The 115,343-nt window shown below is 74.3% G+C and carries 78 protein-coding genes and 1 pseudogene (1 of these 79 running past the window's edge); 39 read left to right on the forward strand and 40 right to left on the reverse strand.

Features of this window, described 5'->3' with window-relative positions; translation table 11 throughout:
- Positions 1-100: pseudogene (locus ACZ7LY_RS16045) on the forward strand (IS481 family transposase); the annotation flags it as partial.
- Here the strand turns inward: ACZ7LY_RS16045 and ACZ7LY_RS16050 are convergent.
- Positions 97-2,352 carry an FUSC family protein gene (locus ACZ7LY_RS16050; protein WP_471625193.1) on the reverse strand — a complete coding sequence of 752 codons (2,256 nt, stop codon included), beginning with the start codon at positions 2,350-2,352 and terminating at the stop codon, positions 97-99. The pseudogene ACZ7LY_RS16045 and the gene ACZ7LY_RS16050 sit on opposite strands and share 4 nt — an antisense overlap.
- Before the next feature lie 241 nt (positions 2,353-2,593).
- On the opposite strand from ACZ7LY_RS16050, the gene ACZ7LY_RS16055 reads away from it, so the two are divergent.
- Entirely contained in the window at positions 2,594-4,054 is a 1,461-nt protein-coding gene (locus ACZ7LY_RS16055) for a hypothetical protein (protein WP_471625194.1), read from the forward strand.
- Between the two features lie 126 nt (positions 4,055-4,180).
- Positions 4,181-5,320 (forward strand): SGNH/GDSL hydrolase family protein, encoded by a 1,140-nt coding sequence (locus tag ACZ7LY_RS16060; protein WP_471625195.1) that lies wholly within the window; start codon positions 4,181-4,183, stop codon positions 5,318-5,320.
- Positions 5,321-5,464: 144 nt separating this feature from the next.
- On the opposite strand, the gene ACZ7LY_RS16065 is transcribed toward ACZ7LY_RS16060, so the two are convergent.
- Positions 5,465-7,093, reverse strand: coding sequence for a penicillin-binding transpeptidase domain-containing protein (locus ACZ7LY_RS16065; RefSeq protein WP_471625196.1), 1,629 nt, complete (start codon positions 7,091-7,093; stop codon positions 5,465-5,467).
- Between the two features lie 221 nt (positions 7,094-7,314).
- On the opposite strand from ACZ7LY_RS16065, the gene ACZ7LY_RS16070 reads away from it, so the two are divergent.
- Positions 7,315-8,781, forward strand: coding sequence for an FG-GAP-like repeat-containing protein (locus ACZ7LY_RS16070; protein WP_471625197.1), 1,467 nt, complete (start codon positions 7,315-7,317; stop codon positions 8,779-8,781).
- Between the two features lie 85 nt (positions 8,782-8,866).
- On the opposite strand, the gene ACZ7LY_RS16075 is transcribed toward ACZ7LY_RS16070, so the two are convergent.
- Both ACZ7LY_RS16075 and ACZ7LY_RS16080 read right to left on the reverse strand, forming a co-directional pair.
- Positions 8,867-9,742, reverse strand: coding sequence for an SGNH/GDSL hydrolase family protein (locus tag ACZ7LY_RS16075; RefSeq protein ID WP_471625198.1), 876 nt, complete (start codon positions 9,740-9,742; stop codon positions 8,867-8,869).
- 524 nt (positions 9,743-10,266) lie between these two features.
- Entirely contained in the window at positions 10,267-10,440 is a 174-nt protein-coding gene (locus ACZ7LY_RS16080) for a hypothetical protein (protein WP_471625199.1), read from the reverse strand.
- Positions 10,441-10,647: 207 nt separating this feature from the next.
- On the opposite strand from ACZ7LY_RS16080, the gene ACZ7LY_RS16085 reads away from it, so the two are divergent.
- From ACZ7LY_RS16085 to ACZ7LY_RS16095, 3 genes are all read left to right on the forward strand, one after another.
- Positions 10,648-11,061 (forward strand): tautomerase family protein, encoded by a 414-nt coding sequence (locus ACZ7LY_RS16085; protein ID WP_471625200.1) that lies wholly within the window; start codon positions 10,648-10,650, stop codon positions 11,059-11,061.
- Between the two features lie 113 nt (positions 11,062-11,174).
- Entirely contained in the window at positions 11,175-12,752 is a 1,578-nt protein-coding gene (gene mdlC / locus ACZ7LY_RS16090; RefSeq protein WP_471625201.1) for a benzoylformate decarboxylase, read from the forward strand.
- Between the two features lie 120 nt (positions 12,753-12,872).
- On the forward strand, positions 12,873-14,393 hold the full coding sequence (locus tag ACZ7LY_RS16095) for an MFS transporter (protein ID WP_471625202.1): 1,521 nt from the start codon (positions 12,873-12,875) through the stop codon (positions 14,391-14,393).
- Positions 14,394-14,442: 49 nt separating this feature from the next.
- Here ACZ7LY_RS16095 and ACZ7LY_RS16100 read toward each other — a convergent pair whose 3' ends face one another.
- Complete coding sequence (locus ACZ7LY_RS16100) at positions 14,443-14,976, reverse strand: hypothetical protein (RefSeq protein ID WP_471625203.1); 534 nt, start codon at positions 14,974-14,976, stop codon at positions 14,443-14,445.
- Positions 14,977-15,159: 183 nt separating this feature from the next.
- On the opposite strand from ACZ7LY_RS16100, the gene ACZ7LY_RS16105 reads away from it, so the two are divergent.
- The 3 genes from ACZ7LY_RS16105 (at position 15,160) to ACZ7LY_RS16115 (ending at position 17,747) form a co-directional block, all read left to right on the forward strand.
- Positions 15,160-15,702, forward strand: a complete 543-nt coding sequence (locus ACZ7LY_RS16105) for a hypothetical protein (protein WP_471625204.1) — start codon at positions 15,160-15,162, stop codon at positions 15,700-15,702.
- A 223-nt stretch (positions 15,703-15,925) separates the two neighbouring features.
- Positions 15,926-17,257 (forward strand): lipase family protein, encoded by a 1,332-nt coding sequence (locus ACZ7LY_RS16110; RefSeq protein ID WP_471625205.1) that lies wholly within the window; start codon positions 15,926-15,928, stop codon positions 17,255-17,257.
- A gap of 82 nt (positions 17,258-17,339) precedes the next feature.
- A complete protein-coding gene (locus ACZ7LY_RS16115) occupies positions 17,340-17,747 on the forward strand; it encodes a RidA family protein (protein ID WP_471625206.1) in 408 nt (135 codons plus the stop codon).
- A gap of 57 nt (positions 17,748-17,804) precedes the next feature.
- Here ACZ7LY_RS16115 and ACZ7LY_RS16120 read toward each other — a convergent pair whose 3' ends face one another.
- The 6 genes from ACZ7LY_RS16120 to ACZ7LY_RS16145 all read right to left on the reverse strand — a co-directional run bounded on the left by ACZ7LY_RS16120 (position 17,805) and on the right by ACZ7LY_RS16145 (position 24,607).
- Positions 17,805-19,283, reverse strand: coding sequence for a SulP family inorganic anion transporter (locus ACZ7LY_RS16120; protein WP_471625207.1), 1,479 nt, complete (start codon positions 19,281-19,283; stop codon positions 17,805-17,807).
- The gene (locus tag ACZ7LY_RS16125) at positions 19,280-19,861 is read right to left on the reverse strand and encodes a carbonic anhydrase (protein ID WP_471625208.1); all 582 of its coding nucleotides are present in this window, start codon (positions 19,859-19,861) and stop codon (positions 19,280-19,282) included. Before ACZ7LY_RS16125 ends, ACZ7LY_RS16120 begins: the two co-directional genes overlap by 4 nt.
- A 71-nt stretch (positions 19,862-19,932) precedes the next feature.
- Positions 19,933-20,313: a hypothetical protein gene (locus tag ACZ7LY_RS16130; RefSeq protein WP_471625209.1), complete on the reverse strand. Its 381-nt coding sequence runs from the start codon at positions 20,311-20,313 to the stop codon at positions 19,933-19,935.
- A gap of 207 nt (positions 20,314-20,520) precedes the next feature.
- The gene (locus ACZ7LY_RS16135) at positions 20,521-22,194 is read right to left on the reverse strand and encodes an ABC-F family ATP-binding cassette domain-containing protein (RefSeq protein ID WP_471625210.1); all 1,674 of its coding nucleotides are present in this window, start codon (positions 22,192-22,194) and stop codon (positions 20,521-20,523) included.
- Complete coding sequence (locus ACZ7LY_RS16140) at positions 22,187-23,833, reverse strand: ABC-F family ATP-binding cassette domain-containing protein (protein WP_471625211.1); 1,647 nt, start codon at positions 23,831-23,833, stop codon at positions 22,187-22,189. The genes ACZ7LY_RS16135 and ACZ7LY_RS16140 overlap by 8 nt, the downstream gene beginning before the upstream one ends.
- A 279-nt stretch (positions 23,834-24,112) precedes the next feature.
- Positions 24,113-24,607, reverse strand: a complete 495-nt coding sequence (locus ACZ7LY_RS16145; protein WP_471625363.1) for an HPP family protein — start codon at positions 24,605-24,607, stop codon at positions 24,113-24,115.
- A 210-nt stretch (positions 24,608-24,817) separates the two neighbouring features.
- On the opposite strand from ACZ7LY_RS16145, the gene msrA reads away from it, so the two are divergent.
- Together msrA and ACZ7LY_RS16155 are read left to right on the forward strand one after the other, a co-directional pair.
- Positions 24,818-25,342 (forward strand): peptide-methionine (S)-S-oxide reductase MsrA, encoded by a 525-nt coding sequence (gene msrA, locus ACZ7LY_RS16150; RefSeq protein ID WP_471625212.1) that lies wholly within the window; start codon positions 24,818-24,820, stop codon positions 25,340-25,342.
- Positions 25,343-25,448: 106 nt separating this feature from the next.
- The gene (locus ACZ7LY_RS16155; protein ID WP_471625213.1) at positions 25,449-25,880 is read left to right on the forward strand and encodes a hypothetical protein; all 432 of its coding nucleotides are present in this window, start codon (positions 25,449-25,451) and stop codon (positions 25,878-25,880) included.
- A 553-nt stretch (positions 25,881-26,433) separates the two neighbouring features.
- On the opposite strand, the gene ACZ7LY_RS16160 is transcribed toward ACZ7LY_RS16155, so the two are convergent.
- Positions 26,434-27,798, reverse strand: coding sequence for an FAD-dependent oxidoreductase (locus ACZ7LY_RS16160; RefSeq protein WP_471625214.1), 1,365 nt, complete (start codon positions 27,796-27,798; stop codon positions 26,434-26,436).
- Between the two features lie 243 nt (positions 27,799-28,041).
- Between ACZ7LY_RS16160 and ACZ7LY_RS16165 the strand changes: the two genes are divergently transcribed.
- Positions 28,042-29,073 (forward strand): PHP domain-containing protein, encoded by a 1,032-nt coding sequence (locus ACZ7LY_RS16165; RefSeq protein WP_471625215.1) that lies wholly within the window; start codon positions 28,042-28,044, stop codon positions 29,071-29,073.
- 45 nt (positions 29,074-29,118) lie between these two features.
- On the opposite strand, the gene ACZ7LY_RS16170 is transcribed toward ACZ7LY_RS16165, so the two are convergent.
- Entirely contained in the window at positions 29,119-29,493 is a 375-nt protein-coding gene (locus ACZ7LY_RS16170) for a hypothetical protein (protein WP_471625216.1), read from the reverse strand.
- A 113-nt stretch (positions 29,494-29,606) separates the two neighbouring features.
- Here ACZ7LY_RS16170 and ACZ7LY_RS16175 point away from each other — a divergent pair, with 113 nt between their 5' ends.
- From ACZ7LY_RS16175 to ACZ7LY_RS16190, 4 genes are all read left to right on the forward strand, one after another.
- Positions 29,607-29,942 (forward strand): hypothetical protein, encoded by a 336-nt coding sequence (locus ACZ7LY_RS16175; protein WP_471625217.1) that lies wholly within the window; start codon positions 29,607-29,609, stop codon positions 29,940-29,942.
- Positions 29,943-30,056: 114 nt separating this feature from the next.
- A complete protein-coding gene (locus ACZ7LY_RS16180) occupies positions 30,057-30,926 on the forward strand; it encodes an oxygenase MpaB family protein (protein ID WP_471625364.1) in 870 nt (289 codons plus the stop codon).
- 151 nt (positions 30,927-31,077) lie between these two features.
- Positions 31,078-33,177, forward strand: a complete 2,100-nt coding sequence (locus tag ACZ7LY_RS16185; RefSeq protein WP_471625218.1) for a SpoIIE family protein phosphatase — start codon at positions 31,078-31,080, stop codon at positions 33,175-33,177.
- 39 nt (positions 33,178-33,216) lie between these two features.
- Positions 33,217-33,885: a VOC family protein gene (locus tag ACZ7LY_RS16190; RefSeq protein WP_471625219.1), complete on the forward strand. Its 669-nt coding sequence runs from the start codon at positions 33,217-33,219 to the stop codon at positions 33,883-33,885.
- 48 nt (positions 33,886-33,933) lie between these two features.
- On the opposite strand, the gene ACZ7LY_RS16195 is transcribed toward ACZ7LY_RS16190, so the two are convergent.
- Positions 33,934-34,419, reverse strand: coding sequence for a nucleoside deaminase (locus tag ACZ7LY_RS16195; RefSeq protein WP_471625365.1), 486 nt, complete (start codon positions 34,417-34,419; stop codon positions 33,934-33,936).
- 103 nt (positions 34,420-34,522) lie between these two features.
- Positions 34,523-34,600 (reverse strand): 50S ribosomal protein bL37, encoded by a 78-nt coding sequence (locus ACZ7LY_RS16200; protein ID WP_370443954.1) that lies wholly within the window; start codon positions 34,598-34,600, stop codon positions 34,523-34,525.
- A gap of 237 nt (positions 34,601-34,837) precedes the next feature.
- Here ACZ7LY_RS16200 and ACZ7LY_RS16205 point away from each other — a divergent pair, with 237 nt between their 5' ends.
- Positions 34,838-35,632, forward strand: a complete 795-nt coding sequence (locus ACZ7LY_RS16205) for an SDR family NAD(P)-dependent oxidoreductase (RefSeq protein ID WP_471625220.1) — start codon at positions 34,838-34,840, stop codon at positions 35,630-35,632.
- A gap of 6 nt (positions 35,633-35,638) precedes the next feature.
- Here ACZ7LY_RS16205 and ACZ7LY_RS16210 read toward each other — a convergent pair whose 3' ends face one another.
- Positions 35,639-36,121, reverse strand: a complete 483-nt coding sequence (locus ACZ7LY_RS16210) for a carboxymuconolactone decarboxylase family protein (RefSeq protein WP_471625221.1) — start codon at positions 36,119-36,121, stop codon at positions 35,639-35,641.
- A gap of 119 nt (positions 36,122-36,240) precedes the next feature.
- Here ACZ7LY_RS16210 and ACZ7LY_RS16215 point away from each other — a divergent pair, with 119 nt between their 5' ends.
- A complete protein-coding gene (locus tag ACZ7LY_RS16215) occupies positions 36,241-37,536 on the forward strand; it encodes a GNAT family N-acetyltransferase (protein WP_471625222.1) in 1,296 nt (431 codons plus the stop codon).
- 104 nt (positions 37,537-37,640) lie between these two features.
- Positions 37,641-38,369 carry a helix-turn-helix domain-containing protein gene (locus ACZ7LY_RS16220; RefSeq protein ID WP_471625223.1) on the forward strand — a complete coding sequence of 243 codons (729 nt, stop codon included), beginning with the start codon at positions 37,641-37,643 and terminating at the stop codon, positions 38,367-38,369.
- Between the two features lie 57 nt (positions 38,370-38,426).
- On the opposite strand, the gene ACZ7LY_RS16225 is transcribed toward ACZ7LY_RS16220, so the two are convergent.
- A complete protein-coding gene (locus ACZ7LY_RS16225; RefSeq protein WP_471625224.1) occupies positions 38,427-39,119 on the reverse strand; it encodes a DUF899 family protein in 693 nt (230 codons plus the stop codon).
- A gap of 191 nt (positions 39,120-39,310) precedes the next feature.
- On the opposite strand from ACZ7LY_RS16225, the gene ACZ7LY_RS16230 reads away from it, so the two are divergent.
- The 3 genes from ACZ7LY_RS16230 to ACZ7LY_RS16240 are packed head-to-tail and all read left to right on the forward strand — an operon-like array spanning position 39,311 to position 41,238.
- Positions 39,311-40,513, forward strand: coding sequence for an MFS transporter (locus ACZ7LY_RS16230; protein WP_471625225.1), 1,203 nt, complete (start codon positions 39,311-39,313; stop codon positions 40,511-40,513).
- Between the two features lie 21 nt (positions 40,514-40,534).
- Positions 40,535-40,852 (forward strand): ArsR/SmtB family transcription factor, encoded by a 318-nt coding sequence (locus ACZ7LY_RS16235; protein ID WP_471625226.1) that lies wholly within the window; start codon positions 40,535-40,537, stop codon positions 40,850-40,852.
- Entirely contained in the window at positions 40,849-41,238 is a 390-nt protein-coding gene (locus ACZ7LY_RS16240; RefSeq protein WP_471625227.1) for a VOC family protein, read from the forward strand. Before ACZ7LY_RS16235 ends, ACZ7LY_RS16240 begins: the two co-directional genes overlap by 4 nt.
- An 86-nt stretch (positions 41,239-41,324) precedes the next feature.
- Here the strand turns inward: ACZ7LY_RS16240 and ACZ7LY_RS16245 are convergent, their stop codons facing one another.
- Positions 41,325-42,692 (reverse strand): DUF5933 domain-containing protein, encoded by a 1,368-nt coding sequence (locus tag ACZ7LY_RS16245; protein ID WP_471625228.1) that lies wholly within the window; start codon positions 42,690-42,692, stop codon positions 41,325-41,327.
- A gap of 297 nt (positions 42,693-42,989) precedes the next feature.
- Between ACZ7LY_RS16245 and ACZ7LY_RS16250 the strand changes: the two genes are divergently transcribed.
- Both ACZ7LY_RS16250 and ACZ7LY_RS16255 read left to right on the forward strand, forming a co-directional pair.
- On the forward strand, positions 42,990-43,421 hold the full coding sequence (locus ACZ7LY_RS16250) for an OsmC family protein (protein WP_471625229.1): 432 nt from the start codon (positions 42,990-42,992) through the stop codon (positions 43,419-43,421).
- Positions 43,422-43,571: 150 nt separating this feature from the next.
- Entirely contained in the window at positions 43,572-44,159 is a 588-nt protein-coding gene (locus tag ACZ7LY_RS16255) for a hypothetical protein (protein WP_471625230.1), read from the forward strand.
- Positions 44,160-44,292: 133 nt separating this feature from the next.
- Here the strand turns inward: ACZ7LY_RS16255 and ACZ7LY_RS16260 are convergent, their stop codons facing one another.
- Positions 44,293-45,510, reverse strand: coding sequence for an erythromycin esterase family protein (locus ACZ7LY_RS16260; protein ID WP_471625231.1), 1,218 nt, complete (start codon positions 45,508-45,510; stop codon positions 44,293-44,295).
- A gap of 58 nt (positions 45,511-45,568) precedes the next feature.
- On the opposite strand from ACZ7LY_RS16260, the gene ACZ7LY_RS16265 reads away from it, so the two are divergent.
- A complete protein-coding gene (locus ACZ7LY_RS16265) occupies positions 45,569-46,342 on the forward strand; it encodes a TioE family transcriptional regulator (RefSeq protein ID WP_471625232.1) in 774 nt (257 codons plus the stop codon).
- Between the two features lie 106 nt (positions 46,343-46,448).
- Here ACZ7LY_RS16265 and ACZ7LY_RS16270 read toward each other — a convergent pair whose 3' ends face one another.
- The 3 genes from ACZ7LY_RS16270 to ACZ7LY_RS16280 form a co-directional block, all read right to left on the reverse strand.
- A complete protein-coding gene (locus tag ACZ7LY_RS16270) occupies positions 46,449-46,958 on the reverse strand; it encodes a hypothetical protein (RefSeq protein ID WP_471625233.1) in 510 nt (169 codons plus the stop codon).
- A gap of 95 nt (positions 46,959-47,053) precedes the next feature.
- Complete coding sequence (locus ACZ7LY_RS16275; RefSeq protein ID WP_471625234.1) at positions 47,054-48,079, reverse strand: metallophosphoesterase family protein; 1,026 nt, start codon at positions 48,077-48,079, stop codon at positions 47,054-47,056.
- Positions 48,080-48,296: 217 nt separating this feature from the next.
- Positions 48,297-48,719 carry a hypothetical protein gene (locus ACZ7LY_RS16280; protein ID WP_471625235.1) on the reverse strand — a complete coding sequence of 141 codons (423 nt, stop codon included), beginning with the start codon at positions 48,717-48,719 and terminating at the stop codon, positions 48,297-48,299.
- A 512-nt stretch (positions 48,720-49,231) separates the two neighbouring features.
- Between ACZ7LY_RS16280 and ACZ7LY_RS16285 the strand changes: the two genes are divergently transcribed.
- From ACZ7LY_RS16285 to ACZ7LY_RS16305, 5 genes are all read left to right on the forward strand, one after another.
- On the forward strand, positions 49,232-49,726 hold the full coding sequence (locus ACZ7LY_RS16285; RefSeq protein ID WP_471625236.1) for a hypothetical protein: 495 nt from the start codon (positions 49,232-49,234) through the stop codon (positions 49,724-49,726).
- Between the two features lie 413 nt (positions 49,727-50,139).
- Complete coding sequence (locus tag ACZ7LY_RS16290) at positions 50,140-52,029, forward strand: ABC transporter ATP-binding protein (protein WP_471625237.1); 1,890 nt, start codon at positions 50,140-50,142, stop codon at positions 52,027-52,029.
- Positions 52,030-52,427: 398 nt separating this feature from the next.
- On the forward strand, positions 52,428-54,080 hold the full coding sequence (locus ACZ7LY_RS16295; RefSeq protein ID WP_471625238.1) for a flavin-containing monooxygenase: 1,653 nt from the start codon (positions 52,428-52,430) through the stop codon (positions 54,078-54,080).
- A gap of 135 nt (positions 54,081-54,215) precedes the next feature.
- Positions 54,216-55,190, forward strand: a complete 975-nt coding sequence (locus tag ACZ7LY_RS16300) for an AurF N-oxygenase family protein (protein ID WP_471625239.1) — start codon at positions 54,216-54,218, stop codon at positions 55,188-55,190.
- Positions 55,191-55,361: 171 nt separating this feature from the next.
- Complete coding sequence (locus ACZ7LY_RS16305; RefSeq protein ID WP_471625240.1) at positions 55,362-56,984, forward strand: FAD-dependent oxidoreductase; 1,623 nt, start codon at positions 55,362-55,364, stop codon at positions 56,982-56,984.
- Positions 56,985-57,155: 171 nt separating this feature from the next.
- Here the strand turns inward: ACZ7LY_RS16305 and ACZ7LY_RS16310 are convergent, their stop codons facing one another.
- From ACZ7LY_RS16310 to ACZ7LY_RS16320, 3 genes are all read right to left on the reverse strand, one after another.
- Complete coding sequence (locus ACZ7LY_RS16310; RefSeq protein ID WP_471625241.1) at positions 57,156-57,842, reverse strand: TetR/AcrR family transcriptional regulator; 687 nt, start codon at positions 57,840-57,842, stop codon at positions 57,156-57,158.
- A gap of 35 nt (positions 57,843-57,877) precedes the next feature.
- A complete protein-coding gene (locus ACZ7LY_RS16315) occupies positions 57,878-58,702 on the reverse strand; it encodes a hypothetical protein (protein WP_471625242.1) in 825 nt (274 codons plus the stop codon).
- Positions 58,703-58,769: 67 nt separating this feature from the next.
- Entirely contained in the window at positions 58,770-60,257 is a 1,488-nt protein-coding gene (locus ACZ7LY_RS16320; protein WP_471625243.1) for an FMN-binding glutamate synthase family protein, read from the reverse strand.
- A gap of 435 nt (positions 60,258-60,692) precedes the next feature.
- Between ACZ7LY_RS16320 and ACZ7LY_RS16325 the strand changes: the two genes are divergently transcribed.
- Both ACZ7LY_RS16325 and ACZ7LY_RS16330 read left to right on the forward strand, forming a co-directional pair.
- Complete coding sequence (locus tag ACZ7LY_RS16325) at positions 60,693-61,469, forward strand: dienelactone hydrolase family protein (protein WP_471625244.1); 777 nt, start codon at positions 60,693-60,695, stop codon at positions 61,467-61,469.
- 356 nt (positions 61,470-61,825) lie between these two features.
- A complete protein-coding gene (locus tag ACZ7LY_RS16330; RefSeq protein WP_471625245.1) occupies positions 61,826-63,340 on the forward strand; it encodes a carotenoid oxygenase family protein in 1,515 nt (504 codons plus the stop codon).
- A 64-nt stretch (positions 63,341-63,404) separates the two neighbouring features.
- On the opposite strand, the gene ACZ7LY_RS16335 is transcribed toward ACZ7LY_RS16330, so the two are convergent.
- The 6 genes from ACZ7LY_RS16335 to ACZ7LY_RS16360 form a co-directional block, all read right to left on the reverse strand.
- On the reverse strand, positions 63,405-64,115 hold the full coding sequence (locus tag ACZ7LY_RS16335; RefSeq protein ID WP_471625246.1) for a lysophospholipid acyltransferase family protein: 711 nt from the start codon (positions 64,113-64,115) through the stop codon (positions 63,405-63,407).
- Complete coding sequence (locus ACZ7LY_RS16340) at positions 64,112-65,341, reverse strand: wax ester/triacylglycerol synthase domain-containing protein (protein WP_471625247.1); 1,230 nt, start codon at positions 65,339-65,341, stop codon at positions 64,112-64,114. Before ACZ7LY_RS16340 ends, ACZ7LY_RS16335 begins: the two co-directional genes overlap by 4 nt.
- A gap of 28 nt (positions 65,342-65,369) precedes the next feature.
- Positions 65,370-66,392 carry a beta-ketoacyl-ACP synthase III gene (locus tag ACZ7LY_RS16345; RefSeq protein ID WP_471625248.1) on the reverse strand — a complete coding sequence of 341 codons (1,023 nt, stop codon included), beginning with the start codon at positions 66,390-66,392 and terminating at the stop codon, positions 65,370-65,372.
- Positions 66,389-66,628, reverse strand: coding sequence for an acyl carrier protein (locus ACZ7LY_RS16350; RefSeq protein WP_471625249.1), 240 nt, complete (start codon positions 66,626-66,628; stop codon positions 66,389-66,391). Before ACZ7LY_RS16350 ends, ACZ7LY_RS16345 begins: the two co-directional genes overlap by 4 nt.
- Positions 66,629-66,773: 145 nt before the next feature.
- Positions 66,774-67,853: a 3-oxoacyl-ACP synthase III family protein gene (locus ACZ7LY_RS16355; RefSeq protein WP_471625250.1), complete on the reverse strand. Its 1,080-nt coding sequence runs from the start codon at positions 67,851-67,853 to the stop codon at positions 66,774-66,776.
- A gap of 41 nt (positions 67,854-67,894) precedes the next feature.
- A complete protein-coding gene (locus ACZ7LY_RS16360; RefSeq protein WP_471625251.1) occupies positions 67,895-68,734 on the reverse strand; it encodes an SDR family oxidoreductase in 840 nt (279 codons plus the stop codon).
- A 510-nt stretch (positions 68,735-69,244) separates the two neighbouring features.
- Here ACZ7LY_RS16360 and ACZ7LY_RS16365 point away from each other — a divergent pair.
- Positions 69,245-69,955, forward strand: coding sequence for a DUF1345 domain-containing protein (locus ACZ7LY_RS16365; protein WP_471625252.1), 711 nt, complete (start codon positions 69,245-69,247; stop codon positions 69,953-69,955).
- Between the two features lie 54 nt (positions 69,956-70,009).
- Here ACZ7LY_RS16365 and ACZ7LY_RS16370 read toward each other — a convergent pair whose 3' ends face one another.
- The 7 genes from ACZ7LY_RS16370 to ACZ7LY_RS16400 form a co-directional block, all read right to left on the reverse strand.
- The gene (locus ACZ7LY_RS16370) at positions 70,010-70,393 is read right to left on the reverse strand and encodes an STAS domain-containing protein (protein ID WP_471625253.1); all 384 of its coding nucleotides are present in this window, start codon (positions 70,391-70,393) and stop codon (positions 70,010-70,012) included.
- Positions 70,390-71,595 carry a cobalamin B12-binding domain-containing protein gene (locus tag ACZ7LY_RS16375; protein WP_471625254.1) on the reverse strand — a complete coding sequence of 402 codons (1,206 nt, stop codon included), beginning with the start codon at positions 71,593-71,595 and terminating at the stop codon, positions 70,390-70,392. Before ACZ7LY_RS16375 ends, ACZ7LY_RS16370 begins: the two co-directional genes overlap by 4 nt.
- Entirely contained in the window at positions 71,592-73,256 is a 1,665-nt protein-coding gene (locus ACZ7LY_RS16380; RefSeq protein WP_471625255.1) for a PP2C family protein-serine/threonine phosphatase, read from the reverse strand. Before ACZ7LY_RS16380 ends, ACZ7LY_RS16375 begins: the two co-directional genes overlap by 4 nt.
- A 171-nt stretch (positions 73,257-73,427) precedes the next feature.
- Positions 73,428-74,600 (reverse strand): PP2C family protein-serine/threonine phosphatase, encoded by a 1,173-nt coding sequence (locus ACZ7LY_RS16385; RefSeq protein WP_471625256.1) that lies wholly within the window; start codon positions 74,598-74,600, stop codon positions 73,428-73,430.
- A 322-nt stretch (positions 74,601-74,922) separates the two neighbouring features.
- Complete coding sequence (locus tag ACZ7LY_RS16390; RefSeq protein WP_471625257.1) at positions 74,923-75,426, reverse strand: MarR family winged helix-turn-helix transcriptional regulator; 504 nt, start codon at positions 75,424-75,426, stop codon at positions 74,923-74,925.
- A gap of 82 nt (positions 75,427-75,508) precedes the next feature.
- Positions 75,509-76,333, reverse strand: coding sequence for a restriction endonuclease (locus tag ACZ7LY_RS16395; protein WP_471625258.1), 825 nt, complete (start codon positions 76,331-76,333; stop codon positions 75,509-75,511).
- 69 nt (positions 76,334-76,402) lie between these two features.
- A complete protein-coding gene (locus ACZ7LY_RS16400) occupies positions 76,403-76,975 on the reverse strand; it encodes a hypothetical protein (RefSeq protein WP_471625259.1) in 573 nt (190 codons plus the stop codon).
- Positions 76,976-77,135: 160 nt separating this feature from the next.
- Between ACZ7LY_RS16400 and ACZ7LY_RS16405 the strand changes: the two genes are divergently transcribed.
- On the forward strand, positions 77,136-77,882 hold the full coding sequence (locus ACZ7LY_RS16405; protein WP_471625260.1) for a hypothetical protein: 747 nt from the start codon (positions 77,136-77,138) through the stop codon (positions 77,880-77,882).
- A 238-nt stretch (positions 77,883-78,120) separates the two neighbouring features.
- On the opposite strand, the gene ACZ7LY_RS16410 is transcribed toward ACZ7LY_RS16405, so the two are convergent.
- Together ACZ7LY_RS16410 and ACZ7LY_RS16415 are read right to left on the reverse strand one after the other, a co-directional pair.
- Positions 78,121-78,273, reverse strand: coding sequence for a hypothetical protein (locus ACZ7LY_RS16410; RefSeq protein WP_471625261.1), 153 nt, complete (start codon positions 78,271-78,273; stop codon positions 78,121-78,123).
- A 136-nt stretch (positions 78,274-78,409) separates the two neighbouring features.
- A complete protein-coding gene (locus ACZ7LY_RS16415) occupies positions 78,410-79,414 on the reverse strand; it encodes a helix-turn-helix domain-containing protein (protein ID WP_471625262.1) in 1,005 nt (334 codons plus the stop codon).
- Between the two features lie 1,115 nt (positions 79,415-80,529).
- On the opposite strand from ACZ7LY_RS16415, the gene ACZ7LY_RS16420 reads away from it, so the two are divergent.
- From ACZ7LY_RS16420 to ACZ7LY_RS16435, 4 genes are all read left to right on the forward strand, one after another.
- Positions 80,530-81,738, forward strand: a complete 1,209-nt coding sequence (locus ACZ7LY_RS16420) for a cytochrome P450 (RefSeq protein ID WP_471625263.1) — start codon at positions 80,530-80,532, stop codon at positions 81,736-81,738.
- Between the two features lie 333 nt (positions 81,739-82,071).
- Positions 82,072-83,424: a serine hydrolase domain-containing protein gene (locus ACZ7LY_RS16425; protein ID WP_471625264.1), complete on the forward strand. Its 1,353-nt coding sequence runs from the start codon at positions 82,072-82,074 to the stop codon at positions 83,422-83,424.
- Between the two features lie 337 nt (positions 83,425-83,761).
- Entirely contained in the window at positions 83,762-102,358 is an 18,597-nt protein-coding gene (locus ACZ7LY_RS16430; RefSeq protein WP_471625265.1) for a non-ribosomal peptide synthetase, read from the forward strand.
- Positions 102,359-102,369: 11 nt separating this feature from the next.
- Positions 102,370-115,343, forward strand: the 5' portion of a protein-coding gene (locus ACZ7LY_RS16435; RefSeq protein WP_471625266.1) for a non-ribosomal peptide synthase/polyketide synthase. It continues 7,120 nt past the right edge of the window; the window shows 12,974 of its 20,094 coding nt (coding positions 1-12,974); it begins with the start codon at positions 102,370-102,372; its stop codon lies off the right edge, out of view.

Here is a 115,343-nt window from a genome sequence, read left to right on the forward strand (position 1 = left end):
AGACTTCCTCCACACCTACAACCACCACCGCTGCCACACCGCACTCGGCGGCCAACCACCGATCAGCCGTGTGAACAACCCTGCGGGTCAATACACCTAGGCGCGGGGCCCGACCTCCACGCCCAGCGGGCGCGCCAGACCCGTGATCCCCTCGTCCAGGCGCTGGAGGTGCCGCAGGACGCGGAAGGTGACGGTGTTCGCCGCCGGGACGCCGAGCCCGTCGGTCTCCAGCATCGCCGCGATGCTCGCGCCCGACTCGACCTTCCCCGAGGTGTCCTCGTCGTTGACGTGCGCGACGAGGACCGCGATGTTGTGGTCGACGCGGCGCGCCGCGCGCGCGAGCCGCGGATCGGCGCCCACGTGCTTGCTGTACGGCACGAGTTCGGCCGTCGCCGCGAGGGACCGCGCGTGGTAGGCCGACGTCTCCAGCAGCGCGACGAGATAGCGCGCGGTCTGCCGGCGCTCGCGCAACGGCGTGATCGGATGCGTCAGCGGCTGCGTGGACGCCCGCAGGTCGTCCAGGGCGGTGTCCAGCTCCCGCGCCTTGTCCAGCAGATCGACGGCCGGCCCGCCGCTGAGCTGTTCGACGGCGCCCGCGACGACCTCGCCTAGCCGCTCCAGGACCGTGGCGAGCAGTTCGTCGGTGCGCCGGTCGGTGCGCACCGGCAGCACGAGCATCGCCGCGACGATGCCGCAGGCGGCGCCGAGCGCGGTCTCCTCGATGCGCAGGACGAGCACGTCGAGGCTGTACGTGTTGAGCAGTGTGTACAGCAGGCCGAGCATCGCCGTCACGAAGAACGACATCAGCGCGTACGACAGCGGCGCGGTGAAGAACATGGCGAACACGCAGAGCAGCACCAGCGCGAACGCCACCCACGTGTGGTTGCCGACCGCCCCGGCCAGCACCACACCCGCGACGACGCCGAGGACCGTGCCGAGCAGCCGCCGGTAGCCCTTGACGACGATCTCGCCCGTGGACGCGGTGTTGAGGAAGACGACCCAGCAGGTGAGGACCGCCCAGTACCAGCGCTGGCTGGAGAGGAACTCGCCGCCGGCGATGGCGAGCGCCGAGCCGACCGCCACCTGGAACGCGGCCCGTGTCGTGGGCCGCGCGAGCCCCTTCGGCTCGTCCTCGCCGCTCTCCTCCCCGCCCTCGCCCGCCTCGCCGCTCTTGTCGGCGGCGACCGTTATCGACACGTCCTCGGCGTCGAACTCCTCGCGCGAACGCGTCGTCGCGGGGGAGTCGTCCGACTCGTCCTGCGGCCCGTCCAGCGCCAGCCGCAGACCGAGGACCGCGCGGGCCGCCTCACCGATGCCGCGGAACACGTCCTGCATGGCGAGGGTCGCGCCGGGCGGGATGGCCTCCTCGTCGCGGTAGCCGAGCAGGCGGTTGCGTACGTGGGCGACGGCCGTGCCCCGGTTGGCCTCGGCGGGCCGCGCCACCATCAGGCGCAGCGCGTCCAGGTCCCGGCGCAGCGTCGCGCTCGCCTCGTCCTCGCGGTGCGGCAGCTTCCCCGTCGCGGGCACGGGCGCCCCCGGCAGATGCAGGGTCAGGGTGTCGGCGCGCTCGGAGCTGCGGGAGTTCAGCAGCAGCATGCCGAGGCGTTCGGCGGCGACCTCGGCGTCCGCGACGCGGCGCTGGATCAGCGCGGCGGTCGCCTCGTCGCGGGTGCCGTCCTCCAGGCGGCCCTGGATCATCAGCGCTGTCTCGTGCAGCCGCGCGGTGCGCCGGCGCAGTTCGTCGAGCACGTCGTCCAGTTCGCCGGGGGCCGCGTCGAGCAGCCGGGTCTGCGCGGTGACGAGCTGCGCGAGCCGGGCGCGGAACGCGTCGCGCAGCCGCCCGAGGACCCGCTGCGGCGTCTCCGGCACCACGGCGAACCGGGCGACGGCGCTGCACGCGAACGCCACGGCGATCGTGGCGAACAGGCCGGGCAACTGGCCGACGGAGGCGTTGACGAACAGGGACACGAAGTAGACCTGGAAGCCGATCAGGCCGAGCGCGGTGCCCCGGTCGCCGAACCGGCGGCAGTACACCGCGCCGAAGATCAGCGCCACGAAGAACAGGTCACCGCTCACCACGCGGCTGTGCAGCAGAGCCCCGAGCGCGACCGCGACCAGCGCGGTCGGCAGCCCGAGCGCGAGCGTCACGGCCTGGCCGCGCACGGTCTTCTCGCGGATGGCGAACGTGCCCACCATCGCCGTCATCGCGCCCGCCACCATGTGCGTCACGTCGGTGCCCAGCAGTGCGAGCACCGCCAGCGCCAGCCCGATCGCGGTGACCGTGCGCAGCCCGGCCATCAGCCGCAGCAGCCCCGGGTCGGAGGCCACGAAGCGATCCCACGTCCCCCTCATGGTCGGCCGTCGCGCCACCCGTCTCACTCCAAGATCGATCGTCGTGCGTCCCCCGAGCATACGAGGCGCTCCGCGCGGCTCTGGCAGGAGAGAAAGACCTGGCCCGCGCGATGGAGGTAATTCACTGCGCCCGTTGGCGCCAAAACCGTCGCGGGTCCGGGACCCGGGCCGGGGCGGGGGCGACATTCGGCGCATGCCCCCTTCGATCCGGAAGGGGTCGACTCGATGTGGAGCGCCCCTCATGTCACGTTTCAAGCGAACGGCCTCGGTGGCGGTCGTCGCCTGCCTTGCCGCTCTGTCCTCTCCCCTCCTCGTCCAGGCCTCGGCCGCGCCGTCAGCGGCTGTCGGCGAGCTGTGCATGTACTCACGCCGGAGCGCACCGGCCGACCTCGACAAGATCCTCTCGGACCTGCTGGTGGACCAGCCGCTGAACGTCCCGCAAGAGGTGGTCGATGCGGGGGACATGGGCCAGGTCATGCAGTTCCTGGCCGAGAAGTACGGAGGCCGGCAGCCGGCGGTGGACGCTCTGCTGAAGGCCGCGGCCAAAGCCTTCGGGTCCGGCAGTTTCGGGCATTCCTGGCTCGCCTACTTCCCCGACACCGGCGAGAAGCCGACCACCTACGGGTATCACGCCAACGGAGACAGCCCGGCCTTCCAAGTGGACCATCCGACGTCCGACTCGCCCAGCCGGGACCACGAGGCCCGTATCTGCCGCGCCGTCGACCGCGCGCAGCATGACGAACTGGACGCCATCGTGGCCAAGGAGAAGGAGGACGGAACGCGCTACGCCTGGGACCAGAACTGCACCGATTTCGCGGGCCGTACTTGGAACCGGGTCATGGCCGAGGGGCGAGGGCCCGCGCTGGACTACAAGCAGAAACCCGCGCCCAAAGGGCTGACGGCGCAACTGCTGCGCATGCTGGGAGCGGACGTGCTCGCCACTCCGGGCCAACTCGGCCACGCGATCGGCCGGACCAACGGCAGTGAGCAGAACCCCGTCCTCAAACGCCCGACGGAGATCGTCTCCACCGCTCCGCTGCCCGGGTCTTCCGACACCTTCGCGGTGTTCACCAAGGACCGCTTCGCCGCCGTTCGCCTGAAGGGCACCTCGGACACCGCTGTCGAAGGCAGCCGGCCGCTCGGCCCGCTGACCGCCGGCACCAAGTTCCGGGACGTCGACGAGGTCTCCACCTTCACCTGCAACCCGATCGCCGGCGGGCGCAGCTACCGCTACTACGTCTTCAGCGGCGACCGGCTGGCCACCGTCGACGCGCGTACGGAAGGCAGGGAGCCGGCCGTCGACGCCGTCGGCAGCCCCCGTCCGCTCGGCTCCGTCCCCGCGCTCGCCGGCCTCGATCACGTCGACGCCGTCATGAACATCACCGACCGTACGCACCAGTGCACCGATGAAGGAAAGGCCGAGCCTTCGAAGTTCGCCGTCTTCTCCGGCGGCAGGTACCGGGTCCTCACGGTCCCGGCCGCGGGGGACCTCGCCACCGCCACCGCGAGCGGGGACTCCCCGTTGAAGGTGGACCGGGTCGCCGCGGCCCTGGAAGCCAACGGCTCCGCCAGCCGCTGGGCCTTCTACGGCGGCAGCTTCGAGAGGATCGAAGCCCCCGAACCGCAGCGGATCGACGGGCGAGGGCGCACGGTGTCCGAACGGAACTGGAGCGCGTTCTCGCAGGCGGGCCTCGCTCCCTGACACCGGGGCGTGGATTCTGATACAGGGACCCGTTGGGGTTGCTTCGCGCTGAAAGGCGCATTCATCCGCTTTGTCGGCCGTTAGCCGTGCATGACTTCATCGTGGAACAGACGGGTTCTGGCGGCCGTGACCCTGGTGGCGGGGATCGCCCTGTCCGCAGTGGGCGTCGTCCCGACGAGCGCCGCGCCCGGTGCTGACAAGGCCGCGGAGACCCCGTGGGTCATCTCGCTGGGCGACAGCTTCATCTCCGGTGAGGCGGGCCGCTGGGCCGGCAACAGCAACTACAGCGCCCGCGGTTACTCGGGCACCGACCGCGCCTACGACCCCGGAACGCGGGTCACCGATCCCCGCCGGGTGTACGGCACCTCCTACGACGACCGCTGCAACCGCTCCGACAGCGCCGAGATCAACTCCGCACCCCTCGACAACCCGCGCCACAACCTCGCCTGTTCGGGCGCCACCTCCGAAGCGATCCTGCTGCCCGAACACGGCGGCCACCCCTTCAAGACCGAGCTGTCCCAGGCCCGCCGGCTCCAGGACACCGTCACCGGGCACCCCGTCAGGGCCGTGGTCGTCTCCATCGGCGGCAACGACCTCGGCTTCGAGGACATCATCCGCACCTGCGCCAAGAGCTTCCTCCGGCCCATCGGCGCCACCCCCTGCGCCCCGACCACGGCACCTAAGGTCAAGGACCGGCTGCCCGCCCTGCGCAGGGCGGCCGTCGCGTCGCTGGCCGAGGTCACAGCGGCCATGGCCCGGGCAGGACACCCTGAGGGCAGCTACCGCCTGATCCTCCAGTCCTACCCTTCCCCCCTGCCCGACGGCGCGCGGGTGCGCTACCCGGGGGAGCGGTACGACCGCATGACGAAGGGCGGCTGCCCCTTCTTCGACAAGGACTTCACCTGGGCCCATGACGAACTCGTCCCCCGGATCAGCGGCACCCTGGCCGCCGCGGCCCGCACGGGCGGCGCGGAGTTCCTCGACCTCTCCCGAGCCTTCGAAGGCCGGGAGGTCTGTTCCACGACCACCGTCCAGGCCGCGCCCGGGCGGCAGCCGTCAGGCAGCACCAGCGAATGGGTCCGCTTCGTGACCACCGGCTACGGTCAGGGTCAGGCCCAGGAGTCCCTGCACCCCGACTACTTCGGCCAGCTCGCCCTCGGCACCTGTCTGGGCCTGCACCTGGCGAGTTCCGGGAACCATGCCTGCACCAACACCCCGGGAGCGGGCCCCAGGGCCATGCGCCTCCAGCCGGCCCCCTCGGTGTAGCGACGGCGGCCTGCCGTCCGCACAGCGGCGGTGCGAGCGGCAGGCCGCAAGCAGTCGATCGCCGGAAAGCGGCAGTCAGTTGCCTCCCTGCCGACGCACGGGCCCACGAGATTGCCGCACGTCCCGACGAGGGAACCGGTTGCTTCAGTCGTCCAGCGACTTCAGGAGTGCCGCCACGAGGGGGCCCGCCGACTCGCCGCCGCGTCCGCCGCCCCGCATCACCGCCGCCGCCGCGAGGTCGTCGTGCCAGGCGGCGAACCAGCCGTCCGGCTCCTTCTGTCCCGCGACCTCCGCGGAGCCCGTCTTCGCCCCGATGTCCCCGCCCAGGCCCGCCATTGCCCCGGCCGCCGTGCCTTCGGTCGCCGTCGTGTGCAACAGGTCCCGCAGTTCCCGCGCCGCGCCCGCCGCCAGAACGCGGTCCGCCGTGACGAGGGCGGGGCGGCCGGTGCCGGGCGGGACGAGATGCGGCTGGCGGAACGTTCCGGTGCGGGCCGTGGAGATCACCGACGCCATCGTCAGGGGGTTCATCCGCACCCCGCCCTGCCCGATCATCGACGCCGCCTTCGGCGCCGCGTGCTGCACCGGCACCGCCCCGTCGAACACCGGCACGCCCGCCTGCCAGCCCCGCCCGATCCCGAACACGTCCCGCGCCTGCCGCGCCAGCGCGTCGTCCGCGATCCGCCCCGCCTGCGTGATGAACGCCGTGTTGCACGACGCGGCGAAGCTGCGCCGGAACGTGCCGCCCCCGATCGAGAAGTCGTCGACGTTGTGGAACGTCCACCCGCCGTAGGAGGCCGTCTTCGGGCACGGGTGCGGCGAGTCCGGCGCCGCCAGCTTCTTCTCCAGGAGCAGCGACGCCGTCACGATCTTCATCGTCGAGCCCGGCGCGAGCCGCCCGGTCAGCGCCGTCGACGTCCCGCCCGCCGGATGGTCGGCGACCGCCAGGACCTCCCCGGTCGAAGGCCGCAGCACCACCACCGAGGCGCCGGGCCGCCGCCCCGCCTCCCGCTCGGCCGCCGCCTGCGCCCGCGCGTCCAGCGTCGTACGCAACCGCCCCGGCGCGCCCGCGCCGAGCGCCACCAGCGCCCGGCCGCCCGTCGCCGCGTCCGCGCCTGCCCGGCCCGCCGCCTCCACCCGCAGTTCCACCCCGGGGCGCCCGCCGGCCTCCTTCCCGTACGAGCGGCGCAGCCCCTCCACGACGGGCGCGAGCGAGGGGAACGTCCGTGGGTCCAGCTCCCGTCCGCCCCGGTCGAGCGCGGTGAGTGGCGCCGTGCCCGTTTCGCGCGCGGCGAGCCGCTGCCCGGGCCCGAGCCGGGGATGCAGCACCGACGGCTGCCAGCGCACCACCGGCTGCCCGTCGCCGCGCCGCCGTACGACGGTGAGTGCCGTGTCGTACGAGAGGGCGGCGCGCGCCCCTTCGTAACGGAACGCCGCGCGCACCGCGTACGGCACCCGGGAGCCCGACGCCCGCCCCGCGTCCACGTGTTCGGGCGACAGATGCGCCTGCGCGCGGTAGGCGCGCAGCGCGCTCGCCGCCGCCGGGGCGTCGTCGGTGCGGTCCGCCGCCGTGTCCGTGTCGCCGTCCGCCCACGCGCGCAGGAAGCCGTCCGCCGCCGACCGGACCTCCGCCGCCGTCAGCGGCCCCGAGCGCGCCGGGCGTTCGTCGCCGCCCACCGCCCAGGCGGTCAGGCCCGCGCCGCCCACCGCGAGCGCCACCGCCCCCGCGAGCCACGCGCGCCGTCCGCCCCAGGTGTCCTGCCGGTCCTCGCCCACGGGCCCTCCGCCCTGCCGTCACCTCACCTGACCTGGGCTCACACTAGGGCGGGGACCGGCCCGCCTCCCTGTCGTACTACGCCGTCCAGGGCGCGCGGCGCGGCGCGAGCCGGGAAGACGGCCGGGGGCTGAACGCGGGGTGAAACCGCGTACAACCCGCCCCGCCCCTCGGCAGTCACACCAGACAGACGCCCGCCCGACGACCTTGTGGGAGCCCGCCCGTGCCACACAGACGCCGCATCCTGACGTACGCCATCGCGGCAGCCGCCGCCCTCACCGCCGGGGGCGTGCTGCCCGCCGGGGCCCACGCGGCACCCCGCCCCGCGACCAGCGACTTCAACGGCGACGGGTACGCCGATCTCGCCGTCGGCGTCCCGGACGGGACCGTGGGCGGACGGGCGAAGGCCGGATACGTCAACGTCGTTTGGGGCGGGCCCAAGGGCCTCGGCCGGCACGGCAGCATCCGGATCACGCAGGCCACCCCCGAGGTGCCCGGCACGCCGGAGGCGGGCGACCGGTTCGGCGCGTCGGTCGCGCTGACCGACCTGAACGGCGACGGCATCGCCGAACTCCTCGTCGGCGCGCCCGGCGAGGACATCAAGGGCGTGGGCAAGGACGTCGGCACGGTCGTCGCCGTCGCCGGCTCCCGGCGCGGTCCTGGCCCCGGCGCGAACGTGCTGGCCGGCCGCTCCGCGGGCGCCGCGTACGGCACGTCCGTCGCCGCCGCCGATCTGACCGGCGACGGCGGCAAGGAGATCGTCGTCGGCGGCACCGACAAGGTCGTCGCGTTCGTCGCCCAGGGCGAGGACAGCCTCGTCACCACGGTCGTCACCGCCCCCACGGGCGGCCGGGCGCCCGTCCTCGCCACCGGCGACTTCGACGGCGACGGCACCGCCGACCTCGCCGTGGCGTACTGGAACAAGGGGGCGCCGGGCACGCAGTCCCACGTACGGCTGTGGAAGTGGGACGCGGGGGAGTCCGCGATGGCCGACTTCTGGAACACGGACAACGCGGGCGTCACCGCGCTCGCCGCCGGTGACTTCGACGGCGACGGGCACACGGACCTCGCGCTCGGGGAGTGCCGCGAGATCGCCGACGAGAACATCGACGACCCCTGCGGGCCCGAGGACCTCGCCAAGGGCGGCGGCGTCCACGTCCACTACGGGGCGGCGCGGCCGGGCTCGTTCGGCGGGCGCGCGCAGACCTTCCACCAGGACACGCCGGGCGTGCCGGGTGTCGCCGAGGACGGCGACCGGTTCGGTGCCTCCCTGGCCGTCGCGGACGTCGACCGCGACGGGCGCGACGACCTCGTCGCGGGCGCGCCGGGCGAGGCGATCGGCAAGCGGGCGGGCGCGGGCGCCGCCTGGCTGGTGTACGGCGGACCGCAGGGGCTGCTCGACGCGTCCGGCGCGGCCCGGTCCGTCGCCGTCAACCAGAACACGCGGGGCGTGCCCGGTGTCGCCGAGGCCGGGGACGCCTTCGGCGCGGCCGTCTCCGCCGCCGACCACGACCGCGACGGCCACCCCGACGTGTCCGTGGGCGCGCCCGGCGAGAACAGCGGGCGCGGCGCCGTGTGGACGCTGCCCAAGGGCGCGGTGACGGGGGCGGCGGTGTTCTCGCCGCGCTCGCTGCGCCTGCCCTACCTCTCCACGGCCCACCGGTACGGCAAGCCGCTCGACGCCCGCTGAGACCGGCCGCCCGGGGCGGACTCCGGCGTGCGGCGCGCGGCGCCCGGGGCGCGCCCCTTCGCCCCGGCGCCGCGCGCCGCCACGGTCAGCGCAGGCCGACCGCGTTCATCGTGAGGTCGGCGAGCTTGGACTCGCCGAGCGCGTTCGGGTGCACCGGCACGAAGTTCGTGCCGAACAGCGCCGGCTCGACCCAGCGCGTTCCGGCCGGCTGGCAGGCGTCGTGCCCCTCGGAGGCGGTCGCCACATCGACGTACGTGGCGCCCGTCTCGGCGGCCGCGCGCCGCACCGCGCTGTTCAGATGCGTCTGGATGTCCCGCACGTACGGCACGTCCCCGGAGGCGATGGGCATCTTCACGAAGCAGCCCGACTGCGCCTTCGCGGGCATGATCCAGGGGTAGCCGAGGACCGCCACCTTCGCCTGCGGGGCCTTGTTCCGCACGGCCTGGAGCGCGGCCTTCACCGCCGGGTACGTCTTGTTGTCGATGTCACCGGTGAACTTGTCCCCGTACAGCGTCTGGCAGGGGTGGCCCTGGCCTGCCGTGGCGACGCCGGCGGACGCGCACGCGAGGATCGTGTCGATGAACGTGTTGTTGTCGTTGCCGCCGATGGTCAGCGTCACGAGCCGGGTGGCCGCGCCGAGCGCGTCGAGCTGCGGCGCGACCCCCGGGTACTGCGCCCCGGCGAAGTCCTTGGTCTGCGCGCCGCCGCAGGTCACGTCCTTGAGGGCGGCGCCCGTGCGCGCGGCGATGACATGCGGGTAGTTGGCGGTGGAGCGGGCGCACAGCGGGCTCGCGGAGGGGTCGAGCGGGAGCACGCCGGACGCGGCGCTGTAGCTGTCGCCGAGGGCGACATAGGGGAGGGGCTGCGGCGCGGCCTGCGCGGGGGCGGCGAGGCCGACGGCCACGGCTCCCGAGGCGACGGCCAGGGCCGCCACCCTGCTTCTGAATGCGCGAATCGCCATCTGTTGCTCCTTCGCAACCGGCTCGGCTCAAGGCCAAGTTCCGTGTGAGGCAGGGGAGTTCAGCGCGCTGCGCATCGAAGCTACCGACGAGTTTGAAAATGAGTCAATAGGCGTGCAGCGGGTCGTGGAACGGGTGGGGGTGCACGCGGAGCTGATCGCCGGTCAGGGCGGCGCGGGCGGGCCGGCTGCGCGATCCGGGCCGGGGCCACCGGGGTAGCCGTGTTCGCTGTGGCGGAACAGCGGCGCGCAAGGGCCTCGTACTGCGCGGCCGCATCCCTGGCGCGACCCGCCCGCCGAAGCGTCCGCGCCGCGGCCCGCTGCTGCCTGCGCCATCCCTGGCGGCCGTCGCCATCCTGGACGCGTACGGGGACGCGAACGCGGGCGGGCCGTGGCGGGCGTGTTGGCCGCGGGGCGCGCCCGGCTCGCCGGCCTCGCCCGCGAGGTGCTGCGCGACGGCTAGGACGGCTGCGATGGCTGACGCGCGGCCCGCTGAGGCCGGGCGGCCGGGTGGCGGGGTGCCGCTCTCAGCTCGCCTGGTCCTCGGAGGTCTGCTCCACCGGCGCGTTGCCGAAGTGGAGGACGTTCTCCGCGGTGCGCTCGGTCTTCTGCGCGGCCTCCCGCACGTCAGCGAGAACGTCGCCGTGCTCGTCGACGAGGCTGTCGTAGATGGGTGCCGGGGCGCTGGACGGTGCGGGCACGGTGAAAACTCCTGGTCTTCGTGATGCGGAAGTCATCTGGTGTTCGGACAAAGGGGGACCCTACGCGGACCTTATGAGCCCTGACCACCCAGGGCGGTGATCAGTGACGAGCGCCACGAAGTGGCTGTACCTACTAGTATGTACGGCGCGGAGTGATCTCCGCCCGGTTCCCGAACGCGCGGCACGTGCCGCCCCGAGGAGGACGTCATGCCCCTGGTCCGGATCGACGCGGTCGGCGCCGACGCCGCCCGGCTGCGGCTGCTCGGCGAAGCCGTGCACGAAGCGCTGGTGACCTGTCTCGGCTGCCCGCCCGACGACCTCTTCCAGGTCCTGACCGGCCACGACGGCACCCGAAGCGTCCTGCGGTACTCGACCTACCCGGACATCCCGCGCGACGACGGTGTCGTCTTCGTGGACATCACCCTGCGCGCGGGCCGGGGCGCCGCACTCAAGCGCAGCCTGTACCGGGCCATCGCCCAGTGCGCGGAGGAACGCGCCGGGGTCGAGCCGCGGAACATCGTGGTGACGCTCCGTGAGAACACCTCCGATGACTGGTCCTTCGGGTACGGCCTCGCCCAGTACGCCCCCGACGAGACGACCCCGGAGGCGCCCGGTACCTGAAGCCCCGTCAGTGGCGCGCACCCGCCCTCGTACGGCGGAACACCGGGAGTGCGGACCCCTGTCTCTCTACGCTCGGAGGGAGCCGTCGCCGCGCCGGCCGAGGAGGGTCACCCATGCCGACCGCACGCCGCATCGCCCACGCGTTCCTGGAACGGCACGGCCTGACCACGATCTTCGGCAACCCCGGCTCCAACGAACTGCCGTTCCTCACCGGCCTGCCGGACTCCTTCCGGTACGTGCTCGGGCTGCACGAGGGCGCCGTGGTCGGCATGGCCGACGGGTACGCCCAGGTCACCGGCCGCCCCACCCTCGTCAACCTGCACTCCGCCGCGGGCTCCGGCAACGCCATGGGCGCCCTCACCAACGCCGTCCACGCCCGCACCCCGCTGGTCCTGACGGCAGGTCAGCAGGTGCGTACCGCCATCGGGTTGGACGCGATGCTCGCCAACACCGACGCCACCCAGCTCATGCGCCCGCTCGTCGGCTGGGCGGGCGAACCGGCCTGCGCCGCCGACGTCCCCCGCTCCCTCGCGCAGGCCGTCTTCGAGGCCGCACTCCAGCGCCGCCCCACCTATCTCTCCGTCCCCTATGATGACTGGACCGCCGAACTCGCCGGCCCCTCCCCGGAGCTCCGCAGCGTCCAGCAGGCCCGGCATCCGGACCCCGCCCAACTCGACGCCCTCGTACGCGTGATGGAGCGTGCCCGGCGCCCGGTGCTGGTACTCGGAGGCGACCTCGACACCGCCGGGCACTTCGACCGGGCCGTCGCCTGCGCCGAACACCTCGGCGTGCCCGTGTGGACCGCCCCCTCCCCGCACCGGCTGCCGTTCCCCAATCGTCACCCCCTGGCGCGCGGAGTGCTCCCGGCCGGGATCGGCTCCCTGTCCGCCGCGCTCGCCGGGCACGATCTCGTCCTCGTCCTCGGCGCCCCCGTCTTCCGCTACCACCAGCACGTACCCGGCCCCTATCTCCCCGAGGGGGCCCGGCTCGTCCAGGTCACCGACGATGCGAGCGCCGCCGCCCGAGCCCCCGTCGGCGAAGCCCTCGTCGCCGACCCCGGACCCGTGCTCGACGGGCTCCGCACGAGGCTGCCCCGGCGCGGCCCCGGGCGCGGGGAGTTCACCGTGCCGCCCGCCCCCGCCACGGCGGACGGCGGCGCCCTCCACCCCGAGCAGGTCTTCGCCGCGCTGCGCGAGACGCGGCCCGCCGACACCCGGTACGTCGTCGAGTCCACGTCCACCAACGCCGCCTGGTGGCGCCAGATGGACCTGCGCCACCCCGGCTCCTACTTCTTCCCCGCCGCCGGCGGCCTCGGCTTCGGGCTGCCCGCCGCGGTCGGCGTCGCCCTCGCGGACCCCGCACGGCCCGTCGTCGCCGTCGTCGGGGACGGCTCCGCCCACTACGGCATCACCGCGCTGTGGACCGCCGCCCGCCTCCGCGTCCCCGTCACCTTCGTCATCCTGCGCAACGGCGCGTACGGCGCCCTGCGCTGGTTCGGCCGCCTCCTCGACGCCCCGGACGTGCCCGGCACCGACCTGCCCGGCATGGACTTCACCGCGCTCGCCGCCGGATACGGGGTGCCCGCGGTCGCCGTACGCGAAGCAGGCGCGCTGTACGCCGAGTTGACCGCCACGCATCCCGAGGGCCCGCGGCTCGTACAGGTGGACACGGCACTCACCGACCCGGAGTGACCCGGCGGCGGAGACGGTCCCAGGACGCGCCCGAGGCAGCGATACGCGCTTAGGTTAGGGTTACCTTACCGATGGGGTGGTCCGGGTCCTGTCGGTCCCGCCTGCCCCGAGGAGTCCGCGATGACGGCGACCCCCGCCGCCGAGCAACCGACCGCCGCCGCGGCGCCCCCGGCGGACCGCGACCCCCGCCGCTGGCTCGTCCTCGGCGTCATCTGCCTCGCGCAACTCGCCGTCATCCTCGACAACACCATCCTCAACGTCGCCGTCCCCACCCTCACCGCCGACCTCGGCGCCACCACCGCCGACATCCAGTGGATCATCAACGCCTACGTCCTCGTCCAGGCCGGACTGCTGCTCGCCGCCGGAGCCGCCGCCGACCGCTACGGCCGGCGCAGGCTCCTGCTCGGCGGTCTCGCCGTCTTCGGCGCGGGCTCGCTCGCCGCCGGACTCGCCCAGAACACCGGCCAGTTGACCGCCGCGCGCGCCGGGATGGGCGTCGGCGGCGCGCTTCTGCTCACCACCACCCTCGCCGTCGCCGTCCAGGTCTTCGACGACGAGGAGCGCGTCCGCGCCATCGGCATCTGGGCCGCCGTCAACGCCCTCGGCTTCGCCGCGGGACCCCTCGTCGGCGGCCTGCTGCTCGACCACTTCTGGTGGGGCTCGCTGTTCCTCGTCAACCTGCCCGTCGTCGCCCTCGGCCTCGTCGCCGTCGCCGTCCTCGTCCCCGAGAGCCGCGCCGCCCACGGCAGCCGCCCCGACCTGATCGGCGCGCTGCTGTCCATCGCCGCCATGACCGCCCTCGTCCTCGCCGTCGTCTCCGGCCCCGAACACGGCTGGACCTCCCCGTACGTCGTCGCGGGCGCGGGCGGCGGAGTCCTCGCCCTGGCCGCGTTCGTGCTCTGGGAACGCACGGTCGCCGAGCCGATGCTCGACATGTCCTTCTTCCGCGACCGCACCTTCACCGGCGCCGTGTTCGGTGCGCTGCTCATCACGTTCGGCAGCGGCGGCGCCCTGTTCCTGCTCACGCAGCAACTCCAGTCCGTCCTCGGCTACGGCCCCCTCGAAGCGGGCCTGCGCACCGCGCCGTTCGCGCTCACCGTCGTCCTGCTGAACTTCACCGGCCTGTCGGCCCGGCTCGGCACCCGCCTCGGCATCCCCGGCGCCGTCGCCCTCGGCATGACGCTCCTCGCCCTCGGGCTGGCCGCCGTCGCCCTCGCGGGCCGGCTCGTCGAGGGGTACGGGGGACTGCTCGCCGGGCTCGTCCTCATGGGCGTGGGCTGCGCCTTCGCCAACCCCGCGATGGCCGTCGCCGTCCTCGGGGCGATCCCGCGCGAGAAGGCCGGCGCCGGCGCGGGCATCGAGGGGACGGTCACCGAATTCGGCGGCGGGCTCGGGGTCGCCGTGCTCGGCGCGGTCCTCGGCGCCCGCTTCGCCGCGCTCGTCCCGGTGACGGCGGCCTCGCTGCCCGCCGCGCTCGCCGCCGTCTCCTCCGACGCCGAACGCCGCGCCGTCACCCGGGCGTTCGCCCGCGCCCTGGAGGCGGGCCAGCTCGTCGGCGCGGCGGCGGTCCTCGCCGGGGGCCTGCTCGCGGCGGCCCTGCTGCGCCGGGCGTCCCGCGCCCCCGGCACCCCCGCGCCCTGAGGCCGCACCCCCCGCACCCTTGCCGCCCCTGAGGCGTCCGCCGCCCGGCTCAGTGCCCGGCGAGCAGCTTCACCGCGACGACGCCCGCGCCGATCACGGCGTTGAGCGCGGCGGTGACGACAGCGCCGGCGACCCCTGCGCCGACGCGACGACCGCCCGCGTACCCCCACAGGGCGAGTGACGCGACCTCGCTGCCGACCGCGATCCACAGCGCCGTCGACAGCGCCAACGCGCCCGCCGCCGACAGCCCGATCAGCAGCAGCGGACCGACGGCGCTGGTCAGCAGGGGGCTCGTCGTGAACAGGGCGTGCCGGATCTCCGGCAGCCGGGGCATGCGCCCGTGCGCCACCGGGTGCGACTGGAGGTCGGCGACGAGCGTGGCGAGCCACAGCCCGAGCGCGGTCACGGCCACCGACGCGGCGGCGCCCTCGTGCGTGGGGTGCCCGCCCTGCACGAGCGCCACCATCACCGCGAGCAAGGTCAGCGAGGCGTAGATCCGCTCCTTGAGCCGCTCCCGCCACACCCCGGCGCGCCCCTCCCGCCCGCCCGCTTCCTCCCCTTTGTCCCCGATCACGTCACTCATGCCCGCACCCTACGACGTCACCTCCGCCCCAGGACGCCAGGGGACCGTCCGCGCCCGCGCCGTCGGCAAAGCGCCCCCGCTCAGCCGGCCCCGGGGTGCTCCCGGGGCGCGGGCGAAGTGCCCCGTACCGCACGGGCGTTGGCGCCGTGACGCGGCCGGTGCGATGGGGCAGAATCGGCGTCCATGGATCAAGGGGCGGCGGCGGTGTGGGCCGCGGGCGTGGCCGGGTTCTCCAGCGCGGTGGGGGCGATGCTCGGTACGTTCCTGACCGGCCGGGCCGCCCGTGACCAGGAGGAGCGCAGCGCCCGGCGGGAGCATCAGGCCCGCCAGGAGACGCGGCGGGAAGCGGCCGTCGACGAGTGCCTGGCGGACTTCCGCAGCAAGATGTGGGACGCGTTCGCCGTCGTCCACGAAGCGTGCCACTCGCTCAAGGACGAGGAGAGCGCCGTCACGATGGAGCCGCTGCACAAGGCGTCGGCCGCCGTCCGGGCGAGCGGGATGGCCCTCTACTCCCTGCGCCGCGTCGACGTGGCCTACGCCGGCGAACTGGTCTGCGCCCAACTGGAGTCCACGCTCGTCCCGATAAGGGCGCTCATAGGGAACACGACCGCCGCCCGCGACCCGCACTCCGAGGGCACGCGCGCCCTCGGAGTCTGCCTCGGCAACCTGCAAGGCGCCTGGCAGCACTACTGCCGCCTCCAGGACGAACTGGTCCGCATCCGTTAGGGGCGCGTGGTTGTACGGGTGCGCTCCGCGCTCGATGCCCCCCCCGCAAGTTACTGAACCGTAACCCTCCGCCTGCTACCCCCGGTAACCCCCGCGTCGGTACCGTCCCCGGCGACGCGAGTGGGCGGTGGGAGCGTCCCGCCCGCCCGCGCCTGCCTGCCGTCACCGGCCGCTACCGGCCGGGCCGGGGCATCGCCCCCGGCACGTACCCAGGAGGTTCGCCATGTCCACCCCCACCCGCCTGCTGGCGGTCGCCGTCACCGCCGCCGCCTGCCTCGGCGCGCAGGCCGTGCCCGCCGCCGCCGCGGACGACACCGGCTCCACCCCCGTGGTCTCCAGAGGCGTCACCATCCCCGCGTTCTACACCCCGCCCGCCGAACTGCCCGCCGCCCCCGGCGCCCTGGTCCGCAGCGAGCCGCTGCCGCTCGCGCTCAGCCTGCCGACCCTGCACGGCCCGCTGCCCGGCACCGCCACCCGCATCATGTACCGCACGACCGACTCCAACGGGCGGCCCGCCGCCGCGACCGGCGCCTACATCGAGCCGACCGCCCGCTGGCGCGGACCCGGCGACCGCCCCCTCGTCGCCCTCGCGCCCGGCACCCAGGGACAGGGCGACCAGTGCGCCGCCTCCCTCGGCCTCCAGTACCCGATCCGACTCAACGGCCAGACGGTGTCGGTCGGTTACGAGGACCTGGCCGTCTACCGGCTGCTCGCCCGGGGCGTCGCCGTCGTCGTCACCGACTACATCGGCCTCGGCGCCACCGACCGGCTGCACACCTACGTCAACCGCGTCGACGGGGGCCACGCCGTCCTCGACGCGGTCCGCGCCGCCCGCTCCCTGCCCGGCGCCTCCGTCACCCCCGCCTCGCGCGTCGGCCTGTTCGGCTACAGCGAGGGCGGCGGCGCCACCGCCTCCGCCGCCGAACTGCGCGACTCCTACGCCCCCGACGTCACCCTCTCCGGCACCTACGCGGGCGCCCCGCCCGCCGACCTCGCCGCCACCACGAAGGCCATCGACGGCACGGACCTCGTCGGCGCACTCGGCTGGGCCCTCAACGGCTTCCTCCAGTCCGACCCCGACCTGCGCCCCATCGCGGAAGCCCACCTCAACGACAAGGGCCGCGCCGCGCTCAAGGACCTGTCCACCATGTGCGTCGGCGACGCCATCTTCGGCTACAGCTCGCGCCGCAGCACCGCCTGGACCACCGACGGCTCCTCCCTGGAGCAGATCATCGCCGCCGAACCGCGCCTCCAGCAGTTCCTCGCCGAGCAGCGGATCGGCACCCTGAAGCCGAGCGGGCCCGTGCGCGTGGCGACCGGCGTGCACGACAACCTCGTCCCGCACGCCCAGGCCCGGCAGCTCGCCGTCGACTGGTGCGGGCGCGGCGCGCAGGTCACGTACAAGCCGGTGGTGCTGCCGGACGTGGGCCGGGCGCTGCTGAACCACTTCGGGCCGCTGCTCACCGACCAGGGCGACGCCGCCGACTGGCTCACCGACCGCCTCTCGGGCGAGCCCGCGGGATCCGACTGCGCGGCGCTGCCCGGCCGCCGCTGACGGCAAGAAAACCGGAGGAGGGCGGGGCGGGTGCCGTGGCAGCATGACGGGCCCGCACCGACCGAAGGGACCCCGCGCACCCATGGCCCGCTCCGTCACCCTCATCCGCTCCGCGGCCCTGTCCGACATCGCCGAGTACGCCTACGCGGCGACGGCACCCGCCGACGCACGCCTCGTCTTCCTCGCCGGGTCCTGCCCGTTGAACGCCGACGGCAGCACGGCCGCCGCCGGCGACTACGCGGGCCAGGCCGCCGTCTGCCTCGCCAACATGAAGGAGGCCCTGGCCGCCGCCGGCGCCGGCCTTGACGACGTCATCAGCACGCGCGTCCTCGTCGCCTCCAGCGACCAGAAGGACCTCGTCGCCGCCTGGCAGGTCGTCCGCGACGCCTTCGGCGACCACGACGTGCCGAGCACCCTGCTCGGCGTCACCGTCCTCGGCTACCACGACCAGCTCGTCGAGATCGAGGCCGTCGCCGCCGTCGTCGACTGACACGGCACCGGCCGCCGTGCCACGGGGGCACGACGGCCGGCCCGCCGACGCGCGCGGTCAGCGCGCCGCCGTCACCTTCACCGGCTCGGTGTCCGCGCCGCTGTGCCGCTGCGCCCAGCTCTCCAGCGCCGTACGGCACGCGTGGTCGAGATGGTGCAGACCCGTCAGATCCAGCTCCACCGGGCGGTCGCGGGGCAGCGCCTCCAGACTGTCGAGGATCTTCGGCAGCCGCAGGAACGTCGCGTTGCCCGTCACGTACACCCGCACCGGGCCCGCGCCCTTGTCGATGACATCGAGGCGTACGTGCGAGGCGTCCCACGCCGTCTTCACCACCGACAGCGCCACCCCGACGAGCACCCCCTCGAACATGCTGACCGCGACGATCGACACCGCCGTCACGACGAGGATCAGCGCCTCCCCGCGCTGCTCCCGCCACAGCGCCCCGAGCGCCCGTACGGGAACGAGCTTGGCACCGGCGTGCACCAGCACACCCGCGAGCGCCGGGATCGGGATGTACGCGAGCGCCGCCGGGAACAGCGCCGCGAACAGCAGCAGCCACACGCCGTGCAGCACCCGCGACGCCTTCGTGCGGGCGCCCGCCTGGACGTTGGCCGCGCTGCGCACGATCACCGCCGTCATCGGCAGCGCGCCCAGCACCCCGCACACGGTGTTGCCGGCGCCCTGCGCGAGCAGTTCCTTGTCGTACGAGGTCCGGGGCCCGTCGTGCATCCGGTCCACGGCCGCCGCGCTGAACAGCGACTCGGCGGACGCGATCAGCGTGAACGCGACGACCGTGCCGAGCAGCGCGAGCGTGCCCAGCTCCCCGAACGCGCCGAGCGGCGGCGGCTGTACGGCCCCGAGGAGACCGCTCACCTCCACGGTGGCGACCGGCGTCGGCACCAGGACGCAGACCAGCGTCGCAAGCCCGACCGCGGCCAGCGGACCCGGCACCAGCCGCGCCCGCTTCGGCAGCCGGGGCCACAGCACGAGCAGCGCGACCGTGCCCGCGCCGACCCCGAGCGAGACGAGCGAGACGGTGCCGCCGAGCGCGTCGGCCAGCGCCCGGGGCAGCCCCAGGAGCTTGTCGACGCCGGATTCGGGCGCCTTCGCGCCGGTCATCGCGTAGAGCTGCCCCGCGATCAGGACGAGGCCGATGCCCGCGAGCATGCCCTCGACGACGGAGACCGAGATGGCCCGGAACCAGCGGCCGAGCCGCAGCGCGCCCATGGCGAGCTGGAGCAGCCCCGTGGCGAGGACGATCACCCCGAGCGCCGGCAGCCCGAACTCCCGTACCGCCTCGTAGACGAGAACCGTCAGTCCGGCGGCGGGCCCGGAGACCTGGAGGCTGCTGCCGCGCATCAGACCGGTGACGACGCCGCCGACGATGCCGGTCACCAGGCCCAGTTCGGCCGGGACGCCGGAGGCCACCGCCACACCCACGCACAGCGGCAGCGCGACGAGGAAGACGACGAGGGAGGCGGTGAAGTCCTGCCTCAGATACGGGTACTTGGCGCGGGCGCCCGTCGCGGCGCTCACAGCGCCTCGAACGTGTCGGTCGCGGCGCGGTGCTCCCGGACGCCACCGGTGTGCACCTCGTAGTACCAGCCGCGCAGCCGCAGCCGTCCCTCGTCCACGCGGCGGGCGACGCACGGATAGGAGCGCAGCCTGAGCAGTTGGGCGAGGACATGCTGCTGGACCGCCGCGGCGACCGTCGGATCGGCCGGGTCGTCGGCCGCCGGGTCGCCGGCCGCGTGCGCGAGCCAGTCCCGCACGGCGGGCACGGCCGCGAGGTCGTCGCCGCGTACGAGGGCGCCGATCGCGCCGCAGTGCGAGTGACCGCAGACGACGACGTCCTGGACGCCGAGCACCTCGACGGCGTACTCGATGGTGGCGGCCTCGCCACTGGGGGCGTCGCTGCCGTGGGCGGGCACGATGTTGCCCGCGGTACGCAGCTCGAACAGCTCGCCGGGGCGGGCGCCGGTGATCAGCGCGGGCACGACCCGCGAATCGGAGCAGGTGATGAACAGGACCTGGGGCGACTGGCCTTCGGCGAGCCGGGCGAACTCCTCAGGGCGGGTGCCGAACGAACGGGCGTGGTCGATGAGGGGCTGCATGATGTTTCCTCCTGGCGCGCTGTGGGGGCGCGTCGGACGGGCAGGACAAAAAGAGGGGGCGCGAGCCCCGCTCAGCAGCGGAAGACCTGAAGGGCGGCGGGCGAACGGTCCGGCACGGCTCTGCCCGGCCGTGCGAGGGCGGCGCCGGGCCCGGGCAGCGGGGCCGGGGCGTGCGCGGTCGTGTCGAGGGCGGCGGGCACGGGCGTGGGGGAGTGGGCCGAACCCACGGCGGTACGCGGACGCTCGCGCGAGCGCGACACCTCCACCGGGTCGTGCGCGGAGGTCAGTTCGCCGGGCCCGGTCTCGACGACCGCCACCGTGCGCGGGGACAGCGCGCCCGGATCGGACGCGTGTGCGGGAGCGAACATCGTCCAGGACGTGAGAAGCGGGCACGCCAGCAGCACGGCGACGACCAGCGCCACCGCCCCGCGACCCGTCCCACCTCGCAACACGCGTACTCCGCCCACTCTTTGATGAACCAAGACCTGATCAATCACAGGTCAAGGCAAGGTCAAGAAGCAGATTAGCTGTGCGATGGTGATCGTTGGGTTAACAGCGTGTTGCGACGCTGAGGAAGCGTGAAAAGCGCGGTCCTTTGGCGCGAACGGACCGCTGGAACGGGCCGTGGACGCCCCCACGGCACCCACGGCCCGCACAGGTCAGCGAGCGTCGAGCGCCAGTTCCCGTCCCTGCCAGCGCCGCCGCAGCCACCGGTCATGGCTGGCGACCACGATCGCCCCGGGGCCCGGACCGAGCGCGTCCTCCAACTCGTCACACAGCCGAGGCGACAGATGGTTCGTCGGCTCGTCGAGCAGCAACAGCTCCGGCGGCCGGGCCACCAGCAGCGCCAGCGCCAGCCGCCGCCGCTGCCCCACCGACAACAGCCCGACCGGCGTGCCCTGTTCACGCACGCCGAGCAGGCCCAGCGACGCGAGCGGCACGGCCTGCGCGGCCTCGGGCCCCAGCGCCCGCAGATACGTCTCGCGCGCGGTGCGCCGGGGGTGCGCGAAGACCGTGTCCTGGGGGAGCAGCCCCACGCGCAGCCCCGGCCGCACCCGCACCTCGCCCTCGGCCGCCGACCGGCCCGCGAGGACGGCGAGGAGCGTGGACTTGCCGGTGCCGTTGGCGCCGGTGACCAGCAGCCGGTCGCCCGGCGTCACGTCGAGCCGGTCCAGGGCGAGCCGCCCCGGCACCCGTACGCCGCGCAGCGCGACCAGCGGGCCGGCCTCCCGCGCCGCCTCCGCCCCGGGAGCCTCCGCACCGGCGGACTCCGACTTCGCCTCGGGTGCGACGCCGGTGAGCGCCGCCGGGCTGAACCGCAACGGGCGCGGCGTGGGCGGGACTTGAGCGCGCTCGCTCTCCTCCAGGCGCCGCGTCGCGTTGCGCACGCGCCGGGCGATCTGGCTCTGCACCCGGCCGGCCCGCAGCCCGTACCCCATCTTCTCGCTGTCGCGCGGGCCCCGGTCCGGCGCGACCCTGCGCGCCGTCACCTTCGCGCCGTGCCGCAGCTCCTCCAACTCCTCCTGCTCCCGCACGTACCGCCGCTCCCAGCGCGCCCGTGCCGCCCGCTGCGCCGCCAGGTACGAGCTGTAGTCGCCGCCGTGCCGCACGGGCCCGTCGAGCGCCGGGTCGAGGTCGAGCAGCTCGGTGCAGACCGCGTCGAGGAACGCCCGGTCGTGGCTGGCGAGCACCACCGTCCCGGGCAGTTCGCGCAGCCGCGCCTCCAGGAACGCGGCCGCCTCGTCGTCGAGATGGTTCGTCGGCTCGTCGAGCAGCAGCGCCGAGGGCCGCCGCACCAGCAGCGCCGCCAGGGCGAGCCGCCCGCGCTGCCCGCCCGACAGCGAGCCGAGCGTGCGGCCGCCGTCGAGCGCGCCGAGCCCGAGCCCGTCGAGCGCGAGCGCCGCCCGCCGTTCGGCGTCCCACACCTCCCGCGCCTGCGCCCGTTCCAGGGTCTGTCCGTAGGCGTCGAGCAGGGCGGTGTGCCCGTCGCCGCCCTCGGGGGTGTCGGCCAACAGCGCGCCGAGGCGCTCAAGGTCGGCGAGGTCGGAGCGGGCCTCGCGCAGCGCCTCGTCCAGTACGTCGGTGACGGTGTGCCCGGGCTCGTACGGCAATTCTTGGCGCAGGAAGCCGAGGTCCGCGGGGCGCTCCACGCTGCCCGCGTCCGGGGTGTCGACGCCGGCGAGAAGCCGCAGCAGGGTCGACTTGCCGACGCCGTTCTCGCCGATCAGGCCGATGCGGGCGCCGGGGGCGGCGGTCAGGCTGACGCCGTCGAGGACGCGCCGGGCGCCGTGGACGCGGACGAGGTCGCGGGCGATCAGGGCGGGCTCAGACATCGGCGCCCGCCTCCGGGGCCCCGAGGTCGGTCAGGGTGCCGTTCGCGAGCCGCAGGGTGCGCTCCACGCCGATCCGGGCGAGGAACCGCGCGTCGTGACTGACGACCACGAACGCGCCCTTGTACGCGGCGAGCGCGCTCTCCAGCTGGCCCACGCCGACGAGGTCGAGGTTGTTCGTCGGCTCGTCCAGGAGCAGCATCTGCGGCGCGGGCTCGGCGCACAGCACGCAGGCGAGCGTCGCGCGCAGCAATTCGCCGCCGGACAGGGCGGACACGGGAAGCTGGGCGCGCGGGCCACGGAAGAGGAAGCGGGCGAGCAGGTTCATCCGCTCGGCCTCCGGGCGGGCCGGCGCGAACGCGGCGAAGTTCTCCGCGACCGTGCGCTCCCGGTCGAGCAGGTCGAGCCGCTGCGACAGGTACGCGACGCGGCCGTCGGCGCGGCGGACGGTGCCGCTGTCAGGGGTGAGGTCGCCGCCGATCAGCCGGAGCAGGGTCGTCTTGCCCGCGCCGTTGGACCCGGTGAGCGCGATCCGCTCGGGGCCGCGCACGGTCAGGCTCAGTCCGGGCCCGGTGAACAGCTCGCGGCCGTCGCGGGCGACCTTCAGCTCCTCGCCGAGGAACACGGTCCGGCCGGCGGGCACCTTGGTGTCGGGCAGGTCGAGCACGAGCCGCGGATCGTCGCGCAGCGCCTGCTCGGCGGAGTCGAGGCGGGCGCGGGCCTCGTCGACGCGGGAAGCGTGCACTTGTCCTGCGCGGCCCGCCGACTCCTGCGCGCCGCGCTTCATCGTGCCGGCGAAGATCTTCGGCAGGCCGGCGTTCTTGAGGTTGCGGGCCGCGTTGCTCGCCCGGCGCTCGGCGCGCTCGCGGGCCTGCTGCATCTCGCGCTTCTCCCGCTTGACCTCCGCCTCCGCGGCGCGCACGTTCTTCTCGGCGACCTCCTGCTCGGCGCGTACGGCTTCCTCGTACGACGTGAAGTCGCCGCCGAAGAAGCGCAGGCCGCCCCGGTCGAGTTCGGCGATGCGCTCCATGCGGTCGAGGAGTTCCCGGTCGTGGCTGACGAGCAGCAGGCAGCCGTGCCACTTCTCCAGGACGTCGTAGAGCTTGTGGCGGGCGTCGAGGTCGAGGTTGTTGGTCGGCTCGTCGAGCAGCAGCACCTCGGGCCGCTTGAGGAGCTGCGCGGCGAGCCCGAGCTGCACGATCTGGCCGCCGCTGAGCGTGCCGAGGGTGCGGTCGAGCGCGAGGTGGGCGAGGCCGAGGGCGTCGAGCTGGGCGCGGGTGCGCTCCTCGATGTCCCAGTCGTCGCCGATGGTGGTGAAGTGCCGTTCGTCCACGTCACCGGACTCGACGGCGTCGATGGCGCGGATCACGTCGGCGACCCCGAGGACCTCGGCGACGCTGAGGCCGTCGGTCAGGGGCAGCGTCTGCGGCAGGTGGGCGAGGGTGCCGCGCACGCTCACCGAGCCGCCGGCGGGCTTCAGTTCACCGGCGATCAGGCGCAACAGGGTGGACTTGCCGGAGCCGTTCGGCGCGACGAGACCGGTGCGGCCGCCGGGCAGCGAGAAGGACAGGCCGTCGAAGACGGGCGTGTCGTCCGGCCAGGAGAAGGACAGGTTCGAGCAGATGACGAAAGCGTCGGACACGACGAGAGACCTCGGGTGGGAGACGGACAGGGCACTGCGCCTGCCCGGAACCGGAAAAGGGGACGACTGTGAGGCCACGGGCGGCGATGCGTCACAACATCGGCCGATGGCCTGTCAGGTCCGGGTATCACCCGGAGATGTCGTCGTCACCCGCCATGTTCGGTCTCCTCAACTCACGCGGAAGGTCCCCGCACCGTAACAGCCCACGCCCGCTCCGGTCATCCGGAATTCGGGCCCGGGGGGGGCGTTCCCCAGGCGGGCCTCACCGGTCGGTGGGTCTCACCAGGACACGGGGTAGCGCACCGGGTGGCCGCCGATCCGGCCGGGCAGCAGCCCGATGGCGACGAGCAGGGCCGTCGCCAGCGCCAGCAGCGGCAGAAACGGCACCGGGTCCGGCGCCTGGAGCACGACGATCACGGAGGTCGCGGCGGCGGGGGAGTGCGACAGGTGCGTCAGCATCATCACGCCGAGCGACAGACCGGCGGCGACGGCGGCGCCCCAGCCGTTGCTGCCGGTCACCGCGAGGGTGGCGAAGCCGATGACGGCCGCGATGAGCTGGCCGCCGACGAGGTTGCGCGGCTGCGAGATCGGCAGCCCGGGCGCGCCGTGCACCAGCGCCGCGCTCGCCGCGAGCGGGGGTATGAGCAGCGGCTGGTGCAGCAGCACACCGACCCCCACCAGGAGCGACAGGGCGCCGATGGCGAAGGCGGTGGCGCGCAGGGCGTGCACGGGGTGCGGTCGCGGGGCGGTGGCGGCGGGCGGGGGCGTGGACATGCGTGCTCCGGGCAGGGCGGTCGGGGACCCGGTGATCATAAACAAAGTGTTGATTGAATCCCGCACTACTTGCCTATGGGGCAAGAGGATCGCCCACTGCGGCCGGTGTCGTCCCGCCGTTCTCGCGGGGCCGAAATGTTCCGGCACTCTCGCGCGTTGCACGGTACGGCGGGAAGTCGCCGCGAAACACCGTTGAGCAGGGAGCGTCGCATGACACAGGGAACCGAGAAGGCCGTCCTCGCCGGAGGGTGCTTCTGGGGGATGCAGGATCTGGTCCGCAGGCTGCCGGGCGTGACCGCCACGCGCGTCGGCTACACCGGCGACGGTGACACGCCGAACGCGACCTACCGCGACCACGGGGACCACGCCGAGGCCATCGAGATCCTCTACGACCCCTCGGCCACCGACTACCGGGCCCTGCTGGAGTTCTTCTTCCAGATCCACGACCCGAGCACCCGCGACCGCCAGGGCAACGACATCGGGCGCAGCTACCGTTCCGCGATCTACTACACCGACGACGAGCAGCGCCGTATCGCGCTCGACACGATCGCCGACGTGGACGCGAGCGGCCTGTGGCCCGGCAAGGTCGTCACCGAGGTCGAGCCGCTCGGCGACTTCTGGCAGGCCGAGCCGGAGCACCAGGACTACCTGGAGCGCTACCCCGACGGCTACACCTGCCACTTCCCGCGCCCGAACTGGAAGCTGCCCCGGCGCGCGGCCCGCGCCGCCGACTGACCGGCCCGCGTGCACCCGGGCGGGCCGAGGTAGCGTTCTGCGGGGCGCCGGCCAGGGGGGAGGGCCGGTTCGCCCCGGTTCGGTGGAGTACTGGGAGGGGACCGGGATGGTTCAGTGGGTTCAGTGGCGGCAGATCGCCGGCGGTGCGCGGCAGGTGCCGGACCCGTGGGCGACACCGTTGATCTGGACCACGGCCTATCTGGGGGCGTTCCTGCTCGTCGGCCTGTTCGATGTGCTCGGGGTGCTCGACCGCACCGGCCTCGCGCTTCTCGTCCTGTCGCTGCTGGCCGCGCTGCTCGGGATGCGGGGGCGGTTCGTGGCGGCGCCCGGTACGGCGTTGCTCTGCTGGACCTGTCTGAACGTGCTCGGCACGGAGCCGACGGGGGAGATCTCCTGGGCGGGGCACCGGGATCCCGGGTGGATGGGGTGCCTGTTGGCGGCGGCGGTCCTCGGAACGGTCGCGGGCCGAGTCCTCCACGCCCGGGCCGCCTACCGCCGCCTCACCCCGTCAACGGACGGTACAGATTACGCGGGCTGACCGTTCGCGCCCCTGGGGAGTCCTCGGGTTCGGGCTGCTTGTGGTGGCCGGATCGCGCAGTTCCTCGCGCCCCTGTCGGGGCGCTGCCCCCTCAGGCGGGTTCTTCGACTGACGGTCACGTCGTGGCCGATCGCGCAGTTCCTCGCGCCCCTGGGGGAGTTCTCGGGCTGAGGCCCCTTGCGGCTGAGGTGCGCGGTTCCCCGCGCCCCCAAGGGGGAAGCTGCGCGCAGCGCATGCTTCAGGGGCGCGGGGAACTGCGCGAGAAGTCCCACGGGCCGGTAGGCGAAATACGACGGGCAGGCCCACCCACCCAGGGGCGCGGGGAACTGCGCGAGATGCCCCACGGGCCGGTAGGCGAGATACGACGGGCAGGCCCACCCACCCAGGGGCGCGGGGAACTTCGCGAGATGCCCCGCCGGCCGGCAGGCGAAATGCCACGGGCAGGCCCCCATCCGCAGGCCGCCAGATCAAGAACCGCGGGCAGGCCCGCTGACCCCAGGGGGCTCGGGCCCAGGCCCGATATGAGCGGTACCCGGAATCCCGCCCGACGGAGTCACACCCCGCTGGCGTCCAACATCTCCCCCCGCTCCACGATCTTCACCCGCTCCCGCCCCTGCGCGGCCCCCCGCGCCTTCTCCGCCGCGTCGAGCCGATACCACCCCTCCCACGTGGTGTACCGCACCCCCCGCTCCGCGAGGAACGCCTCCACCGCCTCCGCCTCCGGCGCGACCGGCGTCAGCAGCCGCCCCTCGGCGTGGTCGGCGAGCAGGTTGGCGATGGTCTCGTTGGCGTCGCCCTTCGTGTGCCCGATCAGCCCCACGGGCCCGCGCCGGATCCACCCGGTGACGTACGTGGAGGGCAGGTGCTCGCCGGACTCCTCGATCACCCGCCCGCCCTCGTCGGGAACCGTGCCGGACGCCACGTCCCACGGCAGCTTCGGCAGCTCGTCGGAGAGGTAGCCGACGGCGCGGTAGACGGCCGTGACGTCCCAGTCGGTGAAGGAGCCGGTGCCCTTGACGTTCCCGGTGCCGTCCAGCTCGGTGCGCTCGGTGCGCAGGCCGACGACCTTGCCGTCCTCGCCGAGGATCTCGGTGGGCGACTCGAAGAAGTGCAGGAACAGCTTGTGCGGGCGCTCGCCCACGTCGCGGATCGCCCAGTTCTCCAGCGTCTTGGCGACCATGTCGGCCTGCTTGTTGCTGCGCCGGGTGGCGATGGACCCCTCGTCGTAGTCGATGTCCTCGGGGTTGACGATGACCTCGATGCTGGGGGAGTGGTCCAGCTCGCGCAGCTCCATCGGGCTGAACTTGGCCTGCGCCGGGCCGCGCCGCCCGAACACATGGATCTCGCGCGCCCGGTTGGCCTTCAGGCCCTCGTGGACGTTCGGCGGGATCTCGGTCGGCAGCAGTTCCTCGGCGGTCTTGGCGAGGATGCGGGCGACGTCGAGCGCGACGTTGCCGACGCCGAGCACGGCGACCTTCTCGGCGGTGAGCGGCCAGGTGCGCGGCACGTCGGGGTGGCCGTCGTACCAGGAGACGAAGTCGGCGGCGCCGTAGGACCCTTCGAGGTCGATGCCGGGCACGTCGAGGGAGCGGTCGGCGGTGGCGCCGGTGGAGAAGACGACGGCGTCGTAGAAGGCGCGCAGGTCGTCGAGGCTGATGTCACGCGGGTAGTCGACGTTGCCGAACAGCCGGATCTGCGGCTTGTCGAGCACCTGGTGCAGGGCGGTGACGATGCCCTTGATGCGCGGGTGGTCGGGCGCGACACCGTAGCGGATCAGGCCGAAGGGAGCGGGCATGCGCTCGAACAGGTCGATGGACACGCCGGGCTCGGCGGCCGCGTCGGACTTGAGCAGGGCGTCGGCGGCGTAGATGCCGGCGGGGCCCGCTCCGACGATCGCGACCCGCAGGGGGCGAGGCATGGTGGTTCCCTTCGCGTGACAACGGCGAGTGCCGGTGAGGCACCCGAGGGCCCAGCTTAAAGTAAGGCATGCCTTAGTTGGCAGGCGGGTCTGCTCTATGAGGCCATAAGGCTGATTTATGGGAACTCAAAGTGCGCCTTCTGTCCGCGCGCCCCGCCCGACGTGCCCCGCCGCCCCCGATGGGGGACGCTGAACACCGGGCCGCAGTACGCCGGCCGGCCCGGGCGAGACGCGGAGGTGAGCATGGAGCCCGTACAGGCGCTGGAGCGCATCGCCTTCCTTCTGGAGAGGTCCCGCGCCCCCACCTACCGGGTCCGCGCTTTCCGAACCGCCGCCGACGTCGTGTCGGGCCTGTCCGACGCCGAGGTCGCCGAACGCGCTGCCCGCGGCACCCTGGAGTCCCTCAAGGGCATCGGACCCAAGACCGCCGCCGTCGTCCGCGAGGCGCTCGCCGGGGACACCCCCGCCTATCTGACCCGCCTGGAGGACGAGGCCCGCGCGCCCCTCGTCGAAGGCGAGGCCGGAGCGGCGCTGCGGGCCCTGCTGCGCGGCGACTGCCATCTGCACTCCGACTGGTCCGACGGCGGCAGCCCCATCCGCGAGATGGGCGAGGCGGCCCGCGACCTCGGCCACGAATGGGCGGTGCTGACCGACCACTCGCCCCGGCTCACCATCGCGCGCGGCCTGTCGCCCGAACGGCTGCGCGAACAGCTCGACGTCGTCGCGGAACTCAACCGCACCTGGGCGCCGTTCCGCCTGCTCACCGGCATCGAGTGCGACATCCTCGACGACGGCTCCCTCGATCAGGAACCCGAACTCCTCGACCGGCTCGACCTCGTCGTCGTCTCCGTGCACTCCAAACTCCGCATGGACCGCGCCGCGATGACCCGCCGCATGGTCCGCGCCGTCAGCGACCCGCGCGCCGACATCCTCGGCCACTGCACCGGGCGCCTGGTCACCGGGCGGGGGCGGCCCGAGTCCCAGTTCGACGCCGACGCGGTGTTCGCCGCGTGCGCCGAGGCGGGCACCGCCGTGGAGATCAACAGCCGCCCCGAACGCCTCGACCCGCCCCGCCGGCTGCTGCGCCGGGCCGTCGAGGCGGGCACCCTGTTCTCCGTCGACACCGACGCGCACGCCCCCGGGCAGCTCGACTGGCAGATCATCGGCTGCGCCCGCGCCGAGGAGTGCGAGGTCCCCGCCGAGCGCGTCGTCACGACCTGGCCGGCCGAGGAACTGCTGACCTGGACCCGCCAGAACCGAACCAGAACCCGCTGACCAGGCATGATCCGCAGGAGGGGAAGGCTCTGACCCCCTAACCCCCTAACCCGGCCCGCTCCCCGCCAACCCCGCGAGGGCCCGTCCCAGCGCCCCCGGCGCGCAGTCGTGCACGGGCGAGATCCGGTCCCTCGGCGCGATCATGCCGATGACGGTGTCCGCGTCGTGAACGAGAACCGCGCACGGCGGATCGAGCTGCCGCGCCCGCTCCAGCACCGCCGCCGCGTCCGGCGCGAACTGCGCGCTCATGTCCACCGTCAGCACATCGGGCAGCAGCACCCGCGCCCGCGCGAGCGCCAGCCGGCTGTCGTGCGTGTACGAGAGCACACAGGCGCCGGGCACGCTCTCGACCTGCGAGATCAGCCCGGGCGTCCGCTCGGGGGACGCGAGGAGGAGCACCGTCAGCACCACCGTCAGCACCCCTCCATGATCCCCCGGCGCCCCCCGCGCCGCCCGCCGGAAACCCGCCCCCGACGCCGGTCGCCGTCCCTCGCGCAGGGGCGATTGTCAGTGCCGGATGCGACGCTCCTCGTATGGACGAGCAGGAATTCATGCGGGGGCGGGTCTACGGCGCGGACCACGAGGACGCCGCGCCGAAGCCGGGACGGACGTACGCGGAGCTGGTCGGCGGCCCGCTCGACGGCCTGCTCCTCGACGTGACCGACCACCCCGGCCCCGCCGCCGCACCAGCCACGGACGCCACGGAAGCCGCCATGACCCCGGACGCCCCGGCTCCCGCGTACGAACTGGCCCTGCCCACCGAGCTGGGCGCCCACGGCCCCGGCGGCCACTCCCTGTACGGCCCCGCCGGCGACCCGGGCCGCACACGCCGGGGCCGCCGCCTCTTCTGGCACGGCGACACGCCATGACACCCCCGCGCGCCCACCCCACGCGGCCGGAATCCGCCCCGCCGCCCGCCCCGGCGCGGAATCATGGGGCGAGCGCCGGTACCGCCGGCGCAGGCCCCAGGGGAGGACCACATGCTGCCGCGCAACCACTGGCTCCGCCGGATCCAACGCCTCGACCCCGAGACGGAGTTCGAGGAGATCTACCGCATCAGTTGCACGCACGAGTTCCCCTGGGACACCACGCAGGCCCTCGGCTTCGCCCTCTACCGCACCTACGCCGTACCGAGCATCGGCGCCCTCCTGGCGAAGACCGGCGAGTTCACCGAGCGGACCCAGAAGCGCTACGACGACACCGCGCTGATCCTGGACGCGCCGGTCGAGCACGGGATGGACTCCGAGCCGGGCCGCCGCGCGATCCGCCGTATGAACCAGATGCACCGCTCGTACGACATCCCCGACGACGACTTCCTCTACGTCCTGTCCACCTTCGTCGTCGTGCCCAAGCGCTGGATGGACGCCTACGGCTGGCGCCCGTACTCCCGCGCCGAGATCCATGCCTCGACCAACTACTACCGGGCCCTCGGCAAGCGCATGAACATCAAGAACGTCCCCGAGACCTACCCGGAGTTCGAGGAGCTGATGGAGGAGTACGAGCGCCGCCACTTCGCCTTCGACCCCGGCGGCCACGCCGTCTCCGAGGCCACCCTCGACGTCATGGCCTCCTGGTACCCCGGCCCGCTGCGCGGCGCCGTGCGCACCGCGTCCCTGTGCCTGATGGACGAGCCGCTGCGCGCGGCGTTCGGCTACGGCGCGCCGCCCGCCGCCGTGGAGCGGGCCGTGCGCGGCGGTGTCCGGCTGCGCGGACGCGTCGTACGGCTGCTGCCCGCGCGCCGCACCCCTCACTTCGCCCGGCAGAGCCGCAACGTACGCGGCTACCCGGACGGCTACCGGCTGGAGGACCTCGGCACGTTCCCGCCGGGCTGCCCCGTCCCGCACCAGGACTGAGCCCCCGCCCCGCCCTGGCCGGAGGACGCAGGCCCCACCCGGAACCTCCGAGGGGCCCCGCCGCAGGCCCCGTACCCCGCCCGGACCCGACCGCCGCGCGCCCGCCCCGCGCGGCGGTTACGGTGACGATCGGTACAACGGAGCGAGTCATATGGGGCCTGCGAAGCGACCGGACATCGGTCTGGAAGAGCGCCTGCGCCTGAACGGCGTGGGCAGTTTCGACTGGAATCTCGACGACGGCACTCTCGACCTCGACGCGAACTGCCGCGCCGTGCTCGGCATCGACGAGGAAGAGTTCCGCGGCACGGCCGCGTCCCTCGGCTCCCGCCTGACCCCCGAGGACGCCGTCCGCATCACCGCCGCCGTCCACACCGCCGCGGCCTCCGGCGCCGACTCCTACGGCGTCTACTTCCGCGTCCGCCTGCCCGACGGCTCCCTGCGCCTGAGTCACGCCTCCGGCCGCCTGCTGCGCGACGGCGACGGCCGCGCCGTACGCGTCATCGGCATCCTGCGCGCCGCGCCCAGGGAACCGCAGGAACTGGCCGGGCTCGACCTGCGCGCCGCCAAGGGCCGACGCCTCTCCCTCATGGTGGAGGGCACCACCGAAGCCCTGTCCCGCGCCGTCACCGTCGACGACGTCGTCGCCGTGCTGTCCGGCGCGGGCGGCCTCGACCGGTTCGCCGCCGACGGCCTCGTCCTCGGCCTGCGCGAAGGCGACGCCCTCAAGCTCATCGCCCTCGTCGGCCAGTCCATGGAAGCGCTCTCCGAACTCAAGCTCCACCAGGTGGACGAGACGCTGCCGTTCGTCGACGCGGTCCTGCGCCGCAAACCCCGCTTCGTCAGCGCCCTGTCCGAACTGCGCCCCGGGCTCAGCCGGCTCGGCCCGTACGTGCACAAGCTGCGCCTGGACTCCGCCGCGTTCCTGCCGCTCGTCGCGCAGGACCAGGCCATCGGCGGGCTCGCCCTGTTCTACCGGGGCCGCAGGGAGTTCTCCGACGCCGACCGCAACCTGTGCGTCGGCCTGTCCGGCATCGTCGCCCAGTCCCTGCAACGCGCCATCCTCTTCGACGAGGAACGCGACCTCGCCACCAGCCTCCAGTCCACGATGCTGCCCCGCGACATCCCGCACGTGCCCGACACCGAGGTCGCCGTCCGCTACCACGCGGCCTGGGGCGGCCGCGAGGTCGGCGGCGACTTCTACGACGTCATCACCCTGCCCCGGGGCCGCATCGGTCTCGTCGTCGGCGACGTCGAGGGGCACGACACGCACGCCGCTGCCATCATGGGCCAGCTCCGCATCGCGCTGCGGGCGTTCGCGGGGGAGGGGCACGCCCCCTCGACCGTCCTGTCCCGCGCCTCGCGCTTCCTCGCCGAACTCGACACGGAACGCTTCGCCACCTGCACCTACGCCCAGTTCGACCCGGCCACCGGCATCCTGCGGGCGGTGCGCGCCGGACATCTGCCGCCGCTCGTGCGCCACGGCGACGGCCGCGTCGGCATCCCGCGCCTGCGCGGCGGCCTCCCGCTCGGCATCGCCACCGAACTGGAGCAGGAGGACTACCCCGAGACCCGCCTCGACCTCGTCCCCGGCGAAACGCTCCTGCTGTGCACCGACGGCCTCGTGGAGGAGCCAGGCGTCGACGTCGACACCGGCATGGCCGCCCTCGCCGACGCCCTGTCGGCCGCACCCGCGAGCGCCGAGGAGGTCGCCGACCACCTCTCGCGCACCCTGTGGCGCAAGTGGGACAGCGGCGACGACGTCGCCCTGCTCGTCCTGCGCCGCGTCCCCGACCCCGGCACCCCGCAGGCCCCCCGCATCCACCGCTACGTCCACCAGGCCGACCCCGAGGGCCTCGCCGACGCCCGCGCGATGCTCCGCGAACACCTCATGGCCTGGGGCCTCGGCGAGGTCGCCGACGACGTCGAGGTGGTCGCCGGGGAACTCCTCGTCAACGCCCTCGTACACACCGAGGGCGGCGCCATCCTCACCCTGGAGGTCCGCACCGGCCCGCCGCGCTGCGTCCGCCTGTGGGTCAAGGACCGCTCCAGCACCCGCCCGCGCCGCCGCAGCCCCGGCGAGACCGCCACCTCCGGGCGCGGTCTGCTGCTGGTGGAGGCCATCGCCTCCCGCTGGGGCGTCGAACCGCGCGGTGACGGCAAGGCCGTGTGGTGCGAGTTCGCCGTCCCCGGCGGCGACTGCGGCGAGCCGGAGGGCGCGCCCGACCACCCGCCCGACATCGAGCAGGAATGAAGAAGCCCCGGTCAGCGGCGCGCCTCTAGCGTGGAGGACATGACTTCCCTCACCTCCGTCACCCTTGAGGCGACCGCCCCCGAGGCCGCCGCCGAGTTTTTGCGCACCGCGTTCGGCATCCGCGACCACGTCCACGTCCGCGCCGCAGGAGAGGCCCCCTCGACGGGCTTCCGCGGTTTCACGCTCTCCCTGACCACCGCGCAGCCGGCGAACGTCGACGCCCTCGTCGCCGCCGCGCTCGCTGCGGGCGCCACCACCGTCAAAGCGCCCCACAAGTCCCTGTGGGGCTACGGCGGAGTCGTCCAGGCGCCCGACGGCACCCTCTGGAAGATCGCCACGTCCGGCAAGAAGAACACCGCCCCGGGCGCCGCCCGCTTCGACGAGATCGTGCTGCTCCTCGGCGTCGAGGACGTCAAGGAGACCAAGCGCCTGTACGCCGAGCACGGCCTCACGGTGGCCCGCGGCTTCGGCGGCAAGTACGCCGAGTTCACCGCCGGCGCGGGTACGCCCCTCAAGCTCGGCCTGTACAAGCGCGCGGCCCTCGCCAAGGACGCGGGCGTCCCCGCCGACGGCAGCGGCTCGCACCGCCTCGTCCTCGGCGGCGCCGGCGACTTCACCGACCCGGACGGCTTCGTCTGGCAGGAGGCCACCGCGCCCGCCGCGGCAGCGGCCGACCGGCCCGAGCAGACCCCGGCAGACCGCCCCTGACGGAACCCGGCAGAGCGCCCTTGACGCGGGCCCCGGCCGGGCGTGCCGTCAGCGTGCCGAGGATTCCTGCGCGAACCTGCGGTGCAGTTCCCGTACCTCCGGCACGAGCGTGTCGACCGGACCCTCGACGACCACCTCCGGCGCGATCTCCGACGCCGCCAGCGCCCGTACGGGACCCAGCGGCCGGCCCCATTCGGCGAGCCACTGCGTGAGCTGCGCCGACGACGCCACGTAGACGATGCGGCCGAGCCCCACCCACGCGTGCGCCGCCGCGCACATCGGGCAGTGCTCACCGGAGGTGTAGACGGTGGCCGAGGCGCGCTCCTCGGGCGTCATGTTCTCGGCGGCCCAGCGGGCGAGGTCGAACTCGGGGTGGCGGGTCGCGTCGCCGCCCGAGACCCGGTTGCGGTCCTCGGCGCGGACCGTGCCGCCGCCGTCGACCAGGACCGAGCCGAACGGCTCGTCACCGGCCTCCAGCGCCTCGGCGGCGAGTTCCACACACCGGCGCAGATGCGGCAGCTCCGACGGCTCCATCACGACCACCCTCCTACGGACGTCCAGGTCACAGCGCCCGCCATGATGGCAGACGCGAAAGGGGCGGCACGCGTGCGTGCCGCCCCTTCGTCCGTGCCCGCAGTCAGGACTGGGGACGGCTGCCGTGGTTCGCGCCGTTCTTGCGGCGGGCCTTCTTCTTGCGGCGTCGCTTCGAGGACATCGCTACCTCCCAGGGTCGGTGTTTCGTGCGTTTCTCCCTGGAACGGTCCAGGCGAGCACGCGTCCGCCTACCCAGGACCACGCCCCGTCATGACGTGTCGTACGTCACTTCCGCGCGTGTCACCCGGACCGGTGACGGCCCGCTCGCACGGATGGACGAACGGACCCGTTGCCGGAGCACGTGTACGGGTACGTGTGGGACGTAACCACCCTCGTGAGCCGCAAGGAGCCCCACCCCATGCACATCGACCTGACCGGACGGACCGCGCTGGTCACCGGCTCCACCCAGGGCATCGGCGCCGCCATCGCCACCGGCCTCGCCCGCGCCGGGGCCCGCGTCGGGATCAACGGCCGCTCGCGGGCCCGCGTCGAGGCCGCCATCGCGCACATCGACGCGGACGTGCCCGGTGTCGACCTCGTGCCCGTGGTCGCCGACGTCACGACCGAGGAAGGGCTCGCCCAGGCCGCCGAGGCGCTTCCGCACGTCGACATCCTCGTCAACAACCTCGGCATCTTCGGCTCCGCCGACCCGCTGGAGATCAGCGACGACGAGTGGCGCCGCTACTTCGAGGTCAACGTCCTCGCCGCCGTCCGCCTCATCCGCCACTACCTGCCGGGCATGACCGAGCGCGGCTGGGGGCGCGTGCAGAACATCGCCAGCGACTCCGCCGTCGTCGTCCCCGCCGAGATGATCCACTACGGGATGACGAAGACGGCGCTGCTGTCCGTGACACGCGGCTTCGCCAAGCAGGCGGCCGGCACGGGCGTCACCGTGAACTCCGTCGTCGCCGGGCCCACGCACACCGGCGGCGTCGAGGACTTCGTCCGCGAACTCGTCGGTGACGACATGCCCTGGGACGAGGCGCAGCGCGCGTTCATGCGCGAGTACCGGCCGCAGTCCCTCATCCAGCGGCTCATCGAGCCCGACGAGATCGCCCACATGGTCGTCTACCTCGCCTCCGAGCAGGCGAGCGCGACGACGGGCGGCGCGCTGCGCGTGGACGGCGGCTACGTGGACTCGATCCTGCCCTGATACGCCCTACGCGGGGTCCGGGCGCACCGGGTGCTTGCTCAGGATCGACACGCGGTTGAAGGCGTTGATGGTGACCGCCACCCAGATCACGGCCGACAGCGCGTCCTCGTCGAACACGGCGCGGGCCTGCGCGTACGCCTCGTTCTGGAGGGTGGCGTCGGCCGGGTGCGTGACCGCTTCGGCCAGCGCCAGCGCGGCCCGCTCGCGGTCGGTGAAGACCTCCGTGTCCCGCCAGGCGGCGAGCACGCCGAGCCGCCGCTGGCTCTCGCCCGCGCGCAGGGCGGCCCGGGTGTGCACGTCGAGGCAGTAGGCGCAGCCGTTGAGCTGCGAGACCCGCAGGTTGACCAGTTCGACCAGGACGCGGTCGAGTCCGGCCTCGGCGGCGCCCGCCCGTACCGCCTCGGCGGTCTGCGTCAGCGCGTGATACGCCTTGGGGCTCTGCTTGTCGACGAACACCCGCCGGGGCGTCGTGGACGGGCTCTCGCTCAACTCTGTCTCCTTCGAGGTGCGTTGCGGCTTCAGGTCGCGGGCCGCGCCGCCGAGGACGTATGATCACCGCAGTAGTTGAATCTTAACCTAATTTGGCGAGGGTGAAGGTGAGGGCGGGGATGAACAGCACCGTGGAGGTCCTGACCGCGCGGGACGTACCGCTCGGCGGACCGCGCTCCATGACCGTGCGCCGGACACTGCCCCAGCGGGCCAGGACGCTGATCGGCGCCTGGTGCTTCATCGACCACTACGGGCCCGACGACGTCGCCGCGACCGGCGGCATGGACGTCGCCCCGCACCCGCACACCGGCCTGCAGACCGTGAGCTGGCTGTTCACCGGCGAGATCGAGCACCGCGACAGCCTCGGCACCCACGCCATGGTCCGCCCCGGCGAGCTGAACCTGATGACCGGCGGCCACGGCATCAGCCACACCGAGGTCTCCACCCCGGACACCACCGTCCTGCACGGCGTACAGCTCTGGGTCGCCCTGCCGGACGCCCACCGCGACGCCGCCCGCGCCTTCCAGCACCACAGGCCCGCCCCCGTCCGCGTCGAGGGCGCCGACATCAGCGTCTTCCTCGGCACCCTCGCCGGATCCACCTCGCCGGTGCGCACCTTCACCCCGCTGCTCGGCGCCGAACTGCGGCTCGCGCCCCGCGCCCGCGTCACCCTGGACGTCGACCCGGCCTTCGAGCACGGCCTGCTCGTCGACGAGGGCGCGGTCACCTTCGCGGGCACCGCCCTGGAACGCGCCGCCCTCGGCTACACCGCACCCGGCGCCCGCACCCTGAGCCTCGTCAACGACGGCGACACGAGCGCCCGCGTGATCCTCCTCGGCGGCCCGCCGTTCGACGAGGAGATCCTCATGTGGTGGAACTTCGTCGGCCGCACCCACGAGGACATCGCCGTCGCCCGCCGCGACTGGGAGGCGCGCTCCGAGCGGTTCGGCCACGTCGAGGGCTACCCCGGCGACCGGCTCCCCGCCCCCGCCCTGCCGCACACCACACTCAGGCCCCGCACCAACCCGCCGCTGCCCGGAGGAACCGCCATGACCGAACCCGCCGCCACGCCCGCCCCGGCGCCCGCCGCCGCCCCGACCGTCCGCCGCGTCGAGGAACGCCACCGCTACGTCATCGAGGTCGACGGCGAGAGCGCGGGCTTCACCGCCTACCGCGACCGCGACGACAGGCGCGTCTTCTTCCACACCGAGATCGACGACGCGTACGCCGGTCAGGGCCTCGCCGCCACGCTGGTGCGCGAGGCGCTCGACGACGTGCGCCGCAGCGGCCTGCGCATCGTGCCGGTGTGCCCGTACGTGGCGAAGTTCCTGAAGAAGCACGACGAGTACGCCGACCTCACCGACCCCGTGACGCCCGAGGTCCTGGAGTGGCTCGACGGCGTCCTCAAGCGCTGACCCGGGTACGTGCGGACGCGCCCCGGCGAAAGGGGGGCGCGTCCTCGCGGCCGGTCCGTCGTTGAACACGTGACCTAGATCAACGCGTTCGAGAAAGGCGGCGGATGAGCAACAAGGCCAAGAAGAAGGGCCGCAGGCACCGCACGGTCAACCGCACCCCGCGCCCGGTCGGCCCCGCGAGCACCCCGCGCGCCACCACCCCGGCGACGGCGACGGCGGTGGCGGACCCGGCCCCGGGCCCCGACCTGGACCGCGTCCTGCGCAACCTCGGCTACGGCCGCCCGCGCACACCCGACCCCGCGAAGCGGGACGCCCCGGCACCCGCCCCCACCGCGCAGGGAGCCCCGGCGCCCACGCAGGAGCACACCCCCGGGCAGCACGCCGCCGAGCGGCAGACCCCCGCCCCCACCGCGCAGGACGCCCCCGCGCCCGCCCCCACCGTCCCCGCGCCCACCGCGCCGGAGCCCGACAGCACCACCCCCACCAGCCCCGCCCCCGCAGCCGCCGCCCGCGCCACCGCCCCCGTGCCCCCGGCGCGGACCGCCGACCGGCGAGCGGACCCCCACCCGGCGCCGCAGCCCCCGACGCCGGCCGCCGACCTCGGCAAGAACGCCCGGCTGACCCTGGACCACCTCGCCCAGGCCCCGGACGGACTCACCCTCGACGAGGTGTGCGCCGGCGTCGGCTGGACCGCCCGCACGGTCACCCGGCACCTGAAGACGCTCGCCGAGCACGGCCTCGCCCGCGAGGACACCGGCGGCCGCTGGACCGCGCTCACCCCCGAGCGCGAACATGCGGCCGAGCGCGAGCACGCCGCCGCCCCCACGGGCTGACGCGGCACCCCTGCCGACCGAGGCGGACGGAGAGCACCGGCTCCGTCCGCCGCCGCGTCAGCCGTCCTCGCCGTACGCCTCGGCGATCTCCTGGGACGACGCCCAGCGCCGGTACGTCTCCTGCTGCGGCCATCCCTCGGGCACGTCCTGCCAGACCTCCTGACGCCCGTACGGCAACAGGTCGACCAGGCCGAACAGCGGGCTCACCTGCTCCACTCCGCGCCCGTCCGTGTGCCAGGTGCGGTAGACGGTGTCGCCGTCGCGCAGGAACACGTTGAGCGCGAACCCGCCGCCGGGAGGCGCCCCCACGTCGGCGCCGAACGGGCTGTCGGCGGTCGAGTACCACGTCATGCGGTTGCCGACCTTGCGCTTGTAGGCGAGCGCCTCCTCCAGCGGGCCCTGCGTCACGATCACGAACCGCGCGTCGAACTTCTCGATCCCGAGGAAGCGCGTGAACTGCGACGTGAACCCCGTGCAGCCCGGGCACTGCCAGGCGGCGCCCTCGTGCCACATGTGGTGGTAGACGATCAACTGCGGCTTGTCCTCGAACAGCTCGACGAGCCGCACCGGGCCCTCCTCGCCCGCGAGGACGTAATCGGGCATCTCGACCATCGGCAGACGCCTGCGCCGCGCCGCGATGGCGTCCAGCTCCCGCGTCGCCGCCTTCTCCCGTGCGCGCAGTGCCGCCAGTTCCTTCGCCCACGTCGCGGCATCGACGACGGGCGGCAGTGCGCTTCGGCTGGTGGACATGGTGCCTCCGGACCTTAGGGTGGGTGTCTGACCATGCAGACCGCCCCGCGCGCCTGAACTCATCGGTGCGCCCGCCGCCGTACGTGAGACGAGTCACGGCGAGAGGGCGGCGGATCTTGGAATGCGGCGCGTTCCGCAGGCGCTGCACCGCGTGACCGCCGACCGTCATCTTCGAAAGGTTCCCCCGCACCATGCCGTTGGCTCTGTTGGCCCTGGCTGTCGTCGCATTCGGCATCGGCACCACCGAATTCGCCACGATGGGGCTGCTGCCCCAGATCGCGGACGGGATCGGGGTGTCTGTGCCGCAAGCCGGCAACCTCGTCTCGGCCTACGCCCTCGGCGTCGTCGTCGGCGCTCCCGTCCTGACCGGCATAGGCGCCCGCATCCCGCACAAGCGCCTGTTGTTGCTGCTCACCGGCCTGTTCGTCGTCGGCAACACCGCATCCGCGTTCGCCTCCGACTTCGGGCTGCTGTTCGCCGCCCGCTTCCTGTCCGGCCTGCCGCACGGCGCGCTGTTCGGCGTCGGCGCGGTCGTCGCCTCCCGGCTCGTCGCGCCCGAGCGCGCCGCCACCGCCGTCTCCCGCATGTTCCTCGGCCTGACCGTCGCCAACATCATCGGTGTGCCCGCCGGCACCGCGCTCGGCCAGCACCTCGGCTGGCGCGCCGCCTACGTCGGGGTCGCCGTCATCGGCGTCGTCGCCTTCGCCGCGCTCGCCCTGTTCGTGCCGCACCAGCCGCGCGGACAGCAGTCCGGCGTCCGGCACGAACTGCGGGCCATGGGCAACAAGCAGGTCGTCATCGGCCTGGCCACCGCCGTCGTGGGCTTCGGCGGCTTCTTCGCCGTGTACAGCTACCTCGTACCGATGCTCACGCACCTCACCGGCCTGTCCGACGGCGCGACCACCGGCGTCCTCGCCCTGTACGGCGTCGGCATGACGCTCGGCACGCTCGTCGCCGGGCCGCTCACCGACCGCGCCCTGCGCCCCACCCTGTACACGGCCCTCGCGCTGCTCGCCGCCGCGCTCGTGGCGTTCTACTTCACGGTGCACCACACGGTCCTCGCGCTCGTCACGGTCACCGTGGTCGGCGCGCTGGGCTCGCTGATCACCACGCCCATCCAGATGCTCCTGATGGCCAAGGCGAAGGACGCGCCGACGATGGCCGCCGCCTCCAACCACTCCGCGTTCAACCTCGCCAACGCGGGCGGTGCCTGGCTCGGCGGCCTCGTCATCGCGGCCGGCTGGGGCTGGGCCGCGCCGAGCCTGGTCGGCGCCGCCCTCGCCGTCGCGGGCCTCGGCCTCGCCTTCGCCGGCGGCCGCATGGACCGCGGCGCGGGCCGCAGCGAGGTCGTCTCCACGCACCAGGCGGAGGCGCTCGACTTGGTAGGCAAGTAGAAACTTGCCTATGGTGGAGGTGTGGCCGACGACGTGTTCAAAGCCCTGGCGGACCCCACCCGCCGCGCCATCCTCGACGAACTGACAGGGAAGTCCGGGCAGACCCTCTTCGAGATCTGCTCCCGGCTGAGCGCCCGGCACGGGCTCGGCCTGACCCGTCAGGCGGTCTCCCAGCACCTCGCCGTGCTGGAGGGCGCCGGTCTCGTCGTGACCCGGCGGGAGGGCCGCTACAAGTTCCATGACCTGGAGACGGCCCCGCTGCGGGAGCTGGCCGCGCGCTGGCTGCCCGCCGAGCCGTCCGCACCCGAGCCGTCCGCACCCGAGGAGCCCGCCCCATGAAGATCCACCTCACCAGCGTCTTCGTCGACGACCAGGCGAAGGCCGAACACTTCTACACGCAGGTGCTCGGCTTCGTGAAGAAGCACGACGTGCCCCTCGGCGGCGGCGCCCGCTGGCTGACCGTCGTCTCGCCCGAGGACCCCGACGGCACCGAACTGCTCCTGGAGCCCGCGGGACACCCCGCCGTCGCCCCCTACCGGGACGCGCTGGTCGCCGACGGCATCCCGCTGGCCCAGTTCGCCGTCGACGACGTCCACGCCGCGTACGAGCGACTGCGCGCCCTCGGCGTCCGCTTCACGCAGGAACCCCTGGACGCGGGCCCGGTCACCACCGCCGTCCTCGACGACACCTGCGGCAACCTCATCCAGCTCGCCACCCAGCCTTGACGGCGGCACACCACCGCCCCGGCACCTCGCGGGTGCCGGGGCGGTGGTGTGCCGTGCGGTGACGGGGAGCGCCGGAGCGGTCCGGGTCAGGCGGGCTCGGGCTGCGGGTCTCCGGAGCGGGCGGGGGCCGCCGGCTCCGGCTCGCCGGCCCGCGGGCTCCACAGCCGTGCCGTACGCACATACAGATGGATCACCGAGCCGAGCACCGCGAGGATCAGCGGCCCGTACAGCCACGGGTACGCGGCCATCTGCTGCGGCAGCCAGCGGTACGCGACCAGCAGCGCCCCGAACGCGACGCTTCCGTAGCCGACGAGCAGCGTCGCCGAGCGGTCCCAGCCGTACGCCAGGGCCCGCATCGCGGCCTCGATGGTCAGCGCGAACACGACACCGGCGACCAGGTCCATGCCGTAGTGATAGCCGAAGCCCAGGGTCGCGGTGAGCGTGGCGACCAGCCAGAACGTGCCCGCCCAGCGCATGAACCGCGATCCCTCGCGGGAGTGGATGAACAGCGTCGTCGCCCAGGCCGTGTGCAGGCTCGGCATGCAGTTGCGGGGGGTGACCCCGTCGAACGGGATCGCGTGCGGCACTCCGATCTGCGGCAGCAGGTCGGGCCAGACGTTCGACGCCGCCCACTGGCCGCCCTCGGCGCCGTACGCGTACACCGGGCCGACCACCGGGAAGATCATGTAGATCACGGGCCCGAGCAGCCCGATCACGAGGAACGTGCGGACCAGGTGGTGGGCGGGGAAGCCGTGCCGGGCCGCCACGTTGCGGAGCTGGTACAGGCCCACGAGGGCGGCGGCGAGCGGCAGTTGCCCGTACACGATGTGCAGCAGCACGCCGCCGACCGGGTCCGTGGCCTCGACGATGCGGCCGACGACCCAGGACGGGTTGCCGAGCGCGTGGTCGGCGGTCGCCACGTACGGGTCGAGGACCGTCGGCCGCGTCTTCGACGTGATGAGCAGCCAGGTGTCGCCCGCCTTGTGGCCGCTGACGAGCAGCAGTCCGAGGCCGACGCCCTTGAGCCGCAGGAGCCGCTCGCTGCCGGTGTGCCGGTAGACGGCGTACGCCGCGATGCCGACCATGGCCCACAGGGCGCCGTTGCCGAAGTAGACGTGCGTGCCCATGATCCAGCGGAACAGCACGAACACGATGTCGATCACGGCGGCCGCGCACAGCGCGACGCGCCGTTCCCGCCAGGGGATCACCACCATCGTCAGCGCGAGGCCGCCGTAGAGCAGCGACGCCGAGGTGGGGGTACGGAAAAGCTCGCCGCCCTGCGCGGCCAGGGGGCCGGGCTCGCCGTAGTGGCGCGCCGTGATCTCCAGGCCGACGAGGAAACCGAGCGTCGCCAGACCCGCCACCGCCCACAGGAGGGTGCGCGGCTCGCGCCACGAGGGTGCCGGGGAGCCGCTGCGGTCGGGCGAGGGTATTCGAGGTGGTGTGGTCTGCACGTGTCTAACTCGTCGGCTCTGAAGGCTGGCTGGGCATAGGGGATATGGAGATGTAGAGATATGGAGATATCGGGCGAAACGTCGTTTGTGGTGCGGTATGCCGCGATGTTCCGTGAAGAACGGGCGATCGGGGTGATCGTCGGCAAGTTCGAACATGCTAACGGCACGCGCGGCGGGCAGATAGGGCCCCGTCGGAAGGTGGCGCGAAGCCTGCCCGGAAGGTGGCGCGAAGCCTGCCCCCGGCGCCACGAGGGCGCCCGCGCCGCACGGGCCCCGGGCGCCCTCTACTGTCGACGCATGACTGACCAAACGCAGCGCTCCGTCACCGTCGAGCGCACCGGCGAGGGCCGCTTCACCGCCACCAACGCCCGCGGCGACCGCATCGAATTCGGCACCGGGGACAGCGGTTTCACGCCGGTCGAGCTGTTCCTCGCCGCGATCGGCGGCTGCTCGGCCGCCGACGTCGACGTCGCCACGAGCCGGCACACCGAACCGACCGCCTTCACCGTCCACGTCAGCGGTCACAAGACCGAGGACGACAGCGGCGGCAACCTCCTCACCGACCTGCGGGCCGCGTTCACCGTCACCTTCCCCGAAGGCCCCGGCGGCGACCGCGCCCGGACGATCCTGCCGCGCGCGGTGAAGACCTCCCACGACCGCCTGTGCACCGTCAGCCGCACCGTCGAGGCCGGCACCCCCGTCACCACCAGCCTCGACGACCCCGCCTGACCCGCCCGCCGGGGGCCGTCCGGTGCCAACGCCCGCGGAAGTTGGACCGGCGGCCTCCCCGGACACCGCGCCGCGCCCGCAAGCTGGGAGCCGGCCCGCGCCGCCCGCCGGAGCGGACCGGCCGCACCACAGGCACGAGGAGGCGCCGCGATGGACCAGACGACATGGGAATGGGGCACCGAGGAGTTCGGCAGCTCGCACCGGGGCCGGGCCAGGGCCCTGCTCGCCGACGGCAGCGAACCCCGCCCGCGCTTCTTCGACATGGGCAGCGGCAGCAGCATCCCCTCCTCCCGCGACTGGTGGGTCTACCACGGCCGCGACGGCGCACCCCGCGCCGCCGCCCTCGCCGCGCTGTGCACGTGCGGCTGGCACGCTCCGCGCAGCCACCCCATCGACTGGTCCGACATCGACCCCCACGCACCGCACGGCTACGACATCGCAGGGCCGCGCGCCGACTGGGCCGCCCACATCGCGGAGATCACCGCGCGCACGGTCGCCCTGCCGCCCGACGTCACGGCCCTGTTCGACCAGCTCTCGGCCCGCCTGTCCGCGCTGGCCGACGACGACCCGGTCGCGGCCCTGCGCGCGACGACCTCCCTGGAACGCCTGATCCGCCCCATCGGCCTCACCGCCGCCCACGCCCCCGCCGCACACGTCCTGGCCGTCGCGGAGGGCCTCGGCATCACGGAAGACCAGGCGGACTCCCTCTTGCGCCGCTTCTCGGGTCGCTGGTGGTGACACGCCCGCACGGCCCACGCCGATGGAGCAGGCCGGCAATGCCGGGTGGCGCGAGGCCGACAGCGCCGGGCGGCGCGAAGAGGCGGGCGCGCTCACCGTGAGCCCTCACCAGTGCGCTCTCACTCGTGCGCTCTCACCCGGGCGCCCCCTCCCGGCGCACCTCCCGTACGAAGACCAGCGCGTCCCACTCCGAAACGTGCCCGGGGTCGAGCGGCGCGTACCCGAACCACGGCGACTCCCGCCGCCGCGGCTCCCGCCCCTCCCACGACGCCGCCCACCGCGCCGGGCCCACCAGGGCGAGCGGCCCGCACGCCCCGTACAGCCGTCCCTCCAGCGTGTCGGGTGCCGGAGCGCCGACGCCCTGGTGGTCGAGCGTGCCGAGCGCGGTCGCGGCGTACGCGTACTGCTCCCCGAGCCGCTCGCTCACCAGCGCGCCCGCGCTCCACCAGTGCACCGGCTCACCGCCGCCCATCCGCAAGGAGCTGCGCGGGCGCTGGAGATGGGCGTTGTGCGCGTGGACCAGGGTCGGCCCGCGCCGGGCGAGCGCGAGCAGGTTGCCGGCCATCATCTGGTCCCGCACGGCGAGCAGCCGGCTCATCCGGGCGGGGGAGCGGTCCGCCATCCAGTGGTGGTAGCGCAGCAGCCCCCGCGCCGTACGGGCCCACAGCCGGGCCCGCTCACGCTCCGCCGGCCCGCAGACCGTCCGCAGGTGCGGCGCGTGTTCGTCGAGGAGCGCGGACAGATCGTCGGCGATCAGGCGGAGCCGGCCCGCGTCGGCGGACTGCCCGCAGGAGTGCGCCGGGTCCCACATCGCCGCCTCGGCCGTCCAGCGCGCGTCGTCGCCGAGGAGCGCGTCGAGGCCGCTCGCCGTGCAGGGCAGCAGCGCCGGATCGATCCGCTCCGCGAGGAACGCGTGCAGCGCCGTCAGCGGCTCGCGCGGCGCGGCGGCGCCGGTGATCTCCAGCGGCCCGTCGAACCCCGCGAACCGCACCTGCTCCGGCGCGGGCCGCCCGTCGTTGTAGGCGCGCATCCAGCGTACGAAGTCGCGGTTGGCGGCGCTCGTGCCCCAGCCGTGGCTGATCCCGCCGGCCACCACCTCGTCCAGTACGCCCGGGCCGCCCGTCACGTAGTCGTCGACCTTCACCCCGAGCAGACAGTCGCTCTCCCACGCGATCGTGCGGTAGCCGTGTTCCTCGACGAGCTGCCGGAACAAGGTGTTGCGCACGCGCAGCAGGGCGTCCTCGCCGTGGGTGGGCTCCCCGAGGGCGAGCAGACGGGGCCGGTGCGGCAGGAGCCGCAGCAGGGCGGTGGCATCGAGATCGGCGAGGTGTTCCACGAGGTCGGAGGTCATGCCTTCGACGCTATCGCTGAAGGCTCGGTGGAGACTTTCGCGCGTTATCGTCGCGTTCATGGGGCGAAACCTTCAAAGCGGGGAACGGCTGCGGCCGGTCGATCTGGCACGCGGGCACGGCCTGTCCACGCAGGCGGTCAGGAACTACGAGGACGCGGGCATCCTGCCGCCCGCCGCCCGCACCGCCCACGGCTACCGCGCCTACACACCGCTGCACGACAAGGCGCTGCGCGCGTTCCTCGCCCTGCGTGTCGGGCACGGCCACCGGACGGCGACCACCGTCATGCGGGCCGTCCATGACGACGACGCGGCCACCGCCTACCGGGCGCTCGACGAGAGTCACGCCCGTCTCCTTCAGGACCGCCGCACTCTGGACGCGGTCGAAGAGGCCCTGCGCGCCCTCGCTCCGGACGGGGAAAGCCCGCCCGGCGATACGGCCTCGGTCCGGGCCCCGGCCAGGGGGCAGTCCAGGGGCACCGGGGCGACCTTCATCGGGCCGCTGGCTCACCGTCTGGGGCTGCGCCCCGCGACCCTGCGCGCATGGGAGAGGGCGGGCCTGGTGCGGCCCCGCCGGGATCCGGCCACGGGCTACCGCGTCTACGACGACTCCGACATCCGCGACGCCCATCTCGTGCATCAACTGCGGCGCGGTGGAGCGCCGTTGGAGCGCATCGCCCCGCTGATCACCGAGGTGCGCACCGCCGGCGGCCTCGAACCGCTGCGCGCGACGCTGGAGGACTGGCACGCTCGCCTCACCGCCCGCTCCCGCGCGATGCTGGCAGGCGCGGCAGCCCTGGACGCGTACCTCGTCCGCTTCGACGACCGCACCTGAAAGCCGCCGAACTCGGGAGAGGGGAAGGGCCACTGGGCCGCCGGGAGCATGCGGGAGGGGCTGGCTGCGCGAGGGGAGCGGACGAGGGGAGCGGTGTCCCGCGGCCTCAGCCGCGCCGGGTGTGCTTCGCGCCCCAGAACACCGATCGCGCCGCCCGCACCCGCGCCGTCTGCCGCTCCCCGTCCCGGGCCCGCGTGTACGCGCTCCGCAGTTCTCCCGCGGCCGCGAGCAGCCCGCTGCCGTCCGGTGCCGTGCGCCACAAGAACGTGTGCCGTTGTACGCCGGTGATGGCGTCGGCGCACGGGGAGGGCGCGGTGAACTCGTCGCCGGCCCTCAGCATCACTGCCTCCGGATCCTCGGGCCACCCCTCGCCCGAGCCGGGCTCGGCCAGCAGATAGAACGCCGGGCGCGGCTCCCGGTGCTCCTCCAGGACAGGGATCTTGGTCGCCTGGTCACCCAACTCCCACAGCACGGTCAGCGCCAGCGGCTGTAACAGCCGCAGCACCTCGAAGCCGGCTCCCACCGGCAGCGTCGCCAGGTGCGGTGGCCGCCCCCAGGCTTCCTCGACCGTAGCGGGCCTCGGATGGCAGGCCGCTAACCACTGTTCCCCGTTCATGCGCCGACCGTATCCGTCAATCCCCTGTCCGTCAGGCGAACGCCAGGTTGCCCCAGCGTCGAACTGGCCGTCGAGAGCCGCGATCTGGCGAGGCGTCAGATCCTGGTGCTCAGGGGCACAGTGACCTGTTTCAGCCAGGCCCCGGCGGCGAAGTCCCGGGCCCGTACGACGACGCGGTCGCGGTGCACCTCGATCTGGAGGCCCTGGTTGAAGGTGCCCGGCACGGTGTTCTCGCCGCCCTGCCCGTTGTCCGTGAACCCGGTCTGCACGGCGCCCGTGTTAATCACCGAGAAGCCCTCCAGGTTCGCCGTACCGGGCACGACACGGCGTACGTACCAGTCCGAGAGGCCGAGGTCCCAGTGCGTGTGGCCGCTGAACAGGAACACGTCCCGGTACCGGCCGAGCAGCCCGAGCAGCCGGTCCGCCTGGAGATAGTCGCTCATGTACAGCTTGTTGCGGGTGCCGGAGACGGTGTTGGGCAGCGGGTGGTGCGTGATGACCATGACCGGTTTGCGCCGCCGCTCCCAGTACCGCAGCCGCTCCTCAAGCCACTGCAACTGCGCCTCGCTCAGCCACACCTCGTCCCACAACTTCGGGTCGTGGTAGTGCATGTAGCGTTCGGTGCCGATGGTGAGGACGGGGATGCCGCCGAACGTCGTCTCGTCGTACACCCGCCCCCGCTCGGCGAAGTTGTAGAAGCTGCGGAACAGCGAGTCCTCCGTCGTGCCGTTCGGCCAGGACGCCTGCGCCAGCGTCTGCGGGTCGGCCCACTTCGGCACGTAGAACTCGTGGTTGCCTATCGCCCAGGCGATCTCCCGCGGCTTCGGCTCCCGCGCCAGCACCTTCCGTACCTCGGCGTACTCCGCGTCGTACCCGCGCGGTGTGATGTCACCGGCGACCGCGAGCCCCGACCCGCTCGGGTTGGTGGCCCGTATGTCCCGCAACGCCACGGCCAGATCGCCGAGATCGCCCTGGATGTCACTGACGACGTTGAACGCCGTCACCGGCGCCGGCGCCCCGCCTCCCTTCCCTGCGGCCGACGCGGGCAGGGCGGCGACCCCGCCGAGCGCCGCGGCCCCGGCGGCTCCCGCGGTCGCGGTGATCAAGGTTCTGCGCTGCACGAAGACTCCCTTACGTAGACCGTGCGGCGGCGCCCGGAAACGCCCCGGCACGACGGCTGCTCGGATCAGACCCGTTATCTCTACGCGACCTTTACGGCCAGAGGGTGAACTCCGTCTGAAGGTCCCCGCCCCCGCGCGGCGATGGGCCCCCGCCTCCACGAACAGCGACGGGCCCCCGCCCTCCCGAGCAGAAGGAGAGCGGGGGTCCGTCCGTGCCTCAACGGATCGTGACCTGCACGGTGTTGGAGACGGCGCCGCCGCCCACGATCCGGATCTTGTTCAGGCCCTTGATGCCCAGCTTCACCCGCAGGTTGTACGTGTGGGCGCTCGTGGTGTTCATCTGGATCGGCAGGCTGACCCAGTGGCCCCGCTGCATCTGCTGGAGCGTCACACGCGTCCCGGCGGGCAGCCGCGTCGAGGTGCCGTAGACACGGAACTGCTGCCACGCCTTGATGGCGGTCACGCTCGCCTTGGCGGTGAGCGTGGGACGCGGCGCCGAGACGCCGGCGGAGGAGAAGGACGAGGACGCCGCGCCGTGCGGGTGCCCCGCCGCGACGGCCTGCCCGGCCGTCAGCGGCGCGAGGCACAGCAGCAGGCCCGCGCCGGTCGCGGCAGTGGAGCGAAGGGAGAGACGACTCATGAGGATGCCCCGATCGGAGAGAAACGGATGAATCGCCGCACGGTAGGACGGCGTCCGGGGCGCCACGCGCGTCCCGCGCCCGTGTCGGCGCGCCCGGCCGGTGACTTCACCCGAATACCCGTACGCCAGTTCGCCCGCCGATACCACGCCCGGAACCCGCTCCGCAGGAAGACGCCCGTCCAGGTACCAACTTCTGGATGCGTTGGGGGTGCCGGGGCTCGGCTCGGTGTCGCCCCCGCCCGCGCCCGCCGGTCCGCGCCCCTGCCCGGCGCCCGCCCGCCCGGGCCCGCCGACGCTTGACCCGCCGCCGCTTGGAAATATTTTTACCGCCCTTTTCTCGCATCCGTACAACCATTTCGGCGAACCGATTCTCCTGCAAGATTCGCAAAACAACTCCGGCGTTACTGGAACTGCGGCACGGAATTGGACATCTTTAGCAGTGACCAAGCGCCCGGGGCCGACCGCCCCGGAGCGGAAATTCACCTTGTACGGGGAAGGCAAGGCACCCTCTCATGCGCGTCAATGTTCGCTCTCGTCTGATCGCCGCCGGTTCGATCGCGGCCGTCGTCTCACTCGCTGCCATCAGCCCGGCACTGGCCGGCCCGACCCCTGCTCAGGCGCACCGCACCACGGCCGCCGCCACCCAGGGCGACCCGCGGAACGCGACCGACCGCGTCGCCGATTTCTACGGCGCCTACATCGACGCCGCGTGGACGGGCGGTTCCGCCGCGGGCGCGCAGATGAAGTCCCTCAAGAAGTTCTACCTGACCGCCGCCGAACAGAAGAAGGTCGCGGCGTTCGAGGCGAGGGAGCACGCGGACGGAATTCTGTTCGCGCAGAACGTTCCGGTGAAGTGGGCGGTGACGTACACCGGTTCGGGCGCCGGACATTCGACGGCGCTCGTCACGCTCACGTGGAGCGACGGAAATCACCCGCAGGTCTCGAAGATCAAGGTGCAGTCGGACCTGCGCACGAAGCAGATCACGGACCTCGCGCCCACGAGGTGACGTGGCGGGCCGCACGCAGGCCCGCAGAGATCCACGCAGGCGGATGGGGCCTGCGGAGCCGGCGGCGGCCATGAGGTGCCGTTCCCGGACTCCGCGGGCCCCATCCGCCGTTTCGCACCTCTGCGCCACCTCGCAGCCAAGACCGCGGCCCTTCCGCACGCTCGAAGACCGCCCGCACCACCCCGTCCGAACCTCTCAAGTCCCTCCCGTCACACAGGTTTCACGGCTCGGCGATTCGGCCAATCTGCCCGCCTCGGAAGCGCCCCTGGCACCGGGGTGCTCGGCCTACGCAGCAGACCTCCCAACGTCTCCAGCCCGTCCGGAATCGAGCGCGTTCGAATCCGGGCGGGCGTCGTTATGCCGGTCACCGCCGAGCCACCCAGGCGCGGCAGCCGACCTTGAGGAGGGACGTAGTGACCGACACCGGCACCGCGACGACCACCCCGCCCCCACCGCCGCCACCCCCACCGGCGACCCTCACGTTCGAGGGCGTGTACGGCAAGAACCCGCTGGCAGGCGCCAGTTTCGGAGCCATGTGCAGACGTCTGCCCGCCGTCCTCGCGCAGAGCGGGAAGATGGCGTGGGCGGCCGACCGCGCGGGCGTGGCGCTGCTGCTGACCTGCCAGGTGGTCACCGGCGTGGCCGCCGCCGTGCTGCTCACCTTCACCGCCCGCGCCATGCGGCACATCCTGGGCGACGGCGACGTGGTCGAACGGCTGCACGGCGCGCTGCCCGCCCTCGCCGTCGTCACCGCGGCCGCCGTCGCCGGACGGGTCAGCGCGACGCTGTCCTCGTACGCGGACGGCCGCATCACGCCCGTACTGATGACGGCGGCGGACGTCGCGCTCGTCGAAGGGGTGTGCCGCGTCGAGTCGTCGGTGTACGCCGAGGACGGCTTCGCGGACCGGCAGGAGGCCGCGGAAGTCGGCGTCGTCCGCACCCGCTCCATGGTCCAGGACACCCAGCGCTTCATGTCGGCGCTCATCCGGATGCTGGCGGCGAGCGCGGTCATCACGACGCTGCACCCGCTGCTGCTGCCGCTGCTCCTGCTGGCGGTCGTCCCCGCCGGGGCCGGCGCGGTGCTCAGCGCGCGCGTGGACTACGAGACGCACTACCTCAACGTCGGCGACCGCAACGTCCGTTCCATGATGCGCTGGGTCGCCACCTACTCCCGCTACGGCGACGAGGTGCGCGCGAACGGGATGACGGACTACCTCGTCCACTGGTACCGCGCCCTGTCGGAACGCATCGACCAGCGGACCCTGACCGCCGCGCCACGCATGCTGCGGATCGTGCTGGCCACCAGCGCGCTGGGCGGGGTGTTCCTGCTCGGCACCTGGGCCACGCTGGCCTGGCTCGCCTCCACCGGCCGCATGGAACTGCCCGTCGCCGCCACCGCCGTGGTGGCGCTGCAGAGCACGCTCGCCGCGCTGAACCAGTTCGTCATCCACGGCGCCGCCCTGTTCCACACCTCGCTCTACCTCGCCGACATGCGTGACTTCCTCGACATGGCCGAGGAGCGCGCGCCGAGGCGCGGGTCCGCGGTCGTCCCCGCGCGCGTGGAGGAGATCCGGCTGGACGAGGTCGTCTGCCACTACCCGGGCAAGGAGGACCCGGCGGTCGCCGGTGTCTCGCTGACCGTGCGCAGGGGCGAGATCGTCGCGGTGGTCGGGGAGAACGGTTCGGGCAAGTCGACGCTGGTCAAGACCCTCACCGGGATTCTGCTCCCCGACAAGGGGCGTGTCCTGTGGGACGGCGTGGACCTCGCGGACGCGGACCCCGCCTCGGTGTGGTCGCGGACGGCGCTCGTGCCGCAGAATTTCGCGTGCTGGCCGTTGCGCGTACGGGAGAACATCACGCTCGGCCAGCCGAGGACGGCGGACGACGACGCGGTGTGGGAGGTGATCGACGCCGTCGGGATGCGCGACGAGGTCGAGCGGCTGCCCCGGCAGCTCGACACCGTGCTCGCCCGCGAGTTGTGGGGCGGCGTGGAACTCTCGGGAGGCCAGTGGCAGCGGCTGGTGTGCGGCCGGGCGCTGTACCGGCGGGCGCCCCTCATCGTCCTGGACGAACCCACGTCACAGATGGACGCACGCGGCGAACACGCCATCTTCACGCAGGTCAAGCGGCTGGCGGGGGAGCGGATCACTTTCGTGGTGACCCATCAGCTGCAGAACACGCGGCTCGCCGACCGGGTCGTGGTGATGGACCGGGGACGCGTGGTCGAGCAGGGCTCGTACGAGGAACTGGTGGGCGCGGGCGGCCACTTCGCGCGCCTGGTGGCGCTGGCGGAGGACCGGTGATCCGGTGACGCGCCGGAGCCGCCCGCCGGCCGAGGGCGGCTTGTAGAGGTGTGGTGAGGGGAAGGGCCGCGCGGTGGTACGGAAACCGCGCGGCCCGTTCCTCCTGACCTGTGGCGACGTCGGGAGGGCGGGTGTGCGGGTTGTGTGGGTGGGGTGCGGGTGTGTTTTGTGTCACGTTACCGGTGGTATCTGAAACAGCGTGTCGCAGGTATTTTTTGGGGGTGGGCTGAGGTGTGGCCCTCTGCGGGGCCTCGTCGGTTCGCGCGGGCCGCGGCCGGTCGGTCGGCCTGTTCTGTTGGATTGTTCGGTTGTCCGTGTCCCGTCGTCGTCGTGGTGTCGGGGCGGGCGTCCCGTACCCCCGGCTTCGCGGGGGCGCGGGTCTGAGAGTGGGGACGGTCATGAAGCGACAGCAGGTCGACGCGAACACCGGCGCCGAGGCCGGCGCGGGCGCGCCCGAGGCCGTAGAGGTGGATGTCCTCGTGGTGGGGGCGGGAATCTCGGGGGTGTCGGCCGCCCGGCACGTGGTGCGCGAGTGGCCCGGGGTGTCGCTGGTGGTGCTGGAGCGCCGGGCGCGCGTGGGCGGGACATGGGACCTGTTCCGCTACCCCGGCGTGCGCTCCGACTCGGACATGGCGACCTTCGGGTTCGGTTTCCGCCCGTGGCGCGACAAGCGGGTCCTCGCCGCCGGTGACGAGATCCGTACGTACGTGGAGGACGCGGCCCGCGACGAAGGCGTGCTGGATCGCGTGCGGTTCGGGCGGCGGGTGGTGAGCGCGGACTTCTCCACGCGCACCGGCCGGTGGACGGCCGTGGTGGACGACGAGGCCACCGGAGGCCGCGAGGTGTACCGGGCCCGCTACCTCGTGGGCGCCACCGGCTACTACGACTACGACGAGCCGTACCGGCCGGACCTGCCCGGCCTGGAGCGGTTCCAGGGCGAGGTGGTGCATCCGCAGCACTGGCCCGAGGGACTGGACCACGACGGCAAGCGGGTCGTCGTCATCGGGTCGGGCGCCACGGCGATCTCGCTGCTCCCGGCGATGGCGGACCGGGCCGCGCACGTGACGATGCTCCAGCGTTCCCCCACGTACGTGCTGGCGCTCCCGGAGCGGGACCCGCTGACCTCTGCCCTCCAGGCGCTACGGATGCCCGCAGGGCTCGTCCACCGCCTCGTGCGGGCGCGGAACATCGCCATGCAGCGCGGGAGTTACGCGTTCTGCCGCGCCTACCCGCGCCTCGCGCGCCGGGTGCTGCTGGGGCTCGTACGGGCACGGCTGGGCCGGAGCGTGGACATGCGGCACTTCACGCCGCGCTACAAGCCGTGGGACCAGCGGCTGTGCGTGGTGCCGGGCGGCGACCTCTTCCGGGTCCTCAGGAGCGGACGGGCGTCGGTGGTCACCGACCACATCAAGTCGTTCACCCCCGACGGCATCGAACTGCGGTCGGGGCAGCGCCTGGAGGCGGACATCGTGGTCACCGCCACCGGGCTCAAGGTGCGGCTGATGGGCGGGATGCGGCTGAGCGTCGACGGACAGGAGGTCGACATCACGAACCGTGTGCTCTACAAGGCGGTCCTCCTCGAGGGAGTGCCGAACCTGTCCCTGGTGATCGGCTACACGAACGCCTCGTGGACGTTGAAGGCCGATCTCGCGGGCGCGTACACGGCACGCCTGCTGACGCACATGCGCAACGGCGGGTGGGACGTCGTGACGCCCGTGGCGACGGACGCCGACCGTTCCGTGCACTCGGTGATGGGGGAGGCCCTGACCTCCGGGTACATCGCCCGCGCCGACAAGGTGATGCCCCGTCAGGGGACGCGTGCGCCCTGGCGGTTGTGGAACAACTACTACCGCGACCGGGCCCTGCTCAAGGACGCGCCGGTCGAGGACGGTGTCCTGCACTTCGCCAAGGCGGGGCAGACGCCGGCCGCCGCCGCGGTCCCGGCCGCAGAACCGGTGCCCGGCGTGACGCAGGGCGACGGCCTCCTCCCCGCCGCCGACGGCGAGGCACGCGCCGACGACGGCGCCGCCAACCCCTCGCGGGTCGCCTGACCGCGCGCCGCCCAGCCCCGCACGCCCGCGCGTCCGAGCCGTGAAAGCAGCAGCACAGCACCCACCCATCCGCTCGTTCCCGCCCCCGGACCCGTCCGGCGGAGCGGGCCCGCCGAGGAGACATCGAGGACGACGATGACCCTGAACGTGAACCTGTCCAGGAAGGTCTACGACGACCGGCTGCGGACCCTGTCCGAGGGCTCCGTGAACGTGAACTTCAACGCGTTCAAGGACATCCCGTGGGACGACCCCGAGTTCGCCGTCGACAGCAGCGACCCGCGCTGGGTCCTGACCTCCGCCGACGCGCTCGGCGCGCACCCCTGGTACCGGGAGCAGCCGCTGGAGACGCAGATCCGGATCGGGATCTGGCGCTGGGCGGTGATCGCCAAGGTCGGCATGCAGTTCGAGAACATCCTGATGCGCGGCGCGCTGGACTACCTGTACGAACTGCGCAACAGGGACCCGGAGTTCCGCTACCTCACGCACGAGATCACCGAGGAGACGCACCACACGCAGATGTTCCAGGAGCTGGTGAACCGCACCGGCGTGGACACGGCGGGCGGCAAGCGCTGGTTCCGCAAGGTGAGCCGGTTCCTGCCGCTGGCCGGGTCGCTGTATCCGGAGGCGTTCTTCACCGGCATCCTCGCGGGGGAGGAGCCCATCGACCACCTCCAGAAGGCCGCCCTGCGCAGCGGCGAGCCGGTCCACCCCCTGCCGCAGCGGATCATGCAGATCCACATCGCGGAGGAGGCCCGGCACATCTCCTTCGCGCACGAGTTCCTGCGGATGCGCGTGCCGCGCTTCGGCAAGACGCGGCGGGCGGCCCTGTCGGTCCTGTTCCCGCTGATCATGCGGGTGTTGTGCGACGTCATCATGATCCCGGACCGCAAGTCGGCGGCCGAGGTCGGCATCCCCGACTGGGTGGTCAAGGACGTGTTCTGGAAGTCGGAGGCGGGGGAGAAGATGCTCCACGACCTCTTCTCCGACGTCCGGATGCTCGCCGAGGACCTGGGCCTGATGAACAAGGTGTCCCGCCCGGTGTGGAAGGCCCTGCGCATCGACGGCCGCCCGGCCCGCTTCCGCGGCGAACCGGCCCCGCTGACCGACTGACCCGTCGGCGCCGCCGCTCGACTGCCCCCGGCCTGCGGGCCTCCTGATCCGCCGGTGCCGGGGAGCGGCCGCCCCCGAACCGCTCGGCCGGCCCGCATCGCCCGCGCGGCAGTCCCTTCGACACCCGCCCCGACGAACCGTGTTGACCCCTCGAACGGAGACCAGCCCGCCGTGCCGTACGTCGTCACCCGATCCTGCTGCGCCGACGCCTCCTGCGTGCTGGCCTGCCCGGTCAACTGCATCCACCCCACACCCTCCGAGCCCGGGTTCGGCACCGCGGAGATGCTCTACGTCGACCCCGCCACCTGCGTCGACTGCGGCGCCTGTACGAGCGCCTGCCCGGTCGACGCGCTCAAGCCCCACACCGCGCTCAGCGAGAAGGAACTGCCCTTCCTCGAACTGAACGCCGCGTACTACCGGACCAACCCGCACGCCGACCGCACCCCCATGTACGTCGTCCCGCGCCAAGGCCCGCTGCCGACAGGCGACTTGTCCGTGGCGGTGGTCGGAGCGGGCCCGGCCGGACTGTTCGCCGCCGACGAACTCCTGCGCCGCCCGGGTGTCCGCGTCACCGTCTACGACCGTCTGCCCACCCCGTACGGACTGGCCCGCGCCGGCGTCGCGCCCGACCACCAGGACACCAAGCAGGTCACCGAGCTGTTCCGCACGATCGAGTCGCAGCCCGGCTTCACCTACCGCCTCGGCGTCGAGTTCGGCACCGACGTCACCCACGCCGACCTGCTGCGCGCCCACCACGCGGTCGTCTACGCGGTCGGCGCGGCCGGGGACCGCCGCCTCGGCGTCGAGGGCGAGGACCTGCGCGGCAGCGTCAGCGCCACCGACTTCGTCGCCTGGTACAACGGCCACCCCGACCACGCCGACGACGACTACCCCCTCGACACCGAACGCGCCGTCGTCATCGGCAACGGCAACGTCGCCCTCGACGTCGCCCGCGTCCTCACCGCCGACCCCGACACCCTCGCCCGCACCGACATATCCGACCGCGCCCTGGCCGCCCTGCGCGCGAGCAAGGTCCGCGAAGTCGTCGTCCTCGGACGCAGAGGCCCCGCGCAGGCCGCGTTCACCGTCCCCGAACTCCTGGCCCTGAGCGCCCTCGACGACGTCGACGTCCTCCTCGACACGGACACCGACGCCGCCGCGCTCACGCCCGACGCCGCCGCCGGGCCCGAGGCGGCCGACAAGCTGCGCCTGCTGAGCGCCCTCGCCGCCCGCACCCCGACCCCGGGCCGCCGCCGTATCGTCCTGCGCTTCTTGACCAGCCCCCTGCGCATCGAGGGCGACACCGCCGTACGGGCCCTGCACGTCACGCCCACCCGGCTGCGCACCGCCGAGGACGGCACCGTACGCGCCGAGGCCACCGGCACCCCGCACAGCCTGGAGACCGGTCTGGTCCTGCGCAGCGTCGGCTACCGCGCCCGCCCCCTGCCCGGCCTGCCCTTCGACGAGGCGACCGCCACCGTGCCGCACACGGCGGGCCGCGTCGAACCCGGCGTCTACGTCGCGGGCTGGATCAAGCGCGGCCCCACCGGCTTCATCGGCACCAACAAGACCTGCGCCCAGGAGACCGTCGCGTCCCTCCTGGACGATCACGCGAACGGCCGCCTCACCGCTCCCGCCGCCGTCTCCGCCGCACTGCCCGAGGGCCTCGGCCTTGAGGCGTGGCGCGCGATAGACGACACCGAACGGCAGGCCGGCCGGGCCCACTCCCGCCCCCGGGTCAAACTCACCGACACGCCGTCCCTCCGCGCGGCGGCGAAGACACCCGCCACCTGAGACCCGCGTAGGCGCTCCGACCCGGCTTCTTTCCACGCGTGGAGTGAAGCGCGCCGAACGCCCCTTGCCCGATCGGCCCTTCGGCCAGGTGCCCGCCCCCGTGCCGCTGCGCGCGGAACGGCGGCGGGCCCGGCCGGGCGGCCCGCCGCGGCGACCCGGCGCGACGCCTCCCTACGCCCCCAGCTCCGCCACCCGGTCCCCGGGGGACAGCTCGACCCCCAGCTCCCGCAGCGTCGCGTCAAGGACCGCCCACACCGAACGGCACAGCATCGCCCGCAACTCCTCCTCGGACTGCTCGCGTTGAGGGTCACGCACCCACTGGTTCACCGCCGTGTCCACGAACCCCACGATGCCGATCGCCACCGACCGGATCGGCGCCGCCTCGACCCCGAGCGCCTTCAGCACGTCCCCGAACCGCTCGCTCAGCATCAGCGCGATGGCCGTCTTCGCGTCGGCCACCAGCGATCCGTCGCCCATCGCGTGCTCGCCGACGCCCATGTACGCGTACAGGCGCGGATGTTGCGCCACCCAGTCCAGATGCGCGCCCACCACCCGCTCCACGGACTCCTCGATCGTCCCCTCGAACGACAGCGTCGGCTCCATCCGCCCCATGAAGGACTCCACGACCCTGCGCCGGATCAGCCCCTCCAGCGCGGCGCGGTCCTTGAAGTGCCGGTACAGCACCGACCGCGGCAGCCCCACCCGCTCGGCGAGCCGCTGCACACGGAACCGGGTGCCCTCCTCCTCGATGAGGGCGACCGCCGCGTCCACCAACTCCTCCTGACGCTGGGCCTTGTGCCCTTGCCACCGGGTGGAGCGTCTGTCGATGGGAGCCTCGCCGCCGCTTGTGTCCGCCATCGCACCAGGATATCGACGCCGCCCCCGCGCACCCCTCACACCGCCGACGACGAGGCCCCGCCCCGCACCCCGACACCCCCACCACCGACCTGCCCCAGCCGGAACCCGTGCCGCCGCGCGAGCCGCCGTATCTCCACCCACGCGACCAGCGTCGTGGTCGCCGCGCCGCCCACCGAGAGCAGGTCGAACAGCCGGGGCCCCGGCGCGACCGAGAAGAGGACGTCCTGCGCCGCCACCACCCAGGCGAACACGATCGTGATCACCGCGGGCAGTGCGGGATGCAGCTCCACCGTGCGGAACATGTGCCGCGACAGCGCCGGCACCGCGTACAGCACGAACCCCACGCCGCGCGCCGCCGTGTACACCCCCACCAGCGCCACCAGCAGCAACAGCCCGGTCCTGGCGGGCGGGACGTCCTCGCCGTACAGCGCGACCCCCGCGAACCAGACGGCCGTCAAGCCGGCCGCGGCCAGGACCACGTGCCCGAAGAACGCCTCGAGCGCCACCAGCGGCCCCCGCAGCCTGCGCCGCGCCCACCCGTCCCCGAGCTGCGCCCGTACGAGGGTCGCGTACACCGCCACGACACACAGCGTCGTGACCGCCAGCACGGCGGGCGCCAGCAGGAGCCGCACCCCGCTGTCGACCGCCCACCACGACACCGGCAACCGCCCCGACGTCAACAGCGGCACCTTGACGACCATGCCGATGAGCACGCCTCCGTAGAACCGCACCAGACGCAGCCCCTCGATGAACGGATCGGGCGGCACCACCCGCTCCCGGCTCTCCATCCACCGGCGTACGAGGAGCCGGTCCTTGCCGGCCCCGGCACTCCCCGGCCCGTCGTCCCCGCCCCTGGTCATGGCATGAGCGTGCCAGCCTCGCCCGGCGGACGACACCCCTCCGCCGGGCCCGAGGCGCGTCCGGTCGCTACTCGTCGCCCTTGCCGGACCCCGCCCAGCCCGGCTTGTACCCGTAGACGCTGCCGAGGCTGCGCGCTTCGTAGTCGCCGTTCATGACGTCGATGTCCTCCGGCGTGATCAGCGACGGATGCGCGACCCCGACCGCCGAGGACACCTTGAGCAACTCCTTGCGCAGCGTGCGCAGATACATCGCCGCCCGTGTCGCCTTCGACGGCGCGTCGATGCCGCGCGTCAGCCACGGGTTCTGCGTGGCGATGCCCGTCGGGCACGTGTCGGTGTGACACTTCTGCGCCTGGATGCAGCCGATCGACAGCATCGCCTCACGTGCCACATTGATCATGTCCGCACCCAGTGCGAACGCCACCACCGCGTTCTCCGGCAACCCCAGCTTGCCGGAGGCGATGAACGTGACCCGGTCCGTCAGACCCTGCTCGGCGAACGTCCCGTACACCCGCGAGAACCCCATGCGGAACGGCAGCGACACCGAGTCGCTGAAGATGAGCGGCGCCGCACCCGTACCGCCCTCGCCGCCGTCCACGGTGATGAAGTCGACACCGCGCTCACCGCCGCGCATCAGGGCGGCGAGTTCCTCCCAGAACTCCATGTCGCCGACCGCGCTCTTGATACCGACCGGCAATCCCGTCTCGGCGGCGAGGAGTTCGACGAAATCGAGCATCGAATCCACATCGTGGAACGCGGTGTGACGGCTGGGAGAAGCGCAGTCCTTCCCGGCCGGGATACCCCGGATGTCGGCGATCTCCTGCGTGACCTTCGCCCCCGGCAGCATGCCGCCGAGCCCGGGCTTCGCGCCCTGCGACAGCTTGATCTCGATCGCCTTCACCGGAGCCGAGGCGACGACCTCCTTCAGCTTCTCCAGGCTGAACGTGCCGTCCTCGTTCCGGCACCCGAAATACGCCGTCCCGATCTGCAGCACCAGATCGGCGCCATGACGGTGGTACGGGGAAAGGCCGCCCTCACCCGTGTTGTGCATGACGCCGGCCAGTGCGGCCCCCTTGTTCAGCGCGGTCACCGCCGCGCCCGAGAGGGAACCGAAACTCATCGCGGAGATATTCACGACGCTCGCCGGACGGAACGCCTTCGCGCGGCCGCGCGGACCGCCCAATATCTTCGCCGACGGCAGCGGAGCCTGCGGATCACTGATGTCCGGCAACGGCCCCGCGAACGTACGGTGTTTCACATACGCGTGACCCTGCACATGCTCCACGTCATTGTCCGTACCGAACCCGAAATAGTTGTTCTCCTCCTTCGCGGACGCGTAGATCCACGTCCGCTGGTCCCGGCTGAACGGCCGCTCCTCGTCGTTCGACGTCACCACGTACTGCCGCAGCTCGGGACCCATCCGCTCCAGCAGGTACCGGGCATGCCCCACCACCGGATACGTCCGCAGCAGCGCGTGCTTCTTCTGCACCAGGTCCCGCGCCGCCACCGCGGCCAGCGCCGCCGCGGCCACCGCCCCCACATTCCGCATACGCATCGGCCATCAGCCTTTCCCTCGTGAATCCGACTTCTGCCCGGTCGAAGCCCGACCGAACGCCACCGCCCGCGATCCCGCCCACCCCGCCGACCCCCGCTGCGACCCCGGTGACCGGCCGGCCGCGACGACACCCCGGCGCGCGCCCCGATCGTAGAAGCCGCCCCGCGCCCACCCGGGCGGCGGGGCCCGCGCCCCCACACGCCCCTCACACGCCGGGACCCCGGCAGGGCCTCGGTGCGCGGAGTGCGCCGAAAACCGTTTGGCGGCGGGCGGCATGTGTTGTTACCGTCTCCACGAGCCGTGCGAGACACAGACGAGGAGGTGGTACCCGTGGACACGATCACGACATGGGTGCTCCCCTCCAGGGACACGGTCGGGCGATAGGCAAGCGTCGTCCGGGAGCGCCGTCACTGTGCACTCCCGAAAGGCACGACCATGCAGCTTCACCTCACTCCCGGGCACGTCCTCGACGACGGCCGTACCCGTGAACGCACCTTCACCCTGGGCGGCACGCCCGACGCCCCCGGCATCCCCGGCGTCCTGTGGACCCCGAGCACCGCGTCCGGCGACCGCCCGGCCCCGCTGATCCTGCTCGGCCTCCCCCCGCTCGGCCTGGGCGCGATGCACCCGCGTCTGGCCGCCCGCGCCCGGCACGCCGCCGCCGACGGCTTCGCCTCCGCCGCCATCGAACTCCCCGGCAGCGGCGACCGGCCGCGCCTGCCCGCGCTCGACCAGGCCCGCGCCGAACTGCGCCGGGTGATGCAGGCCGGCGAACCCGTCACCGACGCCGTCATCGAGGCGGTCGTCCTGCCCCTGGCCGACCAGGCCGTCCCCGAATGGCGACGGACCCTCGACGCCCTCCTCGACCTGCCCGAGATCACCGGCCCGGTCGGCGTCTCCGGCGGGATCATCTCCCTCGGCATCCGCCTCGCCCTGACCGATCCCCGCGTCGCCGCCGCCGTCCTGTTCGCCGGCAGCCTCGTGCCCCGCACCACCTTCGAAGAAGCCCGCCAGGTCACCATCCCCGTACACGTCCTCCTCCAATGGGACGACGAGGGCAACGACCGTGACGCCTCCCTCGCCCTGTTCGACGCGCTCGGCTCCGCCGAGAAGTCCCTGCACGCCAACATGGGCGGCCACACCGGCGTCCCCGCCCACGCGGGCGAAGGCGCCACCGGTTTCCTCACCCGTCACCTGACCCCCGCCACCTGACCCCCGACCCCGATCGCGCGCCCCCTGCCCTTCCCGGCAGGGGGCGCGCCGGAGGGGCTTGGATTGCCGGCGCCGAGACCAGCCCCGTCAGGGGCGCGGGGAACCGCGCGCTCAGCCACAACGAAACCCGCACCCGGCGACAAACCCTGGGGCTCCGCCCCAGACCCCGCTCCTCAATCGCCGGAGGGGCTTGGATTGACCGGCGCTGAAGCCCCGCAGGGCGAGAGGTGTATCTGGCACCACCCCCCGATCCGGGCCCTACCCCTCCTGCCCCCGCCCCGCGCCCGCTCCAGGATGGACACCACCAGACGCCGAAGCGGCCGGGGCAGGAACCGGCGACCAAGGGGGAATCACCGATGAAGGACCACTCACGACGCAGGGTGTTGCAGGCCGGCGCGTTCGCCGCGGCCTCCGGAATGGCCGCCGCCCTCACCACCGGCCCCGCCCGGGCCGCCGCCCCCCTGCGCCCCGCGACCCCGCCCACCGGCACGAAGCCCGGCGGCGCCCTGCCCTTCCTGGAAGGCGACTTCGCCCCCGCCACCAAGGAACTGACCGCGTTCGACCTCCCCGTCACCGGCAGGATCCCCCGCGACCTCGACGGCCGCTACCTGCGCAACGGCCCCAACGCCCTCGGCCTCGAAGACCCCCGCGCCCACCACTGGATGCTCGGCGACGGCATGGTCCACGGCGTCCGCCTGCGCGGCGGCCGCGCCGAGTGGTACCGCAACCGCTGGGTCCGCTCCACCCAGGTCACCGGGAAACTCGGCGAGAGCCACCCCGGCCCCGTCCCCCCCGACGACTTCGCCTGCAACACCCACGTCATCGGCTACAAGGGCCGCATCCTCGCCCTCCAGGAAGGCGGCCCGCTGCCCTACGAACTCGACGGCGACCTCGCCACCCGGGGCACGCACGACTTCCGCTCCACCCTCAAGGGCTCCTTCACCGCCCACACCAAGTACGACTCGGCCGCCGACGAACTCCACGCCGTCACGTACTACCCCACCTGGGACCACGTACGACACCTCGTCATCGACCACACAGGACGCGTCACCCGCACCCACCGCATCCCCGTCGCGGACGCCCCGATGATGCACGACTTCGCACTCACCGAGAACTACGTCATCGTCGTCGACGTCCCCATCACCTTCGACGAGCAGGCCGCCGAGGCCGGCGCCATCGTCCCCTACAAGTGGAACCTCCAGCACCCCATGCGCCTCGGCGTGATGCCCCGCACGGGCGGCAGAACACGCTGGTTCGAGATCGACCCCGTGTACTTCTCCCACACCCTCAACGCCTACGACGACGGCCACCGCATCGTCATCGAGTACACCTCCATGCCCGCCCCCTTCTACGCCGCCGGCCTCGGCAGCGGCGGCCCCACCGCCACCGGCGCCCCGAGCCTCGACCGGTGGACCATCGACCTCGCCCGCGACCGCGTCACCGCCACCCGCATCGACGACCTGCCCCAGGAGTTCCCCCGCATCAACGAACTCCTCACCACCCGCCGCCACCGCTACGGCTACACCGCCAGCGCCGCCGAGATGTGGCGCGCGTACGAGACCGTCGACGGCCATATCCCCGACACCAAGTTCACCAACTGCCTCGTCAAGCACGACATGTTGCGCTCCACCCGCCAGGTCCGCCGCTTCCCCACCGGGGCGGCCGCCAGCGAGCCGGTCTTCGTGCCCCGGCGCGGCGCCCGCGACGAGGACGACGGCTACGTCCTCGCCTACGTCAACGACCCCGCGCGCGGCGCCACCGACCTCGTCGTCCTCGCCGCCCAGGACTTCACCGGACACGCCCTGGCCCGCATCCATCTCCCCGGCCGCGTCCCCCTCGGCTTCCACGGCAGTTGGGTGGCCGACGCCTGACCCCGCCGCCCACCGCGACGGGCCGGACCCCCGGCCCGTCGCGGCCGTGCGCCACGCCGGAGCGTCAGACCGGGACCGCCTTGCGCGGCGCGGGCAGGTCGATGAACTCCTGCCCGGACAGGGCGGCGATGTCACACATGAGGCGGTACGTCACCTCGCGCAGCGCGGCGGTGGCCGGGAAGCCGTCGGCCCGCCGCTCGTGGCCCTCGGCCGCGGGGACGAGGGGTGCCCCGAAGCGCAGCCGCACCGGGTGCGGGCGGAGCCGGCGGGTGCCGAGCGGCTGGACACGGTCGGTGCCGTGGATGCCGAAGGGGACGATCGGGGCGCCGGTGAGGAGGGCGAGCGCGGCGGCGCCCGGCCTGCCGCGATAGAGCCGGCCGTCGGGGGAGCGGGTGCCCTCGGGGTAGAGCAGCAGCGGGCGCCCGCGCTCCAGGACGGCGCGGCCGGTGTCGAGGACGGCGCGGGCCGCCGAGGGACCGCCGTAGCGGTCGACCGGCAGGACGCCGAGGCGCCGGGCGTACTGGGCCATCACCTGCCCGCGCAGGCCAGGCCGGTCGAAGTACTCCTGCTTGCCGAGCATGACGACCGTACGAGGGACCGCGGCGAGCACGAAGTACGTGTCGCACACGGCGAGATGGTTCCCCGCCAGCAGGACGGGCCCGGACGCCGGGATGTTGTCGGCGCCCGTCACCGTCAGCGGGCAGTGGGCGCGGGCGACCAGGCGCATCGCGGCACGCACGGCCCGGTAGCAGGCGGCGGACTGCTGCTCGGTCACGGGGTGCCTCCGGCGTCCGGGGCCAGGACGTCGACCGCCCGGAGCCAGAGATCGGCCAGCTTCTCGGCGGCCGGCAGCGCGGTGTCCGCCGTGAACGAGCAGACCGCCTCACCGCCCCACAGCACCAGCGCCGACTGCTGCGGGAAAGGCAGCGGGAGGCAGTTCAGCGGGGTGAGACGCGTGGCCCGGCGCCCGCCGAAGCCGACGTCCCCGGTCAGCAGCAGCACCGTCGACTGCATGGCGCTGCGCGCGAACATCCGCGAGGCGCGGCGCAGATGGGCGGGCGCGTCGAGCCGCGCCGTGCTCCTGGCCATGGCCCGGCGCAGACCGGGATGCCCGAGCGAGGCCGTCCGCCCGGCGAGGATCCGCGCGCGGTCCCCGAGGTCCCGGGTGCTCCAGGGGACGTCGATCAACGCCGTGGAGAAGCGGTTCCCCACGTACGGGGTCGGGCCTCCGGACCGGTGCAGGGACACGGGCACGACGATGCCGCGCGACGGCCTGCGCCGCGTCGTCCACCCGGTGGGGTCGGACTCCTCGGCCACCCGGCTCAGGGCCGCGAGATGCACGTCCAGGACCGAACACCCCAGGGTGCGGGCGGCCGTTCGCAGCCGGGCACCCGCGACCGCGGCCGTGGACAGCACCCGCCGGTCGTCGGCCGCACCCGGCAGGAGCGGGACGCGAGGAGGCCGTACGAGGAGGCGCGCGGAGGCCGACGCGCCCCGCAGCCGGCCCGCGAGACGCGCACCGAGAGCGAGCGGCCCGCCCTCGGCAGGGGACGGAACCGCCGAAGGCTCCGGTCCTGGCTCGGCGAGCGAGAACAGCCGGCGGGCGAGGCGCATCATGCTGCCCCCGTCGTGCAGGGCGTGGTGGGCCCGGTAGGCGAGCAGCCATCCGTCGCCGCCCTCCCCGGGCACCAGCCACAGATCCCAGGGCCCCCGCGCGCACGGGGCCGGCAGATTCACCAACGCGTCGTACGCCGACGACCACGCGCCCGTCCGGCCGCCCGGCACGGTCAACTCGCGTACGTGGTCACCGAGGTGACCGGCGCACTCGGCCAGCGGCGGCAGCAGGGGGAGTCGCCGCCGCAGCTGCTCCAGCACCGCCCCGGTGCCGGCCGGGGGCCCCTCCATCTCCAGGACGAAACCGATGTCGAGGTGCTGTGCCCGCCCCTGGACCGCGCGGATCGCCGCGTCGAGGGCCGGGTACGTGAGGTCGGCGCCTGCCATGCCGGGGGCCTTTCGGTCGGTGGAGGTCTCAGTCGGTGAGGGTCAGCTCGGGCCACACGAGGGTGGTGGCCGCCCAGCTCAGGCCGCCGCCGAACGCCGCCACCGCGAGCCGCGCCCCCGCCGTGAGCGAGCCGTCGCGGGCCGAGTGGTCGAGGAGCAGCGGCAGCGACGCGGACGAGGTGTTGGCGACGCGTGCGATGTTGGACAGCCACCGCTGCGCGGGTACGTCCATGCTCGTCGCCAGGGCCTGGCTGATACGGAGGTTGGCCTGATGGACCGCGTAACGGTCGACGTCCTCAGGCGCCCAGCCCGCTCTCTCGACGGCCGCCCGCAGTGCCGCGCGCATGCGCTCGACCGCGTTGCGGAAGACCTGCCTGCCGTCCAGCCGCAGATACGGGTGCGGCCCCTCCGCGGTGCGGCCGTACCGGGAGCGGGAGCCGCCGCCCACCGTGCGGGCGAGGTCCGCGCCCTCCCCGTCGCTGCCGAGGACGAACGGCCCGAGCGCTCCCGCCTCCGCGCGTCGTCCGGCCCGGAGCACGACCGCGCCCGCGCCGTCACCGAAGATCGCCGCCGTCGTCCGGTCGTCCGGATCGGTGATCGCGGACAGGGTGTCCGCCCCGATCACCAGCACCCGCTCCGCCGTACCGGCGGCGATGTAACCCGCCGCCACCGACAGGGCGTACGCGAAACCGCTGCACGCGGCGCTCACGTCGAAGGCGGCGACGCCCGACAACCCGAGCCGCGAGGCGATCTCGGGGGCGCACGCGGGGACGAGCCGGTCGGGCGTCGCCGTGGCCAGCAGCACCGCGTCCACCTGGCCGTGGCCCTGGGACTTGAGGGCCCGCGCCCCCGCCTCGACCGCCATGTCGACGGTCGCCGTCTGCGGGGACGCGCGGTGCCGGGTGCGCACTCCGGTGCGCTGGACGATCCACTCGTCGCTCACCCCGAGCCGCTGGGCGACCTCGGCGTTGGGCACCACGTCGGGCGGCAGCCAGGACCCGAGGCCGCACAGGACCGCCGCCGGCACGCCGCCGTCCGGTTCGGCCGTCACGAGACGGGGAGTCGCCGGCGGCGCTGTTCGAGGAGGTCCGCGACCTCACCGACCGTGGCGCAGGCCGCGATGACGTCCTCGTCGACGACGAAGCCCAGGCTCTCCTGCACGATCATGGCCAGTTCCGTCACGGCGAGGGAGTCGAGGCCCGCGTCCTCGCGCAGCGCGTCGGCGGTCACCGCCTCCGCCGGCAGATCGAGCCGTCCCACCAGCGTGTCCCGCAGCCAGGCATCCATAGGGTCTCTCCGGTTCTCTCACGCCGCCGCAGTCGCGGAGGCCGGGACCAAGATCCCCCAAGGCCCTGTCGATCACGGAACGGCGGTACGTCCGGACGGGTGAACGCGGTCCCGAATTCGCTCATTAGGGGCAGCTCGTCAAAGCTCACCGCAGGCCGGCGGCGTTCTCGGAGGACGCGGTCAAGTCGGCGCCGGCGGAGGGGCGGTGGGCGGGCGGGAAGTCCTCGTCGCCGCACCAGCGGATCACCGTACCGCCCAGGCTGAGGCCCGATCCGAAGGCCGCTGCCAGGACCAGGCTGCCGGGGCGGATACGGCCCTGGCGCACGGCCTCCCGCAGGACCAGGGGGACGCTCGCCCCCGACGTGTTGCCCAGGGTGTCGGCGGTGACGACCGTCCTGTCGGCCGGGAGCCCGGCGCGCTGGAGGATCTTCGGGATGAGGCGGGGGTTGGCCTGATGGAGCACGACGAGGTCGGCTTCGCCCGCGTCGATGCCCTCCGCGGCGGCGACCTCGTGGAGGAAACCGGGAATGACGTCCAGAGCGAAGTCCCGTACGGCGGCGCCGTCCATGACCAGGACGTTGTCCCCGGAGAAGCCGTTGGCACCCGGCTCCTGGCTCGGGACGCGGTGCGCGCGCACGCTGTGGTAGCGCTCCGGCATGGTCCGCAGGAGCGTGGAGCCGAGGCCGCGGCCGGGGGAGCAGGGCTGCAGGAGGTAACAGGCGGCGCCGTCGCCGAAGATGGCGCGGGTGGTGCGGTCGTCGGTGGCGCAGACCCGGGTCATCACGTCGGTGAGGACGACGGCCACGCACGTGTACTGACCCGAGGCGACATAGCGGGCGCCGACGTCCAGGGCGAACACCCCGCCCGCGCAGGCGCCGCTGTTGACGTCGAAGCACGGGGTGCCGCTCAGGCCGGCCTTGTGCGCGATCGCGGCGGCCGTCGCCGGGAACATGTGGTCCGGGGTCGCGGTCCCGCAGATCAGCAGGTCGATGTCGTGCAGCGGCACGTCCGCGAGGACCAGCGCGTCGAGCAGCGCTTCGAGGCCGAGGTCGGACGCCTGCTCGTGCGGCGCGGCGACATGCCGCTGGTGGATGCCGAGCCGGTCCTCGATCCACGCGGCGGTGGTGTCCAGGAGTTCTTCCAGCTCCGCGTTGCCGAGGACGGTCTTCGGCACATGGCCGCCGACGCCGCGGATGCCCACGGAGAGGGGGAGGGCGGAATTCATGATCTGCTCCTTGTACGGGGCGCCGAGGGCGCCGGAAGGCCTCAGGCCCCGGTCTGGGCGGGAACCGGCGCCTCCGGCTGCCGCCGGTCACCGCCGGACAGCGGCGCGGGAAGCGAGGGGGCCACGCTCAGGCCGCCGTCGGCCACCAGCACCTGCCCCGTGACGTAGGCCGCGCCGGGGGAGAGGAGGAAGCCCACCACCTCGGCGATCTCGCGGGCCGTCCCCAGCCGCCGCAGGGGCACGCCGCGCTCCATGGCGGCGCGGTCCACCCCGGTCGCCGCGGAGAACGCGTCCAGCGAGTCGGTGTCCACCCAGCCGGCGCGCACCGCGTTGACCGTCACCCGGCGCGGCGCCAACTCGCAGGCCAGATAACGCGTCCACGCCTCCAGCGACGCCTTCTCCGCGCCCATCAGGCCGTACCCCGGCAGGGCATGGGTGCTGCCCACCGACGTCAGTACGACGACGGCCCCGCCGTCCGTCATGAGGCGCGCGGCCTCCTGGGAGCCGAGGACGAAGGCGCGGGTGTTCATCTCGTGGCTCATCCGCAGATGGCGCGAGGCGACGTCGGCCGCGGCGCGGAACGAGGTGCCCGCGGCGTTGGAGACGAAGTGTTCGAGGCGTCCGAACGCCTCGGCCTCGGCGAAGAGTTCAGCGACGCCCGCCTCGGTGCCGACGTCCGCCGCCACGGCCACGGCCGCCCCGCCGAGGGCGGTGATCTGCCGCACGGTGTCGTGCGCGGCGGCGGCGTTCCTGCGGTAGTTGACCACCACGGTCCGGCCGGGGCGGGCGAGCAGCAGGGCGACGGCGCGGCCGATGCCCCGGGAGGCTCCGGTGACGACGGAGACGGTCCGACCGTCCTCGTGTGGGTCGGGTCGGGTCATGTCTGTCCTCACGGGGGCACTCGTCGGAAGCCGGCAGCGGTACGGGGGATCGTCGCCGCTTGATCAACGCCGGGCCCCTGGGCGCGTCACGGCCGGGAACCCCGCTCACCCGAACGGCGTCCGTCACCGCCGGGCCCGGCGGTGAGCCCTACGCGCGCGGCGGTCATCCGCACGGCCCCGCCGGGGATGCACGCGGGCGGTGACGTGGGCAGGCTGGGCCCCCGAGTGCGGCTCGCGTCCAGGCATGGCGCAGAGCAGGCGCCGCACAGGGAGAGGATCCATGGGCACGAGGCGCGGGCCGGAGCGGGCCGGCGGGACGGCGCGGTCCTTCGGGGCCCGGACGGACGGCACGGAACCGGCCGGCCGTCAGGCGCTGTGCGCCGGGAACGACCCATGCGCGTCGCCGGACGCCCGCGACGGCACGGGGCGGCCCACACGCCCGTACGAGGTAGCGCTCGGTGTCAGTGGCGTCCGCGCGGAGACGGTGGCGGCCGATGCGGAGGAGCGCCCATGAACGGGCCGGCCGGTCCGCGCGTACGCACCCGGTGGCTGTCCGAGCGCCGCAGGACCGTCGTGAGCGGCCTCGCCGCGGCGGCCACGGCCGCGCTGCTTCTCCTCTTCGACGGGAGCTGGGCCAAGCTCACCACCGCCGACGTGTGCGTCCTCGTCCTGCTGACCTATCTCTTCCCGTACCTGCTCATCACGTCGGTCGCCTTCGCCACCGCGCCGCCGGAGCGCGTACGCACCTGGGCCAGGCGCGAGGCGCGGGGCACGGTGCTGCAACGCTATGTGTACGGGACCGCGCCCGGCCCGGGCGTGTCCGTCTTCATCTCGGCGGCCGCGCTGGCGGTGGCCGTGGTCTGGCTGCCCGGCCGCACGGGCTCCGCCTTCGCGCCGCCCGCGCGGGTGGCGACCGCGCTCGTCCTGGTCGCGTTGGCGTGGGCCTGTGTGGCGGTGTCGTTCGCCGTCGCCTTCCAGGCGGACAACCTCGTCGAGGACGGCGGCGCGCTGGAGTTCCCCGGTGAAGGAGGCGGGGGCGGGGACACGGCGTGGGCGGACTACGTCTACTTCGCGTTCTCGGTGATGACGACGTTCGGTACGACGGACGTCGATGTCACGTCCCGGGGCATGCGCCGCACCGTGACGGCCAACGCGACCATCGCGTTCGTCTTCAACACCGTCACGGTGGCGTCCCTCGTGTCGGCACTCGGCGGGGTCTGAACTCCGGCGGCCCCCGCCCGGCGCCGGGATGCGGCGCGCATGCGGGGGAGCGGATCAGGGCGGGCCCTGCTCGGAGTCCGCGGCGGACGGCTCGCGCTCCTCGGCGCCGTCCGCGCCGATCAGGTAGTCGTAGGTGCCCGTGATGGACAGCAACCGGTCCAGGCGCGCGGGACGTTCCGTCAGATACAGGGCCGCGCCCCGCTCGTCCATCCGGCGCCGCAGCGACAGCAGCGCGGACAGGCCCATGGAGTCGACGGTGTCCACGTCCGCGCAGTGCAGGCGCAGGGCGCGGACGCCGGGGTGCGTGTGCAGTGCGCGGGCGACGTGCCCGGCGAGCAGGTCGCTCGTCTCGTAGTCGAGCGAGCCGTCGAGACGCACGCGCAGCACACCGTCGCGCAGGCCGACCGTGGTCACGTGGAGGGCGGCGTAGGGAGTCATGCGGGCTTTCCTGGGCCGGGGACGGTGAGGAGCCGCCGCGCCTCGGCGAGGATGCCCGTGGCGCGGGGGAAGTCGTGGAGGCGGGCGAGCAGCGAGTCGAGCGCGGGCAGCAGCGCCCGCGCCGGGACACCGCGCGCGGCGAGTATGTCGGCCGTCCACAGGAGGAACCCGGTGAACAGCTCGGCGTCGTCGACGTACAGGGCGGTGGCCAGGTAGGTGACGAGGTGGTCGATGTCCTCAAGGGTGCGCTCCCGCTGGACGTCGCTGTAGCGGCGCATCGGCGGGAAGGAGTTCTCGACGTCGGTCAGGGTCTGCCGGACCAGTTGCCGCCTGGTCTGTCTGACCAGGGTGTACTCCTGGTCCCGCAGGTGCGGCAGGTCGATGTCGGGCAGCACGGCCTCCAGCACGGAGGGCCGCTCAAGTCCTGCGTCCAGCAGGGCGTGCGCGCCCCGGGCGTCGGCGGCCCAGGCGGCCCGCATCCGTACGGCGTGCCGTCCTTGCGGGCCGAAGGCGGCGCCTCCGGCCATCACCGGCACCCCGGCGGCCCGACAGGCGCTGATGGTGGCGTGGGCGGTGGGCAGGTGGGGCGGGACCGAGGAGGAGAGCAGGACCGCGTCGGACGTCCGCTGGTGCAGATGGGCGACGAGATGCTCCAGGGGCACCTGCGCGCCGAGGTAGTCGACGGTCCAGCCGCGCAGCCGCAGCACCTCGGCGACCAGGCGGGCGGGCAGCGCGTGCCACTCCCCGTCCACGCACGCCACGGTCACCCGGCCGCGCGAGGGGCCGGTCAGGTGGTGGGCCACGGCCTCGGAGACGGCGGAGACACAGCGTTCGTTGATGGCGGTCGCCGCGTGTTCCTGCGCGACGGTGATCGTGTTCGCCGCCCACTGGAGGCCGACCCGCGCCTGTACGGGCGCGATCAGGTCGAGCAGCACCCGTTCGGCGGCGGCGGCCCGCTGGGCCGATCCGCCCTCGCCGACAGCGGCGCAGGTCAGGGCGACGGCTCGCGCGTCGTCGCAGCCGACGGCCGCGCTCCACAACTCCTCGCGCAGCGCGGCGTAGTCGTACGGCCCGTCCGTGCCAGGCGCCGCCGCGTCCGGGCCGGGCGTCGCGTCCGGCCCGATCGTCGCCGCCGCCCTGACGGTCTCGTCCGTTCCGTCCGGCTCGGCGATCTCGCCGGTGAGGGTCCCGTGTGCGGTCATGGAGTGAACCTGCCCCGAGTGTGGCCGTCCACCGCCGTCAGATGGGTGGATCGGGGCGCGGTGATCGCCAGCAGCGCCATGTCGTCGTGGGCGCCGTCGCCGACCCACTGGGAGGCGACCATGAGTACGCGCTCGGTGATGGCCTCCGCCGGCAGCCCCGCGCACTCGCTCAGGACGGCGTGCAGGCGCTCCTCCCCGAACATGCGGTTGCCCAGCGGGCCGCCGTGCGCCTCGGTGATGCCGTCCGAGTACAGCAGGCAGGTCTCGCCCGGCTGCAGGACGACGGTGGCGGTGGTCACGGTCACGGTGGGCAGCGCCCCGATGAGGGTGCCGCGGGTGGCGGCCTCCTCCACAGTGCCGTCGGCCCGCACGATGAGGGGCGCCGGGTGGCCGCCGCTGGTCAGGCGCAGCCGTACGTCCGCGTCCCTGCGTGTCGCCGACGCCAGGACCATGGTGGCGAAGCGCGTGTGGTGGGAGGCGAGCAGCGCGCTGTTGAGCAGCGTCAGGACGCGGGCGTGGTCGGTGGCGAGGGGCAGCAGCGCGTGCACGGTGTTGCGGATCTTGCCGGTCAGGACGGCGGCTTCGAGGCCCTTCCCGCACACGTCGCCGAGGACAGCGAACGTCTCGCCGTCCTCCGTGTCGGAGGGGTACACGTCGTAGAAGTCGCCGCCCACCCGCTCGTTGACCGCCGAGGGGCGGTAGCGGCCGGAGAAGTCGATGCCCTGCACCCGCTGGAGCTTCGGGGGCAGCAGTTCACGCATCAGGACGCTGGTGATGTGCGTCTGCTCCGCGTAGATCCGGGCGGCGGAGAGCGCCGCGCCGGCGCGGGCCGCGAACAGCCGCGCGACGGTCTCCTCGCTCTCCGTGAACGCGGCCTCCCTGCTGCGCCGCATCATCACGACGGCGCCGGCGGGCAGTCCGTGTCCTGGCAGCGGGACGACGACCATGGAGCCGATCTCGCCCGCCTCCCGGACGAAGCCCTCGGGGATGACCCAGTCGGGCGTCAGCGACGGGTCGATCCAGCGGGAGGGCACGGGAGGAAAGCCCAGCAGGGCCTCGGCCAGGCCGGGGAGTTCCTCGACGTCCACGGCGATACGGCGCTGGGACACCTGGCCGTCGGCCGTGGCCCACGTCACCGGGTGTGTACGGCCGCCGCCGACGCCGACGATGACCGCGGCGTCCGCGAGGTGCTCGGCGGCCAGCGTCGCGGTCACCTCCATGCAGCGGTCCACGTTCAGGGACGCCAGCAGTTCGCTGGACATCTCCTGGAGGAGCCGCGAACGGCTGCGCTCACGCTCCAGCTCTTCCCGCAGGGGTTCCGGCTCGCCGATGTCGACCAGCCACCAGACCACCGCTCCGTCGGCGCCCCGGCTGGGCAGGGCGTCCATCGTGCGGTCGCCGAGGCGCCCCCACGCGCCCGCGGGCCCGTCGTCGTCCAGGGCGTCCGTGTATGTGAGGAACGTCTCGTGCGCGTCCGACAGCCAGGACGGCGCCGTGTCGGCGAGGAGTGCTCCGGGCCGGGCGCCGCCGAGCAGGGACCGGGCCCGGTCGTTGCAGGACAGGATGCGGCCGTGGCGGTCCACGGTGAGTGTCGGATACGGCACGCGCGGACCGGCTTGTACGGCGCTTGGGGAACTCGTCGGCTCCGTGGAGGAGACCATCGCGTGGGGCCCGGCAGAAGCGGGCCCCCACCACCCTTCGCTGAAAGACCGGAGAGACAACCGGCTAGTGGGTCAATGGACTTGCCCCGCTCACGGCACGGCCGGACCCTTGACTGTTTCCATGCGGCAACAGTTGCACGTCCGCCGCCCTTCCGGCAACCGCCCCTTCCGTCAGCCGGTGGACTGCCGCCCGAACCAGTCCAGACACACCACGAGGGCGTCGTCGTCGGCGTGGGCGTCCAGGTGCACCACGAGTTCCCTCAAAATCGCCCGCGGAACCGCCGAGGCGGGCAGGAGTTGAGCGCCCCGGATGGCGCGCGCCAGCATCTTCTCCCCGTACGCCTCGCCGGACGCCGACAGGGCGTCGTAGACACCGTCGCTGACGAACAGCAGCCGGTCGCCCGGCTGCACGTCGAACTCCTGGGCGACGTAGTTCGTCTCCTCGAACATGCCGAGGGGGAGTTGTGCCTCGAACGGGATCTGCTCGACCTCTCTGCCGCGCTGACGCCACAGTTGCGGGGAGCCCGCGTCCACGGCCTGGACGCGCCCCGACGCGAGGTCGAAGGAGAGCAGCAGCGTCGACACGTAACTGCGGCCGCCGTGCTGCGCGTGCAGGGCCTGATCGGCAAGGGCCGCCTGGTCGGCGATACCGATGCCGGCCCGGCGGGCGTTGCGCAGCGCGTTGACGGCGAGGTTGGTCAGCAGGGACGCCTCGATGCCCTCGCCCATGCCGTTGGTGACGGTGAGGGTGAGGGTGTCGCTGGTCGCCGCCCAGTCGAAGTTGTCGCCGTGGATGGCGTAGGCGGGCTCCAGCTGGGCGCCGATGGCGTACTCGTCGCGGGTGTAGCCCCGGCCCGGAAGCAGTTGCCACTGCATCTCGGCGGCGAGGGTGAGCCGCCCGGCACGCCGGGCCAGGAGATAGACGTCGGTGTCCCGGTCCGCGACCACGATCTCGTGGGCGAGCACCTCGGCGAGCGCGGCCAGCTCCGCCAGGTCCTGCTCCGTCGTACGCGCCTGTGGTACGCGGACGCTGAGCACGCCGAGCCGGTCGCCGCGCACGGTCATCGGCAGGAACAGATCGACGGCGTCCTCGTCCGCCACGGGACGGATCTGCGGCTCCTGGCCGGCGAAGGCGCGGCCCGCGGGGCCCGCGTCCACCGGCTGCGGCGCGGAGGTGTGCGGCAGTTCCGTCACCGGCTGGAGGACGGTGAGACTGTAGTCGGCCAGCAGCAGATCGGCGCCCAAGGCGTCGTAGTGCTCGGCCAGCGCCGCGCGCACCGCGTCAAGGAGCGCGAACGGGGCGGCACCGCGGACAGCGCGTTCCGCGGCGGGGAAGTGAGTCACGGCAGCCTTCTTCGATGAATGGGCCGACTGCCGGACGGGACGCAGGAACGGGACGCGTCGCCGCTGGATCCCCCGCCGGCCGGGAGAGTCCTCCTGACCGTGCGGGTAGTTCGCCGGGCTGACCGTGACCACGATCCCTGCGCTGCGCCGATGAGCCGGGCGGGAGCGGCAAAGCACCACACATGTTGCCCTGCGGCAAACTATGTGAAGATTCTATCCCGCTCCGTGGCTGAAGGGTGTGCCCTCGTCCCGGCGGGCTCGAGCGGCGGCCCGGGGAGCGGGGCCATGGGCGAGCGGCGGCTGTCATGGGGGAGGGGCCCGGTCAGGCGAGGGTCCCGGATGCCTCTTCGGCGCCGTCGGGCACCGCGTGCAGGCCCACGTGACCCGCCGCGGCTCGCTCGAACTGCTCCAGCCCCTCGGCGAGGGTCCGCAGATGCGCGGGCGTCATGGTCTCCAGGGCCGCCGCGATCTCCCGCGCGCGCGAGGCCCGGAAGTCGTCGAGGACGACCGCCCCGCGACGGCTCAGCCGCACCTCGACCTCGCGCCGGCTCGTGCTGCTGGCGACGCGCTCCACAAGACCGGCCGCCTCCAGCCGGTCGCACAGCCGGCTCACCGACGACGGCCGCGAACCCAGCGCCTCGCCCAGCGTCCGCTGATTGACCGGCTGCCGCTCCCCGATGACCGCGAGCGCCCGGAACTGCGACGGAGGCAGCGGCCCCGCGGCCGCCTCCTGCGCGCGTCCGTAGAGCACGTCCAGCAGCTCCGAGACATGACAGGCCAGTGCGGCCACGGACTCGGGGGTGTGGCGGGGCAGCCCCTGGGGCATCCCAGAACCTTCCGTCGGAGAACGCCGTCGACTGACCAAGAGCGTACCTCCGCAGGCAAGACCGCCGGGCGACGGCCGTCCCTCAGCCGGTGACCTGCGGCGACGCCGGGCCCCATGGCGTGGGCCCCGCTCCGGTGGCCCACGCCTCGAGGTCGGCGCCGTCCACGCAGTGGATGCCGCACCCCTGCGCGTACTCCAGGGCGGGCGCCGTGAAGCCGCTCGTCGTCACGACGACGGGGAGCTGCGCGCCGTGCACCGACCAGCACGTCCCGCCGAAGCGCTGGAGGTCCTGGGAGCCCACCTTGTGGTCGGGGGCGTAGCGCTTGCACTGGACGACGACGCGGCGGCCGTCGGGCGCGACGGCGAGCACGTCGGCGCCCAGATCCCCGGCGCCGCCCACGACGCTCACGTCCTCGCACCCGTCGCGTGCGCACAGCTCCGCCACGGCCGCCTCGAAGCCGTCCGGGTCGAGGCCCGCGAAGTCGGGGGCGTGCGGGGGGAGTTCGGCGGTCAGGCCGTCGTGCACCGCCTCCGGTCCGGGGGCCGGCTCGTACGCGGGTTCCGGTGCCGGGACCGTGGCGGGTGCCGGGGCGAGGGCCAGGTCGCGGTCGGCGGCGGCCATCCCGGCCCGGGCGGCCCTGCGCAGTTCTCGGGCGCGCGGCATCGCCCGTACCAGCACATAGAAGACGGGCACGGTCAGCGCGATGAGGACACCCGCCGTGAACGGACGATCGCCCGCCCAGTGCGCGAAGCGTACGAAGAGGAGCACCCCGGCGCAGCACACGGAGCCGATCAGAGCGAGCGCGAGCACGAGACCGGACAGTCCGCGGCCCCCGGCCCGCCCGGGCGCCGCGCCCTCGACCGTCCCGCCCGTGATCGTCCGCGCGTCCGTCCTGCGTATCGCCACGCGTCTCTCCTTCGTCCGTAGCGGATCCTGTGACGGACGGATGCCCCGAGAAGCACAGACCATGATCGTCTACGGGTTCTCGCGCGGCCCGGAGGGCGCGGGGCCGCCGTGCGGTGAGCGGGCGGAGTCCGCGGCCGCTTCGCGCAACGCCGCGTCCATGGTGCGCAGTCGGCGCATGTTCAACCGGTTCATCCAGGTGATCCAGGGGAGGAACACCGCGGACAGCACGGCGAATCCGACGGCCTGTCGGACCTCGCCCGTCAGCCCCATAAGCACCGGGAGCCCCACGAAGAGGACGATCAGGAAGGCGACCGCGCCCTTGCGGTGCCGGGTGCGGCGCAGGCGCTGGTCGACCAGTTCCCGCATCGCCCGGCGCTCGCCGGGGTCGGTGGGCACCTCGCCCGTACGCAGGCGGCGTTCGAGGGAGACGAGGCCGTCCACACCCCCGGCGGCACCCTTCTCCTTGCGGCGTATCGCCAGCACGACGGCGCAGGCGCCGAGAGTGGGGAAGGTCGAGCGGATCAATGTCGAGCCGAACGTCCGCTGCGGAAAACAGAGTTGGGTCACGAGGGCGCCGACGAGCAGCGCCAGCGTCAGTTGAAGCCAGACGTGTTTGATGAGGTAAGCGTTGATGCGATTCACGCGTGAACTCCCTTGTCTGTCACGGCCGGTGACGGACCATCCGCGTACCCGGCGTCCCCGTACGGGACACCGGGCGGGGCCGGGGCAAGGGCGTCCGCTTAGGATGACGCTTTCTCCGCGCGAGGAGCGCGTGGGGAACGGGGTGGGGAGAGCGCGGCGGATGAGTGAGGCCATGAGACGGGTGGCGGCGGGCGTGTTGGTTCTGGGGGTTCTCGCCGCCGGGGCGACGGGGTGCAGCGGCGACGCGAAGCCGGCACCCGGCGCGACGCGGTCCGAGGCGCCCGGCGCGCCGGTGACGCGGCAGACCCTCTCGCAGGCGCAGTTGAAGAAGGTGGTCCTCGCAGAGAACGACAAGGGGCCCTTCGACGTCACCGACCTGGGCTCCAGGCCGGCGGCCGGCCTGAAAGGGCTGAAGGGGAAGCTGGCGTGCGGCGCGGTGGGCCTCGCCTTCGCGCAGCGGACTCGCCCGGCGGCCTCGGCGCAGGAGGTGCGGGGCGTCTTCGACGAACGCGGGAAGAAGCAGGGGGAGTCGGGGAGGCTCGGGCCGCTGATGCTGGACGTACAGGCCCACAGCTACGCGGACGCCCGGGCGGTCATGCGCAACCTCCGCGCCGACCTGGACGCCTGCCGGGGCTGGCGGGCCGAGGACGGAGCGGAGCAGGAGGTCACGCGCTACGCCGGCCCGGAGAACCTGGGCGACGAGGCGGTGTCCTACCGCATCACGCACAAGGTCGAAGCGCTGAACGGGCTCGCCGCCGGTTCCGTCTTCACCGTCGCGCGCGCGGGATCGGTCGTGCTGGTGGGGATGGGCTCAGCCCGTGGGCCCGCGAAGCGCGACGAGCCGGTGCGCGGGGCGCTCGCGGATCTCGAACGCGAGCAGATCAAGCGGCTGCCGCGCGCACACTGAGCGGGTCGGCCCGGGGCGGCCAGGGCTTCCGGCGGGCGTCCGGTCCTCGGGGCCTGGTCGGGTGCCGCTGAACGGGTCGGCGCTCGTTCAGCGGCACCCGGCAGCGCCCCCCGGTGGTGAATGGCTCGGTGGCTGTGAGGCGGGTCGCTGTGACGCGGGTGGCCGTGATGCGGGTGGTCCGGTTCACGCGGCCCGGTTCGCGCGGTCCGCTGCTTCGCGCGGCGCCGGGGACAGCGGCTCAGGTTCCGGAGATCGCGGCGAGGCCGCCGACCAGGACGAGCGCCGTGATGATGAGGATCGCCAGCAGGATGCCCATGCAGAAACCGCAGCCCTGGCCCGTCCCCCGGCTGAACGAACCGTCCCCGCCCGGTGCCCGTTCGTGACCTGCCATCTCGCCTCCCCGTCGTCCTGCCGGAACCCGCGGGCGCCGGGGGCGCCGCGACGTGTCCAGCCCCCCGGTGCCGCGCCCCCATCGTGGGGCGCGATGTGCACGGGGAGTTGGCGAGGAGCGCGGAGCGTATGTGCATTCAGCGCGCGGTTCGGGCGGCGGCCGCGCGGTCCCGGAACTGCCGGGGCGTCTCGCCGTAGGCCCGCTTGAACACGCGGCTGAACTCGCCCGGACTGGAGAACCCCCAGCGCGCGGCGATCACCCCGATGGGCTGCCGGTACGGGGAGGGCGCGGCGAGGGCACGCCGGCAGTGTTCCAGGCGCCGCCGGCGCACGCTCGCCATGACGCCTTCCGGTTCGGCGCTGAAGAGTTGGTGCAGGGTGCGGACCGAGATGTGGTGGCGGGAGGCGATGGCGGCGGGGGAGAGGTCCGGGTCGCCGAGGTGCGCCTCGATGAACGCCCCGATCCGCTCGACGAGCGCCCGGCGCCGCGTCTCTGCCGGGAGCAGACCACCGGCGTCGAGATGACCGGCGAGGAAGGCCGCTGCCAGGTCCACGGCGATGGTGCCGAGGCGCTGGTTCTCCGCCTGCGACTGGTCCGCGACCTGCCCGAGCGCGGAACCCAGGAGATGCCGCAGCAGAGAACCCGTGGAACTGCGCGTGGCCAGCGGCCGGGCGAGGAGCCGGTCCATGCTGTCACCGGGGAGCGGCATCGACGCTCTGGGCAGGCGCAGCAGGGTGACGGCCACGCGGTGCCCGGGGTCGGGGAACGCCGCCTCCAGCGGGTAGGAAGTGTCGAACAGCACCAGTTCACCCGCCCGCACGGCCACCGTCTCGCGCTTCTGGGCCACGGTCATGGGCGCGCGCTGGATGAGCGCCAGCATGTACGTCTCGGGGTCACCGCGCCGGATGTGACGGGTGGTGCGCACCGCGTCGAGTGACGGGAAGGAGAACGCCGCCACCTGCGCGGCCCCGAGATCGGCGCTCACCACCCGCGCCATGAAGTCCTCGGCGTAGGGGCTGGACAACGCGAACGGCGCGATCCCCGCCCGTATCGCGTCGACGAACCAGGCGAAGCGGTCGGTCCTGTGGAGGCCTCGGTTCGACTGGGCGAACACGGGCGCGGCGGCATCGGATGGGGGCACGTGGCCATCATCGGGACCGGGAGGCGGCGCGGGAAGCAGACCTTCGGCCATGGCGGCGGGAATTAGTTGAACATGCAGCGAATGGCCTGAACGGCTGCTTCTAGCCATGTGTAGGGATGACGAAATCATGCGGACTTGAGGGGCGACTCAGAAAAGAAGAAAGGCAATCGGTCAAATTCGGTAATGGCCTTTGCGTTTCATGTCGAATTGGCCCTGTGCTTGATCGTTGTGTCGCATCGGTCGGTCCGTCGCCCATGGCTCGATCCGTACGGTATCGGTCTCGCCGGAGCCGGTCCCGGTGCGGCGGCCCCGGCGTGCCCGGTGAGGCGTGCCACTTCTCGTGAGGGCCCTGGGGCGACAAGGGAGTTGGCGCATGACAGTGGCACGTTCCTCCTTGCTGCGCGGGCGTATGCGAGTGCGCTCGGGCGGCCTTTCGCGCAACCGCTGTTTCACGCCGAATCGGCATTCCGAAAACCGTCTCTGCCGAGGTCGCGGGCCTCTGCGGAAAACAACCAGGCGGCCGCCGGTTTGGGTGAGGACGTGCAGGGCACACGCGGGGGCGGTGACGCGGACCGGGTAAGCAACCGGCCACCTGTGCGACGGTGTTGCCGGCACATGACGTCGATATGGCGAGCGCATACTCTGCGTTCAACTTCAAGGGGTTGCTTACGAATGGCGCGCAGTGAAGACTGAAGTCGAGTTCCGACGAAGTGAAGGTGTGTCGGGGAAGCGCTTCACGCCAACGCGGAAAAGCGCGAACGGGCCCGCGGTGTTCCACGCGCGAGGCCCGCGGACCCCAGCGCCTGCGCACGAGCCGGGGGGAGCCCGCGCGGTCACCGCGCGGGGGGTGTCGTCGAGGGGATGTGTCATGCCGCACCGCATTGCCGCACCGCCGTGCCCGACCGGAGGCGTCCGCCCCACGCGGGACGCCAGGGCGCCGCACCTCATGTGTTGAGGCGCGGGGCACGCCTCCGCGGACCGGCGCCGCACGCGGCGACCCGTCCCCCTCCCACCGGCCCCACGGCGGCACAGCCGTGCCCGGACCCCCGCCGGCCGACGGCGGCCCCCTGCGCCAGGGCGCCCGGCCCCGCGCCACCCGCGACGAAGGAGTGAACGTGACCACCAGCAGAGTGTCGGGTGAACCCCACCTCTTCGAGGCGTTACCCGGCCGATGGCGGGACCTCGGCCGAAGCGGGCCGCTGCGGTTCGACGAGACGCAGGGCGTCTGGCAGGCCCTCGACCACGAGACCGTCGCCACCGTCCTCGGCGACCCGGCGACCTACTCATCGGACATGTCCGCCCTGGCCCCCGCCCAGCCCGACTTCGACGCCCTGCGCCAGGGCAACTTCGTCGCCATGGACCCGCCGAGGCACCGCAAGTACCGCACCCTCGTCAGCCAGGCGTTCACCCCCCGCGTCGTCCAAGGACTGGAACCCCGCATCGAAGCCGTCACCGAGCGGCTGCTGGACGCCGTCGGCGACCGCGACACGTTCGACCTCGTCGACGCCCTCGCCTACCCGCTCCCCATCATCGTCATCGCCGAACTCCTCGGCATCCCCGCCGAGGAACACCGCCTCTTCCAGGAGTGGGCCGGCGTCCTCTTCGGCGGCGACCAGCTCGGCGAGACACCCGACATGGACGACCTCAAGCGGGCGCTCGACGCGATCGCCCCCACGGTCCGCGCCATGAACAGCTACACGCTGGACCACATCCGCAGCCGCAGAGCCGCCCCCGGTGACGACCTCACCAGCCGCCTCATCGCCGCCGAGGTCGACGGAGTGCGCCTCACCGACGAGGAGATGGTCGGCTTCGTCGCCCTGCTGCTCGTCGCCGGGCACATCACCACCACCGCCCTCCTCGGCAACGCCGTCGTCATGTTCGACCGCCACCCCGAGGCGGCCGAAGCGCTGCGCGCCGACCCGTCCCGGGTGCCGCAGGCCGTCGAGGAAGTACTGCGGTGGCTGCCTCCCTTTCCCGAGCTGGGGCGCCGCGTCGCCCGGCCGGTGGTCCTGCACGGCCAGGAACTGCCCGCCGACAGCCTGGTCATGGCCCACCTCGGCGCCGCCAACCGGGACCCCGCCCGGTTCACCGCGCCCGACACGTTCGACATCGGCCGCGACCCCAACCCGCACCTCACGTTCGGCCAGGGCATCCACTTCTGTTTCGGCGCCCCGCTCGCCCGGCTGGAAGCCCGCATCGCCCTGCGCCTGCTGAACAAACGGTTCCGCACTCTGGCGGTGCCCTCCTACGAGGACGTCGTCTTCCAGAACCCGGCCGTCATCGTGGGCGTACGCCGACTGCCCGTCCACGCCGACAGGGCGTAGGGCGTGTCCGCGAAGCCCCGCCCGCCGCGCGACGCCCGCTCCCGCACGTCATTCGGGCGGGGGAGACCCCGGGCGCCGCGACCGACGTAGGGCTCGTACAGCCCGTACGAGCCCTCGCGGCCGCCACACCGTCAGCCCACCGTCAGCACGCACCACACGCATCACGCGCACCACACGCGCCCCGGCGCCGTCCTGTGGACGACGACCGGACCGCGCGGATATGACCCCGCGCCGCACCGCTCGCGGCGCGCCCGCCCGACCGGCGGCCCAGGCACCCCACGGGCCCGCCGCTCCACCCGCACATGAGACCCATCCAACGGGAGTCCCCTTCTCATGCCGTACACCGTCCCCACCACCACGACCGCTCCCCGGACACCCTCCGCGGCACGCCGGGAACTCCAGGACCGCCTCGACACCCTCGCCCGCGCCCACCGCGTGCCCGGCGCCCAACTCGCCCTGGACACCGGCACCGACGTGCTGACCCTGCACACCGGCACGGCCGACACCGCGACCGGGACGCCGTTCACCGCCGACACGGCCGTGCCCCTCGGCTCGCTCACCAAGTCCTACACCGCCGCGCTCGTCATGCTCCTCGTCGACGACGGCGACCTCGACCTCGACGAACCCGCCTGCGCGCACCTGCCCGAACTGCGGCAGACGCCCGGGGTGACGGTGCGGCACCTGCTCACCCACACCGGCGGCCTGCCCACCGGACCCGACTCCGACACCGCGGCTGCCACCACCGTCGCCCGCTATCTGACCGGCGTGTGCACCGCACGCGACGCGCTGTTCGCCCCGGGCACGGACTTCTCCTACTCCAACGCCGGATACGTCGCCGCAGGCCGGCTCGTCGAGGAGGTGACCGGCATGCCCTGGCACGAGGCCGTCGCCGCCCTGCTCCTCGAACCGCTCGACACCCGGCCCGCGTTCATCGGCGAGCGCACCGCGACCCGGGCGACGGCCGCAGGACACGCCGTCAACACCGCCACCGGCCTGCCCCGCCCGGCCCGCCAGAACCTCGCCCCGCTCGAAGCCCCGGCCGGCGCGCTCTTGGCGTCCGCCCGCGACCTCGTCGCCCTCGGGAACGCCCTCGCCGGGCGCGCGGACGTGCTGCCGCCCGCCGCCGCCAAGGAGATGCGCCGCGGCGACAGCGCCGCCCGCCCCGCCGGACTCGCCGACGGCTGGAGCCCCGGACTCGCCCTGTACCGGCGTGACGGCCGCGTCTGGTACGGCCACGACGGCAACGCCCAGGGCACCTCCTGCCATCTGCGCGTCGAGCCCGAGAGCGGTGTCGTCGTCGCGTTCACCGGCAACTCCGGCGGCGCCACCGCCCTCTGGCGCGACCTCGCCGACGACCTCACCGCCCTCACCGGCGCCCGCGTACCCGCCACCGCCCGCCCGGCCCGCCACGGCCGCCCCGTCCCCGCGCCCGACCACGCCGGCACCTACCGCAACGGCACCACCCACTACCGCGTGACACTCGGCCCGGGCGGCGCGCTCACCCTGTCCATCGACGGCGACCTCGACCTGCCCCTGGTCTGCTACGCCGACCTGACCTGCGACCTCGTCGACCCGGACACCGGCCGCCTCGAACCGGGCGGCCGCTTCCACCGCGACCCGGCCACCGGCACCGTCGACCGGCTCCAGATATCCGGGCGCACCGCGCGCCGCACCGACGACGGCTGACCACGCCCGCCCGCCCGACAGCCGTCCGCCCGTCCCGTTCCGCAGGGCGCGTCCCGGGCTGCCCAGGGCGACCGCACCCGGCCGCGCCCGAGCCGGCCCCGCGTACGGCGAGGAAGGACGCGCGGTCGCATGCCCGGACCGGGGGCGCCGTACGGCACCGGGCGGCGACCGGTGCCCAACGCCCCGCCTCGCCGATCCCCGCCCCCGTTCACTCCGGCGCCCCGCACCCGTCTCCTCCGGCCCCCGCACCCCGTACCGCGTCACTCCGGCCCCGCACCCCGCCCCGGCTCCGCCCTGTCCGCTCCGCTCCGTGCCCGCCCCGCGAAGGACTTGACCCATGACGGACCTGCACGACAAGCCCGGCTCCGCGGCCCACGCGCCGCAGGACGACCGCAGTGCCGAAGCGCCCGACGGCGCCGTCCCCCCGGCGGCGCGGCCCTTCCTGACGCTCGGTGAGCTGTTCGCCGCCTGGGTCTGCCGCACCCCCGACGCGCCCGCCCTCACCGACGGCCGCCGCGTCTGGAGCTACCGGGAGCTGGCGGCGCGGGCCGACCGGATGGCGGGCCACCTGCGGGAGCTGGGCGCGGGACCGGACCGCGTGGTCGCCCTCGTCCTGCCGCGCTCCATGGAACTCATCGCGGCCGAACTCGCCGTGGCCCGCGCGGGCGCCGCGTTCCTCCCGGTGGACCCCGCCTACCCGGCCGAGCGACGCGCCCTCATGCTCGCCGACGCCGCGCCCGCCGTGGTCCTCGACGACCCCCGGCACACGGCCGAGCTGCTGGAGCGGGAACCCGACGTGCCGCGCGCGGACCAGGAACAGCCCGGCGCCGACCCCGACCACGCCGCCTACGTCATCTACACCTCCGGCTCCACGGGCCGCCCCAAGGGCGTCACCGTCACCCACCGCGGCATCGGCGGCTTCACCTCGGCCGCGGCCCCCCGGTACGCGGTGGGCCCCGGCGACCGCGTCCTGCAGTTCTCCTCGCCGAGCTTCGACGCCTCCGTACTGGAACTGTTCATCTCCGTCCTCGCCGGCGCCACCCTCGTCGTCCCGCCCGAAGGCCCCTGGCTCGGCGAGGAACTGGCCGCCGTCCTGGACCGGCACCGCGTCACGCACGCCCTGATACCGCCCGCCGCCCTCGCCACCCTCCCCGACCCGGCGGACGGCACCGCACACTCCCTGCGCACCCTGATCGTCGGCGCCGAGGCATGCCCGGCCGCCCTCGTCGACCGCTGGGCGGCAGGACGCCGGATGATCAACTCGTACGGGCCGACCGAGGCCACCATCGTCGCCACCTGGACCGGCCCCCTCACCCCCGGCTCGGGCACCCCCGCCATAGGCCGCGCGCTGCCGCACACCCGCGTCCACGTCCTCGACGACGCGCTGCGCCCCGTGCCGGACGGGACGGCGGGCGAGCTGTTCATCGGCGGCGACGCCGTCGCCCGCGGCTACCACGGCCGCCCCGGACTGACCGCCACCCGCTTCCTCGCCGACCCCTACGGGCCGCCCGGCAGCCGCATGTACCGCACCGGCGACCGGGTCCGCCGCGACGCCGACGGCGCACTGGAGTTCCTCGGGCGCCTCGACCGGCAGATCAAGATCCGCGGCTTCCGTGTCGAACCCGGCGAGATCGAGGCCGCGCTGCGCCGCGCCGAGGACGTGGAGGAGGCCGTCGTCGTCGTCCGCGAGGACGAACCGGGCCGCCGGCGCCTGGTCGGTTACGTCACCCCGGCCGCCCCCGGCCGCCGCCCCGAACCCGCGGCCCTGCGCGCGGCCGTGGCCGGCACCCTGCCCGCCCACATGGTGCCCGCCGCCGTCGTCGTCCTGGACCGGCTCCCGCTCACCCCCCAGAACAAGACCGACCTGCGCGCCCTGCCCGCCCCCGCCCGCACCGCCCCCGCCGGCCTCGTCGCCCCCCGCACCCCCGCCGAACGCGCCCTCGCCGCCCTGTGGGCCGAGGTGCTCGGCGTGGACGAGGTGGGCGTCACCGAGGACTTCCTCGACCTCGGCGGCGACTCGATCCTCGCGGCCCGCCTCATGGCCCGCGTCCGCGACGAACTCGGCGTCCACCTCACGGTCCGGGACCTCTTCACCGCCCGCACCGTCGCCGCCCTGGCCCCGCTGACCGAGACCGGCCCCGCCGCACCCCGCGAACCGATGCGCCCCGCCCCGCGCGACGGCGCGCTGCCGCTGTCCAGCGCGCAGCGCCGGCTGTGGTTCCTCGACGACCTGACCGCGGGCGGCAGCGAGTACAACACCGGCCTGACCCTGCGGCTGCGCGGCCCGCTCGACGAGGACGCCCTGCGCCGCGCCCTGCACCGGCTCGCCGCCCGGCACGACTCCCTGCGCACCACCTTCGCCACCGTGGACGGCCGGGCCGTCCAGCGCGTCGCGCCCGCGCCCGACCTGCCCGTACGCACCGCCGACCTGAGCGCCGTACCCGCGCGGGAGCGCGCCCAGGCCGCCGAGCGGACGCTCACCGAGGAGCTGAGCCGCCCCTACGACCTCGCCGCCGGGCCGCTCACCCGCGCCCTGCTGGTGCGCCTGGCCGACGACGACCACCTGCTGCTCCTCGCCCAGCACCACATCGTCACCGACGGCTGGTCCGTGGGCGTCCTCACCCGCGAACTGGCCGCCCTCCACCACGCCGAGGCCACCGGCGAGCCCGACCTCCTGCCCGAACCGGCGCTCCAGTACCCCGACTTCGCCGTATGGGAGCAGCGGCAGCGGGACACCGGCGGCACGCACACCGCCGACCTCGCCTACTGGAAGCGCCAGTTGGCGGACCTGCCCCACCTGGAGCTGCCGACCGACCGGGTCCGGCCGCCGGAGCGCACCACCGCGGGCGCCGCCCACCGCCACCGCATCCCCGGCGACCTGGTGGGCCGGCTGCGCCGCCTCGCGCAGGGCCGGGGCGCGACCCCGTTCACCCTGTACGCCGCGGCCGCCGCCCTGCTGTTCTCCCGCTACTCCGGCCAGCGCGACGTGGCGTTCGGCACCGTCACCAACGGCCGCGCCCACCGCGAACTGGAGGACGTGCCCGGCTTCTTCGCCAATACGGTGGTGCTGCGCGGGGACGTGGACGAGCGGCTGAGCGTCGACGCCTTCGTGGAACGCATGCGCTCCACCGTGCTCGACGCCTTCGCCCACGACGCCGTGCCCTTCGACCGCGTCGTCGAGGAACTGGCCCCGCCCCGCGACGCCAGCCGCACCCCGCTCGTGCAGGCCCTCGTCGTCCAGCAGACCGCGCCCGTGCTCCCGCCGCGCTCCGGCGGGGTGCGCTTCGAGGACCACCCGCTGCCCCGCCCGGCCGCCCGCTTCGACCTCGTCCTGGAGTTCGCGCCACAGGCCGGGGCGGACGCCGACTGCGTGCTCACCGTCGAGTACAACACCGACCTGTTCGACGCGGCGACCGTCGCCCGCCTCACCCGCCACCTGCACCGGCTCCTGGACGGCATGGCCGACGGGCCCGGCCGCCCCCTGGCCGAACTGCCCATGCTCTCCGCCGACGAGCAGCGCACCCTCGTGGACGCCTGGAACCCGCCCGCCCTGCCCTCCCGCGAGACCGGCGGCGCCACGCTTCCCCAACTGCTGCGCGCCCAGGCGGCCCTGACGCCCGACCGGACCGCCGTCGTCTGCGGCACGGACCGCCTCGACTACGCCGAACTCGACCGGCGCTCCGACCACCTGGCCCGGCTGTTCGCCGCCCGGGGCGCGGGCCCCGAGTCGCTGATCGCGCTGTGCCTGCCCCGCACCGCGGAACTGGTGACCGTCCTGTGGGCGGTCCTCAAGTGCGGCGCCGGATATCTGCCCGTGGACCCCGCCTACCCGGCCGACCGCGTCCGCTTCATGCTCGACGACGCCCGGCCCGCGCTCGTCGTCGCCACCCGCGCGACCGCGCACGCCCTGCCCGAGGAGCACGCCCCGCTCCTGCTGGAGGACTGCGCGGGGGAGGGCGAGGACACCGGCGCCGCCGTACCGGCCCGCCCCCTGCTGCCCGACCACCCCGCCTACGTCATCTACACCTCCGGCTCCACGGGCCGCCCCAAGGGCGTCGTCGTCACCCACCGCGGTGTCGGTGAACTGGCCGCGTGGGCGCGGGACACGTTCGGCGCGGACGGCCTCGGCCACGTCATCGCCTCCACCTCCCTCAACTTCGACGTCTCCGTCTTCGAGCTGCTGTGCCCGCTGACCGCCGGCGGCACCGTCGAGGTCGTCGCCGACCTGCCCGCCCTCGCCGACACCCCGGGCGGCCGGCGCGCCGGCCTGCTCAGCGGCGTGCCGTCCGTCGTGTCCCGGCTGGTCGCGGACGGCGCGCCCCCGGTTGTCGCGGACACCGTCGTCCTCGCGGGAGAGGCCCTGTCGGCCCAGACGGCCCACGAGGTGCGTGCCGCCATGCCCGGCTGCGCCCTCGCGAACATCTACGGCCCCACCGAGGCCACCGTGTACGCCACCGCCTGGTTCGGCGGCGCACACCTGCCCGGCCAGGCCCCGCCCATCGGCCGCGCCGTGGCCCGCACCCGCGCCTACGTCCTCGACCGCTCCCTGCGCCCGCAGCCGCCCGGCGTCACCGGCGAGCTGTACCTCGGCGGCCCCGGTCTCGCCCGCGGCTATCTCGGCCGTCCCGCACTGACCGCGACCAGGTTCGTCCCGGACCCGTTCGGTACGCCGGGGGAGCGCATGTACCGCACCGGCGACCTGGTGCGCAGGCGGCCCGACGGCGAGCTGGAGTACGTCGGCCGCACCGACCAGCAGGTCAAGGTGCGCGGCTTCCGCATCGAACTGGGCGAGGTCGAGGAGGCGTTGCGCGGCTGCACGGCGGTCGCCGAGGCCGCCGCCGTCGCCGCGGACGGCCACCGACGCCTGGTCGGCTACGTCGTGCCCGCGCCCGGGGAGCGGGTCGAGCCCGAGACCGTACGCGGCGAACTGGCCCGCACCCTGCCCGACTACATGGTCCCCTCGACCGTCGTCGTCCTCGCCGAGCTGCCGCTCAACCCCAACGGCAAGGTGGACCGGGCCCGGCTGCCCGACCCGGGGCCCGCCGTCCGCGCCGTACGGCTCGTCGCCCCGCGCACCCCCACCGAACGCGTCCTCGCCGCGATCCTCGCGGACGTACTGGAGCTGGAACGCGTCGGCGTCGACGACAACTTCTTCGAACTCGGCGGCGACTCCATCGTCAGCATCCAGGTCGTCGCCCGCGCCCGCGCCGAGGGCCTCGCGCTCACCTCCCGCGACGTCTACCGGCACCAGACCGTCGCCGCGCTCGCCCGCTGCGCCGACGCCGCCGCCCCCCTCCAGCCGGCCGCGCCCGAGCCGGAGAGCGCCACGGGTGAAGCCCCGCTCACGCCCATCCAGCACTGGCTGTTCGACGCGCTCGGCGAACGGGCCGGCCACTACGCCCAGGCGCTCACCGTCCTGCTGCCCGGCGACCTGGACGAAGCGGCGCTTGAGGACGCCCTCAACGACCTCGTCGCCCACCACGACGCCCTGCGCTCCCGCTTCACCCCGGGCCCGGACCTGGACCCCGGCGCCGACGGCAGCGGCGCGGACGCGATCCGCTGGCACATACCCGAGCGGGCCCCGCGCCTGACCCTCGCCCGCCACACCGGCCCCGACAGCGACACCCCGCACTTCGGCCCCTTCGACCTCGCCCGAGGCCCCCTGCTGCGCGCCGTGCTGCACGACCGCGGCCCCGGCCAGGAACCCGCCCTGCACCTGGCCGTCCACCACCTGGTGGTCGACGGCGTCTCCTGGCGGCTGCTCCTCGACGACCTCGAACGCGCCTACCTCGCCCGCCGCGCCGGACGCGACGGCGCCGCCGCGCTGCCCGCGCCGTCCTCGCCGCTGCGCCAGTGGGCCCGCAGGCTCGACGCCCACGCCACCGCGGGCGGCTTCGCCGACGAGACGCCCTACTGGGCCGAGGCCGTCGCCGGAGCCCGGGGCGAGCTGCCCGCCGACCTGACCGGCGCCGACACCTACGCCTCCGTAGGAGCCGTCACCGTACGGCTGAGCGCCGACGACACCGCGGCCCTGCTGCGGACCCTGCCCGAGACCTACCGCACCCAGGCCGACGACGTGCTGCTGAGCGCGCTGGGCCGGGCCCTGTGCGCGTGGAGCGGACACGAGCGCGTACTGGTCGACGTCGAGGGCCACGGCCGTCAGGAACTCTTCTCCGACCTGGACATCGGCCGCACCCTCGGCTGGTTCACCACTCGCCACCCCGTCGCCCTCGCCGTCCCCGAGGACGCCGGCTGGGACGCCGTGCTCAAGCAGGTCAAGGAACAGGTGCGGGCCGTCCCCCGGCACGGCCTCGGCCACGACGTGCTGCGCCGCCTCGCGGGACCCGGCGCGCCGGACGCCCCCGCAGCGCAGGTCAGCTTCAATTACCTGGGCCGGATGAGCGTCGCGGGAGGCGCCGACGGCCTGTACCGGTCGGTGCTGCGGCCCCTGGAGCTGGACGCCGCGCCCGACGCCCCGCGCCCGCACGCCCTGGAGGTCGTCGGCCGGCTGGACGGCGACGCGCTGGAGTTCACGTGGTTCCACTCCGTACGGCGTCACCGGCGGGAGACCGTCGAGGCCCTGGCCCGGCGCCACGCCGACGCCCTCACAGACCTCGCCCGGTACGCCGCACAGCCCGGCGCCGCCGGCCGCACCCCCTGTGACTTCCCGCTGGCCCGGCTCGATCAGGCCGCCGTGGACCGCGTGACCGGCGACGACCCGGCCGCCGTACAGGACGTCCTGCCCCTGACACCGACCCAGAGCGGCATGCTGTTCCACGGCGTCTCCCAGGGCGACCGCGGCGTCTACCTCCAGCAGCTCACCTTCGTCCTGGACGGCGTACCGGACCCGCACGCCCTCGCCGAGGCGTGGCAGTACGTGAGCGACCGCACCGACGTACTGCGGGCCCGCGCCGTCTGGCAGGACGTCCCCGAACCCGTCCTGGTCGTCCAGCGGCACGCCGCCGTGCCCCTCACCCACCTGGACTGGCGCGGCCTCACGCCCGACGAGCGCGACGACCGGCTGCGGGACCTGCTCGCCCGCGACCGAGAGGAGGGTGTCGACCTGACCCGCGCCCCGCTCCAGCGGCTGGCGCTCGCCCGTGTCTCGGACACCGCCGTACAGGTCGTCTGGACCTTCCACCACCTGGTGCTCGACGGCTGGAGCCTGTTCCAGGTGCTGTCCGACGTGTTCGCCCACCACGCGGGAGCCGCGCCCGACACCCTCCCGCAGCGGCCCCCCTACCGCGACTACCTCGCCTGGCGGGCCGCCCGCGACCCCGAGGACGCCGAACGGCACTGGCGGCGCCGCCTGTCCGGCCTCGACGAGACCACCGCCCTGCCCTTCGACCGCGAACCGCAGGAGAGCCACCGCACCGAGTCCACCCGCGAGGTCCGCGTCGCCCTGCCCGCCGACACCACCCGCGCCCTCGAACGCCTCGCCCGCACCCACGGCCTCACCCTCAACACCCTGGTCCAGGGCGCGTGGGCGGTGCTGCTTGCCCGTCAGGCGGGGCGCGACGACGTCGTCTTCGGCACCACCGTCTCCGGCCGGCCGCCCGAGCTGCCCGGCTCCGACGCCATGACCGGCCTGTTCATCACCACCCTGCCCACCCGCGTCACCGTCCCCGACCGGGGCACGCTCCTCGACTGGCTGCGCCTGCTCCAGAGCGACCAGAGCGAGGACCGCCGCCACGACCAACTGCCGCTCACCCGGCTGCGCGCCCTCACCGACCTGCCCGAACGCGCCGGCCTGTTCGACTCCATCGTCGTCTTCGAGAACTACCCCGTGGACGACGGGCTCGCCGCCGCCCACGGGCTGCGCCTGAGCGGCCTGGAGGGCGTCGAGACCACCAACTACCCGCTGAGCCTCGTCGCCTACCCGGGCGACGAACTCACCCTGCGTCTCGGCTACGACCCCCGTCTTTTCGACGCCGACACCGTGCGCCGCACCGCCGAGTACCTCTCCGTGCTGCTGTCCGGCATGCCCGCGTCGGCCGCGCTGCCGCCCGCCCGGCTGCCGCTGCTCACCCCCGAGCGCCGGACACAGGTGCTGCGCGAGTGGAACGACACCGCGACCGCTCTGCCCGAGACCACCGTCGCCGCCCTGTTCGCCGCGCAGGTCGCCCGCACCCCCGACGCCGTGGCCCTCCAGGCGGGCGACGAGCAGCTCACGTACCGCGCACTCGACGCACGCGCGGCGGCGACGGCGGACCGCCTCGCCCGCCTCGGGGTGCGCGCCGAGCGGGCGGTCGGGGTCCTGATGGACCGCTCCGCCGACCTGATCGTCGCCCAGCTCGCCCTGGTGCGCACCGGCGGCGTCTGCGTCCCGCTGGACGGCCGCGCGCCCGCCGACCGTATGCGCGCCATGCTCGCCGAGTCGGCGGCAGACCTGCTGCTCACCGACGCCGCATGGGAGCACACCGCGCGCGAGGCGCTGCCGGACGGCGAGATCGTACGGATCGACACACCGGCGCCGGACGGAGAGGCCGACGAGCCCGCCGACCTCCCCGTCCACCCCGACAACGTGCAGTACGTCATGTTCACCTCCGGGTCCACGGGCGTGCCCAAAGGCGTGGCGGTGCGGCAGCGGGACGTCGCGGCGCTCGCCCTGGACCGCGCCTTCGACGGCCACGACCGGGTCCTCGTGCACTCCCCGCACGCCTTCGACGCCGCCACCTACGAGGTGTGGGTGCCACTGCTGCGCGGCGGCACCGCCGTCCTCGCCCCGCCCGCCGACCTCGACGCCGGAGCCGTCCGCCACGCCGTGCGCGAGCAGGGCGTCCGCCATCTCTGGCTGACCGCAGGGCTGTTCCGCCTGATCGCCCAGGAGGACCCCGCCTGCCTGCGCGGCGCCCGCCAGGTGTGGACCGGCGGCGAGGCCGTGCCCGGCGCGGCCGTCCGCCGCGTCCTCGACGCGTGCCCCGGGCTGACCGTGGTGGACGGCTACGGACCCACCGAGACCACCACGTTCGCCACCCGCCGCCCCTACCGCGCGGGCGACCCGCTGCCCCCCGTCCTGCCCATCGGCCGCCCCCTCGACAACACCCGCGCCTACGTCCTCGACGCCGCCCTCCAGCCCCAGCCCCCGGGCGTCCCCGGCGAGCTGTACCTCGCGGGCGCCGGACTGGCCCGCGGCTACGCGCGGCGCCCCGGCGCGACCGCAGCCCGCTACCTGGCCGACCCCTACGGCCCGCCCGGTACGCGCATGTACCGCACCGGCGACATCGTGAGCTGGAGCGGCGACGGCGAACTGCGGTTCGTCGGCCGCGCCGACGACCAGATCAAGATCCGCGGCTTCCGCGTGGAACCCGCCGAGATCGAGGCCAGGATCACCGCGCACCCGGACATCGCCGAGGCCGTCGTCCGCCTCCACCACGACGACGGACGCAAGCGCCTGGCCGCGTACGTCGTCCCCGCCGCCGGTGCGACGCCGCCCACCGCCGCCGGGCTCCGCGCCCACGTCGCGGACGGCCTGCCCGACTACATGGTGCCCGCCGCGTTCGTCACCGTGCCCGAACTCCCGCTGACCGCCAACGGCAAGGTCGACCGGCGCAGGCTGCCCGCCCCCGACTGGTCGGCGGGCACCGACCGCGCCTACCGCGCCCCGCGCACCGAGGCGGAACGCCTGCTCGCCGGGATCTGGGCCGAACTCCTCGGCGTGGAGCGGGTCGGCGCCGACGACAACTTCTTCATGCTCGGCGGCGACTCCATCCTCAGCATCCAGGTCGTCTCCCGCGCCCGCGCGGCCGGCCTCGCGCTGAGCCCGCGCGAGGTGTTCCGCCACCCCACGGTCGCCGAACTCGCGGCCGTCACCGGCTCCGCGGGCCAGGTCGCCGGGACCGAACCCGTCAGCGGCGAGACCGGACTGACACCGATCCAGCACTGGTTCCTCGACCCGCGCCCCGCCCACGCCGCGTTCTTCAACCAGTCCGTCGTCGTCGAGGCGCCCGCGCCCGTCGACCCCGGCGCCCTGCGCCGCGCCCTGGCCGCGCTGTGGACGCACCACGACGCCCTGCGCGCCCGGTTCACCGACGACGCCGACGGCGTCCGGCGCCAGTACATCGCCCCCGCCGACGCCCCCGTACCCGACCTGCTCGACGTCTGCCCGCTCGACGCGCGGGACGCCGAGCGGGCCGAGGCGGACCTCACCGCCGCCGCGCACGCCGGGTTCCGCCTGGAGAGCGGACCGCTGCTCACCGCCCGCCTGTTCACCACCGAGGGCGGCGCCCGCCCGGACCGGCTGCTGCTCGCCGTCCACCATCTCGCCGTGGACGGCGTCTCCTGGCGCGTCATCCTGGAGGACCTGGAGACCGCGTACCGGCAGGCCGTGGCCGGGGAGCCCGTACGGCTGCCCGCCCGCACCACCTCCGTCAAGGAGTGGGCCGAGCGGCTGCGCGCCCGCGTCCCCGACTTCGCCGCCGACCTCGGCCACTGGGAGACCACCGCCCGGCACTGCGCCGCTCCGCTGCCCACGGACGGCGACGGCACCAACACCACGGCCGACGTGGGCGAGGTGACCATACGCCTGGACGCCGCGAACACCGCCGCGCTGCTGCGGGAGGTCCCCGGCGTCTACCGCACCCGCGTCGACGAGGTCCTGCTCACCGCGCTCGGCCGGGTGCTCGGCGACTGGACCGGCCACGACACCGTCGCCGTGGGCCTTGAGGGGCACGGCCGGGAGGACCATCTGTTCGAGGACGTCGACCTGTCCCGCACCGTCGGCTGGTTCACCTCGCTGTACCCCGTCGCCCTCACCGTCCCGGCCGGCGACTGGGGCACGGCCCTGAAGTCCGTCAAGGAACAGGTGCGGGCCGTGCCCGGACGCGGCCTCGGCCATGGCATCCTGCGCCACGTCGCCCGCCACCCCCGGCTCACCGGCACGCCCTCGCCCGCCGTCAGCTTCAACTACCTGGGCCGCTTCGACTGGACCGCCGACGGTGCCGCCCTGGTCGGCGCGGTCCCGGGCGGCCTCGGCGGCGCCGAGGCACCCGGCACCGAGCGCGCGCACCTGCTGGACGTGGTGGCCCGCGTCGAGGACGGCCGCCTGGAGATCGTCTGGTACCACAGCAGGGGCCGCCACCACACGGCCACGGTCGCCCGGCTCGCCGAGGCCATGCGGGGCGCGATCGAGGACATCGTGGCCCACTGCGCCCGCCCCGGAGCGGGCGGCCGCACCCCCGCGGACTTCCCGCTCGCCCGCATGGACCAGGCGACCGTCGACCGCGTCTGCGGTGACGGGCGCGGCGTCGCCGACGTGTACCCGCTCACGCCCATGCAGTCGGGCATGCTCTTCCACAGCCTCCTCGACCCCGGCGGACGCACCTACGTCAACCAGGTGCAGCTCGTCCTGCACGGTGTCCGCGACCCGCGCCTGCTCGCGGAGGCGTGGCAGCGCACCGCCGACGCCAACCCGGCCCTGCGCACCCGCCTCGTGTGGCAGGACACCGCCGAACCGCTCCAGGTCGTCCAGGACCACGCCACCGTGCCCGTCGCCCACCACGACTGGACGCGGCTCGGCGAGGACGAGCGCGCGCCCGCACTCGACCGGCTGCTCGCCGAGGACCGCGAGCGGGGCGTCGACCTCGCCGCCGCGCCGCTCATGCGGCTCGCCCTGATCCGGCTCGCGCCGGACCGGGTGCGGATCGTGTGGACCTTCCACCACGTCCTGCTCGACGGCTGGAGCGCCGCCCAGGTCTTCGACGAGGTGTGCGAACGCTACGCGGCCCTCGTCGCCGGACGCGCCCCCGACGTGCCCGACCGCAAGCCGTTCGGCGGCTATCTGCGCTGGCTGGCCGCGCAGGACGGCGACCGCGCCGAACGGTACTGGCGCGGCACCCTCGCCGGCTTCGCCGCCCCCACCGAACTGCCCCGCGACCGGCGGCCCGCGGGCGCCCACCGCGACTCCTCCTCGGGCACCGTCCGCGTCACCCTCGACGCCGGGACCTCGGCCCGGCTGCGGGAGAGCGCCCAGCAGGCCGGCCTCACCGTCAACACCGTCCTCCAGGGCGCCTGGGCGCTGCTCCTGTCCCGTTACGGGGGCGGCGACGACGTGGTGTTCGGTACGACCGTCTCCGGACGGCCCGCCGAACTGCCCGGCGTCACCTCGATGGTGGGCCTGTTCATCAACACCCTGCCGACCCGGGCCCGCGTCGACGGGCGCCGGCCGCTGCTGGAGTGGCTGCGCGAACTCCAGACGGCCCAGTCCGAGGCGCGCCGCCACGACTTCGTCTCCCTGGCCCAGGTACAGGCGTGGAGCGAAGTGCCCGGCGGCACCGGCCTGTTCGACTCCCTCGTGGTCTTCGAGAACTACCCCTTCGACGAGGACGCCCCGGCCCGGCACGGCCTGACCCTGGAACAGGAACGCGACCTCGAACCGACCAACTACGCGCTCAGCGTGGTCGTGGCCCCCGGCCGCACGCTCGCCGTCAACCTCGACTACGACCCCGCCGCGTTCGACGCCACCACCGTCGAAGGGCTCGGCGAGAGCCTGCGCACCCTGCTCACCGCGATGGCCGGCGACCTCGACGGCCGCCTCGCCGACCTGCCGCTCCTCGACGAGCGGCGCGGCCACGACCTGCTCACCCGGTACGCCGGAACACCCGCGCCGGCCCCGCACGGCACGCTGCCCGAGGCGTTCGCCCGCCAGGCCGCCCGCACCCCCGACGCCCTCGCCGTCCGTGCCGGCGACCGGCTCCTGACGTACCGCGCACTCGACGAACGCTCCAATCGGCTCGCCCGCCGCCTCATCGCCGCGGGCGCGGGTCCCGAGCGGTTCGTCGCCCTCAGCCTGCCGCGCACCGCCGACCTCGTCGTGGCGCTGCTGGCCGTCCTCAAGAGCGGCGCCGCCTACCTCCCGGTGGACCCGCAGTACCCGGCCGAACGCGTCGCCTTCCTCTTCGACGACGTACGCCCCGACGCGGTCATCACCACCACCGGCACGGACGACCGGCTGCCCGAAGGCCCGTACACGCGGATCACGCTGGACGAGAGCGACCTCGGCGCGGCGACCGCGTCCGACGTGCCGTCAGCCGCCCCCGTGGGCGACGGCGAACGGCGCGGCCCCCTGCTGCCCGCTCACCCCGCCTACGTCATCCACACCTCCGGCTCCACCGGGCGCCCCAAGGGCGTCGTCGTCGCCCACTCCTCGGTGCTCGCGCTGACCGACTGGGCCGCCGCCGAGTTCACCGGCCGGGGCCTGGAACACGTGGTGGCGTCCACCTCGCTCAACTTCGACGTGTCCGTCTTCGAGATCTTCGCGCCCCTGCTGTCCGGCGGCTGCGTGGAAGTCGTACGCGACCTGCTCGCCCTCGCCGAACGCCCCGGGCCCTGGCGCGCCGGACTGCTCAGCGCGGTGCCCTCCGCCCTGGACCGGCTGCTCGCCGAGGACGCCGTGCACATCACCGCCGACACCGTCGTCCTGGCGGGGGAGGGGCTGCCCGCCCGCACCGTGCGCCGCGTACGGGAGGCGGTCCCCGGCTGCCAGGTACGCAACATCTACGGCCCCACCGAGGCCACCGTCTACGCCACCGCCCACACCTGCGACCCCGCCGACCCCGACCGCGACCCGCCCATCGGACGGCCCCTCGGCGGCACCCGCGCCTACGTCCTGGACGACCGGCTGCGCCCGGTGCCCGTCGGCGCCCCAGGCGAGCTGTACCTCGCCGGCACGGGCGTGGCCCGCGGCTATCTGCGCCGCCCCGGACTGACCGCCGCCCGCCTGATCGCCGACCCGTACGGGCCGCCCGGCAGCCGCATGTACCGCACCGGCGACCGGGTACGCCGTGACGCGGACGGCGACCTCCTCTACCTCGGCCGGGGCGACGACCAGGTCAAGGTGCGCGGCTTCCGCATCGAACTCGGCGAGGTGGAAGCGGCTCTGGCCCGCCACCCCGCCGTCGCCCAGGCGGCGGCCCGCGTCGTCGAGCACGACGGGCACCGGCGCCTGATCGGCTACGCGGTGCCCCGCGACACGGGCCTGCCGGACCCCGGCGAGCTGCGCGCCTTCCTCGCCCGCGGCCTGCCCGACCACCTCGTCCCCGCCCTCGTCGTCCCGCTGGAGCGGCTGCCGCTCGGCGCCACCGGCAAGCTGGACCGGGGGGCGCTGCCCGACCCCCGGTGGGCCGACGCCACGACACCGGGCGCCCGGCGCGCGCCCCGCACCCCGGCGGAGCAGGCCCTCGCTGCCATCTGGGCCGACGTCCTCGGCGTGCCCGAAGTCGGCGCCGACGACAACTACTTCACCCTCGGCGGCGACTCCATCATCGGCATCCAGATCGTGTCCGCCGCCCGCCGCGCGGGCCTCGCCCTCACGCCCCGGCACCTGTTCACCCATCAGACGCTCGCCGAACTCGCCGCCGCCGCCGAACAGGTCCCCTCCGGCACGGCCGTCGCGGAGCAGGGCCCGGTGACCGGCGACGCCCCGCTCACCCCCGTCCAGCACTGGCTGCTCGACACCCTGCCCGGAGACCCCGCCCGCTTCACCCAGGCCGTCTCGTACGAACTGGCCCGCGACCCCGACGAGACGATGCTGCGCGGCGCCCTGGCCGCCCTGCTCGACCACCACGACGCGCTGCGGCTGCGGTTCGCGCCGGACGGCGACGGAGGATGGCGGCAGCACACCGAGGCGCCCGGCGCCGCCCCGCATCTGGAGGTCCACGACGGCGCCCCAGGACCGCAGGCCGCCGACGCGCTCGCCGCCCACTTCGACCTGGACGCGGGACCGCTGCTGCGGGCCGCGCTGTACCGGCCGGGAGACGGCGGGCGGCCGGTGCTGCTGCTGGCCGCGCACCACCTTGTCGTCGACGCCGTGTCCTGGCGCGTCCTGCTGGAGGACCTGGACACCGCCTACCACGCCCTCGCCGCAGGTGAGCGGCCTGACCTGGGCACCAAGAGCACGTCCTTCGTCGCCTGGGCCCGGCGCCTGGCCGCGCACACCACGTCCGGCGGCTTCGACACCGAACTCGCCCACTGGCGCGGCCTCGGCGCCGACACCTCCTTGCCCACCGACCGCACCGGCCGCAACACCGCCGCCGAGGAACGCAACCTCACCGCCGCCCTCGGCGAGGACGACACCCGCCGCCTGCTCCAGGACGTGCCGCAGGCGTACCGCACCCGGATCAACGACGTCCTGCTGTACGCACTCGGCCGCGTCCTGGCCCGCTGGACCGGCCGCGACCGGGTCGCCGTCACACTGGAGGGGCACGGCCGCGAGGAACTGTTCGCGGACGTCGACCTCGCCCGCACCGTCGGCTGGTTCACCACCCTGTACCCGGTCGCCCTCGACGTGCCGCGCGGCGCGGACACCGGCGCCGCCCTCAAGTCGGTCAAGGAGAACCTGCGGGCCGTCCCGCACGGCGGCCTCGGTCACGGCGCCCTGCGCTTCCTGCACCCCACAGCCGGCGCGGACCTGCCCGACCTGCCCCGGATCTGCTTCAACTACCTCGGCAGGCAGGACTCCGTACCGCTCTCGGGCGGCCTGCTGCACGGCCCGTACGGTGGGCTCACCGGCGGCATGGACCGTACGGCCGAGCGGCCCCACCTGATCGACGTGCTCGGCCAAGTCGTCGGCGGGCGCCTGGAGTTCGTCTGGTCGTACTCGGAGGAGCTGCACCACCGCGACACCGTCGCCCGTCTCGCCCGTGAGACGGCCGACGAACTGCGCGCCCTGATACGTCACTGCGCCACCCCCGGCGCGGGCGGCCGCACCCCCTCCGACTTCCCGCTCGCGCCGCTGGACCAGGCAGGCGTCGACCGGCTCGTCGGCACCGGCGCCGACGTCACCGACGTCTACCCGCTCACCCCCACCCAGGCCGGCATGGTCGTGCACGGCCTCGACGACGCCGAACACGGCCTGTACGTCGAGCAGATCACCTTCGTCGCCGACGGCGCCCGCGACCTCGCCACCCTGGCCGACGCCTGGCGGCACGTCGTGGAACGCACCCCCGTGCTGCGCACCTCCGTGGCCCTGCGCGACGTACCCGTGCCCCTCCAGATCGTCCACCGGCACGTCACCCTGCCGCTCACCCACCTCGACTGGAGCGACCTGCCCGAACAGCGGCGCACGGCGGAACTGGAGCGCCTGCTCGCCGACGAACGGGCCCGCGGCCTTGCCCTGGACCGGGCCCCGCTGCTGCGCGTCACCCTGATCCGGCTCGGCCCGGACGCGGTACGGGTCGTGTGGACGTTCCACCATGTCCTGCTGGACGGCTGGAGCGTCTTCCACGTCCTGGCCGACGTCATGGCCGCGCACGCCGCCCTCGCCCGGGGCGAACAGCCCCGGCTGCCCGAGCGCAGGCCGTTCGCCGACTACGCCGCCTGGCTGGCCGGCCGCGACACCGCCCGCGCCCGCGACCACTGGCACGGCGTCCTCGCCGACCTCGCCGCCCCCACGCCGCTGCCCTACGACCGCAGGCCCGCGCCCGGACACACCGCCCGCTCCGGCACCTGGCTCTCGCACCGCCTCGGCGCCGAGGACACGGACCGGCTCCAGGAGTTCGCCCGCCGGAGCCGGCTCACCCTCAACACCGTCGTGCAGGGCGCGTGGGCGCTGCTGCTCGCGCGGTGGAGCGGGGAGCGCGAGGTGTGCTTCGGCACCACCGTCTCCGGCCGGCCCGCCGACCTGCCCGGCGCCGACACCGTCACCGGCCTGTTCATCACCACGCTGCCCGCCCGGATCGCCGTCGACGGCTCCGCGCCCGCCGGGACCTGGCTGCGGACCGTGCAGGAGGAGCGGGCCGAGGACCGCCGCTTCGACCACATGCCGCTCGGTGAACTGCATGGCCTGACGCGGCTGCCGCACGGCACCGCCCTGTTCGACTCGCTGGTCGTCTTCGAGAACTACCCGGTCGGCGACGCCACCGCGGGCGCCCACGGCCTCACCGTACGGGACCTCGACGCGCGGGAGGCCACCAACTACCCGCTCACCGTCGTCGTCTCGCCCGGCGACCGGCTCGCCGTCGAACTCGGCTACGACGAGCGGTACTTCGACGCCGCCACCGCCGACTCGCTCGCCGCGCAACTGCTGCACACCCTGCGTGCCCTCGCCGACGCCGACGCCACCGCGCGCCTGGACGACCTCGACACCCTGCCGCCCGCCCTGCGCGCCCGGCTGCTGCGGCCCCCGGCCCGCCCCGCACTCGAACCTGCGGCCCCGGCGCGGCTGCCCGACCTCATCGAGGCCGCCGTCGACCGCACCCCGCATGCCATCGCGCTCACCGAGCCGGGACGGACGCTGACGTTCGCCGAGGCGGACGCCCGCGCCGACCGCCTCGCCCGCCGGATCGCCGCCCGCGGCGCCGGACCCGGCGACCTCGTCGCGCTGCTCCTGCCGCGCTCGGCGGACATGGTGCTCGCGCAACTCGCCGTCACCAAGGCGGGCGCAGCGTTCCTGCCCGTCGACCCCGGCTACCCGCAGGAGCGGATCGCGCTGATGCTGCGCGACGCGGCGCCCGCCCTCACCCTGGACGCCAAGGAGGTCGCCGACCTCCTCGCCGGACCCGCGAACGGAGCCCAGGACGCGGCGGGGGAGCAGCGGCTCACCGACGCCGACCGCACCCGCCCTCTCGACCTGGACGACCCCGCGTACGTCATCTACACCTCCGGCTCCACCGGCACGCCCAAGGGCGTCGTCGTCACCCATCGCGGGCTCGCCGCGTTCTCCGCCGCCGAGGCCGCCCACTACGGCGTGGCCGGCGGCGACCGCGTCCTCGCCTTCGCCACGCCCAGCTTCGACGCCTGCGTCCTGGAACTCTGCATGTCCCTGCCGCACGGCGCCCGCCTGGTCGTCCCCCGGCCGGGACCGCTGCTCGGCGCCGAACTGGCCGAGGTGCTGCGCGCCGAACGGATCACCCACACGCTGCTGCCGCCCGCCGCGCTCGCCACCGTGCCCGCCGGCGTCCCCGGCACCCTGCCGGACCTCAAGACGCTCATCGTCGGCGCCGACACCTGCGGCGCCGACCTCGTCGCCCGCTGGGCCCCGCACCACCGCATGGTCAACTCCTACGGCCCCACCGAGGCCACCGTCGTCGCCCTGTGGTCCGCGCCCCTGCGCCCCGACGGCACCGCCCCGCCCATCGGCCGCCGGCTGCCCGGCACCGGCGCCCACGTCCTGGACGCCCGCCTGCGTCCCGTACCGGACGGTGTGCCCGGCGAACTGTGGCTCAGCGGCCCCGCCCTGGCCCGCGGCTACCTCGGGCGGCCGGGACTGACCGCCGCGCGCTTCGTCGCCGACCCGTTCGGGCCGCCCGGCACCCGTATGTACCGTACCGGCGACCTCGTGCGCCGCGACGCCCGCGGCGAGGTCCACTACCTGGGCCGCACCGACCACCAACTGAAGCTGCGCGGCCATCGCATCGAGGCCGGCGAGGTCGAGGCCGCCCTCGTCGCCCACCCGGCCGTCCTGGACGCGGTGGTGAGCGTCCGCGAGGACGAACCGGGCCTGCCCCGCCTGGTCGCCCACCTGCTCACCGCGCCCGGACACGAGCCGCCGGCCCCGGCCGACCTGCGCGCCCTGGCCGCCCGCACCCTGCCCGGACCCATGGTCCCCTCGGCGTTCGTGACGCTGGACCGCTTCCCGCTCACCGAGAACGGCAAGACCGACCGGGCCGCGCTCCCCGCCCCGGCCCCCGCCGCCGAAGAGGCGCGGCCCGGGCACGTACCGCCGCGCACGCCGACCGAGGAAGTGCTGGCCGAGATCTGGGAGGAGGCGCTCGGCACGACCGTGGGCGCCGAGGACGACTACTTCCTGCTCGGCGGCGACTCCCTGCGCGCGCTGCTCATCACCTCCCGGGCCAACGACGCGTTCGGCACCGACCTGACCCCGCGCGACGTCCTGACCCGCGCCACCGTCGCCGCGCTCGCGGAACTGGTGGAGGACCAGGTGCTCAGCGAACTCGAAGACGCCGCGTACGGCGGCCCCGACCACGACGAACGGTGAGGAACCGAACCATGACGTCTTCGAAGCCTTCGAAGCCCACGCAGCGGGACCGCGCCGAGGCCCTGCCCGAGGAGATGCGCGAAGCGCTGCGCCGCCGCCTCGCCGGGCGCGCCCGCACCGCCGCCCCCGAGGCCGGGCGGGGCATCCCGCGCGCCGACCGCGACCGCCCGCTGCCGCTGTCCTTCGCCCAGCAGCGCCTGTGGTTCCTCGACCGGCTGCGCCCCGGCGACGCCCGCTACAACAGCGCCGTCGCCCTGCGCCTGACCGGGCCGCTGCGCCAGGACGCCCTGGAGCGGGCGCTGGCCCTCGTCGTGGAGCGTCACGAGGCGCTGCGCACCACGTTCGACGAGAGTGACGGCCGCCCCGTGCAGACCGTGCGCCCGCCGGCCCCCGTGCCGCTGCCGCCGCGCGACACCGCGGACCTCGACGCCGACCTCCTCGCGGAGTACGCCCGCCCCTTCGACCTGCGCCACGGGCCGCTGCTGCGTGCCCTGTTGCTGCGCGAGTCGGACACCGCCCACGTCCTGCTGCTGACCGCCCACCACATCGTCACCGACGGCTGGTCGATGGGCGTGGTCCTGGACGAACTGTGCACCGCCTACGCCGCGTTCGCGCGGGGCGCCGAAGCGGACCTGCCGCCGGTCGCCGTCCAGTATCCCGACTTCGCCGTGTGGCAGCGCGCGCGGCTCTCCGGGGAGCGTCTGGAGCGGCATCTCGCGTACTGGCGCCAGCAGTTGGCGGGCGCGGCAGCCCCGGAGCTGCCCCTGGACCGGCCGCGGCGCGGCGAGGAGGCGGGGGAGGGCGCCGTGCACACCTTCACCGTCCCCGCCGCGCTCACCGCCCGGCTCGGCGAGCTGGCGCGGCAGCGGCACACCACCCTGCACACCGTCCTCGTCGCCGCCACCCAGGCGCTGCTGGCCCGCTGGTCGGGACGGGACGACATCACGGTCGGCTCGCTCACCCCCGGCCGGGGCCGCACCGATCTCGAACGGGTGGTGGGCTTCTACGTCGACACGGTCGTCCTGCGTACGCGCGTCGAGCCGGCCGCCTCCTTCCACGACCTGCTGACCGAGACGGCCGACACCGCGAACAGCGCCTTCGCGCACGGCGACGCGCCCTTCGAGCGGATCGTCGAAGCGGTCGGCGCGACCCGTGAGGCGGGTCGCAACCCGCTGTTCGACGTGATGGTGCTGCTGCACCCCGCCCCGCCCGCCGCCACCGCCCCGGAGGGCCTGGACATCACGCCGGTCGCCGTGCCCCGGCAGGCCGCCACCTTCGACCTGAGCGTCGAGTTCGTCCCCGACGGCGACGCGCTGACCGGCCTCCTGGAGTACCGCACCGACCTGTTCGACGCCGCCACGGCCGCACGCATGGCCGGGCAACTGCTGCGCCTGCTCGAAGGGGCAGCCGCCGCCCCCGACCGCCCGCTGCGCACCCTGCCGCTGCTGTCCGACGAGGAGGCGCGGCGGGCCGTCGCCACCGGCGTCACCAGGGCCGCCCCCGCCGAAGACACCACCCTGCCCGACCTGTTCGCCCGGCAGGCCGCCCGCACGCCCGGCGCCCTCGCCCTCGTGGCCGGCGGCGAACGCCTCGACCACGCCACGCTGAACGCCCGCGCCAACCGTCTCGCCCACCACCTGATCTCCCTCGGCGCGGGCCCCGAACGGCTGGTCGCGCTCCGGCTGCCGCGCACCGCCGACATGATCACCGCGATCCTCGCCGTGTGGAAGTCCGGCGCGGGCTACCTGCCCCTCGACCCCGCCCTGCCCGAAGAACGCGTCGCCTACCTGCTGGACGACGCCCGCCCCGCCCTCGTCCTCGACGAGGCCGCGCTGCGCGCCGTCCCCGACACGGCACCTGACACAGTCCCCGACACCGAGCCCGCCCGCGACGGCCTCGACCCCCGGCACACCGCGTACGTCATCTACACCTCAGGATCCACCGGCCGCCCCAAGGGCGTCGCGGTCTCCCACCGGTCGGCCGTCCGGCTGCTCGCCGCGCACCGGGCGGGCTTCGTCGCCGACGCGGGCGGCGGCCCGCTGCGGGTGGCGCTGACCGCGTCGTTCTCCTTCGACACCTCCCTCGAAGGCATCCTGCTCATGGCCGACGGCCACCCCCTGCACCTCGTGGACGAGGAGACCCGCAGGGACCCCGCCGCCCTCGTGGAGTACGTGGTCGAACACCGCGTCGACTTCCTCGACGTCACCCCCTCCTACCTGCGCCAACTCATTCCCGCAGGGCTGCTCACCGACCCCCGCCACCACCCGCGCCTCCTGATGCTCGGCGGCGAACCCCTCGGCCCCGCCCTGTGGCGCGACCTCGCCGCGCTGCCCGACGTGCGCGCCTACAACTACTACGGCCCCACCGAGTGCACGGTCGACGCCCTGGCCTGCCGTGTCGAGGCCGCCGACCGCCCCCTGGTCGGCCGCCCGCTGCCCGGCGTCCACGCGTACGTCCTCGACGACCTGCTGCGCCCGGTGCCCCCCGGCGTCGGCGGCGAGCTGTACCTCGCCGGTGAGCAACTGGCCCGCGGCTACACCGGGCGCCCCGGCCTCACCGCCGCCCGCTTCCTCGCCGACCCGTACGGGCCGCCCGGCACCCGCATGTACCGCACCGGCGACCTCGCCCGCTGGACCGCCGACGGCCGCCTCGACCATCTCGGCCGCGCCGACGACCAGCTCAAGGTGCGCGGCCACCGCGTCGAACCCGGCGAGATCGAGGCCGCCCTGCTCGACCTCCCCGAGGTCGGCGCCGCCGCCGTCGTCGGCCTGAGCGACCCCGGCGGCCACACCCGCCTCGCCGCGTACGTCGTCCCCGCCCCCGGCGAGGAGGCCCCCACGCCCACCGAACTGCGCGCCGCCCTGCGCCGGCTGCTGCCCGACCACATGGTGCCGTCCTCGTTCACCGCGCTGCCCGCCCTTCCCCTGACCACCAGCGGCAAACTGGACCGGCGCGCCCTGCCCGCCCCCGACGCCGAGGGCAGCGAGCGCCGCCACGTCGCGTACGTCGCCCCGCGCACCCCCGCCGAGGAGACGCTGGCCGGCATCTGGGCCGAGGTGCTCGGAGTGACCCGGGTCGGCGTCACGGACAACTTCTTCGAGCTGGGCGGCGACTCCATCCTCAGCATCCAGGCCGTCTCGCGCGCCCGCGCCGCCGGACTGCGCATCGGCTCCCAGGACGTCTTCCGCCACCAGACCGTCGCCGACCTGGCCGCCGCCGCGTCCGCCCGCGGGACCGCCCTGCCCGCGCCCCGCGACCCGGGGGACGACGCGGGGCCCGCCCCGCTCACCGCGGTCCAGGAGTGGTTCCTCGCCACCCATGGACCGCGCCGCCTGACCATGTCGATGCTCCTCGACCTGCCCGCCGAGCTGGACGAAGCGGCGCTGGAGACGGCACTTGAGGCGGTCGTCGCCCGGCATCCCGCGCTGCGCGCCCGCTTCACCCGTACCGAGGACGGCTGGCGCCAGGAACCGGGCACCGGCCCGGCCACCGGCCTGCTCACCCGCCTCACCGCGCCCGCCGGCACCCCCGACGCCGAGGCGGACACCCGCGCGGCGGATGCCACCCGCACCCCCGACGCCGAGGCGGACGCCCGCGCTGCGGACGCCGCCCGAGCCGCCCTCGACCCCGCCACCGGAGCCCTGCTGCGCGCCGTCCTGCTCCCGGCCGCCGGAGACGCGCGCCGCGAACACCCGCGCCCCCGCCTGTTCCTGACGGCACATCACCTCGCTGTCGACAGCGTCTCCTGGCGCGTCCTGCTCGACGACCTGGAACGGGCCTACCGGCAGGCCGCCCAGGGAGCCGACCCGCGGCCCGAGCCCGAGCAGACCTCCTTCGCCGGGTGGGCGCGCGCCCTCAGCGCCCAGGTGCGCGCCGGTGCCTTCGACGACGAACTGCCGTACTGGACCGCGCAGATCGCCACCGCCGCCGCCCCGCTCCCCGTCGACCTGCCCGGCACCCCGCTCGCCGGGACGGTGCGCACCGTACGCACCCGCGTGGACCGCGCCACCACCGACGCGCTGCTGCGCCAGGTGCCGGCCGCGTACCGCACGCAGGTCAACGACGTGCTGCTCAGCGCCCTCGGCCGGGTGCTCGCCGACTGGACCGGAGCCGAGCGCGTCACCGTCGCCCTCGAAGGCCACGGCCGCGAGGAGGAGTTGGTCGACGGCGCCGATCTGTCGCGTACCGTCGGCTGGTTCACCAGTCAGTACCCCCTCACTCTCACGCCCGGCCCCCGGGGCGACTGGGGGAGCACGCTGAAGGCCGTCAAGGAGCAGGTGCGGGCCGTACCTCGGCGCGGCCTCGGCTACCAGGCCCTCGCGCACCTCGGCTCGCCGCACCCCGACGCCCGCGCCCTGCGCCGCGTGCCGCTGCCGCCGGTCTGCTTCACCTACCACGGTCAGTGGGAGGCACCCCGGGGCGGCGACTTCGCCCCCGGCGCTCAGGCGCCCGGCCGGGAGACGGAACCGGACGCGCCCCTGGACCACCTCCTTGACGTCTCCGCGCTGGTCACGGACGGCGAACTGGAGATCACCTGGCACTACAGCGATCAGGTGCACCGGGCCGCGACCGTCCAGGAGCTGGCCGACGGCATGGTCCGCGCCCTCACCGCCGTCACCGAGCACTGCGCCCGGCCCGGCGCCGGCGGACGCACCCCCTCCGACTTCCCGCTCGCCCGGCTCGACCAGGCGGGCGTGGACCGCCTCGCCGGCGACGGCCGCCGGGTCGAGGACCTGCTCCCGCTCACCCCGCTCCAGGAAGGCATGCTCTTCCACCGCCTGGTCGGCGGCCCCGACGACGTCTACGTCGACCAGGCCGCCCTGCTCCTCGACGGCGTCACCGACGCCGAAGCCCTGGCGACCGCCTGGCAGCGGGTGACCGACCGTACGCCCGCCCTGCGCACCTCGGTCGTCTGGGAGGGCGTCCCCGTCCCGCTCCAGGCCGTGCACCGCGACGTGCCCGTGCCGTTGACGGTCCTGGACTGGCGGGACCTGGACGGCACCGAGCGGGCCGACCGCCTCGACCGGCTGCGCTCCGACGACCTCGCCCGCGGAATCGACCTCGCCACCGCGCCCCTGATGCGGCTCACCCTGGTGCGCCTGCCCGGCGACCGGGCGCACCTGCTGTGGACGTCCCACCACCTGATCCTCGACGGCTGGAGCCTCGCCCAGGTCCTCACCGACGTCTTCGCCGAGTACACCGCGCTCACCACCGGCGCCGTCGCCCCGCCGCCGGTGCGCCGGCCGTTCGGCGACTACGTACGCTGGCTCGACGGGCAGGACACCGAGGCCGCGCGCGCCTACTGGAGCGGCGTCCTCGACGGGTTCGCCGCCCCGACCCCGCTGCCCGCCGACCGCGCCCCGCGCCCCGGGCATGAGACCCGCTCGGCCGCCGTGCACACCGGGGCGCTCTCCGAGGAGACCTCCGCCCGCCTCGCCCGCACCGCGCGCGGCGCGGGCCTCACCCTCGGCACCGTCGTGCAGGGCGCCTGGGCGCTGCTGCTGTCCCGCTACAGCGCCGAACCGGAGGTGCTGTTCGGCACCACCGTCTCCGGCCGGCCCGACGACCTGCCCGGCGCCGAGTCGATGATCGGCATGTTCATCAACACCCTGCCCACCCGGGTCCGCGTGGACGGCTCCCGGGGCGCCGCCGCGTGGCTGCGCGACCTCCAGGAGACGCAGGCCGAGGCGCGCCGGCACGGTGCCGTCTCCCTCGCCGAACTCACCGCCCTGAGCGACGTCCCGGCCGGCAGCCCCCTGTTCCACAGCATGGTCGCGTTCGAGAACTACCCCTTCGACCAGGCCCGTTCGGCGGAGGCCGGGATCCGCCTCGCGGACGTCTCGGGCCGCGACGCGACCAACTTCCCGCTGTTGCTCCGCGCCCACCAGAGCGCACGGTTCGGCTTCGACCTCGCCTACGACCCCGCCCTGTTCGACGCGGCGACCGTACGCTCCCTCGCGGACCGGCTCGCCCTGCTCCTCACCCAGTTCGCCGAGGACCCCGACCGGCCCCTGCGCGCCCTCGCCCGCACCGCCGCCGAGGAACAGCGGCCCGCTGCGGAAGCGGCGTACGCGGCGGACCGGCCCGACCGGACCCTGGTGGACCTCTTCGAGGCGCAGGCCGCCCGCACCCCGCACGCCGAGGCCGTCACCTGCGGCGACGAACACCTCGACTACTCCGGCCTGGACGCCCGTGCCGGGCGCCTAGCCCACCTGCTCGCCGAACTCGGCGCGGGCCCCGAGCGGTACGTCGCCCTCGCGCTGCCCCGCTCCACCGATCTCGTCGCCGCCGTCCTCGCCGTCCTCAAGACCGGCGCCGCCTACCTGCCGATCGACCCCCGGCTGCCCGCCGAACGCGTCGCGCACCTGCTGGCCGACACCGCCCCCGTCGCCCTGGTGACGAGCGCCGCCGCGGGCGTGGACACCACCGGCGCCGACGTCCCCCTGCTGTCCCTCGACGACCCGGACCTCGGCGCCGACCTGGCGGGCCGCCCCGCCACAGGGCCCGCCGACCCGGCCCGCCGCCCGCTGCCCGAGAGCCCCGCCTACACCATCTACACCTCCGGCTCCACCGGCCGCCCCAAGGGCGTCGTCGTCCCGCACGCCAACGTGGTCCGCCTGTTCACCAGCACCCGCCACTGGTTCGGCTTCGGCCCCGACGACGTATGGACCCTCTTCCACTCGTACGCCTTCGACTTCTCCGTGTGGGAGCTGTGGGGCCCGCTGCTGCACGGCGGGCGGCTCGTCATCGTCCCCGACGACATCGCCCGCTCCCCGGAGGACTTCCTGCGCCTGCTCGCCGACGAGCGGGTCACCGTGCTCAACCAGACGCCGTCCGCGTTCTACCCGCTGATCCGCGCCGACGCCGAACACCCCGGGACCGGCGCCCGGCTGGCGCTGCGCACGGTGATCTTCGGCGGCGAGGCCCTCGACGTCACGCGCCTCGCCGACTGGTACGCCCGCCACGCGGACACCGCGCCGCGCCTGGTCAACATGTACGGCATCACCGAGACGACCGTGCACGTCACCTACGTACCCCTGGACCGGGCCACCCCCGAAGCGGGCGCGGGCGCGGGGAGCCCCATCGGCACCGCGATACCCGACCTGCGCGTCCACGTCCTCGACGACACCCTCCACCCGGCCCCGCCGGGCGCCGTGGGCGAGATGTACGTCGCCGGGCAGGGCCTCGCGCGCGGCTATCTGAACCGCCCGGGACTGACCGCCTGCCGGTTCCTCGCCGACCCGTTCGGCGCGCCGGGGGAGCGGATGTACCGCACCGGCGACCGGGCCCGGCTGCGCCCGGACGGCGCCCTGGAGTACCTCGGCCGCGCCGACCAGCAGGTCAAGATCCGCGGCTACCGCATCGAACCCGGCGAGATCGAGGCCGCCCTGCACACCCACCCGGGCGTCGCGGCGGCCGCGGTCGGCGTCTACGAGGACAGCGGCGGCACCCGGCGCCTGGTCGCCCACGTCGTCGGCGCGGGCGGCGGTTCCGGCAGTTCCCGATCCGGCGACGGTTCCGGCTCCGACGCAGGCTCCGGTGACCGGGAGGGGGCCACGCCGCCCCCGTCCGCCGCCGAACTCCGCGCCCACCTGGAACGTACGCTGCCCGCGCACATGGTGCCCGCCGCCTACGTGCCGATGCCCGCGCTGCCGCTCACCGTCAACGGCAAGCTCGACCGCCGCGCCCTGCCCGCGCCCGGCCCCGACGGCTTCGCCGCCGACGGCGCGCGCGTCGCACCCCGCACCCCCGCCGAACAGCGCGTCGCCGCCGCCTGGAGCGACGTCCTGGACACCGGCGAGATCGGCGCCCGCGACAACTTCTTCGCCCTGGGCGGCGACTCCCTGCTCGCCGTCCGCGTCGTGTCCCGGCTGCGCGCGTCCTTCGGCGTGGACGTCTCCCCGCGGCTGCTGTTCACCCACCCCGTCCTCGCCGACCTCTCCGCCGCCCTCGACGACGGCACGGCCCCGGACACGGACGACGCCATCGCCGCGACCGACCCCGGCGCCCCCGCGCCGCTGACGCACGCCCAGCAACGCCTGTGGTTCCTCGACCGGTTCGAGCCGGGCAGCGCGGAGTACACCACCCTGTCCGTGCTGCGGCTGCGCGGCCCGCTCGACACCGGCGCGCTGCGCCACGCCCTGGACGGCCTGGTCGCCCGGCACGAGGCGCTGCGCACCACGTTCACCGAACACGACGGCACCGCACGGCAGACTGTGCACCCGCCCGCCCCCGTGGAACTGCCCCTCGTCCCCTGCCCGGACGCGGCGGCCCTGGACGCTCTCCTGCACCGCGAGGCGAGCACGCCCTTCGACCTGGCCGCGGGCCCGCTGCTGCGCGCCCGCCTCGCCCGCGTCCACGCCACCGAGCACGTCCTCGTCCTCGCCGCCCACCACATCGTCACCGACGGCTGGTCGCTCGGCGTGCTCGGCCGCGACCTGGGCGAGCTGTACGCAGCCGCCCGCGAACACCGCCCGGCGGACCTGCCCGAACTGCCCGTGCGCTACGCCGACTTCGCCGTCTGGCAGCGCGCCCGTGCCGCCCGCGTCGAGGCCCACCTCGACCACTGGCGGCGCGTCCTGGACGGCGTCACCCCGCTGGAACTGCCCACCGACCGGCCCCGCCCGGCCAATCGCGGCCGCGCCGGGGCCCTCACGACGTTCACCCTGCCCGCCGACCTCACCGAGCGGCTGCGCGCCCAAGGCCGGGACGCCGACGCCACCTTGTACATGACCCTGGTGGCCGCCTGCCAGGTCCTCCTCGCCCGCTGGTCCGGCCGGCAGGACATCACCGTCGGCACCGTCACCGCGGGACGCGACCGGCCCGAACTGCACGACGTGGTCGGCATGTTCGTCAACACCCTGGCCCTGCGCTCCCACATACGCGAGGACCTGTCCTTCAGTGAGCTGCTGACCGAGGTGCGCGGCACCGTCCTCGACGCGTTCGCCCACCAGGAGGCGCCCTTCGAACGCGTCGTGGACGCCGTGCAGCCCGAGCGGGACACCAGCCGCACCCCGCTGTTCCAGGTCATGGTCGCCCTGCACAACCTGGGTGCCGAGGCCCCGGAGATGCCCGGCGTCGAGACGAGCGCGCTCACCCCGCCGGTCCGCAGCGCCACCTTCGACCTCGCCTTCGACTTCGTCGAGCGCGACGGCGGCCTCACCGGCTACCTGGAGTACGACACCGGACTCTTCGACGCCGAGACCGCCGACCTCGTCACCGCCCGCCTGACCACGCTGCTGCGGGCCGTCGCCGAGGACCCCGGCAGGCCCGTCGGCGCGCTGCCGCTGATGACCGGCGCCGAGCAGGAACAGGTCCTCGCGTACGGGCGCGGCGCCCCGGTGCACGGGCCGGTCACCGTCTTCCCCGCGCTGTTCGAGGCGCAGGCCGCCCGGACCCCGCACACCACCGCCCTGGTCGCCGCCGACGCCACGTACGACTTCGCCGCGCTGAACGCGCGCGCCAACCGCCTCGCCCACCACCTCATCGCGGGCGGTGCCGGGCCCGAGCAGGTCGTCGCCGTCCAACTGCCGCGCACCGCCGACCTGGTGGCCGCCGTCCTCGCCGTCCTCAAGGCGGGCGCCACCCTGCTCTGCCTCGACCCGGCGCTGCCCGCCGCGCGCCGCCGCCTGCTGCTCGCCGACACCCGCCCGCACACCCTGCTGGCGTCCCTGGACGACGTGCCCTGGGACCGGCTGCCCGCCCACGACCCCACCGACGCCGACCGGGTCCGCCCCCTGCGCCCCGACAACGCCGCCTACATCGTCCACACCTCCGGCTCCACCGGCCGCCCCAAGGGCGTCGTGGTCGAACACCGTCAGCTCGTCAACCTCTGCCACGACCACCGCGACCACCTGCTCGCCGCCCACACCGCGGGCGGACGGCGGCTGCGCGCCGCGCTCAGCGCCTCCTTCTCCTTCGACACCTCCTGGGAGGGCCCGCTGCTGCTCGCCCTCGGCCACCAGGTGCACCTCGTGGACGACGACGTACGCCTCGACCCCGAGGCGTTCTGCGCCCTCACCGACCGCGAACGCCTCGACTGGGTCAACGTCACCCCGTCCTTCCTGCGCGAACTGCTCTCCGCCGGGCTCCTCGCCCCCGGCCGCCACCACCCGGCGCTGCTGCTCGTCGGCGGCGAGGCCGTCCCCGACGCCCTCTGGCGCGAACTGGCCGCCGCCGAAAGCGACTTCGGCGTGGCCGTGCTCAACATGTACGGCCCCACCGAGACCACCGTCGACGCCGTCTACGCCCGCGTCGGCGACCGCCCCGACCGGCCCGTCATCGGCCGCCCCGGCGGCGGCCTGCGCGCTTACATCCTCGATCACCGCCTTCGCCCGGTGCCTCCCGGCACGCCCGGCGAGCTGTATCTGGCCGGGGCGCAGGTGGCCCGCGGCTACCTGGACCGGCCGGGACTGACCGCCGCCCGCTTCGTCGCCGACCCGTTCGGCGCGCCCGGGGAGCGCATGTACCGCACGGGCGACCGGGCCCGCTGGGACCGCGAAGGACTGCTGCGGTTCCTGGGCCGCGTCGACGAACAGATCAAGATCCGCGGGTTCCGCGTCGAACCCGGCGAGGTGGAGGCGGCCCTCCTCGCCCACCCGGACGTCGCGGACGCCGCGGTCGCCGCCCGCGACCACGCCGGCCGCCAGATGCTCGTCGGCTATGTCGTCCCCGCGGGCGCGCACGCGCCGGCGCCCGACGCCCTCCGTGCCGAGCTGCGGCGCACCCTGCCCGACCACATGGTGCCCGCCGCGTTCGTGGCGCTGACCCGCGTCCCGCGCACCACCGGCGGCAAGACCGACCGGCGGGCCCTGCCCGCGCCGCCCGCCCGGCCCGACAGCGGCGCCGCCTACGTCGCCCCGCGCCCCGGCGCCGAGGAACGCCTCGCCGCGATCTGGGCCGACGTCCTCGGCGTCGAACGCGTCGGCGCCCGCGACAACTTCTTCTCCCTCGGCGGCGACTCGATCCTCAGCATCCAGATCGTCTCCCGCGCCCGGCAGGCCGGCCTCGCCCTCACCACCAAGGACGTCTTCCGCCACCAGACCGTCGCCGAACTCGCCCTGCGCACCGCCGAGTCGGCCCCGCCCGCCCCGGCCGGGCAGCCGGAGCCGGGACCGGCGCCGCTCACCCCGATCCAGCGCTGGTACCTCGACGGACGCGCCCCGCACGACCCGCTGCGGTTCACCATGACCCAGCGCCTCGCCCTCGCCCCGGACACCGACCCGTCGGCGCTGCGGCGGGCCGTGGACGCCGTCGTCGCCCACCACGCCGCCCTGCGCACCCGCTTCCGCCGCACCCCTGAGGGCTGGCGCCAGGAAGCACTGCCCGAGGCGCCGCGCACGGTGTTCTCCCGGCACGAGACGGGCGCGCTGGACGACACCGCCCTGGAGGCGACCGCCCAGCGGCTCACCGACGAGGCGCAGCGCTCCCTCGACCCCACCGAGGGCCGTGTCGTACGCGTCCTGCACCTCGACGCCGGCACGGACCGCCCGGGCCAACTCGTCGTCACCGCACACCACTTGGTCATCGACGGCGTCTCCTGGCGCATCCTGCTCGCCGACCTGGAGAGCGCGTACCGGGCCGCGACGGCCGCAGCCCCGATCGCGCTGCCGCCCACCGGAACACCCTTCGGACACTGGGCCACGCTGCTGGAGCGGCACACCCGCTCCGGCGCCTTCGACGCCGACCTGCCGTACTGGACCCGTACCGCACAGACACCCGCCGACCTGCCGCCCGGGCGCCCAGGAACCAACACCCACGGCGCGGCCGCCTCCGTCACCGTCACCCTGGACGAGACGACGACGGACGCCCTGCTGCGCCAGGTCCCCGACGTCTACCGCACGCAGGTGGGCGACGTCCTGCTCAGCGCCCTCGGCCGCACCCTCGCCCGCTGGTGCGGACGCGACAGCGTCCTGCTCGGTGTGGAGGGGCACGGCCGCGAGGAGCTGTTCGACGGCGTCGACCTCTCGCGCACCCTCGGCTGGTTCACCGCCGAGTACCCGCTCGCGCTGCGCGTCGACCCCGACGCGGGCTGGCACGACACGCTCCGCTCGGTCAAGGAGCAACTGCGCGCCGTGCCCCGGCGCGGCCTCAGCCACGGCGCCCTGCGCCACCTCGCGCCCGGCGGGCCACTCGCCGCCGCCCCCGCCCCGCTGATCGGCTTCAACTACCACGGCCAGTGGGACACCGGTGGCACGGCGGCGGGCGGCCTGATCCGCGGCTCCCTGCCGCCGGCCGGGCGCGACACCGACCCAGGCCAGGACCGCCCGTACCTCATCGACATCACGGGTGTCGTCGAGCAGGGGCGCCTCGAACTCGGCTGGACCTACCCGCCCGCCGTCTACGACGAGGCCACCGTGCGCGGGCTCGCCGAGGAGACGGCCGCCGCCCTCGGCGACCTCGTGGCCCACTGCGCCCGCCCCGACGCGGGCGGCCGCACCCCCAGCGACTTCCCGCTGGCAGGCCTCAGCCAGGAGGAGCTGGACCTCCTGGTGGGCGACGGCCGGACGACCGAGGACGTCCTGCCGCTCTCCCCGCTCCAGGCCGGCATGCTCTTCCACGGCCTGGTCGACACCGTCAGCGCCTACGCCGACCGCACGGCCGTCCGGCTCTCCGGCGTCACCGACCCGTACGCGTTCGCCGCCGCCTGGCAGCAGGTCGCGGACCGCACCCCGGCCCTGCGCACCAGCGTCCACTGGAAGGGGCTGCCCCACCCCGTGCAGGTCGTCCACCGCCACGCCGAACTGCCCGTCACCCACCTCGACTGGCGCGAACTGCCCCGCGAGCAGCGGGCGGAGCGCACCGAGCGGCTGCTCGCCGACGACCGCGCGGCCGGCATGGACCTCACCACCGCGCCCCTGACCCGCCTCACCCTGGCCGCCCTGCCCGACGACGAAGTGCTGCTCGTGTGGTCCACGCACCACATCGCGCTCGACGGCTGGAGCACCGGACAGTTGCTCACCGAGGTCTGCGAACGCTACGCCGC

The sequence above is a fragment of the Streptomyces sp. NPDC107550 genome, assembly GCF_055639095.1.

What these genes read in the sequence shown, in the direction of transcription:
- ACZ7LY_RS16050 (WP_471625193.1), bottom strand. Translation starts at nt 2,352, where the DNA reads ATGAGGGGGACGTGGGATCGCTTCGTGGCCTCCGACCCGGGGCTGCTG.
- ACZ7LY_RS16055 (WP_471625194.1), top strand. Translation starts at nt 2,594, where the DNA reads ATGTCACGTTTCAAGCGAACGGCCTCGGTGGCGGTCGTCGCCTGCCTT.
- ACZ7LY_RS16075 (WP_471625198.1), bottom strand. Translation starts at nt 9,742, where the DNA reads ATGGCGATTCGCGCATTCAGAAGCAGGGTGGCGGCCCTGGCCGTCGCC.
- ACZ7LY_RS16085 (WP_471625200.1), top strand. Translation starts at nt 10,648, where the DNA reads ATGCCCCTGGTCCGGATCGACGCGGTCGGCGCCGACGCCGCCCGGCTG.
- mdlC (WP_471625201.1), top strand. Translation starts at nt 11,175, where the DNA reads ATGCCGACCGCACGCCGCATCGCCCACGCGTTCCTGGAACGGCACGGC.
- ACZ7LY_RS16095 (WP_471625202.1), top strand. Translation starts at nt 12,873, where the DNA reads ATGACGGCGACCCCCGCCGCCGAGCAACCGACCGCCGCCGCGGCGCCC.
- ACZ7LY_RS16100 (WP_471625203.1), bottom strand. Translation starts at nt 14,976, where the DNA reads ATGAGTGACGTGATCGGGGACAAAGGGGAGGAAGCGGGCGGGCGGGAG.
- ACZ7LY_RS16105 (WP_471625204.1), top strand. Translation starts at nt 15,160, where the DNA reads ATGGATCAAGGGGCGGCGGCGGTGTGGGCCGCGGGCGTGGCCGGGTTC.
- ACZ7LY_RS16110 (WP_471625205.1), top strand. Translation starts at nt 15,926, where the DNA reads ATGTCCACCCCCACCCGCCTGCTGGCGGTCGCCGTCACCGCCGCCGCC.
- ACZ7LY_RS16115 (WP_471625206.1), top strand. Translation starts at nt 17,340, where the DNA reads ATGGCCCGCTCCGTCACCCTCATCCGCTCCGCGGCCCTGTCCGACATC.
- ACZ7LY_RS16125 (WP_471625208.1), bottom strand. Translation starts at nt 19,861, where the DNA reads ATGCAGCCCCTCATCGACCACGCCCGTTCGTTCGGCACCCGCCCTGAG.
- ACZ7LY_RS16135 (WP_471625210.1), bottom strand. Translation starts at nt 22,194, where the DNA reads ATGTCTGAGCCCGCCCTGATCGCCCGCGACCTCGTCCGCGTCCACGGC.
- ACZ7LY_RS16145 (WP_471625363.1), bottom strand. Translation starts at nt 24,607, where the DNA reads ATGTCCACGCCCCCGCCCGCCGCCACCGCCCCGCGACCGCACCCCGTG.
- msrA (WP_471625212.1), top strand. Translation starts at nt 24,818, where the DNA reads ATGACACAGGGAACCGAGAAGGCCGTCCTCGCCGGAGGGTGCTTCTGG.
- ACZ7LY_RS16155 (WP_471625213.1), top strand. Translation starts at nt 25,449, where the DNA reads ATGGTTCAGTGGGTTCAGTGGCGGCAGATCGCCGGCGGTGCGCGGCAG.
- ACZ7LY_RS16160 (WP_471625214.1), bottom strand. Translation starts at nt 27,798, where the DNA reads ATGCCTCGCCCCCTGCGGGTCGCGATCGTCGGAGCGGGCCCCGCCGGC.
- ACZ7LY_RS16165 (WP_471625215.1), top strand. Translation starts at nt 28,042, where the DNA reads ATGGAGCCCGTACAGGCGCTGGAGCGCATCGCCTTCCTTCTGGAGAGG.
- ACZ7LY_RS16175 (WP_471625217.1), top strand. Translation starts at nt 29,607, where the DNA reads ATGGACGAGCAGGAATTCATGCGGGGGCGGGTCTACGGCGCGGACCAC.
- ACZ7LY_RS16185 (WP_471625218.1), top strand. Translation starts at nt 31,078, where the DNA reads ATGGGGCCTGCGAAGCGACCGGACATCGGTCTGGAAGAGCGCCTGCGC.
- ACZ7LY_RS16190 (WP_471625219.1), top strand. Translation starts at nt 33,217, where the DNA reads ATGACTTCCCTCACCTCCGTCACCCTTGAGGCGACCGCCCCCGAGGCC.
- ACZ7LY_RS16195 (WP_471625365.1), bottom strand. Translation starts at nt 34,419, where the DNA reads ATGGAGCCGTCGGAGCTGCCGCATCTGCGCCGGTGTGTGGAACTCGCC.
- ACZ7LY_RS16200 (WP_370443954.1), bottom strand. Translation starts at nt 34,600, where the DNA reads ATGTCCTCGAAGCGACGCCGCAAGAAGAAGGCCCGCCGCAAGAACGGC.
- ACZ7LY_RS16205 (WP_471625220.1), top strand. Translation starts at nt 34,838, where the DNA reads ATGCACATCGACCTGACCGGACGGACCGCGCTGGTCACCGGCTCCACC.
- ACZ7LY_RS16215 (WP_471625222.1), top strand. Translation starts at nt 36,241, where the DNA reads ATGAACAGCACCGTGGAGGTCCTGACCGCGCGGGACGTACCGCTCGGC.
- ACZ7LY_RS16220 (WP_471625223.1), top strand. Translation starts at nt 37,641, where the DNA reads ATGAGCAACAAGGCCAAGAAGAAGGGCCGCAGGCACCGCACGGTCAAC.
- ACZ7LY_RS16225 (WP_471625224.1), bottom strand. Translation starts at nt 39,119, where the DNA reads ATGTCCACCAGCCGAAGCGCACTGCCGCCCGTCGTCGATGCCGCGACG.
- ACZ7LY_RS16230 (WP_471625225.1), top strand. Translation starts at nt 39,311, where the DNA reads ATGCCGTTGGCTCTGTTGGCCCTGGCTGTCGTCGCATTCGGCATCGGC.
- ACZ7LY_RS16240 (WP_471625227.1), top strand. Translation starts at nt 40,849, where the DNA reads ATGAAGATCCACCTCACCAGCGTCTTCGTCGACGACCAGGCGAAGGCC.
- ACZ7LY_RS16250 (WP_471625229.1), top strand. Translation starts at nt 42,990, where the DNA reads ATGACTGACCAAACGCAGCGCTCCGTCACCGTCGAGCGCACCGGCGAG.
- ACZ7LY_RS16255 (WP_471625230.1), top strand. Translation starts at nt 43,572, where the DNA reads ATGGACCAGACGACATGGGAATGGGGCACCGAGGAGTTCGGCAGCTCG.
- ACZ7LY_RS16260 (WP_471625231.1), bottom strand. Translation starts at nt 45,510, where the DNA reads ATGACCTCCGACCTCGTGGAACACCTCGCCGATCTCGATGCCACCGCC.
- ACZ7LY_RS16265 (WP_471625232.1), top strand. Translation starts at nt 45,569, where the DNA reads ATGGGGCGAAACCTTCAAAGCGGGGAACGGCTGCGGCCGGTCGATCTG.
- ACZ7LY_RS16270 (WP_471625233.1), bottom strand. Translation starts at nt 46,958, where the DNA reads ATGAACGGGGAACAGTGGTTAGCGGCCTGCCATCCGAGGCCCGCTACG.
- ACZ7LY_RS16280 (WP_471625235.1), bottom strand. Translation starts at nt 48,719, where the DNA reads ATGAGTCGTCTCTCCCTTCGCTCCACTGCCGCGACCGGCGCGGGCCTG.
- ACZ7LY_RS16285 (WP_471625236.1), top strand. Translation starts at nt 49,232, where the DNA reads ATGCGCGTCAATGTTCGCTCTCGTCTGATCGCCGCCGGTTCGATCGCG.
- ACZ7LY_RS16295 (WP_471625238.1), top strand. Translation starts at nt 52,428, where the DNA reads ATGAAGCGACAGCAGGTCGACGCGAACACCGGCGCCGAGGCCGGCGCG.
- ACZ7LY_RS16300 (WP_471625239.1), top strand. Translation starts at nt 54,216, where the DNA reads ATGACCCTGAACGTGAACCTGTCCAGGAAGGTCTACGACGACCGGCTG.
- ACZ7LY_RS16310 (WP_471625241.1), bottom strand. Translation starts at nt 57,842, where the DNA reads ATGGCGGACACAAGCGGCGGCGAGGCTCCCATCGACAGACGCTCCACC.
- ACZ7LY_RS16315 (WP_471625242.1), bottom strand. Translation starts at nt 58,702, where the DNA reads ATGACCAGGGGCGGGGACGACGGGCCGGGGAGTGCCGGGGCCGGCAAG.
- ACZ7LY_RS16320 (WP_471625243.1), bottom strand. Translation starts at nt 60,257, where the DNA reads ATGCGTATGCGGAATGTGGGGGCGGTGGCCGCGGCGGCGCTGGCCGCG.
- ACZ7LY_RS16325 (WP_471625244.1), top strand. Translation starts at nt 60,693, where the DNA reads ATGCAGCTTCACCTCACTCCCGGGCACGTCCTCGACGACGGCCGTACC.
- ACZ7LY_RS16330 (WP_471625245.1), top strand. Translation starts at nt 61,826, where the DNA reads ATGAAGGACCACTCACGACGCAGGGTGTTGCAGGCCGGCGCGTTCGCC.
- ACZ7LY_RS16340 (WP_471625247.1), bottom strand. Translation starts at nt 65,341, where the DNA reads ATGGCAGGCGCCGACCTCACGTACCCGGCCCTCGACGCGGCGATCCGC.
- ACZ7LY_RS16350 (WP_471625249.1), bottom strand. Translation starts at nt 66,628, where the DNA reads ATGGATGCCTGGCTGCGGGACACGCTGGTGGGACGGCTCGATCTGCCG.
- ACZ7LY_RS16355 (WP_471625250.1), bottom strand. Translation starts at nt 67,853, where the DNA reads ATGAATTCCGCCCTCCCCCTCTCCGTGGGCATCCGCGGCGTCGGCGGC.
- ACZ7LY_RS16360 (WP_471625251.1), bottom strand. Translation starts at nt 68,734, where the DNA reads ATGACCCGACCCGACCCACACGAGGACGGTCGGACCGTCTCCGTCGTC.
- ACZ7LY_RS16365 (WP_471625252.1), top strand. Translation starts at nt 69,245, where the DNA reads ATGAACGGGCCGGCCGGTCCGCGCGTACGCACCCGGTGGCTGTCCGAG.
- ACZ7LY_RS16370 (WP_471625253.1), bottom strand. Translation starts at nt 70,393, where the DNA reads ATGACTCCCTACGCCGCCCTCCACGTGACCACGGTCGGCCTGCGCGAC.
- ACZ7LY_RS16375 (WP_471625254.1), bottom strand. Translation starts at nt 71,595, where the DNA reads ATGACCGCACACGGGACCCTCACCGGCGAGATCGCCGAGCCGGACGGA.
- ACZ7LY_RS16380 (WP_471625255.1), bottom strand. Translation starts at nt 73,256, where the DNA reads ATGGTCTCCTCCACGGAGCCGACGAGTTCCCCAAGCGCCGTACAAGCC.
- ACZ7LY_RS16390 (WP_471625257.1), bottom strand. Translation starts at nt 75,426, where the DNA reads ATGCCCCAGGGGCTGCCCCGCCACACCCCCGAGTCCGTGGCCGCACTG.
- ACZ7LY_RS16405 (WP_471625260.1), top strand. Translation starts at nt 77,136, where the DNA reads ATGAGTGAGGCCATGAGACGGGTGGCGGCGGGCGTGTTGGTTCTGGGG.
- ACZ7LY_RS16410 (WP_471625261.1), bottom strand. Translation starts at nt 78,273, where the DNA reads ATGGCAGGTCACGAACGGGCACCGGGCGGGGACGGTTCGTTCAGCCGG.
- ACZ7LY_RS16425 (WP_471625264.1), top strand. Translation starts at nt 82,072, where the DNA reads ATGCCGTACACCGTCCCCACCACCACGACCGCTCCCCGGACACCCTCC.
- ACZ7LY_RS16430 (WP_471625265.1), top strand. Translation starts at nt 83,762, where the DNA reads ATGACGGACCTGCACGACAAGCCCGGCTCCGCGGCCCACGCGCCGCAG.